This is a genomic window from Pseudomonas sp. GW821-FHT09E04 (genome assembly GCF_059416185.1).
In genome coordinates this window covers 55905-168921 of the sequence record NZ_JBWKOR010000010.1, presented here as the reverse complement: position 1 = coordinate 168921, position 113017 = coordinate 55905, and the positions used below count along the sequence as shown (strand labels likewise).

At 60.8% G+C, this 113017-nt stretch carries 106 protein-coding genes, 1 tRNA gene, 1 other RNA gene, 1 pseudogene and 1 riboswitch (1 of these 110 running past the window's edge); of the genes and pseudogenes, 47 read left to right on the top strand and 62 right to left on the bottom strand.

Annotation, left to right across the window (positions count from 1 at the left end):
* The 4 genes from cyoA to hmpA form a co-directional block, all read right to left on the bottom strand.
* Positions 1-877, bottom strand: the 5' portion of a protein-coding gene (gene cyoA, locus AC07N4_RS28765) for a ubiquinol oxidase subunit II (protein ID WP_096822811.1). It extends 65 nt beyond the left edge of the window; the window shows 877 of its 942 coding nt (coding positions 1-877); its start codon is at positions 875-877; its stop codon lies beyond the left edge, outside the window.
* Positions 878-1700: 823 nt separating this feature from the next.
* Positions 1701-2210 (bottom strand): disulfide bond formation protein B, encoded by a 510-nt coding sequence (locus AC07N4_RS28760; protein WP_025109264.1) that lies wholly within the window; start codon positions 2208-2210, stop codon positions 1701-1703.
* Between the two features lie 25 nt (positions 2211-2235).
* The gene (locus tag AC07N4_RS28755; protein ID WP_493066587.1) at positions 2236-2796 is read right to left on the bottom strand and encodes an ester cyclase; all 561 of its coding nucleotides are present in this window, start codon (positions 2794-2796) and stop codon (positions 2236-2238) included.
* Between the two features lie 157 nt (positions 2797-2953).
* A complete protein-coding gene (gene hmpA, locus AC07N4_RS28750; protein WP_096822813.1) occupies positions 2954-4135 on the bottom strand; it encodes an NO-inducible flavohemoprotein in 1182 nt (393 codons plus the stop codon).
* A gap of 163 nt (positions 4136-4298) precedes the next feature.
* Between hmpA and norR the strand changes: the two genes are divergently transcribed.
* The 5 genes from norR to AC07N4_RS28725 all read left to right on the top strand — a co-directional run bounded on the left by norR (position 4299) and on the right by AC07N4_RS28725 (position 8583).
* Positions 4299-5852: a nitric oxide reductase transcriptional regulator NorR gene (gene norR, locus AC07N4_RS28745; RefSeq protein WP_096822814.1), complete on the top strand. Its 1554-nt coding sequence runs from the start codon at positions 4299-4301 to the stop codon at positions 5850-5852.
* 125 nt (positions 5853-5977) lie between these two features.
* Positions 5978-6880, top strand: a complete 903-nt coding sequence (locus AC07N4_RS28740; RefSeq protein ID WP_096822815.1) for a chemotaxis protein CheV — start codon at positions 5978-5980, stop codon at positions 6878-6880.
* Positions 6881-6907: 27 nt separating this feature from the next.
* Entirely contained in the window at positions 6908-7366 is a 459-nt protein-coding gene (locus tag AC07N4_RS28735; protein WP_493066644.1) for a GNAT family N-acetyltransferase, read from the top strand.
* A 62-nt stretch (positions 7367-7428) separates the two neighbouring features.
* Positions 7429-7746, top strand: a complete 318-nt coding sequence (locus AC07N4_RS28730; RefSeq protein WP_102622676.1) for a hypothetical protein — start codon at positions 7429-7431, stop codon at positions 7744-7746.
* Positions 7747-7833: 87 nt separating this feature from the next.
* Positions 7834-8583 carry a YkgJ family cysteine cluster protein gene (locus AC07N4_RS28725; RefSeq protein WP_493066588.1) on the top strand — a complete coding sequence of 250 codons (750 nt, stop codon included), beginning with the start codon at positions 7834-7836 and terminating at the stop codon, positions 8581-8583.
* Here AC07N4_RS28725 and AC07N4_RS28720 read toward each other — a convergent pair.
* The 4 genes and pseudogenes from AC07N4_RS28720 to AC07N4_RS28705 all read right to left on the bottom strand — a co-directional run bounded on the left by AC07N4_RS28720 (position 8580) and on the right by AC07N4_RS28705 (position 10967).
* Positions 8580-9644 (bottom strand): methyl-accepting chemotaxis protein, encoded by a 1065-nt coding sequence (locus tag AC07N4_RS28720; RefSeq protein WP_404943113.1) that lies wholly within the window; start codon positions 9642-9644, stop codon positions 8580-8582. The genes AC07N4_RS28725 and AC07N4_RS28720 overlap by 4 nt on opposite strands.
* Positions 9645-9881: 237 nt before the next feature.
* A pseudogene (locus AC07N4_RS28715) lies at positions 9882-10163 on the bottom strand (PAS domain-containing protein); the annotation flags it as partial.
* A gap of 147 nt (positions 10164-10310) precedes the next feature.
* On the bottom strand, positions 10311-10550 hold the full coding sequence (locus AC07N4_RS28710; protein ID WP_096822819.1) for a hypothetical protein: 240 nt from the start codon (positions 10548-10550) through the stop codon (positions 10311-10313).
* A 111-nt stretch (positions 10551-10661) separates the two neighbouring features.
* On the bottom strand, positions 10662-10967 hold the full coding sequence (locus tag AC07N4_RS28705) for a fimbrial protein (RefSeq protein WP_096822820.1): 306 nt from the start codon (positions 10965-10967) through the stop codon (positions 10662-10664).
* Between the two features lie 635 nt (positions 10968-11602).
* Between AC07N4_RS28705 and AC07N4_RS28700 the strand changes: the two genes are divergently transcribed.
* The 7 genes from AC07N4_RS28700 to AC07N4_RS28670 all read left to right on the top strand — a co-directional run bounded on the left by AC07N4_RS28700 (position 11603) and on the right by AC07N4_RS28670 (position 21378).
* Positions 11603-12763 (top strand): efflux RND transporter periplasmic adaptor subunit, encoded by a 1161-nt coding sequence (locus AC07N4_RS28700; RefSeq protein WP_096822821.1) that lies wholly within the window; start codon positions 11603-11605, stop codon positions 12761-12763.
* Positions 12760-15861 carry a multidrug efflux RND transporter permease subunit gene (locus AC07N4_RS28695; RefSeq protein ID WP_249484779.1) on the top strand — a complete coding sequence of 1034 codons (3102 nt, stop codon included), beginning with the start codon at positions 12760-12762 and terminating at the stop codon, positions 15859-15861. The genes AC07N4_RS28700 and AC07N4_RS28695 overlap by 4 nt, the downstream gene beginning before the upstream one ends.
* Before the next feature lie 8 nt (positions 15862-15869).
* Positions 15870-16547 carry a heavy metal response regulator transcription factor gene (locus tag AC07N4_RS28690; protein WP_053123617.1) on the top strand — a complete coding sequence of 226 codons (678 nt, stop codon included), beginning with the start codon at positions 15870-15872 and terminating at the stop codon, positions 16545-16547.
* Positions 16537-17901 carry a heavy metal sensor histidine kinase gene (locus AC07N4_RS28685; RefSeq protein ID WP_493066589.1) on the top strand — a complete coding sequence of 455 codons (1365 nt, stop codon included), beginning with the start codon at positions 16537-16539 and terminating at the stop codon, positions 17899-17901. The genes AC07N4_RS28690 and AC07N4_RS28685 overlap by 11 nt, the downstream gene beginning before the upstream one ends.
* 121 nt (positions 17902-18022) lie before the next feature.
* Entirely contained in the window at positions 18023-18244 is a 222-nt protein-coding gene (locus AC07N4_RS28680; RefSeq protein WP_493066590.1) for a hypothetical protein, read from the top strand.
* 196 nt (positions 18245-18440) lie between these two features.
* Positions 18441-19757 carry an OprD family porin gene (locus AC07N4_RS28675; protein WP_493066591.1) on the top strand — a complete coding sequence of 439 codons (1317 nt, stop codon included), beginning with the start codon at positions 18441-18443 and terminating at the stop codon, positions 19755-19757.
* 112 nt (positions 19758-19869) lie between these two features.
* Positions 19870-21378 carry a sensor domain-containing diguanylate cyclase gene (locus AC07N4_RS28670; RefSeq protein ID WP_102621248.1) on the top strand — a complete coding sequence of 503 codons (1509 nt, stop codon included), beginning with the start codon at positions 19870-19872 and terminating at the stop codon, positions 21376-21378.
* Between the two features lie 61 nt (positions 21379-21439).
* Here AC07N4_RS28670 and lpxC read toward each other — a convergent pair whose 3' ends face one another.
* The 18 genes from lpxC to rsmI all read right to left on the bottom strand — a co-directional run bounded on the left by lpxC (position 21440) and on the right by rsmI (position 40930).
* Positions 21440-22351, bottom strand: a complete 912-nt coding sequence (gene lpxC / locus AC07N4_RS28665; protein WP_007916984.1) for a UDP-3-O-acyl-N-acetylglucosamine deacetylase — start codon at positions 22349-22351, stop codon at positions 21440-21442.
* A gap of 112 nt (positions 22352-22463) precedes the next feature.
* Entirely contained in the window at positions 22464-23660 is a 1197-nt protein-coding gene (gene ftsZ, locus AC07N4_RS28660) for a cell division protein FtsZ (RefSeq protein ID WP_025109282.1), read from the bottom strand.
* Positions 23661-23727: 67 nt separating this feature from the next.
* Positions 23728-24987: a cell division protein FtsA gene (gene ftsA / locus AC07N4_RS28655; protein WP_007956755.1), complete on the bottom strand. Its 1260-nt coding sequence runs from the start codon at positions 24985-24987 to the stop codon at positions 23728-23730.
* A 15-nt stretch (positions 24988-25002) separates the two neighbouring features.
* Entirely contained in the window at positions 25003-25869 is an 867-nt protein-coding gene (locus AC07N4_RS28650) for a cell division protein FtsQ/DivIB (RefSeq protein WP_096822827.1), read from the bottom strand.
* 4 nt (positions 25870-25873) lie between these two features.
* On the bottom strand, positions 25874-26848 hold the full coding sequence (locus AC07N4_RS28645; RefSeq protein WP_096822828.1) for a D-alanine--D-alanine ligase: 975 nt from the start codon (positions 26846-26848) through the stop codon (positions 25874-25876).
* Positions 26845-28305, bottom strand: a complete 1461-nt coding sequence (murC, locus tag AC07N4_RS28640; RefSeq protein WP_085733672.1) for a UDP-N-acetylmuramate--L-alanine ligase — start codon at positions 28303-28305, stop codon at positions 26845-26847. Before murC ends, AC07N4_RS28645 begins: the two co-directional genes overlap by 4 nt.
* Positions 28298-29368 (bottom strand): undecaprenyldiphospho-muramoylpentapeptide beta-N-acetylglucosaminyltransferase, encoded by a 1071-nt coding sequence (murG, locus tag AC07N4_RS28635; RefSeq protein ID WP_273540756.1) that lies wholly within the window; start codon positions 29366-29368, stop codon positions 28298-28300. Before murG ends, murC begins: the two co-directional genes overlap by 8 nt.
* Positions 29358-30575: a putative lipid II flippase FtsW gene (gene ftsW, locus AC07N4_RS28630; protein WP_096822830.1), complete on the bottom strand. Its 1218-nt coding sequence runs from the start codon at positions 30573-30575 to the stop codon at positions 29358-29360. The genes murG and ftsW overlap by 11 nt, the downstream gene beginning before the upstream one ends.
* Positions 30572-31918 carry a UDP-N-acetylmuramoyl-L-alanine--D-glutamate ligase gene (murD, locus tag AC07N4_RS28625; protein WP_493066592.1) on the bottom strand — a complete coding sequence of 449 codons (1347 nt, stop codon included), beginning with the start codon at positions 31916-31918 and terminating at the stop codon, positions 30572-30574. Before murD ends, ftsW begins: the two co-directional genes overlap by 4 nt.
* Before the next feature lie 5 nt (positions 31919-31923).
* Entirely contained in the window at positions 31924-33006 is a 1083-nt protein-coding gene (gene mraY / locus AC07N4_RS28620; protein ID WP_096822832.1) for a phospho-N-acetylmuramoyl-pentapeptide-transferase, read from the bottom strand.
* Complete coding sequence (locus tag AC07N4_RS28615) at positions 33006-34373, bottom strand: UDP-N-acetylmuramoyl-tripeptide--D-alanyl-D-alanine ligase (RefSeq protein WP_102621246.1); 1368 nt, start codon at positions 34371-34373, stop codon at positions 33006-33008. Before AC07N4_RS28615 ends, mraY begins: the two co-directional genes overlap by 1 nt.
* Positions 34366-35829 carry a UDP-N-acetylmuramoyl-L-alanyl-D-glutamate--2,6-diaminopimelate ligase gene (locus tag AC07N4_RS28610; protein ID WP_096822834.1) on the bottom strand — a complete coding sequence of 488 codons (1464 nt, stop codon included), beginning with the start codon at positions 35827-35829 and terminating at the stop codon, positions 34366-34368. The genes AC07N4_RS28615 and AC07N4_RS28610 overlap by 8 nt, the downstream gene beginning before the upstream one ends.
* Positions 35829-37568, bottom strand: a complete 1740-nt coding sequence (locus tag AC07N4_RS28605; protein WP_173861365.1) for a peptidoglycan D,D-transpeptidase FtsI family protein — start codon at positions 37566-37568, stop codon at positions 35829-35831. The genes AC07N4_RS28610 and AC07N4_RS28605 overlap by 1 nt, the downstream gene beginning before the upstream one ends.
* The gene (gene ftsL, locus AC07N4_RS28600; protein WP_007956777.1) at positions 37568-37861 is read right to left on the bottom strand and encodes a cell division protein FtsL; all 294 of its coding nucleotides are present in this window, start codon (positions 37859-37861) and stop codon (positions 37568-37570) included. Before ftsL ends, AC07N4_RS28605 begins: the two co-directional genes overlap by 1 nt.
* On the bottom strand, positions 37858-38805 hold the full coding sequence (rsmH, locus tag AC07N4_RS28595; protein ID WP_425220332.1) for a 16S rRNA (cytosine(1402)-N(4))-methyltransferase RsmH: 948 nt from the start codon (positions 38803-38805) through the stop codon (positions 37858-37860). The genes ftsL and rsmH overlap by 4 nt, the downstream gene beginning before the upstream one ends.
* The gene (gene mraZ / locus AC07N4_RS28590) at positions 38802-39257 is read right to left on the bottom strand and encodes a division/cell wall cluster transcriptional repressor MraZ (protein WP_003205355.1); all 456 of its coding nucleotides are present in this window, start codon (positions 39255-39257) and stop codon (positions 38802-38804) included. Before mraZ ends, rsmH begins: the two co-directional genes overlap by 4 nt.
* Before the next feature lie 403 nt (positions 39258-39660).
* Positions 39661-40014: RNase P RNA component class A (rnpB, locus tag AC07N4_RS28585), an RNA gene on the bottom strand.
* 73 nt (positions 40015-40087) lie between these two features.
* Positions 40088-40930, bottom strand: coding sequence for a 16S rRNA (cytidine(1402)-2'-O)-methyltransferase (gene rsmI / locus AC07N4_RS28580; RefSeq protein ID WP_173861362.1), 843 nt, complete (start codon positions 40928-40930; stop codon positions 40088-40090).
* A 240-nt stretch (positions 40931-41170) separates the two neighbouring features.
* Between rsmI and AC07N4_RS28575 the strand changes: the two genes are divergently transcribed.
* The 4 genes from AC07N4_RS28575 (at position 41171) to AC07N4_RS28560 (ending at position 44615) form a co-directional block, all read left to right on the top strand.
* Positions 41171-42982, top strand: a complete 1812-nt coding sequence (locus AC07N4_RS28575; protein WP_096822837.1) for a penicillin-binding protein activator — start codon at positions 41171-41173, stop codon at positions 42980-42982.
* Positions 42982-43344: a YraN family protein gene (locus AC07N4_RS28570; protein ID WP_102621243.1), complete on the top strand. Its 363-nt coding sequence runs from the start codon at positions 42982-42984 to the stop codon at positions 43342-43344. The genes AC07N4_RS28575 and AC07N4_RS28570 overlap by 1 nt, the downstream gene beginning before the upstream one ends.
* A 102-nt stretch (positions 43345-43446) precedes the next feature.
* Positions 43447-44040: a phosphoheptose isomerase gene (locus tag AC07N4_RS28565; RefSeq protein WP_007928463.1), complete on the top strand. Its 594-nt coding sequence runs from the start codon at positions 43447-43449 to the stop codon at positions 44038-44040.
* A complete protein-coding gene (locus tag AC07N4_RS28560) occupies positions 44037-44615 on the top strand; it encodes a BON domain-containing protein (RefSeq protein WP_096822839.1) in 579 nt (192 codons plus the stop codon). Before AC07N4_RS28565 ends, AC07N4_RS28560 begins: the two co-directional genes overlap by 4 nt.
* A gap of 51 nt (positions 44616-44666) precedes the next feature.
* Here AC07N4_RS28560 and AC07N4_RS28555 read toward each other — a convergent pair whose 3' ends face one another.
* From AC07N4_RS28555 to rplM, 7 genes are all read right to left on the bottom strand, one after another.
* Positions 44667-45080 (bottom strand): ClpXP protease specificity-enhancing factor, encoded by a 414-nt coding sequence (locus tag AC07N4_RS28555; RefSeq protein WP_065261496.1) that lies wholly within the window; start codon positions 45078-45080, stop codon positions 44667-44669.
* Between the two features lie 16 nt (positions 45081-45096).
* Positions 45097-45714 (bottom strand): glutathione S-transferase N-terminal domain-containing protein, encoded by a 618-nt coding sequence (locus tag AC07N4_RS28550; RefSeq protein WP_096822840.1) that lies wholly within the window; start codon positions 45712-45714, stop codon positions 45097-45099.
* Positions 45715-45862: 148 nt separating this feature from the next.
* Positions 45863-46645: a cytochrome c1 gene (locus AC07N4_RS28545; RefSeq protein ID WP_102621241.1), complete on the bottom strand. Its 783-nt coding sequence runs from the start codon at positions 46643-46645 to the stop codon at positions 45863-45865.
* Positions 46645-47856 (bottom strand): cytochrome b, encoded by a 1212-nt coding sequence (locus AC07N4_RS28540; protein WP_102621240.1) that lies wholly within the window; start codon positions 47854-47856, stop codon positions 46645-46647. Before AC07N4_RS28540 ends, AC07N4_RS28545 begins: the two co-directional genes overlap by 1 nt.
* Positions 47856-48449, bottom strand: a complete 594-nt coding sequence (gene petA, locus AC07N4_RS28535; protein ID WP_003228055.1) for a ubiquinol-cytochrome c reductase iron-sulfur subunit — start codon at positions 48447-48449, stop codon at positions 47856-47858. Before petA ends, AC07N4_RS28540 begins: the two co-directional genes overlap by 1 nt.
* Before the next feature lie 269 nt (positions 48450-48718).
* Positions 48719-49111 (bottom strand): 30S ribosomal protein S9, encoded by a 393-nt coding sequence (gene rpsI / locus AC07N4_RS28530; protein WP_007961615.1) that lies wholly within the window; start codon positions 49109-49111, stop codon positions 48719-48721.
* A 14-nt stretch (positions 49112-49125) separates the two neighbouring features.
* Positions 49126-49554 carry a 50S ribosomal protein L13 gene (rplM, locus tag AC07N4_RS28525; RefSeq protein ID WP_003228062.1) on the bottom strand — a complete coding sequence of 143 codons (429 nt, stop codon included), beginning with the start codon at positions 49552-49554 and terminating at the stop codon, positions 49126-49128.
* Between the two features lie 244 nt (positions 49555-49798).
* Between rplM and AC07N4_RS28520 the strand changes: the two genes are divergently transcribed.
* Complete coding sequence (locus tag AC07N4_RS28520) at positions 49799-50839, top strand: NADP(H)-dependent aldo-keto reductase (protein WP_493066593.1); 1041 nt, start codon at positions 49799-49801, stop codon at positions 50837-50839.
* A 49-nt stretch (positions 50840-50888) separates the two neighbouring features.
* On the opposite strand, the gene AC07N4_RS28515 is transcribed toward AC07N4_RS28520, so the two are convergent.
* Complete coding sequence (locus AC07N4_RS28515; protein ID WP_096822844.1) at positions 50889-52025, bottom strand: acyl-CoA dehydrogenase family protein; 1137 nt, start codon at positions 52023-52025, stop codon at positions 50889-50891.
* Positions 52026-52271: 246 nt separating this feature from the next.
* Between AC07N4_RS28515 and AC07N4_RS28510 the strand changes: the two genes are divergently transcribed.
* Positions 52272-53168: a GlxA family transcriptional regulator gene (locus AC07N4_RS28510; RefSeq protein WP_173861364.1), complete on the top strand. Its 897-nt coding sequence runs from the start codon at positions 52272-52274 to the stop codon at positions 53166-53168.
* A 62-nt stretch (positions 53169-53230) separates the two neighbouring features.
* On the opposite strand, the gene zapE is transcribed toward AC07N4_RS28510, so the two are convergent.
* The 3 genes from zapE to AC07N4_RS28495 all read right to left on the bottom strand — a co-directional run bounded on the left by zapE (position 53231) and on the right by AC07N4_RS28495 (position 56425).
* Positions 53231-54325, bottom strand: coding sequence for a cell division protein ZapE (zapE, locus tag AC07N4_RS28505; protein WP_045121816.1), 1095 nt, complete (start codon positions 54323-54325; stop codon positions 53231-53233).
* A 90-nt stretch (positions 54326-54415) separates the two neighbouring features.
* Positions 54416-55771 (bottom strand): tryptophan--tRNA ligase, encoded by a 1356-nt coding sequence (locus tag AC07N4_RS28500; protein WP_102621239.1) that lies wholly within the window; start codon positions 55769-55771, stop codon positions 54416-54418.
* A gap of 24 nt (positions 55772-55795) precedes the next feature.
* A complete protein-coding gene (locus AC07N4_RS28495; RefSeq protein ID WP_096822852.1) occupies positions 55796-56425 on the bottom strand; it encodes an alpha/beta hydrolase in 630 nt (209 codons plus the stop codon).
* Between the two features lie 144 nt (positions 56426-56569).
* Between AC07N4_RS28495 and AC07N4_RS28490 the strand changes: the two genes are divergently transcribed.
* Positions 56570-57004 (top strand): Z-ring associated ZapG family protein, encoded by a 435-nt coding sequence (locus AC07N4_RS28490; protein ID WP_096822847.1) that lies wholly within the window; start codon positions 56570-56572, stop codon positions 57002-57004.
* A 68-nt stretch (positions 57005-57072) separates the two neighbouring features.
* Here the strand turns inward: AC07N4_RS28490 and AC07N4_RS28485 are convergent, their stop codons facing one another.
* On the bottom strand, positions 57073-57810 hold the full coding sequence (locus AC07N4_RS28485; protein ID WP_096822848.1) for a YiaD family glycine zipper/OmpA-like lipoprotein: 738 nt from the start codon (positions 57808-57810) through the stop codon (positions 57073-57075).
* Between the two features lie 116 nt (positions 57811-57926).
* Positions 57927-58571 carry an MBL fold metallo-hydrolase gene (locus AC07N4_RS28480; protein WP_096822849.1) on the bottom strand — a complete coding sequence of 215 codons (645 nt, stop codon included), beginning with the start codon at positions 58569-58571 and terminating at the stop codon, positions 57927-57929.
* A 204-nt stretch (positions 58572-58775) separates the two neighbouring features.
* Here AC07N4_RS28480 and AC07N4_RS28475 point away from each other — a divergent pair, with 204 nt between their 5' ends.
* On the top strand, positions 58776-64244 hold the full coding sequence (locus AC07N4_RS28475) for a M10 family metallopeptidase C-terminal domain-containing protein (RefSeq protein ID WP_493066594.1): 5469 nt from the start codon (positions 58776-58778) through the stop codon (positions 64242-64244).
* Positions 64245-64340: 96 nt separating this feature from the next.
* On the opposite strand, the gene AC07N4_RS28470 is transcribed toward AC07N4_RS28475, so the two are convergent.
* From AC07N4_RS28470 to AC07N4_RS28450, 5 genes are all read right to left on the bottom strand, one after another.
* Positions 64341-67076, bottom strand: a complete 2736-nt coding sequence (locus AC07N4_RS28470; RefSeq protein WP_102621237.1) for a winged helix-turn-helix domain-containing protein — start codon at positions 67074-67076, stop codon at positions 64341-64343.
* A 170-nt stretch (positions 67077-67246) separates the two neighbouring features.
* Entirely contained in the window at positions 67247-68611 is a 1365-nt protein-coding gene (locus AC07N4_RS28465) for a DUF1329 domain-containing protein (protein WP_096822787.1), read from the bottom strand.
* 28 nt (positions 68612-68639) lie between these two features.
* The gene (locus AC07N4_RS28460; protein WP_096822786.1) at positions 68640-70529 is read right to left on the bottom strand and encodes a DUF1302 domain-containing protein; all 1890 of its coding nucleotides are present in this window, start codon (positions 70527-70529) and stop codon (positions 68640-68642) included.
* Between the two features lie 319 nt (positions 70530-70848).
* A complete protein-coding gene (locus AC07N4_RS28455; protein WP_096822785.1) occupies positions 70849-72531 on the bottom strand; it encodes a fatty acid--CoA ligase in 1683 nt (560 codons plus the stop codon).
* Positions 72532-72678: 147 nt separating this feature from the next.
* Positions 72679-73863: an MFS transporter gene (locus tag AC07N4_RS28450; RefSeq protein WP_493066595.1), complete on the bottom strand. Its 1185-nt coding sequence runs from the start codon at positions 73861-73863 to the stop codon at positions 72679-72681.
* Positions 73864-73947: 84 nt separating this feature from the next.
* On the opposite strand from AC07N4_RS28450, the gene AC07N4_RS28445 reads away from it, so the two are divergent.
* The gene (locus AC07N4_RS28445) at positions 73948-74721 is read left to right on the top strand and encodes an AraC family transcriptional regulator (RefSeq protein WP_493066596.1); all 774 of its coding nucleotides are present in this window, start codon (positions 73948-73950) and stop codon (positions 74719-74721) included.
* Here the strand turns inward: AC07N4_RS28445 and AC07N4_RS28440 are convergent.
* Entirely contained in the window at positions 74705-75334 is a 630-nt protein-coding gene (locus AC07N4_RS28440; protein WP_096822784.1) for a LysE family translocator, read from the bottom strand. The two genes, AC07N4_RS28445 and AC07N4_RS28440, sit on opposite strands and share 17 nt — an antisense overlap.
* A gap of 91 nt (positions 75335-75425) precedes the next feature.
* On the opposite strand from AC07N4_RS28440, the gene AC07N4_RS28435 reads away from it, so the two are divergent.
* The 3 genes from AC07N4_RS28435 to AC07N4_RS28425 all read left to right on the top strand — a co-directional run bounded on the left by AC07N4_RS28435 (position 75426) and on the right by AC07N4_RS28425 (position 78258).
* Complete coding sequence (locus tag AC07N4_RS28435) at positions 75426-76391, top strand: 2-hydroxyacid dehydrogenase (RefSeq protein ID WP_493066597.1); 966 nt, start codon at positions 75426-75428, stop codon at positions 76389-76391.
* Between the two features lie 32 nt (positions 76392-76423).
* Positions 76424-77422 (top strand): methyltransferase, encoded by a 999-nt coding sequence (locus tag AC07N4_RS28430; protein ID WP_096822782.1) that lies wholly within the window; start codon positions 76424-76426, stop codon positions 77420-77422.
* A gap of 39 nt (positions 77423-77461) precedes the next feature.
* Positions 77462-77586, top strand: a riboswitch (yybP-ykoY riboswitch).
* A gap of 87 nt (positions 77587-77673) precedes the next feature.
* Positions 77674-78258, top strand: a complete 585-nt coding sequence (locus AC07N4_RS28425; RefSeq protein WP_096822781.1) for a TMEM165/GDT1 family protein — start codon at positions 77674-77676, stop codon at positions 78256-78258.
* Between the two features lie 44 nt (positions 78259-78302).
* Here the strand turns inward: AC07N4_RS28425 and AC07N4_RS28420 are convergent, their stop codons facing one another.
* Positions 78303-79121, bottom strand: a complete 819-nt coding sequence (locus tag AC07N4_RS28420) for a M48 family metallopeptidase (RefSeq protein WP_096822780.1) — start codon at positions 79119-79121, stop codon at positions 78303-78305.
* 263 nt (positions 79122-79384) lie between these two features.
* Here AC07N4_RS28420 and AC07N4_RS28415 point away from each other — a divergent pair, with 263 nt between their 5' ends.
* Entirely contained in the window at positions 79385-81526 is a 2142-nt protein-coding gene (locus AC07N4_RS28415) for a methyl-accepting chemotaxis protein (protein WP_096822779.1), read from the top strand.
* A 4-nt stretch (positions 81527-81530) separates the two neighbouring features.
* Here the strand turns inward: AC07N4_RS28415 and AC07N4_RS28410 are convergent, their stop codons facing one another.
* Genes AC07N4_RS28410 through AC07N4_RS28400 form a run of 3 tightly spaced genes read right to left on the bottom strand, consistent with a single transcriptional unit; the run spans position 81531 to position 82643 of the window.
* Entirely contained in the window at positions 81531-82154 is a 624-nt protein-coding gene (locus AC07N4_RS28410; RefSeq protein ID WP_493066598.1) for an SOS response-associated peptidase, read from the bottom strand.
* A gap of 36 nt (positions 82155-82190) precedes the next feature.
* On the bottom strand, positions 82191-82451 hold the full coding sequence (locus AC07N4_RS28405; RefSeq protein ID WP_085709319.1) for a putative signal transducing protein: 261 nt from the start codon (positions 82449-82451) through the stop codon (positions 82191-82193).
* Positions 82452-82460: 9 nt separating this feature from the next.
* Complete coding sequence (locus AC07N4_RS28400; protein ID WP_493066599.1) at positions 82461-82643, bottom strand: CPXCG motif-containing cysteine-rich protein; 183 nt, start codon at positions 82641-82643, stop codon at positions 82461-82463.
* A 142-nt stretch (positions 82644-82785) separates the two neighbouring features.
* On the opposite strand from AC07N4_RS28400, the gene AC07N4_RS28395 reads away from it, so the two are divergent.
* Positions 82786-83949: a 1-acyl-sn-glycerol-3-phosphate acyltransferase gene (locus AC07N4_RS28395; RefSeq protein ID WP_493066600.1), complete on the top strand. Its 1164-nt coding sequence runs from the start codon at positions 82786-82788 to the stop codon at positions 83947-83949.
* A 49-nt stretch (positions 83950-83998) separates the two neighbouring features.
* On the opposite strand, the gene AC07N4_RS28390 is transcribed toward AC07N4_RS28395, so the two are convergent.
* Positions 83999-84277 carry a hypothetical protein gene (locus tag AC07N4_RS28390; RefSeq protein WP_096822775.1) on the bottom strand — a complete coding sequence of 93 codons (279 nt, stop codon included), beginning with the start codon at positions 84275-84277 and terminating at the stop codon, positions 83999-84001.
* 193 nt (positions 84278-84470) lie between these two features.
* On the opposite strand from AC07N4_RS28390, the gene AC07N4_RS28385 reads away from it, so the two are divergent.
* A complete protein-coding gene (locus AC07N4_RS28385) occupies positions 84471-84677 on the top strand; it encodes a hypothetical protein (protein ID WP_039766399.1) in 207 nt (68 codons plus the stop codon).
* Positions 84678-84959: 282 nt separating this feature from the next.
* Here the strand turns inward: AC07N4_RS28385 and AC07N4_RS28380 are convergent, their stop codons facing one another.
* Positions 84960-85544 carry a YajG family lipoprotein gene (locus AC07N4_RS28380; protein ID WP_096822774.1) on the bottom strand — a complete coding sequence of 195 codons (585 nt, stop codon included), beginning with the start codon at positions 85542-85544 and terminating at the stop codon, positions 84960-84962.
* Between the two features lie 191 nt (positions 85545-85735).
* Here AC07N4_RS28380 and AC07N4_RS28375 point away from each other — a divergent pair, with 191 nt between their 5' ends.
* Together AC07N4_RS28375 and mqo are read left to right on the top strand one after the other, a co-directional pair.
* Positions 85736-85969: a hypothetical protein gene (locus AC07N4_RS28375; protein ID WP_085733640.1), complete on the top strand. Its 234-nt coding sequence runs from the start codon at positions 85736-85738 to the stop codon at positions 85967-85969.
* A gap of 737 nt (positions 85970-86706) precedes the next feature.
* Positions 86707-88215 (top strand): malate dehydrogenase (quinone), encoded by a 1509-nt coding sequence (gene mqo / locus AC07N4_RS28370; RefSeq protein ID WP_192558968.1) that lies wholly within the window; start codon positions 86707-86709, stop codon positions 88213-88215.
* A 75-nt stretch (positions 88216-88290) separates the two neighbouring features.
* Here mqo and AC07N4_RS28365 read toward each other — a convergent pair whose 3' ends face one another.
* The 3 genes from AC07N4_RS28365 to AC07N4_RS28355 form a co-directional block, all read right to left on the bottom strand.
* Positions 88291-88578, bottom strand: coding sequence for a PA4642 family protein (locus tag AC07N4_RS28365; RefSeq protein WP_007951679.1), 288 nt, complete (start codon positions 88576-88578; stop codon positions 88291-88293).
* A 63-nt stretch (positions 88579-88641) separates the two neighbouring features.
* Positions 88642-89121, bottom strand: a complete 480-nt coding sequence (locus AC07N4_RS28360) for a hypothetical protein (protein ID WP_102621231.1) — start codon at positions 89119-89121, stop codon at positions 88642-88644.
* Positions 89122-89209: 88 nt separating this feature from the next.
* Positions 89210-89767 (bottom strand): hypoxanthine-guanine phosphoribosyltransferase, encoded by a 558-nt coding sequence (locus tag AC07N4_RS28355; RefSeq protein ID WP_096822770.1) that lies wholly within the window; start codon positions 89765-89767, stop codon positions 89210-89212.
* A 165-nt stretch (positions 89768-89932) separates the two neighbouring features.
* On the opposite strand from AC07N4_RS28355, the gene upp reads away from it, so the two are divergent.
* Together upp and AC07N4_RS28345 are read left to right on the top strand one after the other, a co-directional pair.
* Entirely contained in the window at positions 89933-90571 is a 639-nt protein-coding gene (gene upp, locus AC07N4_RS28350) for a uracil phosphoribosyltransferase (RefSeq protein WP_007951682.1), read from the top strand.
* A 2-nt stretch (positions 90572-90573) separates the two neighbouring features.
* A complete protein-coding gene (locus AC07N4_RS28345) occupies positions 90574-91848 on the top strand; it encodes a uracil-xanthine permease family protein (protein WP_096822768.1) in 1275 nt (424 codons plus the stop codon).
* Positions 91849-91963: 115 nt separating this feature from the next.
* Here AC07N4_RS28345 and hemH read toward each other — a convergent pair whose 3' ends face one another.
* Both hemH and AC07N4_RS28335 read right to left on the bottom strand, forming a co-directional pair.
* Positions 91964-92986, bottom strand: coding sequence for a ferrochelatase (gene hemH, locus AC07N4_RS28340; RefSeq protein WP_493066601.1), 1023 nt, complete (start codon positions 92984-92986; stop codon positions 91964-91966).
* A 13-nt stretch (positions 92987-92999) separates the two neighbouring features.
* The gene (locus AC07N4_RS28335) at positions 93000-93902 is read right to left on the bottom strand and encodes a TIGR01777 family oxidoreductase (RefSeq protein WP_096822765.1); all 903 of its coding nucleotides are present in this window, start codon (positions 93900-93902) and stop codon (positions 93000-93002) included.
* A gap of 197 nt (positions 93903-94099) precedes the next feature.
* Here AC07N4_RS28335 and AC07N4_RS28330 point away from each other — a divergent pair, with 197 nt between their 5' ends.
* The 12 genes from AC07N4_RS28330 (at position 94100) to AC07N4_RS28275 (ending at position 104124) form a co-directional block, all read left to right on the top strand.
* Positions 94100-95086 carry an NAD(P)/FAD-dependent oxidoreductase gene (locus tag AC07N4_RS28330; protein WP_096822763.1) on the top strand — a complete coding sequence of 329 codons (987 nt, stop codon included), beginning with the start codon at positions 94100-94102 and terminating at the stop codon, positions 95084-95086.
* The gene (locus AC07N4_RS28325; protein ID WP_192558971.1) at positions 95083-95298 is read left to right on the top strand and encodes a TIGR02450 family Trp-rich protein; all 216 of its coding nucleotides are present in this window, start codon (positions 95083-95085) and stop codon (positions 95296-95298) included. The genes AC07N4_RS28330 and AC07N4_RS28325 overlap by 4 nt, the downstream gene beginning before the upstream one ends.
* A gap of 111 nt (positions 95299-95409) precedes the next feature.
* Complete coding sequence (locus AC07N4_RS28320) at positions 95410-96363, top strand: YbgA family protein (RefSeq protein WP_493066602.1); 954 nt, start codon at positions 95410-95412, stop codon at positions 96361-96363.
* On the top strand, positions 96363-97304 hold the full coding sequence (locus AC07N4_RS28315; RefSeq protein ID WP_493066603.1) for a MerR family transcriptional regulator: 942 nt from the start codon (positions 96363-96365) through the stop codon (positions 97302-97304). Before AC07N4_RS28320 ends, AC07N4_RS28315 begins: the two co-directional genes overlap by 1 nt.
* Before the next feature lie 20 nt (positions 97305-97324).
* Positions 97325-98770, top strand: coding sequence for a deoxyribodipyrimidine photo-lyase (phrB, locus tag AC07N4_RS28310; protein WP_493066645.1), 1446 nt, complete (start codon positions 97325-97327; stop codon positions 98768-98770).
* Positions 98763-99185 carry a nuclear transport factor 2 family protein gene (locus AC07N4_RS28305; protein WP_493066604.1) on the top strand — a complete coding sequence of 141 codons (423 nt, stop codon included), beginning with the start codon at positions 98763-98765 and terminating at the stop codon, positions 99183-99185. Before phrB ends, AC07N4_RS28305 begins: the two co-directional genes overlap by 8 nt.
* Positions 99182-99964 (top strand): SDR family NAD(P)-dependent oxidoreductase, encoded by a 783-nt coding sequence (locus tag AC07N4_RS28300; RefSeq protein ID WP_493066605.1) that lies wholly within the window; start codon positions 99182-99184, stop codon positions 99962-99964. The genes AC07N4_RS28305 and AC07N4_RS28300 overlap by 4 nt, the downstream gene beginning before the upstream one ends.
* Positions 99961-101208 carry an NAD(P)/FAD-dependent oxidoreductase gene (locus tag AC07N4_RS28295; protein WP_493066606.1) on the top strand — a complete coding sequence of 416 codons (1248 nt, stop codon included), beginning with the start codon at positions 99961-99963 and terminating at the stop codon, positions 101206-101208. Before AC07N4_RS28300 ends, AC07N4_RS28295 begins: the two co-directional genes overlap by 4 nt.
* Entirely contained in the window at positions 101205-102020 is an 816-nt protein-coding gene (locus tag AC07N4_RS28290) for a DUF1365 domain-containing protein (protein WP_493066607.1), read from the top strand. The genes AC07N4_RS28295 and AC07N4_RS28290 overlap by 4 nt, the downstream gene beginning before the upstream one ends.
* Complete coding sequence (locus AC07N4_RS28285; RefSeq protein WP_096822747.1) at positions 102007-103281, top strand: SAM-dependent methyltransferase; 1275 nt, start codon at positions 102007-102009, stop codon at positions 103279-103281. The genes AC07N4_RS28290 and AC07N4_RS28285 overlap by 14 nt, the downstream gene beginning before the upstream one ends.
* The gene (locus tag AC07N4_RS28280) at positions 103274-103765 is read left to right on the top strand and encodes a DUF2878 domain-containing protein (RefSeq protein ID WP_102621221.1); all 492 of its coding nucleotides are present in this window, start codon (positions 103274-103276) and stop codon (positions 103763-103765) included. The genes AC07N4_RS28285 and AC07N4_RS28280 overlap by 8 nt, the downstream gene beginning before the upstream one ends.
* Before the next feature lie 53 nt (positions 103766-103818).
* Positions 103819-104124, top strand: a complete 306-nt coding sequence (locus AC07N4_RS28275; protein ID WP_096822743.1) for a YkgJ family cysteine cluster protein — start codon at positions 103819-103821, stop codon at positions 104122-104124.
* 40 nt (positions 104125-104164) lie between these two features.
* Here AC07N4_RS28275 and AC07N4_RS28270 read toward each other — a convergent pair whose 3' ends face one another.
* The 6 genes from AC07N4_RS28270 to hemA form a co-directional block, all read right to left on the bottom strand.
* On the bottom strand, positions 104165-104683 hold the full coding sequence (locus tag AC07N4_RS28270; protein ID WP_102621220.1) for an acyloxyacyl hydrolase: 519 nt from the start codon (positions 104681-104683) through the stop codon (positions 104165-104167).
* A gap of 109 nt (positions 104684-104792) precedes the next feature.
* Positions 104793-105584, bottom strand: a complete 792-nt coding sequence (murI, locus tag AC07N4_RS28265; protein ID WP_102621219.1) for a glutamate racemase — start codon at positions 105582-105584, stop codon at positions 104793-104795.
* The gene (locus AC07N4_RS28260) at positions 105577-106332 is read right to left on the bottom strand and encodes a molybdopterin-synthase adenylyltransferase MoeB (RefSeq protein WP_096822740.1); all 756 of its coding nucleotides are present in this window, start codon (positions 106330-106332) and stop codon (positions 105577-105579) included. Before AC07N4_RS28260 ends, murI begins: the two co-directional genes overlap by 8 nt.
* Positions 106326-107156 carry a peptide chain release factor N(5)-glutamine methyltransferase gene (prmC, locus tag AC07N4_RS28255; protein ID WP_493066608.1) on the bottom strand — a complete coding sequence of 277 codons (831 nt, stop codon included), beginning with the start codon at positions 107154-107156 and terminating at the stop codon, positions 106326-106328. The genes AC07N4_RS28260 and prmC overlap by 7 nt, the downstream gene beginning before the upstream one ends.
* A complete protein-coding gene (gene prfA, locus AC07N4_RS28250) occupies positions 107157-108239 on the bottom strand; it encodes a peptide chain release factor 1 (protein WP_096822736.1) in 1083 nt (360 codons plus the stop codon). It abuts the gene before it with no gap.
* On the bottom strand, positions 108236-109522 hold the full coding sequence (hemA, locus tag AC07N4_RS28245; RefSeq protein ID WP_007951716.1) for a glutamyl-tRNA reductase: 1287 nt from the start codon (positions 109520-109522) through the stop codon (positions 108236-108238). Before hemA ends, prfA begins: the two co-directional genes overlap by 4 nt.
* A 182-nt stretch (positions 109523-109704) precedes the next feature.
* On the opposite strand from hemA, the gene AC07N4_RS28240 reads away from it, so the two are divergent.
* From AC07N4_RS28240 to AC07N4_RS28225, 4 genes are all read left to right on the top strand, one after another.
* Complete coding sequence (locus AC07N4_RS28240; protein WP_192558981.1) at positions 109705-111429, top strand: tetratricopeptide repeat protein; 1725 nt, start codon at positions 109705-109707, stop codon at positions 111427-111429.
* A 3-nt stretch (positions 111430-111432) separates the two neighbouring features.
* Positions 111433-112050, top strand: coding sequence for a lipoprotein insertase outer membrane protein LolB (gene lolB, locus AC07N4_RS28235; protein WP_096822732.1), 618 nt, complete (start codon positions 111433-111435; stop codon positions 112048-112050).
* 2 nt (positions 112051-112052) lie between these two features.
* Positions 112053-112904: a 4-(cytidine 5'-diphospho)-2-C-methyl-D-erythritol kinase gene (gene ispE, locus AC07N4_RS28230; protein ID WP_493066609.1), complete on the top strand. Its 852-nt coding sequence runs from the start codon at positions 112053-112055 to the stop codon at positions 112902-112904.
* A 37-nt stretch (positions 112905-112941) separates the two neighbouring features.
* A tRNA-Gln gene (locus AC07N4_RS28225) sits at positions 112942-113016 on the top strand.
* Position 113017: the final 1 nt, after the last annotated feature.

Here is a 113017-nt window from a genome sequence, read left to right as displayed (position 1 = left end):
CTTTCTTCTCGTGCTTCAGCGGCTTGCCCGGTTTCATGCCTTCGTACTTGTCGACGATGGTCTGGAACAGGTTCGGCGTGACCGAGGAGTAGAGCTCGACTGGATTGTTCTGGCTTGGCTTGGCAAGGGCTGCGTATTCAGCTGGTTCAAGCTGTTTAGGTGCCTTTTTGACTTCACTTACCCAGGCGTCGAAATCTTCCTGAGAAGTTGCGATCGCTTTGAATTTCATACCGGTGAAACCAGCGCCGCTGTAGTTGGCGGAGATACCGTCCATTTCAGCGTTGCGGTCAGCGATCAGGTGCAGCTTGGTGGTCATGCCCGCCATCGCGTAGATCTGGCCGCCCAGGCCCGGGATGAAGAACGAGTTCATCACGGCGTCGGAAGTGATCCGGAAGTTGACCGGGGTGTGCGCCGGGAACACGATCTTGTTGACCGTGGCGATGCCTTGTTCCGGGTAGATGAACAGCCACTTCCAGTCCAGCGCGACCACTTCGATGGTCACAGGCTTGACGTCGGATTCGATCGGACGATACGGGTCCAACTCGTGGGTCGACTTATAGGTGATGTAACCCAGAGCGATGATGATCAGGACCGGAATGGTCCAGACCGCCACTTCGATCTTGGTCGAGTGCGACCATTTCGGGGTGTAGACGGCGTTCTGGTTGGAGGCGCGGTACTTCCAGGCGAACAGGAAGGTCATGATGATGACCGGCACAACGACCAACAGCATCAGCAGCGTGGCGGTGATGATCAGGTTGCGCTGTTCCAGGCCGACCTGGCCCGTTGGATTGAGCAAGGTCATGTTGCAGCCTCCCAGCAACAACGTGCCGAGCAGCGGCACTAGGCCTAGTAATCTGGGGTACCTGTTTTTACTCATCTCACGACCTCTAAAGCAGCTTGCGCAATGCAGTTGGGTTTTGATCGCCAACACTTCACCCTGCCAAGGGTTGGCATTTTCTTTGGATTGAATAAGGGCCGCCCGTCGCGCGTCAGACGCTCGACAAATCCTGGGACAGCGGTCAGTTCTTATTCGAATTCGTGGTCAAAGGCCTTGTTACAGACCAATTCCATTTGGTGCGGAAAGTTGGAAGGCACCGACACCTGGGTGTCTCGCAAGCCTTTCGACCGCTCGACACCCGACTTCCTGCTCAGTTCCTTATAAAGGCTGAACAGTGCCGGGAATTCAGTGCGGGCGATTGTAGATAGGTAGCGCCCTATACACCATGTCTTATCCCGAAATAATTTTTATCCATTCGAGCAACAATCCATCACCATTTTTGCAAAAGTTCCGCATGTTATCGAAATCGATTCTCAACAAAAACACCAAAAAATGTAGGTCTATCGGCCTCAGTTCAGACAGCTCCGAAAGCTTTTTCTGACGTCGCGATCCGCGCAAAGCCCGATACCCCAAGGCTTTTGGCCATGTGCCAGCGTCTGTTAAAACTGCCTGATCCGGCACACGCGTGCAAAAACAGACAAACGCTGAAACAGACCAATCCTTTTTTGTAACAGCGCACCAATCCGTGCCTGTGAAACGCACTGCGACACAGCGCGTGTGACAACATGTCGCACACCTGTCGCACCGTCCCTTGCCGTTCGTCACGGTGTTTTCACAAAGACCCTGAAATGCAAAACGCCCCGATTTGCAGAACCGCAAATCGGGGCGTTTGTTTTATCGGCGCCGGGGCCGAAAAGTTGATTCAGCGCAGTGCTTTTCGGTTACGCGAAGTCAGCAGCGGCACCAGGATCACCACCAGCACGAAGGCCACCAGCGCCCATTGCGCCAGCGACAGACCGAGGATCGGCGGGTACGGCGTCGAGCAGAAGCCGTCTACCTGAAAGCCCAGCGGGAAGATCTTCGCCAGCGGCAAATCATCGACGATCGGCTGCAGTACATCGATGCCGCAGCTCACTGCCGGGTAGAACTGGGTGTACACGTGATGCCCTGCGACACCGGCCCCGGCAATCGCGCAGATCACCACCAGCACTTCGAACACGGTGATGCTGCGGCGGGTGCGCATGGCCGCGCCGATGAACGCGAACAGCGCGATCAACAGCAAGGCATAGCGCTGCAGGATGCACAGCGGGCATGGCGCCTCGCCCAGCACGATCTGCATGTACAGCGCGCCGCCGATCAGCGCCAGGCAGATGATGCCCAGCAGCACCAGAAAGCGCCGCTCACGTCCCAATCGAATCGTTTCCTCGCTCATCGCGTTTCCCTTTCATGTCCATGGTTCAGCTGGCCGGCGGCTGCGCTTGCAGTTGCGCCATCAGGCTGATGTTGTCTTCGATATGCCAATTGGCCGCGATGCGACCGTTGTCGATCTGATAGATATCGGTTGCCCGGAAGTCTACACGCTGGCCCAGCCCTTTGAGAGCCTTGAACGTACCGGTGAAATGCCCGCGAAAGTGCAGATGCACCACCACGCGGTCACCGGCGACGATCATTTGTTCGATCTCGCAGCTCAAGTCCGGTACCGCCGTGCGAAAGAACTTCGACGCCAGCAGCGGTCCAGTCGGCCCTTGCACCCGGCCTTCCGGCGGGGTCTTGTCGACAAACTGCGGCGACAGGGCTGCGGTGGCCAACGCCTCTTCGCCAGTGTTCCAGAAACTGCCATAACGCCGCGCCGCCAATTCCATTGCATCACGCTGGGCCTTGGGCAGGCTCTGATCGACGATCAGGGTCTGCGGCTGGATCAACGCGGATTCGGCAAAGGCAAACGGACTGGACAGCAAGGCAACCGACAGGCCCAAAGTGGCCAGGCTGAAACGGCGGGAGGAAGCGAAGTGCGACATGGGGGCGATCCTGATCATGTAAACGAACGAGCGCCTATCATCAGCATCGGGGAATAAACGATAAACCGGTTAAGAAACGATTAACCTTTAAACACTTTTTAAGAATCAGAACGGTTCGAAAAAAAGCGACCCGAGGATCTCGGGTCGCTCATCAGGCTTATTCCAGAGCCGCCGCCGGCCCGAAGAACTCGTAACGGCTCTGTTTCTCCGGCACACCCAGCGCCTTCAGGTGACGCTTGATCGCCCCCATGAAGCCTTTCGGTCCAAGGAAATAGGCGTCCACGTCACGCTGCGCCGGCAGCCACTCACCCAGTTGTTCCTGGCTCAGCAACCCGACCTTGTCGGCCGCCGGGCTCACGCCGTCATCTTCGGCGTAGCAATAGAAACGCTTGAGCTGCGGATGACGCTCGGCCAGACCATCGATCCAGTCACGGAACGCATGCACGCTGCCGTTGCGCGCACAGTGAATGAAATGCACCGGACGCTCGGTTTCCAGCGCCGCTTCCAGCATGGCCAGCGTCGGGGTGATACCGACGCCGCCGCTGATCAACACCAGCGGTTTGTCGCTGGCCGTCAGAGTGAACTCGCCCGATGGCGGGAACAGTTGGATGCTCGCACCGACATGCAGTTGATCGTGCAGGTGATTGGACGCACGACCGCCCGGTTCACGCTTGACGCTGATGCGGTACTGACCCTTGTTGGCCAGGGCGGACAGCGAGTAATTGCGGCGGATTTCTTCGCCGTCGAGCACCAGCTTCATGCCGATGTACTGCCCCGGCTCGGCCGCGAGGATCGGGCCTTTGTCCGCTGGTTCGAAGTAGAAGGAAATGATTTCCGCGCTCTCCTCGACCTTGGCCGCGACGATGAACTCCCGCGCCCCGCGCCAGCCACCAACGGCTTGTTCTTTCTGGTCATAGATGGCGGTTTCGGCACCGATCAGAATGTCGGCCAACTGGCCATAAGCAGCACCCCAGGCACTCATCACTTCCGGCGTGGCGATTTCTTCGCCGAGCACTTCGGAGATGGCGCGCAGCAGGCAGGTGCCGACGATCGGGTAGTGTTCCGGCAGAATCTGCAACGCCACGTGCTTGTTGATGATCTTGGCCACCAGATCGCCCAACTGGTCGAGTTGATCGATATGGCGGGCGTACATCAACACGCCGTTCGCCAATGCACGAGGCTGGTCACCGCTGGCCTGGTGAGCCTGGTTGAACAACGGGCGGACTTCCGGGTACTCGGAGAGCATCATGCGGTAGAAATGGGTGATCAGCGCTTCACCGCCGCTTTCCAGCAGAGGCACAGTGGATTTGACGATGGCACGATCCTGGACGCTAAGCATAAGGGTGACTCCTGAGCTTTCTCTAAAAGTGCCTTAACCGTTTCAGTTATCGTGCCAACTAAATTATCCATACAAATCAATAACTTGAAATTTATGTAGTCAGATCGACACAAGCACCTCTATAGTCGCTTCGACTACAACGCGTCTCTTTGACTACAAGACCATGTCTGCCAAATCCCTGCTGACCGCCCTGCTCCCACTGGTTTCCGACCTGTCCCGCGAACTGCCCGAAGGCGAGCGCTACCGGCGACTGCTCGAAGCCATGCGCGCCCTGCTGCCGTGCGATGCCGCTGCGCTGCTGCGCCTCGATGGCGAGTGGCTGGTGCCGCTGGCTGTCGACGGGTTGAGCACCGACACCCTCGGCCGCCGCTTCAAGGTCAGCGAGCACCCGCGCTTTGAAGTGCTGCTGGCAGGCGCCGGCCCGACCCGTTTCGCAGCCGACAGCGATCTGCCCGATCCGTATGACGGACTGGTCGACGGCCTCGACGATCACCTCGAAGTTCACGATTGCCTCGGCTGTCCGTTGTTCGTCGATGAAAAACTCTGGGGCCTGATCACCCTCGACGCACTCGATCCGGAGCGCTTCGAACCGATCGAACTCGATGCCCTGCAGGCCTTCGCCAGCCTCGCTTCGGCCACAGTGAACGCCGCTGAGCGCATCGAACGACTGGCGATCCGCGCCGAGGACGAACACCAGCGCGCCGAGGTGTATCGCCAGGCCAGCGGCCAGCAGAATCGCGAAATGATCGGCCAGAGCAAGGCCCACAAACGGCTGGTGGAAGAGATCAATCTGGTCGGCGGCAGCGACTTGACCGTGCTGATCACCGGCGAAACCGGGGTCGGCAAGGAGCTGGTGGCCCAGGCGATCCACGCCGCTTCCAAGCGTGCCGACAAGCCGATCATCAGCCTCAACTGCGCGGCCCTGCCGGACACGCTGGTGGAAAGCGAACTGTTCGGCCACGTGCGCGGCGCCTTCACCGGCGCCACCAGCGACCGCCGCGGCAAGTTCGAACTGGCCAATGGCGGCACGCTGTTTCTCGATGAAGTCGGCGAGTTGTCGCTGACCGTCCAGGCCAAACTGTTGCGGGTTTTGCAGAGCGGCCAGTTGCAGCGTCTGGGTTCGGACAAGGAACACCAGGTCGATGTGCGCCTGATCGCCGCGACCAACCGCGACCTGGCCGAAGAAGTGCGCAGCGGTCGCTACCGCGCCGACTTCTATCATCGTCTGAGCGTGTACCCGTTGCGGGTGCCGGCGCTGCGAGACCGGGGCCGCGATGTGCTGCTGCTCAGCGGCTATTTTCTGGAACAGAACCGCTCGCGCATGGGCCTCAACAGCCTGCGCCTGAACAGCGACGCGCAAGAAGCGCTGCTTGCCTACACTTGGCCGGGCAATGTGCGGGAACTGGAACACCTGATCGGCCGCAGCGCGCTGAAAGCGCTGGGCAACTGCAAGGTGCGGCCGAAGATTCTCAGCCTGAGCGCGATGGATCTCGACCTGCCGCGCGAGGTTGTGGATAACTCGCCGGAGCCGGCCAGTGCCGTCGTCGCGATGCCGTTGATTTCCGGGGATCTGCGCGCAGCCACCGAGCAATATCAGCGGCAGTTGATCAGCGCAGCACTTGAGCGTCATCGGGACAACTGGGCCAGCGCCGCGCGTGAACTGGGGCTGGACCGGGCGAATCTGGGGCGCATGGCCAAGCGGTTGGGGATGAAATGACAGTCCCGCCGTCGGATTGGCGCCAGAATCCCTAAAGCCTGCCGGTTACAAGTCGATAACCCGGCATCAATAGTTTTCGGCGATTTCCACCCTCGCCCATCACCTTTTTTCCACAGAAGGTTTTTATGTCTTCCAACAAAGCCCGCGCAGATTCACTTTCGCTTCTGCTGTTTACCTTGCGCAGCGGCAAGCTGATGGCGATCAACCTGCTGAAAGTCAGTGAAATCATCCCCTGCCCGCCGCTGACCAAGCTGCCGGAGTCGCACCCGCACGTCAAAGGCATCGCCACCCTGCGCGGTGCTTCGCTGTCGGTGATCGACCTGAGCCGTGCCATCGGCGAGCGTCCGCTGGAAGACCCGAACGGCGGCTGCCTGATCGTCACCGATGTCAGCCGTTCGAAACAGGGTCTGCACGTGCAGGCGGTGAGCAAGATCGTGCATTGCCTGACCACCGACATCAAACCGCCGCCGTTCGGCTCCGGCGGTTCCCGCGCCTACATCACCGGGGTGACCTCGGTCGACGGCACTCTGGTGCAGGTGCTGGACATCGAAAAGGTCATCCACAGCATCGCCCCGGCGCAAATCGAGATGGCCCCGACCGACCTGAGCATGGAAGACGCCGAAGTGCTGGGCAACGCGCGGATTCTGGTGGTCGACGACAGCCAGGTGGCGCTCCAGCAATCGGTGCACACCCTGCGCAACCTCGGCCTGCAATGCCACACCGCGCGCAGCGCCAAGGAAGCGATCGACTGCCTGCTGGACCTGCAAGGCACGGCGCAGCAGATCAACCTGATCGTCTCCGACATCGAAATGTCCGAGATGGACGGCTACGCCTTCACCCGGACCCTGCGCGAGACACCGGACTTCGCCCACCTCTACGTGCTGCTGCACACCTCGCTGGACAGCGCGATGAACAGCGAAAAGGCCCGTCTCGCCGGCGCCAACGGCGTGCTGACCAAGTTCTCTTCGCCAGAGCTGACCCACTGCCTGATCGAAGCGGCCAAACACGTCGCCGCCCACGGACACTGAGTCTTGAGCGAGACGTTCTGTTTTCTGATGCGGCGCGACCTGAGCCAGGACGTGCCGGCCATCGAATGGCCGAACGGCATCGAACTCACGACCTACAGCGCCGAACGCGCATCCGCCGTGCATGAACTGATGCAAATCGGCTACCGCGAAGGAGGCGGCCGAGTACCTGCGCTGGACGTCTGGCAACAGCAGTTTGAAAACGATCCGGAATACGATCCGGCATTGTGCTTCATCGCCAGCGATGCCGAAGGCGTCCTCGGCGTGGCGCAATGCTGGACCAGTTCCTACATCAAGAATCTGGTGGTGCATCCCCGCGCTCAGGGTCGTGGATTGGGTCGGGCGCTGCTGCTTCATGCATTCAAGGTGTTTCAGGATCGGCGCGAAGGCTTTGTCGATCTGAAGGTGCTGGAAGACAACCGTCGGGCGCAGAGCTTGTACGAAACGTCCGGAATGTATGTGGTCCGCCGGGAATTGGTGCCGGACTGACAAACTAAAATCCTGCGGCATACTCAAACCCTGGCGATCAAACCTCCAAGGATGCCCGAACCATGAAACGTCTCGCCCTCTCCGTGCTTTGTCTCATTGCCCCGTTTGCCCACGCTTCCAGCCCCGATGCCTGGGCCGCCCATGACAAAGCCGTACTCGCCAGCTGCACCAAGGCCAGCGGCCTGAAAGACGCCAAACCGGTCGGCAATGCCGCGCAATTCGACGACCGCGTCGGTTACACCGCACTATTGCTGCAAGGCCAGTACCCGCAAAAACACATGAAGGGCCAGCAAGGCACCGAGTTGTGCCTGTACAACAAAAAGTCGAAAACCGCGTTCGTCACCGAATGGGACTCGATCCGCCCGACCGCCAAGCCCTGAGTGAATGGCGCACAACTTGCTTCAACCCAGGCCTGCATGGCGGCTTTACGTCGCCGTTTCACACCCTGATTGAAGATTGCCCGCTCAATGAATACGACGTTTTCCTGCGTAGGTTGCGGCAAATGCTGCACCGATCACCACGTGCCTCTCACGCTGGCCGAAGCCCGTATGTGGGCGGCTGACGGCGGTCAGGTGATCGTGTTGGTGGAGGCATTTCTCGCCAACGGCCTGGGCCTGCCGGAACAGCAGCGTGAGCATGCGCAGCGTCGTTCGGCGGTAGTGCGCAGCGGAAACTCCGACGCCCATGTGGCAATCACCTTCGCCGCCTACAACGTCGGTCCCTGCCGGAATCTTGACGAAGACAAGCTGTGCCGCATCTACGAGCGCCGGCCGCTGGTGTGCCGCATCTATCCCGCCGAAATCAATCCGCACATTCCGCTGAACCCTGCTGCCAAGGACTGCCCGCCGGAATCGTGGGAACAAGGGCCGGAGCTGATCGTCGGTGGTGAACTGGTGGATCAGGAACTGGTGACACTGATCCAGCGCTCCCGTCAGGCCGATCGCGATGACATCCGGACCAAGGATGCGATCTGCGGGTTGCTTGGTATCCGCACCACGGCACTCAAGGGCGACGGGTTTACCGCGTACCTGCCAGACATGGGCGTGTTTGCCTCGGTCATCGATCAGGTCACCGCGCAGCCATTGAGCGAAGTGTCCAGTGAATGGCTGTTTCACCTCTCCGGTGATGATGTCGCCGGGCAAGTGCTGGCGGCGGGTGCACACGTGGTCACCGAGCCGCCGCAGACTTACGCGTTCATTTCCCTGCGCGCGGCCTAGGATCCCTGCCGCCGCCCCCAGAACTCCCGCGCCAGCGAACGCAAATCCCCCGCCAGCCCCGCCACGTCCTGTGAGTTGAGCTGGCTCTGGCGCCCTTCATCCACCGTCAATTCACACGCGGTACGAATACTGACGATGTTGCGGTTGATGTCCTCGCTCACCGCGCTCTGCTCCTCGACTGCGGCAGCAATCTGCAGGCTCATCTCGGTGATCTGCTCGACCCGGCCGCTGATGCCATCCAATGCCCGCGCCGCACGCTGGGCCTGTTCAACACTGTTATCCACATGCTCGCTGCTCTGCTGCATCACCAGCACCGCATCCCGCGCACCGTTTTGCAGGGTGCTGATCATCCGCTGAATCTCGTTGGTCGACTGCTGAGTGCGCTGGGCCAGACCCCGCACCTCATCGGCCACCACCGCAAACCCACGCCCGGCATCCCCGGCCCGCGCCGCTTCGATCGCCGCGTTGAGCGCCAGCAGATTGGTCTGCTCGGCGATGCTGCGGATCACCTCCAGCACCCCGGAAATCTCGCTGCTGTGACCTTCGAGCTGATGAATCACCTCGGTCGCCCGCCCCAACTCCTCGGCCAGCCGCAACACCGCACTGCGACTCTCGCCGACCAGCAGATGCCCCTCACGGGTTTCCGTCCCCGCCATATCAGCCGCCACCGACGCCTGCTGCGCATGGCTGGCCACCTCGGCAACACTCGCCGCCATCTGATGAATCGCCGCCGCCACCTGATCGGTTTCCGCCTGCTGCGCCAGCGTACTGGTATGACTGCTGTGCAGATGATCCACCAGTTGCGCGGCATGCCCGGCCAGTCGTTGCGACGCATCACCGATCCGCCCGACCACCGCGCCAACCTGGGCTTCGAGCATCTGCAAGGCGAACTCGATCTGCCCGAACTGATCCCGCCGCCCGGTATAAATGCCCTGGCTCAACGGATTATCGGCAATCAGCCGGGCACGCTCGGTCAGTCGCTCCAGCGGCCGCAGCAACCAGCCCACGCCCAGCGCACACGCGCCACTGCCGGCCACCAGCGCAGCGGCTTCGATGCCCATGGACTCCGGCCGCAGCCAGGCTTCAATCCCCAGTACCACCACCAGCACCGAACTGGTCAACGCCATGATCCGCGCCCGCAACCCCAACACCAGCAGCCAACGCGACACCCGCTCCCCGCGCAACTGCGCGTAAGCCCGCTCTGCCGCAGCGACCTGCCGCGCATCCGGCCGGGTACGCACCGACTGAAACTCCACCGCCGCACCGTTCTGCGTGACCGGCGTGACATAGGCACTGACCCAATAGTGATCACCGTTCTTGCAACGATTCTTCACCAGCCCCATCCACGACCGCCCGCGCTTGAGCGTCTGCCACATATGGGCAAACGCCTGCGCCGGCATGTCCGGATGACGCAACAGGTTATGCGGCGTGCCCAGCAGCTCGTCACGGCTGTAACCGCTGATCTTGATGAAGTCGTCGTTGGCGTAGGTGATCGCGCTGGTCAGATCGGTGGTCGAGAGAATGTTCGCATCCGGCGCAACATCGACATTGCGCCCGGTCACCGGGAGATTGATCTTCATGGAAAGCGCGCTCGTTTTATTGGAAAGAGTCGGCAGGGCTGCTGACTCTAAGCGCACTAACTGGTTAAACGTTGATCTGGCTCAGGAACTGAGCACTTAGCCATCACTGTGATCGAAAATCACAGCGACGGCCGAGGCGGGAGTGAATCAGCGCTTGCCCATCGAACGGCGAGTGCCCGACGGAGCGACGCCCGGGATCTTGGCATGACGGTCACCGTCCTTGCCCTTGAACTGCGGCTGCTTGGCCGCTTTGGCAGCCGCAAGGTCACCTGGCTTGAACGGGAACTTGAAGGCCGGGATCTTGGCTTTGGTTTCGTTGGTTTCAGCATGCTCGGCCGTGACGTCGCTGATAGCGTCATCAACTGGCGGTTGGGTCGGGGAAGTCATAAAAGCTCCGCAAAGCAAAAAGTCGGGCCCGAACAGTGAGCCGCGAAGGCGCGCAGTATACCCGCGCGCCCAATATCGGCACCTGAAGATTTACACGGCACGCCGAACGGCCTACAGATAACTGATGGTGACAATGCCCTTGTCGCTCGAAGTCTTCAGCGCCTCATACGTGACGGACAACGGCAACGCCTCATGACTGCACGCATTGCGATAGGAATCGACATCAAGCGTCAGGCCAGGCTTGACCTCAACCTGCCGCGACGCCTTCGAACCCAACGCCCCGACACGCCCCACCTCACAACCGGAATCGACAATCCGCCCGCTGAACCGGATCTCACCGGAACTCGTCTGCGGCGCGGCAAAGACACAAAGCGGAAGCAAAACAAGCCCAGCCGATATCGCGATATTCAACTTCATGGCAAAGACACTCCCGAAAGACCCACCCCAATGGCGTCAGGGCCGTACACCGTGTATCCGCTGGTGGGGGCGGATCTTTAGAAGCGTAGATGGCGCGGGCCGGGAAAGATGAAAATCCAGAGATCGCCACCACCACCACCACCACCACCACCACCACCACCCTGCTCCTCACCACTCAACACGATGAGCGTTAGCTCAAGTACCGCTTTTGACGTACCGGCCCCTTCGGCAGGCTGAGTGGAGGGATTCATCCGGGGGTAGGCGCGTAGCGCCGTTTGGCGAAGCCAAACACATCGAGAGGAGGTGCAGCGAAGCAAACCGTAGGCGATGCCCCCGGATGAATCCCGGAACGAAGGAACGCCGAGCCACAGCGAGGCGCCGTACGCCGGGGCCCAGACCTTTGGTTACTTTGGGGCGTTTGCCAAAGTGACCCGCCGTAAGGGCGGAACCGCCAGCCGCAACACCCGCAGAAACGGATATTCACAAAGAACACCCAAAACCTGGCCGGCCCAAAGGCCGCCAAGCCAAAAGCCGAAACTGACAGCGCCGTCAGCTAGCCGTCACCCTCCTGACCCCCAAACAAGTTTATAAAGAACCAACCTGCCCAAACCCCGTCCCCCTGGCGCCCCACAAGCATGCAAATCCAGAAGAAAAAGGCCCTGCTCGCCACCCTGCTGATCGCCCTCGCAGCCGCTGGCCTGTGGTACGCGATAAAACCCGCACCGGCCAAACTCGCCGCCCCCACCGCCATCCCGGTCAGGGTCGTCGCCGTCAGCGAAAAAGACGTCCCCCGCTACACCAGCGGCATCGGCTCGGTCCTCTCGCTGCACAGCGTGGTGGTGCGACCGCAGATCGACGGCATCCTCACCAAGCTTCTGGTCAAAGAGGGTCAACTGGTCAAACAGGGCGACCTGCTCGCCACCATCGACGACCGCTCGATCCGCGCCAGCCTCGACCAGGCCCGGGCACAATTGGGCGAAAGCCAGGCGCAACTGCAAGTGGCGCTGGTCAACCTCAAGCGCTACAAACTGCTCAGCGTCGACGACGGTGTATCGAAGCAGACCTACGACCAGCAACAGGCACTGGTCAACCAGCTCAAAGCCACCGCCCAAGGCAACCAGGCGTCGATTGACGCAGCGCAGGTACAACTTTCCTACACCCAGATTCGCTCCCCGGTCACCGGCCGCGTCGGGATTCGCACGGTCGACGAAGGCAACTTCCTGCGCATGACCGATACTCAGGGTCTGTTCACCGTGACCCAGATCGACCCGATCGCCGTAGAGTTTTCCCTGCCGCAGCAAATGCTGCCGACCCTGCAAGGTTTGATCAGCGATCCGCAGCGCGCCCAGGTCAAGGCCTACATCGGCGCCGACACCGATGGCGAAACCGGCAACCTGCTCGGCGAAGGTCACCTGACCCTGATCGACAACCAGATCAACGCCAACACCGGCACCATCCGCGCCAAGGCCGAATTCGACAACCCCAATCAGAAGCTCTGGCCCGGCCTGCTGGTGACGGTAAAGATTCAGACGGCACTGGATAAAGATGCGCTGGTGGTCCCGCCCACTGTCGTACAACGGGGACTGGATCAACACTTTGTATACCGGGTCAACGGCGACAAGGTGGAAGCCGTTCAGGTGCAAATGGTTTACCAGGGCAGCGGTCAGGACATCATCAAGGGCGTGAAACCCGGCGACGTATTGGTCAGTGACGGCCAGTCACGGCTCAAACCCGGTTCGACCGTGCAGGTCATGAGCGAGCCGCCGCAAGTAGTGCAAGCGGAGCCCAAGCCATGAAGCAACACAAAGGTGTTTCGACCTGGTGCATTGATCACCCGGTGGCGACGATTCTGCTGACCATCGCGCTGGTGTTGGTCGGGGTGATTGCCTTCCCACGCCTGCCGATTGCCCCGTTGCCGGAAGCGGAATTTCCGACGATCCAGGTCTCCGCGCAACTGCCCGGCGCCAGCCCGGACACCATGGCCTCGTCCGTGGCCACGCCGCTGGAGGTGCAATTCAGCGCCATCCCCGGCATGACCCAGATGACCTCCAGCAGTGCGCTGGGCTCCAGCCTGCTGACCCTGCAATTCACCCTCGACAAGAGCATCGACACCGCCGCCCAGGAAGTGCAGGCCGCGATCAACACCGCCGCCGGCAAACTGCCGAAAGACATGCCGACCCTGCCGACCTGGAAGAAGGTCAACCCGGCCGACAGCCCGGTGCTGATCCTCAGCGTCAGTTCGACCCAGATGCCCGGTACCGAACTCAGTGACCTGGTGGAAACCCTGCTGTCGCGTCAGATCAGTCAGATCGACGGTGTAGGCCAGATCAACATTACCGGTCAGCAACGTCCGGCGATTCGTGTACAAGCCTCGGCGGACAAACTGGCCGCCATCGGCCTGACCCTCGCCGACATTCGTCTGGCGATCCAGCAGACCAGCCTCAACCTCGCCAAAGGTGCGCTGTACGGCGAGTCGAGCATTTCCACGCTGTCGACCAACGACCAGTTGTTCCACCCTGAGGAATACAGCCAGCTCATCGTTTCCTACAAGGATGGCGCCCCGGTTCACCTGAAAGATGTCGCCAAAGTCGTCAACGGTTCGGAAGATGCCTACGTGCAAGCGTGGGCCGGCGATCAACCGGGGGTGAACCTGGTGATCTCCCGCCAGCCGGGGGCCAACATCGTCGAGACGGTGGACCGCATTCAAGCCGCCCTGCCCGGCCTCGAAGCCATGCTGCCGGCCTCGGTGCAGGTCAAAGTGCTGATCGACCGCACCCAGACCATTCGTGCCTCCCTGCATGAAGTGGAAATCACCCTGCTGATCGCGATCCTGCTGGTGGTGGCGGTGATGGCGCTGTTCCTGCGCCAGTTGTCCGCGACGATGATTGTGTCGGCGGTGCTCGGCGTATCGCTGACCGCCAGTTTCGCCTTGATGTATTTACTCGGTTTCAGCCTGAACAACCTGACGCTGGTTGCGATTGTGGTGGCGGTCGGGTTTGTGGTCGACGATGCGATCGTGGTGGTGGAGAACATTCACCGTCACCTGGAAGCCGGCGACAGCATGCGCGAAGCAGCGGTCAAGGGCGCCGGCGAGATCGGATTCACCGTAGTCTCGATCAGTTTCTCGCTGGTGGCCGCGTTCATTCCGCTGCTGTTCATGGGCGGCGTGGTCGGGCGCCTGTTCAAGGAATTTGCCCTGACGGCGACCTCGACCATCATGATTTCCGTGGTGGTGTCGTTGACGTTGGCGCCAACCCTCGCCGCGCTGTTCATGCGCAAACCGGTGCATCACGCCCATGACAAACCGGGGTTCAGCGAGCGCCTGCTCGGCTGGTACGAAAAAGGCCTGCGCCGCGCCCTCGCCCACCAGAAACTGATGATCGCGGTGTTCGGTGTTTCTGTAGCGATGGCCATCGGTGGTTACATCTTTATCCCCAAAGGGTTCTTCCCGGTGCAGGACACCGGCTTCGTCCTCGGTACGACGGAAGCCGCCGCGGACATTTCCTACAGCGACATGGTGAAAAAACACCTGGCGATGGCCGAAATCGTCGCCGCCGACCCGGCCGTCCAGGCGTTTTCCCATTCGGTGGGTGTGTCCGGCAGCAACCAGACCATCGCCAACGGCCGCTTCTGGATTGCTCTGAAAAAACGCGGTGATCGCGACGTTTCGGCCAGCCAGTTCATCGACCGCATCCGTCCGCAACTGATGAAAGTCCCCGGCATCGTGCTTTACCTGCGCGCCGGCCAGGACATCAACCTCAGCTCCGGCCCGAGCCGTGCGCAGTATCAATATGTGCTCAAGAGCAACGACGGGCCGACCCTCGCCACCTGGACTCAGAAACTCACCGAAAAGCTGCGCAGCAACCCAGCGTTCCGTGATATTTCCAACGACCTGCAACTGGGCGGCAGCATCACCCACATCAGCATCGACCGCAGCGCCGCTGCGCGTTTCGGCCTGACGGCGAGTGATGTCGACGAGGCGCTGTACGACGCGTTCGGGCAACGGCAGATCAATGAGTTCCAGACCCAGGTCAACCAGTACAACGTGATTCTGGAGCTGGACACCAAACAGCGCGGCAAGGCCGAAAGCCTCAACTACTTCTACTTGCGCTCACCGCTGAGCGGGGAAATGGTGCCGCTGTCGGCGCTGGCCCGATTCGACGCACCGACCATCGGCCCATTGTCGATTGCCCACGACGGCATGTTCCCGGCCGCCAACCTGTCGTTCAACCTGGCGCCCGGCGTGGCATTGGGTGACGCGGTGATCCTGCTCAATCAGGCCAAGGCCGAGATCGGCATGCCGACCGCGATCAGCGGCAACTTCCAGGGCGCGGCCCAGGCATTCCAGAGTTCGCTGGCCAGCCAGCCGTGGCTGATTCTGGCGGCGCTGGTGGCGGTGTACATCATCCTTGGTGTGCTTTATGAAAGCTTCGTCCACCCGCTGACGATCATCTCGACCTTGCCGGCAGCGGGTCTGGGCGCGGTGATCATGCTGTGGATCTGCGGCCAGGACTTTTCGATCATGGCGCTGATCGGGCTGGTACTGCTGATCGGTATCGTGAAGAAGAACGGCATCCTGATGATCGACTTCGCCCTCGAGGCGCAGCGTCATCGCGGGCTGTCACCGCAGGACGCGATTTTCGAGGCGTGTATCACGCGGTTCCGGCCGATCATCATGACCACCCTCGCCGCCCTGCTCGGCGCGCTGCCGCTGATGCTCGGCTACGGCACCGGCGCCGAACTGCGCCAGCCGCTGGGGATCGCGGTCGTGGGCGGCCTGCTGGTCAGCCAGATGCTGACGCTGTTCACCACACCGGTCATATACTTGTGGCTTGAGCGGCTGTTCCACAAGCCCAAACCATCGCCCGTCGCGGCGCTGGCAACGACAGACTGAGGCGGGTCATGCGCGTTCTGATTATCGAAGACGAAGAGAAAACCGCGGACTATCTGCACCGCGGCCTGACGGAACAGGGTTACACCGTGGATCTGGCTCGCGACGGCATCGAGGGCCTGCACCTGGCGCTGGAAAGCGACTACGCGGTGATCGTCCTCGACGTGATGCTGCCGGGCCTCGACGGCTTCGGCGTACTGCGCGCGTTGCGTGCGCGCAAGCAGACGCCGGTGATCATGCTCACCGCCCGTGAACGTGTCGAAGACCGGATCCGTGGTTTGCGCGACGGTGCCGACGATTACCTCGGCAAACCGTTTTCCTTCCTCGAACTGGTGGCGCGCCTGCAAGCGCTGACCCGTCGCAGTGGCGGCCATGAACCGGTACAAGTGAGCATCGCCGACCTGTGGATAGATTTGATCAGCCGCAAGGCCACCCGCGCCGGCACGCGACTGGACCTGACCGCCAAGGAGTTTTCGCTGCTCAGCGTTTTGGCCCGGCGCCAGGGTGAGATCCTGTCGAAAACCGCGATTGCGGAAATGGTCTGGGACATCAATTTCGACAGCGACGCCAACGTCGTCGAAGTCGCGATCAAGCGTCTGCGGGCCAAGCTCGACGGGCCGTTCGACGAGAAACTGCTGCACACCATCCGTGGCATGGGGTATGTGCTGGAGAGCCGTGGTGTCCAGTAATTCGATTGCGCTGCGCCTGAGCGGAATGTTCACGCTGGTGGCGCTGCTGGTGTTTCTGTTGATCGGCGGCGCGCTGTATCAGCAGGTGGACAAGGGCTTGGGGTTGCTGCCGGAAGCCGAGCTGGACGCGCGTTATAGCGTGTTGGAGTCGGCACTCAACCGATTCGGCACTCCCGAACATTGGGTGAAGATCAACGCCAAACTGAACTTGCTCGGCGAAGAAGACAAACGCATCCGCTTCTGGGTGGTGAGCGGTGACCCGGGTTATGAATATGGCCAGCCGGACGCCATGATCCGCGCCTTTGCCCAAGGCCCCCTGGGCATGCGCGACCTGCAACTGCCCAACCATGATTACCCGCTGAAAGTGCTGCTGACCGAGTTGCCGGCCAAGGATCAACGCCCGCCACTGCGCTTCATGATCGGCATCGATACCGAGACCTTTCACCAGACCCAGCACAATCTTTTGATTGCCTTGATCGGCCTGGCGATTGTCGGCGTGCTGATGGCGTCGGCATTGGGTTATTGGGTAGCGCGGATCGGCCTCAAGCCACTGATCAAGCTGTCCCACGAGGCGCAGCGTCTGGCGCCGCCGCTGCGGGCCGGGCGCTTGCGTCTGTCGCCGCTGCCACCGGAGCTCGAACAGTTTGTCGACTCGTTCAACTCGACACTGGAGCGGGTTGAACAAGCCTACTCGCGGCTGGAATCGTTCAATGCCGACGTCGCCCATGAACTGCGCTCGCCGTTGACCAACCTGATCGGCCAGACTCAGGTTGCCCTCACTCGCGGGCGTTCTGCCGAACATTATTTCGAAGTGCTGCAATCCAACCTCGAAGAGCTGGAACGCCTGCGCTCGATCATCAACGACATGCTGTTTCTGGCCAGTGCCGACCAGGGCAGCAAGGCCACCAAACTGACCTCGACGTCACTCGCCGATGAAGTGGCGACCACCCTCGAATACCTCGACTTCATCCTCGAAGATGCACAGGTCGAAGTACGAGTGAGCGGCGACGCGCAGGTGCAGATCGAGATCGCTCATTTGCGCCGGGCGTTGATCAATCTGCTGAGCAACGCGGTGCAACACACCGCGCCCGGTCAGGTGATCGAAGTGCAGATCGAGGTCGAGGAACATCAGGTCAGCATCGGCGTCGCCAACCCCGGCTCACCGATTGCCAGCGAACATTTGCCGCGCTTGTTCGAACGCTTCTACCGGGTCGATGCGTCGCGCAGCAACAGCGGCAACAACCACGGCCTGGGGCTGGCGATCGTCAAGGCAATTGCGTTGATGCATGGTGGGGATGTGTTTGTGCGTAGTGATCGCGGAATGAACACTTTTGGCATTCACCTCCCGGTCTGAGGACCTGGATCGTTGCCATTCCCGCAACAGTCATTTATGAAAATCACGCTGTTTCCCAACGCCCGGCAACCTTATCTTTGCCCGCACCAAACAGCACTTGCCAAGCAAGAAGGTTTTCAAGATGTCCAACAGTATGGGTATTGCCAGCGCTTTCGTTTTGTCCTCATTGATCCTGTCGCCGATGGCGATGGCTGAAGAATCGCAGTCGTTCGTAGCGCAAAACGCCGCTCGCGCCCAGGCATTCGAGCAGTATCAGGCAGAAGTGATGGCCAAGGCCCAAGACGCCACGCAAGCCCATCAGGCCGCAACTTCCCAGGTTCAGGCAGCCGAGAAAGACAGCTGAGTCGCGCACTACGCAACGTTTCCCTCGACGCGGTTGTTTGGCTCTTCCCGTTCAACCGTCGTCCTTCCAGGCCGCTGACTTTCAGCGGCCTTTTTTCGTTGTGGTGTGCAAGCGGACAGGTTCGTCTCTTACAATTAGAAACATCCCGCACCTCAAGACATTGAAGTGTCAGTTGACCCAAGGAGCTTTACCGCACGTGCGTTACCCAGTTCGCTTCACCCCGCTGTTCATTGCAATTGCCGCAACGATTGCCCCCGCCGCCCACGCCGCCGAACCCGAGAAAGAAGGCTTCGTCGAAGGCTCGAGCCTCAACCTCAATGCCCGCAACTACTACATGAACCGTAACCGCCTGCAGCAGACGGACGACAACATCGAGTGGGGCCAGGGTTTCCTCGGCAAATTCCAGTCGGGCTACACCGAAGGCACGGTCGGTTTCGGCATTGATGCCCACGCCATGCTCGGTCTGAAACTCGACGGTGGTGGCGGTACGGACAACTCCAGCATCCTGCCGGTCAGCGACGGCAACGGCAAAGCGCCGGGCTCGTTCTCCACCGCGGGTGGCACGCTGAAAATGCGTGCGTTCGATACCGAACTGAAGGCCGGTGACCTGTTCCTCACCAACCCGGTGATCGCCGGCGGTGAAAGCCGCATGCTGCCGCAGACCTTCCGTGGCGTCAGCCTGACCAACCACAGCTTCGACGGCTGGATGATCGAAGGTGGCCAGGCCAGTTTCACCAAACCGTACAACCAGAGCGGTCACAAACGCATCGGCACCTCTTACGGCACGCTCGCCGAGCACGATGACAGCCAGCACCTGAACTGGGCCGGCGTGACCTGGAGCGGCGTCGAAGGCCTGACCAGCAGCCTTTATGCTTCCGAGCTGAAGGACATCTGGAACCAGTACTACTACGACCTCGACTACACCTGGGCGCTGAATGATCTGGTGACCCTCAACCCGGGCCTGCACTTCTATCACACGCAGGACACCGGCGACGCGTTGCTGGGCAACATCGACAACAACACCTACAGCCTGCATTTCACCGTCGGCATCGGCAGCCACAGCGTCACCGCCGCGTACCAGCGGGTCAACGGCAACACGCCGTTCGACTACATCAGCCAGGGCGACAGCATCTACCTCGACAACTCCCAGCAATACTCGGACTTCAACGGCCCGAACGAGCGCTCGTGGAAACTCAAGTACGCCTACGACTTCGCTGGTCTCGGCATGCCAGGCCTGACCTCGGCGGTGTCTTACTCGCGCGGCACACTGGACCTGACCAAGGTCGACCCGGACAGCAAAGGCTACGCCTCGTGGTACAGCGCCGAAGGTCGCAACGCCAAGCACTGGGAACGTGACATCGACCTCAAGTACGTGGTGCAGAGCGGCCAGGCCAAAGACCTGGCGGTACGTCTGCAATGGGCCACCAACCGTGGCGGCAACGGTTACGGCGCGCTGGATACGGACACAGATGAATACCGCGTGATCATCGACTACCCGATCAACGTCTTCTAAGATCGGCGCTACAGTAAGAAGGCCAGCCTTATGCGCTGGCCTTTTTCTTGCGTGTGCGGCAGCGACGTTTGTACAACTACGCTTAGAAGACTCTTCAACCGATAACCCAACCATGATCGCGAGCCGTACCCCACCCGTTGCGGGCAAGACCGGACGCCCCGAGTTGCTGTTGATCCTCGGCAGTCTGCTGAGCGTCATCGCGATTGTGTGCATCGTCACTTTTCTGCTGATTCGTGAGCACGCCAACGCTCAGGAATCGGCAACGCGCAGTGCCACCACCATCGCCCAACTCATCGATGCCGATGTGTTGCGCACCGTTGAGCTGTACGACCTGACCCTGCAAGGGCTGATCGCAGCGGCCCAGCGCGATGACCTGAAAAGCGTGTCACCGCAGATTCGTCACCTGGCGCTGTTCGACCGCTCGACGACGGCGCGCTTCAAGGGCGACATCCTGCTGCTCGACAAACATGGCGAGGTCATCGCCGACTCCTCGCGGGTCGAACCGCTGCCGGGCAATTTCGCCGACCGCGATTACTTTCTCGCCCACGCCTTCAACCGCGACACCGGCATGTACATCAGCCGCCCGTTCAAGCCACGTTGCGACTGCGACGACGCGAATCAGTGGCGTGTCAGTTTCAGCCGGCGCATCTCTTCGGACACCGGTGAATTCCTGGGTGTGGCAGTGGCGTCGATGAAGCTCGATTACTTCGACCAGTTGTTCAACAGCCTCGACATCGGCGTCGACAGCACGCTGAACATCATCAACAACGACGGCATCCTGCTGGCCCAGAAGCCCTATCTGCAAAGCGATTCGATCGGCAAGAGTTTTGCCGCCCGTCCCAATGTGGTGCGGATTCTGCGCGACCGCAGCGGCAATGGCAGTTTCAGCAGCATTTCGAGCATGGATCACCAGCAACGGCTTTACACCTACTCTCAGGTCGGCAACCTGCCGCTGACAGTCATCGTTGCGCTGTCGAGCGATGAAGTGTTCGGGGCGTGGAAGCGCACGGCGATTCTGATCAGCGGTGCCACCGGTGTGCTTTGCCTCGGCCTGTTATGGCTGACCTGGCTGCTGGCCCGGGAGCTGCGCCTGCGGCAACGGGCCGAACGAGAACTGGCGCAACTGGCGGCCACCGATGCCCTGACCGGCGTCGCCAACCGGCGGATGCTCGATCAGGCGCTGCGACACGAATGGTTTCGTGCCCAGCGCTCGGGCAAGGCGTTGTCGGTGCTGATGGTCGATGCCGATCACTTCAAGGCATTCAACGACCGGCATGGCCATCAGGCCGGGGATCAGGCACTGCGTGAACTGGCCAAAGTGATTAGCGCCAATGTGCGGCGCCCGGCGGATCTGGTGGCACGTTATGGCGGTGAAGAGTTCTCGGTGATCCTGGCCGAAACCGACAGCGTCGGCGCGCAACAGATTGCCGAACATGTACGGGCGGCGGTGGAACAGTTGCCGCGCCTGGAGGGGGATGAAGTGCCGATGACGGTGAGCATCGGTATCAGCACCTGGACGGCGGCGAGCGAGATCAGTCTGGAGCAACTGATGTTTGCGGCAGACAAGGCGCTGTATCAGGCCAAGGAAGGTGGCCGGAATCGAGTGGTGGTGGCGTCCTGAAAACAGGCATAAAAAAAGGCCACCCAAAGGTGGCCTTCAAAAAACTAGAGAGGTTTTTTACTTACACCGCCGCAACCGGGCGCATGTAAGAGATTGGTGCGGTGCTGGCGTCTTCAAACGTCACGACTTCCCAGGCATCTGTCTGCTCAATCAACTTGCGCAGCAGCTGGTTGTTCAGTGCGTGGCCGGACTTGAAGCCCTTGAACTCACCAATCAGGCTATTGCCCAGCAGGTACAGGTCGCCAATTGCATCGAGGATCTTGTGCTTCACGAATTCGTCTTCATAGCGAAGGCCGTCTTCGTTCAGTACGCCATCGGCATCGACCACGATCGCGTTTTCAACGCTGCCGCCGAGTGCGAGGTTGTGCTTGCGCAGGTACTCGATGTCACTCATGAAACCGAAAGTACGGGCGCGGCTGACTTCTTTTACGAACGAAGTGCTGGAAAAATCCACGCTTGCACTTTGGGTGCGGTCCCGGAAAACCGGGTGATCGAAATCGATCTCGAAGCTCACCTTGAACCCTTCGAAAGGGACGAAAGTGGCGCGCTTGTCGCCGTCTTCCACTGTCACTTCACGCAGGATGCGGATGAATTTCTTGGCGGCGTCCTGTTCTTCCAGGCCTGCCGATTGAATCAGGAATACGAAAGGTCCTGCGCTACCGTCCATGATCGGGACTTCGGACGCGGAGAGCTCGACGTAGGCGTTATCGATGCCCAGGCCAGCCATGGCCGAGAGCAAGTGCTCTACCGTGTCCACTTTGACGTCGCCGTTAATCAGCGTCGTCGACATAGTGGTTTCACCGACGTTTTCCGCGCGGGCAGGAATCTGCACCACAGGGTCGAGGTCAGCGCGACAAAACACAATGCCAGTGTCGACAGGCGCAGGCTTGAGGGTCAGGTAGACCTTCTCCCCGGAGTGCAGGCCTACACCTGTGGCACGGATAATATTTTTCAGTGTGCGTTGTTTAATCATGGCTTGGGCCGCTTCAGCGCAAATTGCGAACTGGTATCAACAAAGGCTGGCGATGATAGCAGACCATGCCTTTGCTGAACACCAATCACCTTCATAGCCCTGATACATTCCATCAATCAGCCTGACGACGCAGGAAAGCCGGGATGTCCAGGTAGTCCAGGTCATCTTGCGGATTCATCTTCGCGGCAGTCGCAGCACCGGCCTGAGCCTGGTTGCGCATGACGGTCGGACGGTCCAGATCACGGTAGTTCACCGCTGGCGCTTCCTGACGGGCGGGAGCCGGTTGTTGCACCTGAGCGGCAGCCATGGAGGTGTGAACGGTGTTGTCGATGACCTTCACAGGCTTCTCGATTTTCGCGCCCAGACCGGTGGCAACCACAGTTACGTGCAGCTCGTCGCGCATGTCCGGATCGATAACGGTACCGACCTTGACCATCGCGTGCTCGGAGGCGAAGGCTTCGATGATCGAACCCACGTCGGAGTACTCACCCAGGGACAGGTCAGGACCGGCAGTGATGTTCACCAGGATGCCGCGTGCGCCTTGCAGGTTCACGTCTTCCAGCAGCGGGTTGCGGATGGCCGCTTCGGTCGCTTCACGTGCACGGTTCGGACCGCTGGCGCAGCCAGTGCCCATCATCGCCATGCCCATTTCGCTCATCACGGTACGCACGTCGGCGAAGTCGACGTTGATCATGCCCGGACGCTTGATGATGTCGGAGATACCGCGAACGGCACCGGCCAGTACATCGTCAGCCTTGGCGAAAGCCGACAGCAGGCTTGCGTCTTTACCGAGGATGGTCAGCAGCTTCTCGTTGGGAATGGTGATCAACGAGTCGACGCTTTCGGAGAGCATGCGGATGCCTTCGTCGGCGATCTGCATACGCTTGCGGCCTTCGAACGGGAACGGACGCGTTACGACAGCAACGGTCAGGATGCCCATTTCCTTGGCCACTTCGGCGATGATCGGCGCAGCACCGGTACCGGTACCGCCGCCCATGCCAGTGGTGATGAACACCATGTTGGTGCCGGCCAGCACTTCAGCGATGCGCTCGCGATCTTCCAGCGCAGCCTGACGGCCGACTTCCGGGTTGGCGCCGGCGCCCAGGCCTTTGGTCACACCGGTGCCCAGTTGCAGAATGGTGCGCGCGCCGATGTTTTTCAGCGCTTGAGCATCGGTGTTGGCGCAGATGAACTCGACGCCTTCGATGTTGCTCTTGACCATGTGGTTGACAGCGTTGCCGCCGCCACCGCCAACACCGATAACTTTGATTACCGGGCTTGCGGGGATGTTGTCTACGAGTTCGAACATTTTCCCTCTCCTTACATTCTCTAGTTTTTTCGCCTACTGCATTTTGTTGCGGTGCTGCGGTAAAGCTTTAGAAGTTGCCTTGAACCCACTTCTTCAAACGGTCCAGCAACGGCGCCTGAGGCTCATCGTTGCTGTAGCTGTCGCGGCTGCCGATGCCCGAGAACGAGATCCCGTCGGACTGCTTTTGCAGGCCGTACATCAACAAGCCAACGCCAGTGGAATAAATCGGGTTGCGTACCACGTCATCCAGACCTTTCACGCCATGGGGCACGCCCAGGCGGACCGGCATGTGGAAGATTTCTTCGGCCAGTTCGGTGGCGCCTTCCATTTTCGACGTGCCGCCGGTCAGCACGATGCCGGCCGGGATCAGGTCTTCGTAGCCGCTGCGACGCAGCTCGGCCTGGATCAGGGTGAACAGCTCGTCGTAACGCGGCTCGACCACTTCGGCCAGGGCCTGACGGGACAGTTCGCGTGGTGGACGGTCGCCGACGCTCGGCACCTTGATGGTCTCGCCGGCACCGGCCAGCTTGGCCAGCGCGCAGGCGTAGCGGATCTTGATCTCTTCGGCGTACTGGGTCGGGGTGCGCAACGCCATGGCGATGTCGTTGGTCACCTGGTCACCGGCAATCGGGATCACGGCCGTGTGGCGGATGGCGCCTTCGGTGAAGATCGCGATGTCGGTGGTGCCGCCGCCGATGTCGACCAGGCACACACCCAGCTCTTTTTCGTCGTCGGTCAGTACCGAGTAGGCCGAGGCCAGCTGCTCGAGAATGATGTCGTCGATTTCCAGACCGCAGCGGCGCACGCATTTTTCAATGTTCTGTGCGGCGTTGACGGCGCAGGTGACCACATGGACCTTGGCTTCCAGACGCACGCCGGACATGCCCAGCGGCTCGCGCACGCCTTCCTGGTTATCGATCACGTAGTCCTGCGGCAAGGTGTGCAGCACCCGCTGGTCAGCCGGGATCGCCACAGCCTGGGCGGCGTCGAGTACTCGCTCCAGGTCAGCCGAGCTGACTTCGCGATCACGAATCGCCACGATGCCGTGGGAGTTCAGGCTGCGGATGTGATTGCCCGCCACGCCGACGAACGCCGAGTGAATGCGGCAGCCCGCCATCAGTTGGGCTTCTTCGATCGCGCGCTGGATCGATTGCACGGTGGACTCGATGTTCACCACCACGCCTTTCTTCAGGCCGCGGGACGGATGAGTGCCGATCCCGACGATTTCCAGCGAGCCGTCGTCCGCAACCTCGCCGACCAGCGCCACCACCTTGGAGGTGCCGATATCGAGACCGACGATCATTTTGCCGCTTTGCACGTTTGCCATGGGTCCTGCCTCTTCTTAATTCTTTGCGACAGCGGGTTGGGCTGTCGTCGGCGCTACTGGTTCCCGCCAGCCAACAGCGAGGCCGTTGGCATAGCGCAGATCGATGCGCGCAATGTTCGTAATCTGGTCTTTAAGCGTCTTGTCATAGATGGCAATGAAGCGGCGCATCTTTTCCACCAGGTTGCCGCGTCCCAGCAGCAACTCGATGCCGGGGCCGGAACTGCCGGCACCGGTAGTCAGGAACCAGCTGCCACGTTCACGCAGCTCAAGGCGCGCAATCGAGAAGCCCATTGGCCTGAGCATCTGGCTCAGCACCTGATACTGCTGCATCACTTGCTGCTGGGCCCGCTGCGGGCCGAACAGCTGTGGCAAGTGTTCGTAGTTCGCCAGTTCCTTGGGCGTGAACGCCTGGCCCTGGTTGTTGAGCAGCGACTCATCGCCCCAACGGGCCACAGGCAGTTGCTCTTCGAGGCGGATCACCACCTGGTCCGGCCACACCCGACGGACTTCGGCGTGAGCGATCCACGGCATCTGCTCCAGCTCGGTGCGCATGCTCGCCAGGTCGATGGTGAAGAAGCTCGACGCCACGTACGGGGCGATTCGCTGCTGCACCGCTTGCTGGCTGATATAGCTCAGGTCGCCCTGCACCGCGATCTTGGTGATCGGCCGGTCGGCGTACGGCAACAACCGCTGCGCGCCTTCGTAGGTGCCGAACCCGAGCACCACCAGCAACACCGGCCAGAACAGGCTTTTCAGGAAACCGAAATTGGCTTTGGGCAGGCGCGCGGACATCGGCTCTTTGGCCACCATTCGGCTGGCACCCCGCGGCACCGGCTTGCGGCCGGGAGCGGGTGGCTGATGTCTGAGCTGTGCGCCTTGCATGGTCTTAACCTCGCGCCTCTTTCTTGCCATCGGCATCGACACTGGCGGCCAGAATGGCCAGGACCAGTTGCTGGAAATCCAGACCGGCCGCTTTCGCCGCCATCGGTACCAGGCTGTGATCGGTCATGCCGGGAGCGGTGTTGACTTCCAGGAACCAGAATTTTCCGTCGGCGTCCTGCATCACGTCCGCCCGACCCCAACCACCAATGCCCAGCGCCTCGCAGGCTTGCGCCGTGAGGTCCATGAGTTCTTTTTCCTTGGCGGCATCCAGCCCGCACGGAATCCGATACTGGGTATCGTTGGCGATGTACTTGGCGTCGTAGTCGTAGAACGTGTGTGGCGTACCCAGGGCGATAGGAGGCAACACCTGGTCACGCAGGGTGGCGATGGTGAACTCCGGACCGTGGATCCATTGCTCGACCAACACTTGCGAATCGTAGGTACTGGCCGCTTTCCATGCGTCGATCAACTCGGACGCAGAACTCACTTTGGCCATCCCGATACTTGAACCTTCATGCGCCGGTTTGACGATCAAAGGGAAGCCCAGTTCCGTCGCTGCCGAAATACAATCGGCCTCGCTGCGCAGCACGGCGTGACGCGGCGTCGGAATCCCCAACGTGTGCCAGACCTGCTTGGTGCGCAGTTTGTCCATCGCCAGCGCGGAAGCCAGGATGCCGCTGCCGGTGTACGGAATGCCGGCCACTTCGAGCAGGCCCTGCATGCTGCCGTCTTCACCGCCACGACCGTGGAGGATGATGAACGCGCGGTCGATTTTTTCGCTCAGCAAGCGCTGCAGAATGTCAGCGCCGACGTCGATCCCGAACGCGTCCACACCAGCGCTTTGCAGCGCAGTGAGCACAGCGTTGCCGGACTTCAGCGAGACTTCACGCTCGGCACTCAAGCCACCGAACAGCACGGCAACGCGGCCGAAGTCTTTCGGGGCAATGGTGGAGAACAGATTGGCGTAGGCAGCAGTCATTTCAACTTCCCCTCGACCGGCGCCGCCACGGCACCGGCGAACAACTCGCTTTTCAACAGTTTCGGTGCGAGGCCGCCGATGTCACCGGCGCCCTGGCACAGCAGAATGTCGCCGGCACGCAGCAGCGGCTTGACCAGCGGCGCCAGATCGACACCGCGCTCGATGTAGATCGGGTCCAACTGACCGCGCTGACGGATGCTGTTGCACAGTTTGCGGCTGTCAGCCCCCGGAATCGGCTCTTCGCCGGCCGGATAGACTTCCATCAGCAGCAGCACGTTGGCGTCGGCCAGTACATTGACGAAGTCGTCGTACAGGTCACGGGTGCGGCTATAGCGGTGCGGCTGGTAGACCATCACCAGGCGGCGCTCTGGCCAGCCACCGCGCACAGCCTTGATCACGGCCGCGACTTCGGTCGGGTGGTGACCGTAGTCATCGACCAGCATCACGTTGCCGCCGTCCACCGGCAGTTCGCCGTAGACCTGGAAGCGACGACCGACACCCTGGAACCCGGACAGGCCCTGGACGATGGCTTCATCGCTGACGCCCTCGTCGGTGGCGATGCAGATGGTCGCCAGGGAATTGAGTACGTTGTGGTTGCCCGGCATGTTCACGGACACATCCAGCGGCTCGCGATCAGGGCGCAGCACGGTGAAGAAGGTCTGCATGCCTTGCTGGCGCACATTGATGGCGCGCACGTCAGCGTCTTCGCTGAAGCCGTAGGTCACGGTCGGACGTTTCACCTGCGGCAGGATTTCACGCACCACCGGGTCGTCCAGGCACATCACCGCCAGACCGTAGAACGGCAGGTTGTGCAGGAACTCGACGAAGGTTTTCTTCAACTTGTTGAAGTCACCGTCGTAGGTCGCCATGTGGTCGGCGTCGATGTTGGTCACCACGGCCACCAGCGGTTGCAGGTGCAGGAAGCTGGCGTCGCTCTCGTCGGCCTCGGCGATCAGGTAGCGGCTGGTGCCGAGCTGGGCATTGGTGCCCGCAGCATTCAGACGGCCACCGATGACGAACGTCGGGTCCAGGCCACCGGCCGCAAACACCGAAGCGATCAGGCTGGTGGTGGTGGTTTTGCCGTGCGTACCGGCGACGGCGATGCCATGGCGGTAGCGCATCAGCTCGGCGAGCATCTCGGCACGTGGCACCACCGGAATACGACGCTCAAGGGCGGTCGCTACTTCCGGGTTGGAGGTGTTCACGGCGCTCGACACCACCAGCACATCGGCGGCAGCGGCGTTCTCGGCACGGTGACCGATGAAGATCTGCGCACCGAAGGATTCCAGACGCTCAGTGACCGGCGAAGCCTTGAGGTCGGAGCCGGACACGGCGTAACCCAGGTTCAGCAGCACTTCGGCAATGCCACACATGCCCACGCCGCCGATGCCGACGAAGTGGATGCGACGGATGCGGCGCATTTCCGGTTGCGGCATGGCTTTCTGATTCTCAACCATGGGCCACCTCCAGACAGGTATCGACCACGCTGCGGGTGGCTTCGGGTTTTGCCAGACGGCGGGCCGCTTGGGCCATTTCTTCGAGTCGTTGCGGTTGCATCAAGACCTCTGTCAGGCGCGCGGCAAGGTCCGCGGCACCAGTCGTTCTTTGCGGCATCAGGAAGGCAGCGCCTTCGCGGGCCAAATAATCGGCGTTGCGGGTCTGGTGATCGTCGATCGCGTGGGGCAAGGGCACCAGCATCGAAGGCAGACCGGCGGCAGCCAGCTCACTGACGGTCAATGCGCCTGCGCGGCACACCACCAGATCAGCCCAGCCATAGGCCTGGGCCATGTCCTTGATGAAGGGCTGCACCTGCGCGTCCACGCCGGCGGCGCGGTAGCGCTCTGCAGTCACTTCATCGTGATTTTTGCCGGCCTGATGAAACACTTCCGGGCGCAAGTCGGAGGCGACTTGTGCCAGGGCTTCAGGCAGCAACTTGTTCAACGGTTCTGCGCCCAGGCTTCCGCCCAGGATCAGCAAACGCGCCTTGCGTCCGGCCAGTGCCGCACGCGGTGTTTCGAGGAACAGCTCGCTGCGCACCGGGTTACCGGTGGTACGGCGGCTGTCCGACAGGGTAAAGGTGTCGGGGAAGGCTTCACACACCCGGGCGGCGAACGGCACCAGCAACCGATTGGCGGTGCCGGCCACGGCGTTCTGCTCGTGAACGATCACCGGTACGCCGGCCAGTTTCGCGGCGATACCACCAGGGCCGGTCACGTAACCACCGAAGCCGACCACACACACCGGACGCAGCCGGCGAATGATCGCCCGCGCCTGCCACACCGACTTCAGCAGCATGAACGGCGCCTTGAGCAGCGACAGCTTGCCCTTGCCGCGCAGACCGCTGGCGTTGATGCGATGCAATTCGAGGCCGGCGGCCGGCACCAGATCGTTCTCGATCCCGCGTGGCGTGCCGAGCCAGTGCACGGTGTAGCCGCGCGCCTGGAATTCACGGGCACAGGACAGTGCCGGGAACACGTGGCCACCGGTACCGCCGGCCATGATCAATACGTTAGCGCCCATGATTCGGCTCCTCCGCGAAGTCGCTCTCATGGAATTCCATCTCTTCACTGCCCAGGTGGGTCCGACTCTCCCACTCGATCCTCAGCAACAAGCCAAGGCAGGCGCAGCAGATCACCAGGGAACTGCCGCCATAACTGAGAAACGGCAAGGTCAGGCCCTTGGTCGGCAGCAGGCCGACGTTCACGCCGATGTTGATCAGGAACTGACCGATCCACAGGAACGACAGACCGTAGGCAACATAAGCGGCAAAAAACTGTTTGGCTTTCTCGGCCCACAGACCGATGTACATGCCGCGAATACACACGAACACGAACAGCGCGACGGTGCACAGCGAACCCACCGCGCCCAGCTCTTCAGCCAGTACCGAGAACACGAAGTCGGTGTGGGCTTCCGGCAGGTAGAACTGCTTCTGCACGCTGTTGCCCAGACCAACGCCCAGCCACTCGCCGCGACCGAACGCGATCAAGGCCTGGGACAATTGATAACCGGCACCGAACTGGTCGGCCCACGGGTCGGCGAAGTTGGTCAGACGCGCCATCCGGTACGGTTGCATCTGAATCAGCAACACCACCGCCGCCACCGCCAGCACCACCATCAGCGAGAACCGGAACAACCCGACCCCACCGAGGAACAGCATCGCCGCCGCTGCGCCCATCATTACGACGGTGGCACCGAAGTCCGGCTCCATCAGCAACAGGCCGGCCATTGGCAGCAGCACGATGAACGGCTTGAAGAAGCCCATCCAGCTCTCGCGCACTTCCTTCTGGCGACGCACCAGATAACCGGCGAGGTAAATCACCACGAACACCTTGGCGATCTCGGACGGCTGAACGTTGAAGAAGCTGAAACCGATCCAGCGCATCGAACCGTTAACCTCACGGCCGATCCCCGGGACGATCACCATCACCAACAGACCGAACGCACCAATCAGCATCAGCCAGCCCAGCCGCTGCCAGGTGGCGATCGGAATCATCATGGTGACGATGCACGCGCCCAGTCCCAGCACCACGTAGATCAGGTGACGGGTCATGTAATAAAGAGCACTGCCCGACTGCACCGCACCGACTTCGGTCGATGCCGAAGCGATCATGATCAGGCCCAGGCCAAGCAGCGCCAGGCAACCGGCGAGCATCGGGAAATCGAGATCGATCCCGCGCCCGGTGATGATCGGCGACGGATACGGCTTGATGATGTTTCTCAGGCTCATGCCAGTTCCTCCACGGCGCGGACGAACTGGTGACCACGGTCTTCGTAATTCTTGAACATGTCGAAACTGGCGCAGGCCGGCGACAGCAGCACCACGTCACCCGGCTGGGCGGCGGCGCGGCATTGTTCGACCGCGTCGACCAACGAAGTGGCGCGGATCAGCGGCACGGCGTCGCCGATGGCCTCGCCGATCTTGTCGGAGTCGCGGCCCATCAGGATCACGGCGCGGCAATGAGCGGCTACCGGGTCACGCAGGTCCTTGAACTCTGCACCCTTGCCATCGCCACCGGCGATCAGCACGACCTTGCCTTCGATGTCCGCACCCAGGCCTTCGATGGCAGCCAGTGCGGCGCCGACGTTGGTGGCTTTGGAATCGTTGTAGTAACCGACGCCGTCCAGGTCACGCACCCACTGGCAGCGATGCTCGAGGCCGGCGAAGTTGCGCAGAGCCGCGAGCATGGCGTCGAACGGCAGCCCGACCGCGTGGCCGAGCGCCAGCGCCGCGAGGGCGTTGGACTGGTTGTGGGCGCCGCGAATCTTCAGTTCACGCACCGGCATCAGGTTCTGGAACTCGAAGGCCAGGTATTTCTCGCCATTCTCTTCGCGCAGACCGAACGCCTTGAAATCGGGTTTGGTCAGGCCGAAGGTCCAGCACGGCTGGCCCTCGCCCATCAGCGGACGGGTCAGAGCGTCCTGACGGTTGACCACGAACTGCTTGGCGCCACGGAAGATCCGGTGCTTGGCCAGGTGATAGGCCGGCAGACCGCTGTAACGGTCCATGTGGTCTTCGCTGATGTTGAGCACGGTCGCCACTTCGGCGTTGAGCTGGTCAGTGGTTTCCAGCTGGAAGCTCGACAGCTCCATCACGTACAGCTCGACGTCATCGCTGAGCAGGTCCAGCGCCGGCGTACCGAGGTTGCCGCCCACTGCCACACGTTTGCCGGCCGCAGCCGCCATCTCGCCGACCAGGGTGGTGACGGTGCTTTTCGCGTTGGAACCGCTGATGGCCACGATCGGCGCCTTCGCGTTACGCGCGAACAGCTCGATGTCGCCGGACAACTTCACGCCACGGGCCGCGGCGGCTTGCAGGGCCGGGGTCGCCAGCGCCAGACCGGGGCTCACGTAGAGCTCGTCGGCACGGCACAGGAACTCGACGTCCAGCTCGCCACAACGCACTTCCACGTGCGGATAGTCACGCTGGAGCGTGGCCAGTTCCGGTGGATTTTCCCGCGTGTCGGCCACAGCAAACGCCACGCCCCGGTTCGCCAGGAAGCGAACCAGGGACATGCCGCTCTTGCCGAGGCCGACAACGATGCGGAAGTGGTCAGAAGCGATCAGAGACACTCGTTCTACCTCAGCTTCAGGGTGGCAAGGCCGATCAGCACGAGAATCACGGTGATGATCCAGAAACGGACGATCACACGCGGCTCGGGCCAGCCCTTGAGTTCAAAGTGGTGGTGTATCGGAGCCATGCGGAACACACGGCGACCGGTCAGCTTAAAGGAGGCAACCTGAATCACGACTGACAGGGTTTCCATCACGAACACGCCGCCCATGATGAACAGGACGATTTCCTGACGGACGATCACCGCGATGGTGCCCAGAGCGGCGCCCAGCGCCAGTGCGCCGACGTCGCCCATGAAGACTTGCGCCGGATAGGTGTTGAACCACAGGAAGCCCAGGCCGGCACCGATCAGCGCGCCGCAGAACACGATCAGTTCGCCTGCGCCCGGTACGTACGGGATCAGCAGGTATTCAGCGAATTTCACGTTACCCGACAGGTAGCAGAAGATGCCCAGGCCGCCGCCGACCATCACTGTCGGCATGATCGCCAGACCGTCGAGACCGTCGGTCAGGTTGACCGCGTTGCTCGAACCGACGATCACGAAGTAAGTCAGCACGATGAAACCGGCGCCCAGCGGAATGCTGTAGTCCTTGAGCATCGGCAGGATCAGGGTGGTTTCCACCGGAGTGGCGGCAGTCATATAAAGGAAGATCGCCGCGCCGAGGCCGAACACCGACTGCCAGAAATACTTCCAGCGACTCGGCAGGCCACGGGAGTTCTTCTCGATCACCTTGCGGTAGTCGTCGACCCAGCCGATGGCGCCGAACAGCAGGGTCACCAGCAGAACGGTCCAGACATAACGATTGCTCAGGTCAGCCCACAGCAACGTGCTGACGCCGATCGAAGACAGAATCAGCGCGCCACCCATGGTCGGCGTACCGGATTTGGACAGGTGCGATTGCGGACCGTCGTTACGAACGGACTGCCCGATCTGACGGTTCTGCAGGGTGCGGATCATCCACGGGCCATAGCACAGCGACAGGACCAGCGCGGTCAGCACACCGAGGATCCCGCGCAGGGTCAGGTACTGGAAGACCGCGAAGCCTTTGTAGAACTGTTGCAGATACTCCGCTAGCAGCAGCAGCATTAATGTTTCTCCAGACTGGACCCGCACAGGGCCGCAACGATGTTTTCCATCGCTGCGCTGCGCGAACCCTTGATCAAAATGGTGGTGTTTTTGTCCTGCTCGGCGCCGAGGGCCTGGATCAGTTCGGCCTGTGTGCCGAAGTGATGCGCCTCGTTACCGAATGCGTTCACGGCGTGGACCATGTTCGGCCCGACGGCGTAAAGCGCGGAAACCTTGCCCCGGGCGTATTCGCCCACGTCGCGGTGCCCCTGCTCCGCCCAGTCGCCCAACTCGCCGATATCCCCGAGCACCAGAACGGTGCGGCCGGAAAAGCCGGCGAGTATATCAACGGCCGCACACATGGAGGTGGGGTTCGCGTTGTAAGTGTCATCAATCACGCGCATGCCGTTTTTCGCCAGTTGCGCGACGGTGCGACCCTTGACCGGTTGTACCGCGCCAAGCCCGGTGGCGATGCCGAACAGCGACACGCCCAGGGCGTGAGCGGCAGCGGCAGCGGCCAGGGCATTGGCGACGTTATGGGTGCCGAGCAGGTTCAGTTGAACCCGTTCCACACCTTCAGGACTGTGCAGGTTGAACGCTGGGCAGCCACGGGCGTCGGTGGCCAGATCGCTGGCGTGGAAATCTGCCTGAGTGTTGCTCAGGGCAAAGGTCAGCACCTTGCGACCGGCAGCGCGGGTCTTCCAGATACCGAACGCCTTGTCATCGAGATTCAGCACGGCGACGCCATCGGCCGCCAGCCCTTCGATGATTTCGCCTTTGGCTTCGACGATTTTCTCCGGCCCGCCGAACTCACCGACGTGAGCGGTGCCGGCGTTGTTGAGGATCGCTACGTGCGGCTTGGTCAGCCCGACGGTGTAGGCGATTTCACCCAGACGCGAAGCACCCAGTTCGATCACTGCCGCGCTGTGTTCCGGGGCAAGTTCGAGCAGGGTCAGCGGCACGCCGAGGTCGTTGTTCAGGTTGCCACGGGTCGCGTGCACCGAACCGCGCGTGCGCAGGATGCTCGCGAGCATTTCCTTGACCGTGGTCTTGCCGCTGGAGCCGGTGACGGCGGCAACCGGCTTGGTGAACGCGGCACGGTTCAAGGCCCCTAGCTGACCGAGGGCCTGACGGGTGTCCTTGACCAGCAATTGCGGCAGCGTGCTGTCGGCGACTTCGCGCTCGACCAGCGCCGCGACCGCGCCTTTTGCAGCGACGTCGTTCAAATAGTCATGACCGTCGAAACGCGGGCCGGTCAGCGCAATAAACAGTTGGCCAGCCTTGATGGCGCGGCTGTCGATGCTCACGCCGTCAAAACTGGCGTCTGCACTGATCAGCCGTGCGTCGAGTGCATTGGTCAGTTCGCTGAGTTTCAGGGCCTTAAGCATGGGCCACCTCCCACGCGGTCAGGGCGTGATCCGCCTCGACCAGATCAGAGAATGCGTGGCGCTCGCCGTTGATTTCCTGATAGTCCTCGTGACCTTTGCCGGCCAGGACCACCACGTCATCCGCCGAGGCGCTGGCGATCAATTGCGCGATGGCCTGGCCACGGCCGGCCACGAATGTCACGTTATCCACAGCCGTGAAACCGGCGCGGATGTCATCGAAAATCACCGCCGGATCCTCGGTGCGTGGATTGTCATCGGTGACCAGCACGCGGTCGGCCAGACGCTCGACCACTTCGGCCATCAACGGACGCTTGCCGCGATCGCGATCACCGCCGCAGCCGAACAGGCACAGCAACTGGCCTTTGACGTGCGGACGCAACGCAGTCAGAACTTTTTCCAGCGCATCCGGGGTGTGGGCGTAATCGACCACCACCAGCGGCTGGGTGCCACCGCCGAGACGCTGCATGCGTCCGGCCGGGCCTTCGAGTTTCGGCAGCACCTTGAGAATTTCGTCGAGGGCGTAGTCCAGACCGAGCAAGGCGCCAACCGCAGCCAGTACGTTGCTCAAGTTGAAACGGCCCAGCAATGTGCTGCGCAGATGATGTTCGCCCTGCGGCGTGACCAGCGTGGCGCGCACGCCATGGTCGTCGAACTGCGCTTCGCGGACATACAGATAGGCACTGCTGTCGAGCAAGCTATATGTAATCAAACGCGAATCACGCTTTTCAGCGGCCAGTTGCCGGCCGAAATCGTCGTCCAGATTGACCACGCGGCACTTCAGGTCATTCCAGGCAAACAGCTTGGCCTTCGCTTCGGCGTAGGCCTCCATGGTGCCGTGGTAATCGAGGTGATCGCGGGACAGGTTGGTCATCACCGCCACGTCAAACGCCAGTGCAGTGACCCGGCCCTGATCCAGACCGTGGGACGAAACTTCCATGGCCACGGCTTTGGCGCCGGCCTTTTTCAGGTCGCCCAGGGTCGCTTGCATGGCGATCGGGTTCGGCGTGGTGTGCAGGCCGCTTTGCAGCGAGCCGTAGAAACCGGAGCCCAGGGTGCCGACGATGCCGCAGTGCTGACCCAGCAGGTCCAGCGCCTGGGCAACAAGCTGAGTCACGCTGGTCTTGCCGTTGGTGCCGGTCACGCCCACCAGGTTCAGGTGATGACTTGGCTCACCGTAAAAACGACCGGCGATATCTGACAGCTGCGCTGCCAGGCCTTTGACCGGAATCAGCGGCACGTCAGTGATCGGCAGCACGGTGGCGCCTTCCACTTCGTAAGCCACGGCGGCAGCGCCACGAGTGAGCGCGTCAGCAATATGCGCACGACCGTCGAACTTGCCGCCCGGCACCGCGAGGAACAGGTCGCCCGCGCGCACGTTGCGGCTGTCGAGTGCCAGTTCACGGATCAACAGATCGTGGCCGGCGTGGGGGAAAATCTTGTTCAGACTAAGAGACATCAGCCGCGCCCTCCATTGGCTTTCAGCGGAACGGCCGGGGTGGCGTTGGCCTGTTGTGTTGTCGGCAGGTTGTCCGGGGTCACGTTCATCAGACGCAGGGTGCCGGACATCACACGGCTGAACACCGGCGCCGAAACCAGACCACCGAAGTAACCGGCCTTGCTCGGTTCATCGATCACCACGACGATGGCGTAACGCGGATCGCTCATCGGGCCGAAACCGGCGAACAGCGAGCGGTACGAGTTTTCGGCGTAACCCTTGGTGCCCACCGACGTCTTGCGCGCAGTACCCGACTTGCCCGCCACGTGATACGCCGGCACCTGCGCACGGAACACACCGCGCGGGGCCTCGATCACCTGTTGCAGCATGCCTTGCATGGTTTTCGCGACGGCTTCCGGCAGCACCTGAGTGGTCTGTGGCGCCTTGTCGGTTTTGATCAGGGTCAGCGGCGCGAGGCGACCGTTGTTGGCCAGCGCCGAGAACGCGTGCACCAGCTGAATCGCGGTCACCGAAATACCGTAGCCGTAGGACAGCGTTGCGGTTTCGGCTTTACGCCACTCGCGGTAATTCGGCAGGTTACCGACACGTTCGCCCGGGAAGCCGAGGCCGGTGTCCTGGCCGAGGCCGACTTTCTGCGCGAGACGGAAAATGGTTTCGCCGCCGATATCGAACGCGACCTTACTCATGCCGACGTTACTGGAATTGATCAGAATGCCGGTCAGGTCGAGTACCGGACCTTCGGTCTTCGATACGTCCTTGATCGTGTATTTGCCGATCTGCAGGGAGCCCGGATACACCTCGACGGTGTCGCTCGGTTTCCAGCGGCCGGTTTCGATCGCGGCGCTCATCGAGATCGCTTTCATGGTCGAACCCGGTTCGAACACGTCGATCATCGCGCGGTTACGCATCATCGCCGGTTGCAGGTTGCGACGGTTGTTCGGGTTGTAGGTCGGCTGGTTGACCATGGCGAGGATCTCGCCGGTCTTCACGTCCATGATCACCAGGCTGCCAGCCTTGGCGCCGTTCTCGATGATCGCGTTACGCAGCTCGCGGTTGGCCAGGTATTGCAGACGCAGGTCAATGGACAACGCCAAGGGCTTGCCGGCCTTGGCGTTTTTGGTGACCTGGACATCCTTGATCAGCCGTCCGCGCCGATCCTTGATGACTTGCCGCTTGCCGGGCACGCCGGCCAGCCATTCATCGTAGGCCAGTTCGACGCCTTCACGACCGTGGTCATCGATGTCGGTGAACCCGACCATGTGCGCGGTGACTTCACCGGCCGGGTAGAACCGGCGGAATTCTTCGATGCCGTAGACGCCCGGTACTTTCAGGTCGAGCACGGCCTGGCCCTGCTCGGGGGTCAGCCCGCGCACCAGATAAATGAATTCTTTGTTGGCCTGGGCTTCGAGGCGTTCGGCCAGGGCTTTCGGATCCTGCCCCAGCGCCGCTGCCAGTGCCGGCCACTTCTCTTTGGCCGTCTGCATTTCCTTGGCGTTGGCCCACAGTGTGGTCACCGGGGTACTCACGGCCAGAGGCTCGCCGTTGCGGTCGGTGATCAGGCCACGGTGTGCCGGAATCGGGATATGACGAACGCTGCGCGCATCGCCCTGCCCCTTGAGGAAGTCACGGTCGACCACTTGCAGGTCAATGATGCGCCAGCAGATCGCGGCCACCATCACGCCGAGCAGACCTACCAACAGACGGAAGCGCCACGGGAAGAGAGCCCCTTCGAGTTTCATCATGGCGCCACCATCTTCACGTCAGCTGCGCCTGGGATGTGCATCTTCAGTTGTTCGGTGGCCAGCACTTCGATCCGGCTGTGGGCGGTCCAGGTGCTTTGCTCCAGGATCAGGCGCCCCCACTCGGCCTGCGCCTTGTCGCGCACGCTCAGTTCGTTGTACAGGGTGTTGAGCAACTGCCGGTTCCAGTGGGCGCTGTAAGACACGCCGATGGCCGACACGAGCACGCCGATGAACAGCAGCAGCATGAAAAAGCTGCCGCCAGGCAGTGGCTTGGCGAAAAGCTTGCTCACCGCAGCTTCTCCGCGACACGCATGACGGCGCTACGGGAACGTGGGTTGGCTTTGAGTTCGGCGTCGGAGGCCGTCTGCGCTTTGCCATGGACTTTGATTTTCGGTTCGAACGCGACGTGGCGAACCGGCAGGTTGCGCGGCAGGTTGTCGGCTTCGCCTTTCACCAGCTTGCGCATGAACAGTTTGACGATGCGGTCTTCCAGCGAGTGGAAGCTGATCACGACCAGACGACCGCCCACTTCCAGGCATTCGAGTGCGGCTTCAAGGCCCGCTTCCAGATCGCCCAGCTCGTTGTTGACGTGAATGCGCAGCCCCTGGAATGCACGGGTTGCCGGGTTCTTGCCCTTTTCCCACGCCGGGTTGGCGACTTTCAGGACTTCGGCCAGATCGGCGGTACGCTCGAACGGCGTGATGTCACGACGTTCGGCCACGGCGCGAGCCATGCGACCGGAGAAACGCTCTTCGCCATATTCCTTGAACACCCGGGCGATTTCTTCCACAGGCGCGGTATTGACGAACTCGGCCGCGCTGATGCCACGGGACGGATCCATGCGCATGTCCAGCGGGCCATCATTGAGGAAACTGAAGCCGCGTTCGGCATCATCGAGCTGCGGCGAAGACACGCCGAGGTCGAGCAGAATGCCGCTGACCTTGCCGTCCAGACCACGCTCGGCAACCACCGAACCGAGCTCGGCAAAGCTGCGCTGCACAACGACAAAGCGGCCGTCTTCGGCCGCTAGCGTTTGCCCGGTGGCAATCGCTTGAGGATCCTTGTCGAATCCGATGAGCCGGCCGTCGGGACCGAGCTTGCTGAGGATCAACCGGCTGTGCCCGCCGCGCCCGAACGTGCCGTCCAGATAGCAGCCATCAGGACGTACGGCGAGAGCCTCGACGGCTTCGTCAAGCAGTACGGTGATGTGGTTAAAGCCGCTATCAATAGTCACAGGATCAAATCACGCAGTTCGTCAGGCATGGCGCCCGGTTGTTGTATGGCAGCCAGGTCAGCGGCAGAAACCGCGTTCCAGGCATCTTCGTCCCACAATTGGAACTTGTTCAGTTGGCCAACCAGCATCGCGCGCTTGTCCAGCTTTGCGTATTCGCGCAGACGCGGCGGAACCAGAAAACGACCACTGCCGTCGAGCTCGAGGTCAACGGCATTACCAATCAATAAGCGCTGCAGACGACGGTTCTCTTCGCGGAGCGAAGGAAGCGCGCGCAACTTGGTTTCAATAATTTCCCACTCATCGAGCGGGTAGACACACAAACACGGATCAACGGCATCGATGGTCACGATCAACTGGCCGGAACTACGCGAAACGAGCTCGTCACGGTACCGGCTCGGCATGGCGAGACGGCCCTTTGCGTCGAGACTGATAGCGTTAGCTCCGCGAAACACGTCTGCGTTTCTCCAATTTTTATCGTTTTGAGCTCAAAAAACCCACTTCATGCCACTTTCCGCCACTTGCGCACACTATAGGAATGCGCCCACCACACCGTCAAGGCGCGGATTAAAGGAAAACCCTTACAGAACGGAGATTTAGGAGCATAAAAGGAGGCGCAACGAGAATCTGGCGGATGCTTTTATCCAATAACTTGATGCAGCACTGAAAGCTGCGCTCGAAAGTTAAAGTAATTTGTTAAGAGTAAGATTTTTTCGGTATTACAAAAGCGCTTCTGCTGTTGATTGAAGCAAGGTGGGAAATGGCTATTACTGCGGTTGCCGCTGCCGGATTTCCAGAGCAGGCCTGCTGATAATAAACAGCCCTGTCGCCTTTAATTCAAGCAGGGAAAAGAAAAAGGTGGAGAGTCGATCTGTAAGCCGGGTTCTGTCTTGAACAGTCATTCGTCTACGATGGCCATCACTGGACATCTTTAGCAACCTACCCGGTCCCAGCGCGGGCCACGCCTTGGGACCCTATTTGGTCTTGCTCCAAGTGGGGTTTACCTAGCCACGAACTGTTGCCAGACGTGCGGTGCGCTCTTACCGCACCTTTTCACCCTTACCGGCGCCGAAGCGCTTAGGCGGTTATTTTCTGTGGCACTTTCCGTAGGCTCACGCCTCCCAGGCATTACCTGGCACTTCGCCCTATGGAGCCCGGACTTTCCTCCCCCCCCTAATTTTCATAGAGGGCAGCGACTGTCCGATCGACTCTCCGCCGCGCAGGTTAACGGCAGAGCGCCCGAAGAACAAGCGCTAATAGCCCGCAAACCGGTCTGCGCGACGGGTTACGCGTCTTTTTGCTGATCCAGCGCGACCTGATACAGCACGTTTTTGCGCTCACCGGTGATTTGCGCCGCCAGAGCCGCGGCACGCTTGAGCGGCATCTCTTCGAGCAACAGATTGAGGATGCGCATCGCCTCGCTGCTGACGGCATCTTCGGATTCCGGCGCAGTCCAGCCAGCCACTACAACAACACATTCGCCACGCTGCTGATTGCTGTCCGCCTCGACGAATGCGCGCAACTCGGCCAGCGGCAGGCCCTTGAGCGTTTCAAAGGTTTTGGTGATTTCACGGGCGAGCAATGCCGGGCGATCAGCGCCAAACACGGCTTCCATATCCTGCAGACACTCGAGAATACGATGAGGCGCCTCGTAGAAAATCAGCGTGCGCGGCTCTTCCTTGATCGCCTCAAGACGCGCCTTGCGCCCCACCGCCTTGGCCGGCAGAAAGCCTTCAAAGATGAAACGATCGGACGGCAGACCGGCAGCCGACAGCGCCGCAATCAACGCGCAAGCACCCGGTACCGGCACCACATTGATCCCGGCGGCACGAGCCTGACGCACCAGGTGATAACCCGGATCGGAAATCAGCGGCGTACCGGCATCGGAAATCAGCGCCACGTTATCGCCAGCCAACAGACGGGTGATGAAGCGACTGCCTTCGTCACGCTCATTGTGTTCGTGACAGGCCGCCAGCGGTGTAGTGATGCCGAAGTGCTGCATCAGACGCTGGGAATGGCGCGTGTCTTCGGCGGCAATCAGCGCCACTTCGCGCAGGATTTTCAACGCCCGGGCGCTGATGTCATCCAGGTTGCCGATGGGCGTCGCCACCACATAAAGCGAGCCCATAGCGGAATTCAAAGCACCTGGAGCAGTCAAAGCGCACACCTCATGATCGGTAAAAACCGCCATTGTAGCGCGTCGAGCGACCGGCGATGCGGTCGCGGCAGACACGGTTTGTCGCACCATTGTGCGGTCGCGCAACATTTGTATCAGCTAAATTGACGGTTTCACGCCAGTAACATCGCGCCCCGGCCAGCGCTTGGGTACAATTCGACGCTAATTTGATCGAGTATCAGGAACACTTACATGATCGCTTGCCTGCGGCTGTTCACTGCCCTCTGCCTCGCTGCCTTGCTGGCGGCTTGCGCCAGCTCCCCTTCCTCCAGCCTTGGCGAACTTCCACGGACTCCGGATGCCAGCATCGAGCAACTGCTCGAACAGGCCGCCCAGGCCAAATCGCCGGACAAGGCTGCACTGCTGCGCCTGAGTGCGGCGGACATGGCTTACCGTCAAGGCAATGCCGGACAGTCCGCGCAAATCCTGCAACAAGTGCCGATGGAACAGCTCCAGCCGGGCCAGCAGGCATTCGCCAGCACCTTGGCCGCTGAACTGGCCATGACCCGCAACCAGCCGAAAGCCGCGCTGGCAGCCTTGAACCATCCAAGCCTGCAACGCCTGAGCGAAATGTCGATACCGCTGCAAGTTCGCGCCGGCACCGTTCACGCCCGCGCCCTTGAAGCCGATGGCCAGACACTGGCTGCCGCTCGCGAGCGCATCTTCATCGCACCGATGCTGGAAGGCGAAGCCGCCAGCAAGAACCACGAAGCGATCTGGACCCTGATTGCATCGCTGCCGACCGATCAACTGCAACCGAACACTACCGATGACCTCGGCGGCTGGATGAGCCTGGCTCTGGCAGTGAAAACTGCCGGCACCCTCGAGCAACAGCAAGCCGCCATCGACGCTTGGCGCTCGCAGCACCCGAAACACCCGGCCGCGATCAACCTGCCGCTGCCACTGACCAAGCTCAAGGAACTGGCCAGCCAGCCGTTGAGCAAGATCGCCCTGCTGCTGCCGCAGGATGGCCAACTGGCCTCGGTCGGCAAGGCCCTGCGTGACGGCTTCATGGCCGCGCACTACCAGGCTCAGCAAGCGGGTCAGAAACCACCGGCCATCGTGTTCTACGACAGCTCGCACCTGACCAACATGGACGAGTTCTACCGCAAGGCCCAGGCCGACGGCGTGCAACTGGTTGTCGGGCCACTGGAAAAACCACTGGTCAAACAGCTGAGCACCCGCCCGCAACTGCCGATCACCACCCTCGCGCTGAACTACAGCGAAGGCGACCAAGGCCCGGCGCAACTGTTCCAGTTCGGCCTGGCCGCTGAAGACGAAGCCCGCGAAGTGTCCCGCCGCGCCCGTGCCGACGGTCTGCACCGCGCCGCGATCATGGTGCCGAAAGGCGAATGGGGCGACCGCGTCCTGCGTGCGTTCAGCCAGGACTGGCAAGCCAATGGCGGCAGCATCGTCGCCACCGAGCGCGTCGATCAGCCTGTGCAACTGGCCCAGCAGATCGCCGACATGTTCCAGCTGCGCCAGAGCGAAGCCCGCGCCAAGAGCCTGCAGAATGCTGCCGGCACGAACGTCGCCGCCCAGCCTTCGCGCCGCCAGGACATCGAGTTCATCTTCCTCGCCGCGACCCCGCAACAGGCGCAGCAGATCAAGCCGACCCTGAACTTCCAGTACGCTGGCGACGTGCCGGTCTACGCGACCTCCCATGTGTTCAGCGCCAGCGGCGACGTGAACCAGTACAACGACATGAACGGTGTGCGCTTCTGCGAGACCCCATGGTTGCTGGATGCCAACGATCCGCTGCGCAAGCAGGTCACCGCACAGTGGCCACAAGCCTCCGGCAGCCTCGGCCGCCTGTATGCGATGGGTGTTGATGCCTACCGCCTGGCACCACGCCTTGATCAACTCAAGGCGCTGCCGGACAGCCGCATCGATGGTCTGTCGGGTAGCCTGGGCATGACTCAGACACAACGCGTCGTGCGTCAACTGCCATGGGCTCAGTTCGTCAGTGGTCAGGTTCAGCGCCTGCCGGACACTCCGCGCTGATGCCCGACAGGTCAAACCTGCAAAGCGGCAAGGATGCCGAGCGCCAGGCGCTCGAGCATCTGCAACACCAGGGTCTGCGCCTGCTGGCGCAGAACTGGTTATGCAAACGCGGCGAGCTTGATCTGGTCATGCTTGATGGCGATACAGTAGTATTCGTCGAAGTACGTTACCGAAAGAACACTCAATGGGGTGGAGCGCTCGACAGTATCGACGGGCGCAAACGGCAGAAACTGATTTTCGCCGCACAGTATTTTCTTCAGCGCGAGTCGCGTTGGGCCAATTCCCCCTGCCGCTTCGACGTGGTGGCCATCGACAGCCACCAGGGTCAGCTGAACTGGTTGCAGAATGCGTTCGACAGTTGAGCGCCTGCGCCAACCTGGACATTTTCACTCAACACTTTTGCTCTTTGCTTTGCGGGCTGCACATTCACGTGCCGGACAGCCGCGCTAATTAAGGTCACACAGATGGACATGCAATCCCGAATTCGCCAGCTTTTTCAGGCCAGTATCGACACCAAGCAACAGGCGATGGACGTACTTGCACCGCACATCGAGCAAGCCAGCCAAGTGATGGTCAACGCCTTGCTCAACGAGGGGAAGATGCTCTCGTGCGGCAACGGCGGTTCGGCCGGCGACGCCCAGCACTTCTCCTCGGAACTGCTCAACCGTTTCGAGCGCGAGCGCCCGAGCCTGCCGGCTATCGCCCTGACCACCGACAGCTCGACCATCACCTCGATCGCCAACGACTACAGCTACAACGAAGTGTTCTCCAAGCAGATCCGCGCGCTCGGTCAGCCAGGCGATGTATTGCTGGCGATTTCGACCAGCGGTAACTCGGCGAACATTATTCAAGCGATCCAGGCCGCACATGATCGCGAAATGATTGTCGTAGCATTGACCGGCCGCGATGGCGGCGGCATGGCGTCGTTGCTGTTGCCCGAGGACGTCGAGATTCGCGTACCGGCCAACGTCACCGCACGTATTCAGGAAGTCCACTTGCTGGCGATCCATTGCCTTTGCGATCTGATCGACAGCCAACTGTTCGGGAGTGAAGAATGACCCCTAATCGCCTTGGCCTTCTGGCCTTGACCCTGTGCCTCGGAATTACTGGCTGCACCTCCGTGGTGAATGCCAGCCGCGAAGCACCGATCGAAGACGATCGCGGCACCCGCACCTTCGGCAGCAAGATCGACGACTCACTGATCGAAACCAAAGTCGGCGTCAATGTGTCCAAGGCCGATCCGAACATGGACAAAAAATCGCACATCGTCGTCACCAGCTTCAACGGCGTCGTGCTCTTGGCTGGCCAGACCGAGAACGCAGACCTCAAAGCCAAGGCCGAACAGGCTGCCGCCAACGTGCAACGAGTGAAGACGGTGCACAACGAGTTGCAATTGATTGCACCTTCAAGTTTCCTCGCCCGCCAGAATGACTCCTGGCTGACGACCAAGATCAAAACCCAGATGCTTGCCGACGCCAACATTCCCGGCTCACGCATCAAGGTCGTGACCGAGAACGGTATCGTCTATCTGCTCGGCCTGCTGACCAAACAGGAAGCGGCCCAGGCCACCAACCTGGTGCAGGGTGTTTCCGGCGTGCAGAAAATTGTGAAGCTGTTCGAATACATCGACTGATACGCAAAGCGCAGGCACAAAAAAGGCGATCCGGTTGGATCGCCTTTTTTATTACTTCACCACTTTCAGGCTTGGCCGACCGCTTGGGCGCGGCGGCTCGCTGTCCGGCGGCGGAATATCGTCATCCTGTTCGATCTCGTCTTCGTCATCCATCGGCGACTCCAGATCGAACACCATGCCCTGACCGTTCTCCCGGGCATAAATACCCAGGATCGCGGCAATCGGCACATACAGGCTGTGCGGAACGCCACCGAAGCGACCTTCGAAGGTCACGACGTCGTTGTCCATGTGCAGATGACGCACGGCACTCGGCGAAATGTTCAGGACAATCTGCCCGTCACTGGCAAAACCCTGCGGCACCTGCACTGCCGGGTATTCGGAATTGACCAGCATGTGCGGGGTGCAATCGTTATCCACAATCCACTCGTAGAGCGCGCGGACCAGATAAGGTCGACTGGAGTTCATAGCGGCTCCTTAAGCCTTAGCGCATGTCGCGTTCGACACCAGACAGACTCGCCTGGAAAGCCTCACGCGCAAACTGACGCTCCATATAATCAAGCAGCGGCTTGGCTGGCCGCGGCAGTTCTATACCCAGAATCGGCAAACGCCAGAGTATTGGCAATAGGCAGCAATCCACCAGACTTTGTTCCTCACTGAGGAAAAACGGCTTGTCGGCAAACAACGGCGACACGCCCGTCAGGCTTTCGCGCAATTCCTTGCGCGCCACGACACGCGCGGCTTCCTTGGTGCGTGAATCCAGAATCAGATCCACCAGACCACACCAGTCGCGCTGGATACGGTGTATCAACAGACGACTGTTGGCACGCGCCACCGGGTACACCGGCATCAATGGCGGATGCGGGTAACGCTCATCCAGATATTCCATCACCACGGTCGACTCCCACAACGCCAGGTCGCGATCGACCAGCGTCGGGAGACTCCCGTAAGGGTTCACCTCAATCAGTTTAGGCGGCTGACGACCAGCCTCCACATAAATGATTTCGGCGCTGACACCCTTCTCTGCAAGCACGATGCGCACTCGGTGGGAATAGTGGTCGGCGGGGTCGGAGTAACAGGCCAACCGATTGGTCACGCCCATGGCGATCCTCCTCGCTTGTTGAAATTGTCGGAGCCGGAAAAACGCGCGCGCCCAGAGGGCGCCTCCCGCAACACCTGACAGACCAGGCGTTGCGTTTTCAGAGGCGCCCTTGGGCGCGCGCGATTAACAGCAATTGCTTGAAGCGTTATCAGTGCACGTCTTTCCAGTATTCACGCTTGAGCAGGTAGGCGAACACAAAGAAGAACGCCAGGTACAGCAAGACGTAAGTACCGATGCGCTGATGTTGCAGCTTAACCGGGTTAGCCGAGTAAGCCAGGAAGGTTACCAGATTCTTGACCTTCTCATCGAACTGCTCTTCGTTCAGGGCTCCGGTTTTCGGCACGATGGTCAACTGATCGCACGCTTCATGAGTCAGAGGCGTACCGGTCAGCGGGTCATATTGCTTCTTGCCGTTTTCGACGATCTGCACCTGCTTGCAACCCACGACCTGACGACCTTGCAGGCCGACCAGCACGTTTGGCATGCCGACGTTCGGGAAGACCTTGTTGTTCACGCCCCATGGACGCGCAGGATCTTCGTAGAATGACTTGAGGTAACCGTAGAGCCAGTCAGTGCCACGAACACGAGCCACCAGAGTCAGGTCCGGCGGCGCGGCGCCGAACCAGGTCTTGGCGTCGGCCGGCTGCATGCCGATGGTCATGTGATCGCCGATCTTGGCGCCAGTGAACACCAGTTTCTGCAGCATCAGATCATGCGGTACGTCGAGGTCATCGGCAACACGCTCGTAACGCTGGAATTTGGCGCTGTGGCAACCCATGCAATAGTTGGCGAAGGTACGCGCACCATCCTGCAGGGCAGCCTTGTCGGAAACGTCGATGTCGACTTTTTCCAGCTCCGGACCACCGTGTTCGGCGGCGAAAGACAGCACAGGCAGCGCAGCAAAAATCAGAGCAAAAAATAACTTTTTCATCAGCCAGTCACCCTTTCCGGAACCGGTTTGGTCTTCTCGAGCCTGGTGTAGAACGGCATCAGAATGAAGTAGGCGAAGTACAGGAAGGTGCAGATCTGCGATACCAGCGTGCGCTCCGGCGTCGGCGCAAGAACACCCAGAATGCCGAGGATCACGAAGGAAATGCAGAACACCACCAGCCAGATTTTGCTCATCCAGCCTTTGTAGCGCATCGACTTGACCGGACTGCGGTCGAGCCATGGCAAGACAAACAGAAAGGCAATCGAGGCCCCCATGGCAATAACCCCCATGAGCTTGTCCGGTACCGCACGCAAGATCGCGTAGAACGGCGTGAAGTACCAGACCGGTGCAATGTGCTCTGGCGTCTTGAACGGGTTAGCCGGCTCGAAGTTTGGCTTTTCGAGGAAGTAACCGCCCATTTCCGGGAAGAAGAACACGATGAAGCAGAAGATGAACAGGAACACCACCACGCCGACAATGTCTTTCACGGTGTAGTACGGGTGGAAGGCGATGCCGTCCAGCGGGATACCGTTTTCGTCTTTGTGCTTCTTGATGTCCACGCCGTCCGGGTTGTTCGAACCGACTTCGTGCAACGCCAGGATGTGCAGCACCACCAGACCGAGAATCACGATCGGCAGGGCCACAACGTGCAGGGCGAAGAAGCGGTTCAGGGTGATTCCGGAAATCAGGTAGTCACCACGAATCCACTGGGTCAGGTCGTTGCCGATGACCGGAATCGCGCCGAACAGCGAGATGATCACCTGGGCGCCCCAGTAGGACATCTGGCCCCATGGCAGCAGATAACCCATGAAGGCCTCAGCCATCAGCGCCAGGTAGATCAGCATGCCAAACACCCAGACCAACTCACGCGGTTTCTGGTACGAACCGTAGAGCAGGCCACGGAACATGTGCAGATAGACCACGATAAAGAACATCGAAGCGCCGACGGCGTGCAACAGACGCAAGATCGAGCCGTAACTGACGTCACGCATAATGCCTTCAACGGAAGCGAACGCCTCTTCCGCCGATGGGGTGTAGCTCATGGTCAGCCAGACACCGGTGACGATCTGATTGACCAGAACGAGCAACGCCAGCGAGCCGAAGAAGTAGAAGAAGTTGAAGTTTTTTGGTGCGTAATACTTGCTGAGATGGTCTTCCCACATCTTGGTGGCGGGGAAGCGCGCATCAACCCAATCCATGAACTTGCTCATCACGCTTTCTCCGTATCGACGCCAATGACAATCAGGTCATCGGTCTCATAGGAATGCGGGGGTACTGGCAGGTTCAAAGGCGCAGGTTGCGACTTGTAGACGCGGCCAGCCAGATCGTAGTGGGAACCGTGGCAAGGGCAGAAATAGCCGCCTACCCAGTCTTTTCCCAGATCCGCGGGTGCCACTTCGGGACGGAAGGTCGGTGAGCAACCCAGGTGAGTGCAGATCCCGATCAGCAGCAGAATTTCCGGCTTGATCGAACGCACTTCAGGGTCGACATAGGTAGGTTGCGTGGAGTTTTTGGAGGTCGGATCGGAGAGCTGGCCCTCGATCTTCTTGAGATTCCCCAGGATTTCCGCAGTACGGCGAACAATGAATACCGGCTGGCCGCGCCATTCAGCAATCATCTGCTGTCCGGGCTCGATTTTGCTGACATTCACTTTCACCGGTGCACCGGCAGCTTTCGCCTTGGCACTGGGAAACCATGACCCCACGAACGGGACCGCAGCCCCCACCGCTCCTGCAGCACCCACCACGGATGTGGCTGCTACCAAGAAGCGACGCCGGCCTGCATTCACGCCGTCATTGCTCATTCAGTCCTCTCCCATCAGCTTTGTGGCCTGTTAAATCAGGCATCTACTAAATATGAATCTATGTACTTATAAAAATTTTGCCGAATGGTAATGAAAAGCCCCAATTCTGACAAGGTAATTACCCGGAGGGGTGGCCCCCAAGCCTTGTAGTATAGGGGGTCTACGAATGTGGCAAGTTGTCACAGCGCAATTATTCGAGAAATCGCACGCATAAAAAAACGCCCGGTTCCGTGAGGAATCGGGCGTTCTTTTTGAACGTGGAAGCGAAATTAACGCTTCGAGTACTGCGGACGCTTACGCGCTTTACGCAGACCAACTTTCTTACGTTCAACTTCACGGGCATCGCGGGTAACGAAGCCAGCTTTGCGTAGAGCGCTACGCAGGGTTTCGTCGTAGTCCATCAGAGCGCGAGTGATGCCGTGGCGGATTGCGCCAGCTTGACCACTTACACCACCGCCGATCACGGTGACGTAGATGTCGAATTTCTCGACAGTCTCGGTCAGTTCCAGCGGCTGACGAACTACCATGCGGGCAGTTTCGCGGCCGAAGAACGAATCCAGCGAACGGTTGTTGATGGAGATGTTACCAGTACCCGGACGCAGGAAAACGCGTGCGGTTGCGGTCTTGCGACGGCCAGTGCCGTAATTTTGAGTCGCCGACATAATGAACTATTCCGTTAAATCTTCAGTTCTTGGGGCTGCTGAGCAGTATGAGGGTGTGCAGCGCCCGCATAGACTTTCAGCTTACGGTACATGTCGCGACCCAGTGGGTTCTTAGGCAGCATGCCTTTAACCGCGGTCTCGATCACGCGCTCAGGGGCTTTGGCGATCAGCTTTTCAAAGTTGATCGACTTGATGCCGCCCGGGAAACCGGAGTGGGAGTAGTACATTTTGTCAGTGGTTTTAGCACCGGTAACACGGATCTGCTCGGCGTTGATTACGACGATGTAGTCGCCGGTGTCAACGTGAGGAGTGTACTCAGGCTTGTGCTTGCCACGCAGACGGCTCGCGATTTCGGTGGCCAGACGACCCAGGGTCTGACCAGCAGCGTCGACGACAAACCAGTCGCGCTTTACTGTTTCCGGTTTAGCAGTAAAAGTTTTCATTCTTTATAGCCTCAGGGGCCGCCTGTAAATAAGACGGCGGATCTTACTGAATAGTGCGTACTTTGACAAGTCAAAGGCAGCCGGATACAGACGCTTTCGGGGGCTCGGGTCGGCGCGTCCGTTCAACGGCAAGATTCTTCGGCGGCGGCGCATCACTTCCACTGCAGAAAGAGGTCGGCAATTATGCAGATTGCGAAAAAAATTTCAACCTGCTTTTATGCTTGTTTTGCCCAAGGAGCACCCGATGGACTATCGCCAGCTAGGCCGTACCGACCTGAACGTGAGTGCAATCTGCCTCGGCACCATGACCTGGGGCGAGCAAAACACTGAGGCTGAAGCCTTCGCCCAGATCGAACGGGCCAAGGGCGCCGGGATCAATTTCATTGACACCGCCGAGATGTACCCGGTGCCGCCGAAAGCCGAAACCTATGCCACCACCGAGCGCTACATCGGCAATTACTTCAAGAGTCGCGGCGACCGCGCCGACTGGATCCTCGCCAGCAAGATCGCCGGCCCCGGCAACACCATCGACTACATCCGCGACAAGAACCTGCGCCACAACCGCCAGCACATCACCGAAGCCGTGGACGCCAGCCTCAAGCGCCTCCAGACCGACTACATCGACCTGTATCAATTGCACTGGCCGGAGCGCAGCACCAACTTTTTCGGACAGCTGGGCTACAAACACAAGATCGAAGCCAACCTCACCCCGCTCGAGGACACCCTCCAAGCGCTCGACGAGCAAGTGAAGGCCGGCAAGATCCGCCACATCGGCCTGTCCAACGAAACCCCGTGGGGCACCATGCGTTTCTTGGCTTTGGCCGAAGCCCGTGGCTGGCCGCGCGCGGTGTCGATCCAGAACCCGTACAACCTGCTCAACCGCAGCTTCGAAGTCGGTCTGGCGGAGATCGCCATTCGCGAACAGTGCGGCCTGCTCGCCTATTCGCCGCTGGCGTTCGGTTTTCTGTCGGGCAAGTACGAAGGTGGCGCCCGTCCGCCAAAAGGTCGCCTGAGCCTCTACAGCCGCTTCAGCCGCTATTTCAACCCGCAATCGGAAGCGGCGTGCAGCCGTTACGTGGCACTCGCCCGGGAACACGGCCTGGATCCGGCGCAAATGGCGTTGGCCTTCGTCAATCAGCAACCGTTCGTCACCAGCAACATCATCGGGGCGACGACACTTGAGCAGCTGGACAGCAACATTGCCAGTTTCTATCTGAATCTTTCAGACGAAGTGCTTGAAGGGATTGAAGCGATTCACAAGGATCATCCGAACCCGGCGCCTTGATCCGGCGCTAAAAGCCGCGCTCCCACGCACAAGCGTGGGAGCGCCCAGGTCATAGCGACCGCGCAATGATCTCTTTCATGATTTCGTTGGTGCCGGCATAGATCCGCTGCACCCGCGCATCCGCCCACGCCCGGGCCACCGGGTACTCCCACATGAAACCGTAGCCGCCATGCAACTGCACGCACTCGTCGAGCACCTTGCATTGCAGGTCGGTGCCCCAGTACTTGGCCATCGCGGCAGTCGGTACGTCGAGCTTGCCTTGCAGGTGCAGCTCCAGGCAGCGATCGACGAACACCCTGCCGATCTGAATCTCGGTGGCCATTTCCGCCAGCTTGAAGCGCGTGTTCTGGAAGTCGGCGATTGCCTTGCCAAACGCCTTGCGGTCACGGGTGTACTCCAGCGTCCATTGCAGCGCCGCCTCGGCCGAGGCCAGTCCGCCAATGGCCACGGTCAGACGCTCCTGCGGCAATTCCTGCATCAGATAGGCAAACCCGGCCCCGGCCTGACCCAACAGGTTTTCCTTCGGCACTCGCACGTCCTGGAAGAACAATTCCGACGTGTCCTGAGCCTTCATTCCGACCTTCTCCAGGCGCTTGCCCTTGTCGAAGCCCGGCGTGTTCGCCTCCACCAGGAACAGACTGGTGCCCTTCGCTCCAGCCTTGGGATCGGTCTTGGCGACGACGATCACCAGATCGGCGAGAAAACCATTGGTGATGAAGGTTTTCGAACCGTTGATGACATATTCGTCACCGTCCAGCACGGCGGTGGTCTTGACCCCCTGCAAGTCGGAACCCGCGCCTGGCTCGGTCATGGCGATGGCCGTAACCATCTCGCCGGACACCAGTTTCGGCAGGTACTTGTGCTTCAACGCCTCGCTGCCGTAATGCAGGATGTACGGCGCGACGATGTCCGAATGCAGCGAGAAACCGATGCCGGTCAGCCCCAGCCGTCCGACTTCCTCGATCACTACGGCGCTGTACAGAAAGTCCGCCCCCAGCCCGCCGTACTCCTCCGGCAGGTGTGAGCAGAGCATCCCCGCCTCCCCTGCCTTGTTCCACAATTTGCGGTCGATGTAGCCTTGTTTTTCCCATTGCCCGTGGAACGGCACGGCCTCTTTTTCAAGGAATGTCCGCACGCTGTCGCGGAACAATTCGTGCTCGGAGCTGAACAGGGTTCTGGGGATCATGCGACACCTTTTCTTTATTGTTGAAGGGATCAGACCTTCAGAGACTAAGCCTCGCTTCCGATACAGGACACTGGACACATCCGACAAAAAATAAGACGATCCAGCCGTCTGGTGACCACTTTCCCTTATAAAAACAAAAGTTGAATTATGTCTAAGCAAGTCTCCACGCCCTTGCGGCGCGTCAGCATCCTGGCGATCGACCGGGTTTTCGCTTCCACCCTCATGCAAGCCAAGGATTTCTTCCATCTGGCCAGCCTGCGTTACGGCAAACAACTGGGCCACGGCCTGACTCCGGCATTCGAAACCCGCCTGGTCAGCCCCGACGGCAAACCGGTGAACAGCTTCAGCGACGTGGTCATGCCGGTGGACGGCGGCCTGGAAAACGCCGACGTCATCATCCTTCCAGCGTTCTGGGATGACTTCGACACGCTCTGCCAGCGTTATCCACAGGTGCTGCCGTGGCTGCGCGAACAACACGCCCGTGGCGCAGTACTCTGCGGCGAAGCCACCGGGGTGTTCTGGCTGGCCGAAGCCGGCCTGCTCAACGGCAAGGAAGCGACCACCTACTGGCGCTTCTTCAATGCCTTCGCCGAGCGCTTCCCGCAGGTCTATCTCAATCAGGACAAGCACCTGACCGACGCCGACAACCTGTACTGCGCCGGCGGCACCACCTCGGCCTGCGACCTTTACATCTATCTGATCGAACGCTTCTGCGGCGCCAATGTGGCGCAAGCTGTAGCCCGCGATATTCTCTACGAAGTGCAGCGCAGTTATTCGCCGGGCCGCATCGGTTTCGGCGGACAGAAACTGCACCAGGACGTGATCATCCTGCAGATCCAGCACTGGCTCGAAGAGCATTTCGCCGACAAGTTCCGCTTCGAAGACGTGGCCCGCGAGCACGGCATGAGCATCCGCAACTTCATGCGCCGCTTCCAGACCGCCACCGGCGACAAGCCTCTGCACTACCTGCAACGGCTGCGCATCGAGACCGCCAAGGGCTTGCTCTCCGGCAGCCGCAAGAGCATCAAGACCATCAGCTACGAAGTCGGCTACGACGATGCGAGCTTCTTCGCACGTCTGTTCCGCCAGCACACCGAACTGTCGCCGAACCAGTATCGACAGCAGTTCCAGCAAGCTGCCTGACGATTCGACCAGACACAAAAAAGGGCCTGCATCTGCAGGCCCTTTTTGTTTGCCGAATCCGCTTAAGGCTTGTGTGCCCTGGACAGGAATTCGTGGGATTGCATTTCCAGCAGACGGCTGAGGGTCCGCTGGAATTCGAACGTCAGACGCCCGCCGGTGTACAGGTCTTTCAACTCGACTTCGGCAGAAATGATCAGCTTGACGTTACGGTCGTAGAACTCGTCGACCATGTTGATGAAGCGCCGGGCGATATCATCGGTAGCGACGCTCATCTGTTCTACGCCACTGAGCAACACAGCGTGGAAAATCTTGCCCAGTTCAATGTAGTCGTTCTGGCTACGCGGGCCGTCGCACAGTTCGCGGAAGTCGAACCAGGCCACGTCATCGCAGGTGCGCAGCGCGCGGATTTCGCGGTTTTCGATGATCAGCACATCGTTTTCCACGGCAGCCGTGCATTCCGGCGTCAGCGCACGGAAGCTCTTGCGCAGGCTTTCATGAGCGGCTTCGTCGAGCGGGAAGTGGAACAGCTCCGCTTGTTCGAGGTGGCGCAGACGGTAGTCGACGCCGCTGTCGACGTTGACGATCTCGGTGTTCTGCTTGATCAGCGCGATGGCCGGCAGGAAGCGCGCGCGTTGCAGGCCGTCCTTGTACAAGCCGTCCGGCACGATGTTCGACGTGGCGACCAGGGTCACGCCGTTCTTGAACAGCTCTTCCATCAGCGTGCCGAGTATCATGGCGTCGGTGATGTCGGAAACGAAGAATTCATCGAAGCAGATGACCCGCGATTCAGTGGCGAAACGCTTGGCGATGATGGTCAGCGGGTTTTTCTCGCCGCCGAGGGTCTTCATCTCTTCGTGCACGCGCTTCATGAAGCGGTGGAAGTGGGTACGGGTCTTTTCCTTGAATGGCAGCGCTTCGAAGAAGGTGTCCACCAGGTAAGTCTTGCCGCGACCCACGCCGCCCCAGAAGTACAGGCCCTTGACCGGGGTCTGATCCTTTTTGCCAAACAGTTTGCCCAGCAAACCCGGCTTGTTCTGCTCTGCCGCGATCAGATCGTCGTACAGGCGTTGCAAGTGACGCACGGCAGTTTCCTGCGCCGCGTCATGGAAGAAGTCCGGGCGTTTCAGATCAGCTTGATATCGTTCTAGGGGCGTCATAATTCGTTAGCAAGGCAACAAAAACGGGCCGTCACTGTAGCGATGGCCCGTGGGAATGGCAATCGGCCCTTGGTCGGGCCGGCCCGTTGATTATTCCTGAACCGGTGTCAGAGCGATCCGCAAAGCTTCGACAGCCGCATCCCGCGCAGCCACGTCGGCGAACGCCGGGCTGTCGCCGACACACTCGCCTTCCAGCCAGACGCTGAAGCTCAGGTCTTCGCTGCGCACATCCAGCGCCTGACCCGATTGCAGCTGCTTGGTCACCTGGCCCGCAGTCTTGCCGTCGGCGAAGTTGCGCGAGAGCAGCAATTGCTCGCCATCGGCGGCCAGCAGACGGAAACGGAAGCTGCCGTCGTCTTCGCGGAAACTGACGAAACGCGCGGCTTTCGCAGCCTTCTTCTTGGTGGTCGCGGCCACCTGAACCTGATTGACGAACGAGCGCAGGCCAACCGCTTCACGCAATTCATTAAGGAACGGCGTCGCTACCGCACGGGCCTTCTTGGCGCCGTGTTGCAGGATGTCTTCCAGATCCGCCGGACGCTCGATCAACTGGTGATAACGCTCGCGGGACTCGCCCAACTCGTTGTCCAGCAGCTGGAACAGACGGTTCTTCGCCTCGCCCCAACCCAGACCGCCCAGCAGCTCGCTGCGGAACTCGTCGGCCTGCGTCGGCGTGGAGAACGCCTGGAACAGGGTGAACAGGTGCGAATTGTCAGGATCTTTCGCTTCTCCCGGCGCACGGGAGTCGGTAACGATGCGCGAGATCGCGTCCTTCATTTCCTTGGCGCTGGAGAACAGTGGAATGGTGTTGTCGTAGCTCTTGGACATCTTGCGACCGTCCAGGCCCGGCAAGGTGGCAACGCTTTCCTCGATCAGCGCTTCGGGCATGGTGAAGAACTCCTTGCCCTGGCCGAACAGGTGGTTGAAACGCTGGCCGATGTCACGCGCCATTTCCACGTGCTGGATCTGGTCACGACCGACCGGCACCTTGTGTGCGTTGAACATCAGGATGTCCGCTGCCATCAGCACCGGATAGCTGTACAAGCCCATGGTGATGCCGGCATCCGGGTCTTCGCCGGTCTCGACGTTCTTGTCCACCGAGGCCTTGTAGGCGTGGGCGCGGTTCAGCAGGCCCTTGGCAGCGACGCAGGTCAGCAGCCAGGTCAGCTCGGGGATTTCCGGGATGTCGGACTGGCGGTAGAAGGTCACGCGGTCCACATCCAGGCCACCGGCCAGCCAGGTCGCGGCGATTTCCAGACGCGAGCGCTGGATGCGCAGCGGGTCATCGCACTTGATCAGGGCGTGATAGTCGGCCAGGAAGTAGAACGAGTCGGCATTGCTGTCGCGGCTGGCGAGAATCGCCGGGCGGATGGCGCCGGCGTAGTTGCCCAGGTGCGGGGTGCCGGTGGTGGTGATGCCGGTGAGGATGCGGGTACGGTTCGTCATGGGTAATCGCTTGTCAGACTGCAATCAATTCGAGAGACGCGGCAGGATCAGATCCTTGAGATCGGTCAGCTTGCCATGAAAAAAGTGTCCGCATTCTGCCACTTTCAGCAGCTCATGGGGGCGCTGGAGTTTGTCAGACCAGTCGTAGACCAGCTGCGGATCGATCACTTCGTCGGTTTCCGGCTGGATCACCGTGAGTTCGCCCTGCTGCGGCAACTGATCCTGATCGCCCAGGCGCATGACCGCTGGCGCGACCATGAACAGGTGCTTGAGCTGTACACCCTGGGCTTCGAGTCGACCGCCGAGACTTGCTGCAACAAATCCGCCGAAGGAGAAACCGAACAGGGTCAGCGGCAGATCCGGGTGTTTTTCCAGCAACCAGGCAGCGGCTGCCTGGGCGTCATCGACTTCACCGCTGCCCATGTCATGGGAACCTTCACTGGCACCGACGCCACGATAGTTGAAGCGCAAGGTGATCAGACCGGCATCGCGCGCGGTGCGCTGCAGGGTCGAGACGACCTTGTTGAGCATGGTGCCGCCCTGCACCGGGTTGGGATGGCAGATCAGCGCGATGCCGCGCGGCTGCTCGTTGTCCAGGTACAGACTTTCAAGTTGACCCACCGGGCCATCAATCACTACAGGGGTTTCACGCATCAGCAAGGAAGGAACTCCGTGACCTCGAATCGGGTCGACTCGTCTAGCAAATTGTCTGTGCCAATCTATTGCGAGTGAATCGCGGTATACAGCGCAGGTTCGAGCCGTTAACGTAAAGCAAAGCCGTTTATAGAGGAAGGACTCGTGGAACACTCGCTCTTAGTTTGGTTGTTACCGACTCTTGCCCTGGTTGTGGGTGTCGCCATTGGTTTCCTGATCGCACGCGTTGCGCCGAACGCCGCGCCCAGCCGCACACAGCGTCAACTGGACGACATTCAGGAACGCTTCGACAGTTATCAGAACGAAGTGGTGACCCACTTCAACAGCACCGCCAATCTGGTCAAGAAGCTGACCCAGAGCTATCAGGAAGTGCAGGATCACCTCGCCGAGGGCGCCAATCGCCTGGCCCTGGACGAACAGACCCGTCAACGTCTGCTCGCCTCTCTGCACGCAGAGGCTGCGCAGGCCCCACGCGAACGCCTGACGCCACCGCGCAATCAGGAGCCGCCGCGCGACTACGCGCCGAAGACTCCAAACTCGCCGGGCATGCTCGATGAGCATTACGGCCTGAAGAAGTAATCAGTCTTCAGCGCAAATAAAAAGCCCCCGGACAATCACTTGTCCGGGGGCTTTTTTGTGCCTGACGGTTACGGATACTGCTGAACCGTACCCGGCTGCTGTTGCTGCTGACCACCGTACTGCTGGCCCGGGATCGCCTTCAGGTTGACTTCAACACGGCGGTTCTGCGCCCGACCGTTGACGTCACCGTTGCTGGCAATCGGATTATCCGGGCCGGCACCGCGGGCCGACAGGTTGGCACCGCTGACACCTTGCGAGGTCAGGTAGGTCGCCACGCTCTGCGCACGACGCTGGGACAGGTCCATGTTGTGCTGACGGCTGCCGGTGCTGTCGGTGTAGCCGACGATCTCGATCTGGTTCTGGCTGAACTCCTTGAGCGAGCCGGCCAGGTTGTTCAGCGGCTGGTAGAAGCTTGGGGCGATGTTCGCCGAATCGGTGGCGAAGGTGATGTTGCCCGGCATGATCAGTTTGATCTGATCGCCCTGACGCTGCACCTCGACACCGGTGTTGGCCATGCTGGCGCGCAGTTTCTTCTCTTGCTGGTCGGCGTAGTAACCGTAACCGGCTGCCGAAGCACCGACGACGGCGGCGCCGATCAAGGCGCCCTTGCCGCGGTTGTTGTGGTCGATCGCAGCACCGGCCAACGCGCCGGCCAGTGCGCCGAGGCCACCGTACTTGGCGGTTTTGCTCATGCCCTGGGAGCCGCCGTCGGCCTGGCCCTGATTGTCATACGGGTTGGGCGAGGCGCAGCCGGACAGCACGGCGACGGCAGTAGCGACAATAATCAAACGACGCGTGGTGAACATGGAGAGCTCCTACTTTTTTGCATTCTGTGGTGCAACGGCCGTTTGGCAATGGACCATTGCGGGCGTTGGATCATGACAATGCACAAAAATTCCACCGCGCACTCGTGACAAAATGTTTAGGCGCGCACGAACGGATTTTCCCGCATTTCATCCCCCAGACGCGTGTCCGGGCCATGTCCAGCCACAACGATCGCGTCCTCGTCCAATGTATATAGCCGCTGCTTGATCGATCGCACGATGGTCGCCTGATCGCCGCCCCACAAATCCGTGCGCCCTACTCCGCGCCGGAACAACGTGTCGCCGGCAATCAACAGCTTAGCCTCGGAAAACCAAAAGCTCATGGAACCGGGCGTATGCCCCGGTGTGTGCAGCGCCACGCCGCAGCCGCAGGCCAGCTCTTCGTCGTCGCTCAGCCAGCGATCCGGTGACGGCACCGGGGTGTAAGGCACGCCGAACATCTGGCATTGCATCTCGAGGTTGTCCCACAGGAACTGATCTTCCTTATGCAAGTGCAGGGTTGCGCCGGTTTTCTCTTTCATCTGACCGGAGGCCAGAAAGTGATCGAGGTGCGCATGGGTGTGGATGATGCTCACCACTTTCAGACCCAGCGCATCAAGGCGCGCCATGATCAGATCGGGATTGCCGCCCGGGTCGACGACAATGGCTTTTTTCGTGACCGGATCACCGATGATCGTGCAGTTGCATTGCAGCGGGCCGACGGGAAAGGTTTCGCGAATCAGCATGGAATTGGGCGCACTCATGGGAATTCCTGGACGAACGGTAGTGAGGTTGGTTTCAGAATTCTACTGCACAGGCCGATACAGATCGCCCGGTCAGTTATTTGACGCCAGCGATCAGAAAAATGATGGCTTAATGATGTCAAACTTCCTGTTTCTGGTGCAAAATCGCATTTTTTGTAGCGGTCGCATTCAGGAAGGGCCGCAGCGCACTCAGGAAATCCCCGCATGCCTACGCCCAAGACTTACTCCTTCACCTTCCCCGCTTTTCTGACCGGCAATGCCACTGTCGACAGCCTCATTGCCGGCAGTTACTGGCTGGGGTCCAACTGGGGCAAAGGTGGAACCAGTTTGAGCTATAGCTTCATGGCTCCTGGCACCTCGTACTTCGTCACTGACTACAGCCCCGACAACGAATACAACGCGCTGTACGAGCTCACTCCGGGTCAGAAGGCGGCAGTGAACTACTCACTGGGGACTTGGGCAGCCGTCACCAATCTCAATTTCAGCCTGACCACAGACACGCTGACCAACGTGGGTGACCTGCGCTTCGGCGGCTATCGGCTGATGGACAACAAGACCGCTGCCTGGGCTTATTTCCCTGCCAACACCCCGGCCGGTGGCGATGTCTGGATTGGCCCGCAGACGGGCGAAGCCACCCCGCTGAAGGGGTCTTATGATGTCATGACCTTCATCCATGAGATCGGTCACGCACTGGGGCTCAAGCATCCGTTCGACGTCAGCTCGACCAACAAGACACTGCTGGATCCGTCACTGGACGACGTTCACTTCACGGTGATGAGTTACAGCAGCAATTACTCGTACCAGCCGACGACACCGATGGTTCTCGACATCCTCGCGATTCAGAGCCTGTATGGCGTCAACACGATGTGGCAGACCGGCGACAACGTCTACAAGTGGGCCCCTGACCAGTCGATTTTTGAAACCATCTGGGATGCCGGCGGTAACGACACCATTGATGGCAGCAATCAACTTGCCGCCGTGAAGATCAACCTGAATGAAGGTGCCTACAGCCAGATCGGCAAGGCCTTCACTGACCTGAACACCCAGGCTGCGATCAATGACGGCCTGGCGATTGCCTATGGCGCAAAAATCGAGAATGCCATCGGCTCGGCATTCGATGACGTCCTCATCGGCAACGCACTGAACAACACCCTCAACGGCATGGCAGGTGCAGACTCCATGACCGGGGGTGACGGTAACGACACCTACTACGTCGATAACGCCGGCGATACCGTGGTTGAGCTCGCGAACTTCGGCTCGGGAATCGATACCGTCATTTCCTCCATCAGCTACACCTTGGGCAACAACGTCGAAAACCTTACGCTGGTGGGCACCGACAATCTGACTGCCACCGGCAATGCGCTGAACAACGTGCTGGTCGGCAACAGTGGCAGCAACTTCATTGATGGCGGTGCCGGCGCGGACTTCATGGCCGGCGGCGCGGGCAACGACACCTACATCGTCGACAATGCCGGTGACGTGGTCAGCGAAACCAGTGCGGTCGTCGGTGAAATCGACAACGTGCTGGCCTCGGTCAGCTTCGCACTGGGCGCCAACATCGAGAATCTGACCCTCACCGGTACAGGCGATACGTTTGCTCTGGGCAACGCGCTGAACAACGTGCTGATCGGCAACGACGGCAACAACCAGCTCTCTGGTGGCGCAGGTCTGGACACCATGATCGGCGGCAAAGGCAATGACACCTACGGTCTCGATCAGGCCGGTGAGCTGGCCCTGATCCAGGAGCAGGCCGGCGAAGGTAACGACACCCTGCTGATCACCTACGCATCGACCCTGCAGACCAACGTCGTCGACCTGAACCTCAACAACCTGCTCAACGTCGAGAACGCCACCCTGCTGGGCAGCGGTAACTTCCGTTTGAACGGCAACGCCCTGAACAACACCCTGATCGGCAACGCCGACAGCAACTACATCGACGGCGGCGCCGGTGCGGATGTCATGGTGGGCGGCGCTGGCAATGACATTTACATCGTCGACAATGTCGGCGACGTGGTCAGCGAAACCAGCACCCTGGCGAGCGAAATCGACACTGTTCAAGCCTCGATCAGTTACACCCTGGGCAACAACGTTGAGAACCTCACCCTCACCGGCACCGACAATCTCAATGGTACCGGCAATGCCCTGAACAACACCTTGATCGGCAACAGCGGCGACAACGTGCTCAACGGTGGCGCCGGCGCGGACATCATGATCGGCGGCGCGGGCAATGACACCTACATCGTCGACAATGCCGGTGACGTGGTCAGCGAAACCAGTACCGTAGTCGGTGAAATCGATACCGTACGGGCTTCGGTCAGCTTCGTTCTGGGCGCCAACCTCGAGAACCTGACCCTCACCGGCACTGCCGACATCTTTGCCTTGGGCAACTCGCAGGACAACGTGCTGATCGGCAACGACGGCAACAACCAGCTCGCCGGTGGCGCCGGTCTCGACACCATGATCGGTGGCAAGGGCAATGACACCTACGCACTGGATCAGGCCGGGGAACTGGCATTGGTTCAGGAACTGGCAAACGAGGGCATCGACACCCTTCAACTGACCTATTCCGCCACACCGCAGACCAGCACCGTCGACCTGAACCTCAGTAACCTGCGCAACATCGAGAACGTCACTCTGCTGGGCAGCGGCAACTTCACGCTGACCGGCAACAGCCTGAACAACACCCTCATCGGCAACGCCGACAGCAACATTATCGATGGTGGCGCCGGGGCGGACTTCATGGCGGGCGGCGCGGGCAATGACACCTACATCGTCGACAATATCGGTGACGTGGTCAGCGAAACCAGTACCCTGGCAAACGAGATCGACACCGTATTGTCCTCGGTCAATTTCGCCTTGGGCGCCAACGTCGAAAATCTGACCCTCACTGGCACTGCTGACATCTTTGCCCTGGGTAACGCACAGAACAACGTGCTGATCGGCAACGACGGCAACAACCAGCTGTCCGGTGGCGCAGGTCTGGACACCATGATCGGTGGCAAGGGTAACGACACCTATGGCCTCGATCAGTCCGGCGAACTGGCCCTGATCCAGGAACTGGCCAACGAAGGCACCGACACCCTGCTTCTGACCTATGCCGCCACCTCGCAGATTGTCGATCTGAGCATCAGCAACCTGCAGAACGTGGAAAACGTGACACTGCTGGGCAGCGGTAATTTCGCAGTGGTCGGCAACAGCCTGAACAACGTTCTGATCGGTAATGCCGACAACAACATTCTGAACGGCGGAGCTGGCGCGGACACCCTCAATGGCGGCGCAGGCAATGACACCTATGTAGTCGACAACGTCGGTGACGTGGTTATCGAAGAGGGCACCTCGGCGACGGAAATCGACCTGGTTTACTCCTACATCAATTACACCCTGGGCAACAACGTCGAAAACCTTACGCTGGTGGGCACTGACAACATCAACGCGACAGGCAACGCCCTGAACAACGTGTTGAACGGCAACAGTGGCAATAACATTCTCGACGGCGGTGTCGGCGCGGACTTCATGGCCGGCGGCACCGGCAATGACACCTACATCGTCGACAACGTCGGCGACGTGGTCAGCGAAACCAGCACCCTGGCGAACGAAATCGACACCGTGCAGGCCTCGATCAACTACGTTCTGGGCGCCAACCTCGAGAACCTGACCCTGACCGGCACAGGCGATACATTTGCTCTGGGCAACGCGCTGGATAACGTGCTGATCGGCAACGACGGCAACAACCAGCTTTCAGGTGGCGCAGGTCTGGACACCATGATCGGCGGCAAAGGCAATGACACCTACGGTCTCGACCAGGCCGGTGAGCTGGCCCTGATCCAGGAACAGGCCGGCGAAGGCAACGACACGCTGCTGATCACCTACGCATCGACTCTGCAGACCAATGTCGTCGACCTGAACCTCAGCAACTTGCGCAACGTCGAGAACGCCACCCTGCTGGGCAGCGGTAGTTTCCGCTTGAACGGCAACGCCCTGAACAACACCCTGATCGGCAACGCTGACAGCAACTACATCGACGGTGGCGCCGGTGCGGACTTCATGGCGGGCGGCGCCGGCAATGACATCTACATCGTCGACAATATCGGCGACGTGGTCAGCGAAACCAGCACCCTGGCGAACGAAATCGACACTGTTCAAGCCTCGATCAGTTACACCCTGGGCAACAACGTTGAAAACCTCACCCTCACCGGCACCGACAACCTCAACGGTACCGGCAATGCTCTGAACAACACCTTGATCGGCAACAGCGGCGACAACGTTCTCGACGGTGGTACCGGCGCAGACATCATGATCGGCGGCGCGGGTAACGACACGTACATCGTCGACAATGCCGGCGACGTGGTCAGCGAAACCAGTACGGTAGTCGGTGAAATCGATACCGTACGGGCTTCGGTCAGCTATGTCCTGGGCGCCAACCTCGAAAACCTGACCCTCACTGGCGCTGCCGACATCTTTGCCTTGGGTAACTCGCTGGATAACGTGCTGATCGGCAACGACGGTAATAACCAATTGTCCGGTGGCGCCGGTCTCGACACCATGATCGGTGGCAAGGGCAATGACACCTACGGTCTCGATCAGGCCGGTGAACTGGCCCTGATTCAGGAGCTGGCCAACGAAGGTACTGACACCCTGTTGATCACCTACGCCGCCACGGCACAGACCAACGTCGTCGACCTGAGCCTCAGCAACCTGCACAACGTCGAGAACGTCACCCTGATGGGCAGCGGCAACTTCACGCTGACCGGCAACAGCCTGAACAACACCCTCATCGGCAACGCCGACAGCAACATTATTGATGGTGGCGCCGGGGCAGACTTCATGGCGGGCGGTGCCGGCAATGACACCTACATCGTCGACAACGTCGGCGACGTGGTCAGCGAAACCAGTACCCTGGCAAACGAGATCGACACAGTGATGTCCTCGATCAACTATGTCCTGGGCAACAACCTGGAAAATCTGACCCTCACTGGCACTGCTGACATCTTTGCCCTGGGCAACGCACTGAACAACGTGTTGATCGGCAACGACGGCAACAACCAGCTGTCCGGTGGTGCAGGCCTGGACACCATGATCGGCGGCAAGGGCAACGACACCTATGGCCTCGATCAGTCCGGCGAACTGGCCCTGATTCAGGAACAGGCCAACGAAGGTAACGACACCCTGTTGATCACCTACGCCGCCACACCGCAATCGAGCCTTGTCGATCTGAGCATCAGTAACCTGGTGAATGTCGAAAACGCCACGTTGCTGGGCAGCGGCAAGTTCGCGCTGACCGGCAACAGCCTGAACAACACCCTGATCGGCAACGCCGACAACAACGTCCTCAATGGCGGAGCCGGGGCGGACACGCTCACCGGCGGCGCAGGCGCGGACACGTTTGTTTTCGGTGGCGTCAACGAAATGGGTACCGGCAGCAACCGCGATGTCATTACCGACTTCAACAGTGCGCAAGGCGACAAGATCGACCTGACGAAGTTTGACGCCAACCTGCTGACCGCCGGCTTCAATGGCTTCACCTTCATCGGTGCGGGCGACTTCACTGGCGCCGGCCAACTGCGCTTCGTCGACCACGTGCTTTCGGGCAACGTCAGCGGCAACGCCGGTGCGGACTTCGAAATCCAGCTGGTGGGTGTAAACAGCTTCAGCGCCACCGATCTGGTGGCCTGATACAACCCGACACCCGACCTGTTTTCACAGGTCGGATGCCAAAAAAACGCCCCGATGATTCGGGGCGTTTTTGTTGGCGTCGATCGAGCCAAAGACCTAGCTCAGAACCCCGAGCTCCTTGGCCCTCGCCACTGCCTGTGTGCGCCGCTCAACCCCCAGTTTGCTGTTGATATGACTGGCGTGGGTTTTCACGGTATGCAGCGAAATGAACAGTTGTTCGCTGATTTCCTGATTCGAGCATCCTTGGGCAATCAAACGCAGGACTGCCAGTTCGCGACTGCTCAACTGTTCAGTAATCGGAGAATCCTGCACCGTGCGCAACGCTGGCGGCGGGAAGTGCTCCAGCAGTTGCTGACCGACAAGACCCGGTGCGTTCAGCGACAGTTGCCCGCGCAACCAATCGGCGTGGTCTTTGACCAGGCACTCGAATGGCTGCAACACCCCGCCACTGGCTGCTTCCATTGCCTGTGCCAACGCTTTGCGGGCCTCGGGTTCGCGATTGTTCACCAGCAGCAGCGCCACCTTCTGCGTCAACGCCATCACACTCAACAACTGGCGCCCGGTCTGCTGGCCGTTTTCCAACAGTACATTCAACCGGCCTTCGGCCAGCATCGGTTGCCCCTGAATGACATCCAGCAGCGCCTGCTGCAATTCGACATGCAACGGCAACTGCGGGTGAAACTCCGGTGGTGCCGCGGCGCGTTCGCCGGTGTAGGTCTGCCCCAGACGCGCCAGCCAGGCCTCGGCCAGGTCAATCCGCCCCTGCGCCAGCCACAGCTCGCATTTGACCAGCGTGATCATCGCCAGGTAGTAGATCGGCGGAACATCCCAGATGTGCATCAGACGCTCGGCTTCGGCCAGTTCGGCAAAAGCCCGGGCGTAATCCCCGCGGCTGCCGTCGAGCCGGGCAATCACACAGTGACCAATCAACACGCTGATATCACGACAGGCGCGCGCTTCACTCAGGCCGGCCTGCAATCGCACTCGCGCCGCGTCGGGCTGCAAGCGCATGGCCAACAGAAACCCCTCATACAGCGTCAATCGCGCACGCACGGCATACAAACGCTGCGCCGACAATCCGCGCAGACGCTCGAGGCCCTGATGCACTTCATCGAGCGAGCGCACTATCTCCCCCCGCGCCTGCAATACCCGGGCACGGTCGTAGTGGGCCAGCGCTTCGAACAGTGGATTGCCGACCCGCTGCGCCAGCTCCAGGGATTCGCGGTTCAAGCCCCGGGCGCGCCACAGATCGCCGTCGGCAATCGCCAGGTTGGACAAGGTCGACAAACACATCAGGCGCTGGCCGTAGCGTTTGGCCGGCAGGCTTTCCAGCGCTTCGCTGCAATACTCGATGGTCTGCTCGCGATGCCCTCGGCCACGGGCGATGATGCCCTTGAGCGCCAGCCATTGGGCAAGCATGGATTTCTGTGCGGTGGCCGACGGCGCCGGCAGAAACCGGCTCAGGTGACTGGCGAGTTCTTCGGCCGCGTCGAGCTGACACGCCAGCCCCAGCGCCCAGCTGTACAACACGATCAGGCGTGGCGTGCTGATCAGCAGACTGTCAGGCAAGTCCATCTTCCAGCGCAGCAACATGCCGACGTTCTGCTCGGCGAGCAGTTGTTCCTCGGACAGGTTCTGCACCAGATTCGCCGCCACGTCCAGATGCCCTGCCCGCAATGCCTGCTCCACGGCCTCATCCAGCAGACCCTGGGCATTGAACCAGCGACAGGCGCGCAGGTGCAGTGTTGCCGCGGGGACGATCGCCCGGGCGATCGGCCTGCTGCGCAACAGATCGGAAAACAGATGGTGATAGCGATACCAGTGGCCGTGTTCATCCAGCGGCACCAGAAACACCTGATGCGCCAGCAGGAAGCGCAGAATCTCGGCACTGTCGTGGGATTCGCGCACCGCGTCGCATAACTCGCTGCAAAAGCGTTCCTGCGGTGCGGTGTCGTAGAGAAACGCCTGCACCTCGGCCGGCAGGCAGTCGATGACTTCTTCCAGCAGGTAATCACGGATCAGCCCTTCCCCGCTGTTCAAGGCCTGCGGCAACGCTGCGTCACTCCCGGCCTCGGACACCGCCAGCAACCAGAAGCGCAGCCCGGCCACCCAGCCTTCGCTGCGCTGGATCAGGTTTTCCAGGGCCTCGCCGCGCAGCGAGCTACTGTGACGGTCGAGCAACGCCAGGGCTTCGTCGTGGGTCAGGCGCAGATCCTGTTCATGCAGTTCCAGCAACTGTCGCGACAGGCGCAGACGGGCGAGATGCCAGTCCGGCCGCTGACGGCTGGTGACCATGACCAGCAGGCCATCGGGCAAATGATTGAGGAAGAATTGCAGGCAACGGTCGAGTACCGGCCCTTGGGCGAGGTGGTAATCGTCCAGCACCAGCAACAGGGGCGAGGTCGGTTGCAGGTGCAGGGCCAGCTCATCGAGCAGGCCGTCGAGCCATTCTTCAAAGGCGAACGGCTGATGACGCTGACGCATTTTCAACAGGCCGAGTGCGCGGCTGCCGAGTTCCGGGAAGTAGTCCTGCAAGCCTTCGAGCAAGCGCTCGAGAAAGCGCCCCGGGTCACTGTCCCGGGCGCTCAGTCCCAGCCACAGGCTTTGCCAATGGCCCGGCAGGCTTTGACAGAACTCCACGGCCAGCGAGCTTTTGCCGAACCCGGCCGGGGCGCAGACCAGCAACAGACGTCCACCGAGCCCGGCTTGCAGGCGCTCGCAGAGGCGGGGTCGCAATACGTATCCGTCAGGCAGCGGAGGACGGAAAAAACGTCCGTCCAATGCCGCGACGGCAACGCTTGCGGGACCCGGAAGTGGGGACAGATCAGTCATGGCCGGCTCTTGTTTGAATGGCTGTTGGCGGCGTAGCAGATGTCCGCAGACTAGCCTTAAACGGCGTACATATGAAGTTGTTGCTACAAATGGCTACAAAATCACGACGCAAAAAAAACGCCCCGAACCAGTCGGGGCGTTTTTTCGAGGATGCGGCCTCGGGTTACAGCTTAGCGGATACCGTCCTGGCCCAGGTTGCCTGGCTGGAATTCGCTTTTACTGGCAGAGAAGCCGAAGTCATACGCTGATTTCTCTTCGTTCTTCATGCCCAGTGCCAGATAGCGACCCGATTGCAGGTCATACAGGGTTTCCAGCGCGTACCACGGCACTTGCTTGTCGTAGTAGTCCTCGGCATGGGCCTCGGCGACACGCCACAGCTGACCGCGACCGTCGTAATGGTCGATGACGGCTGCTTGCCAGGTATCTTCATCGATGAAGAAGTCACGTTTGGCATAGATGTGACGCTGACCCGGTTTCAAGGTTGCCACCACGTGCCAGACGCGACGCAGCTCGTAACGAGCCAGGTCCTGATTGATATGACCGGCCTTGATGATGTCGGTGTACTTGAGTGTTGGCGAATCGATCTTGTAGCTGTTGTTGGCAATGTACATCTCTTTCTTGCCTTCAAGCTTCCAGTCATAACGATCCGGTGCACCGTTGTACATGTCCAGGTTGTCGGAGGTACGCAGACCGTCCGCCGCCGTGCCCGGACCGTCATAGGACACTTGTGGTGCCTGACGTACGCGACGCTGGCCGGTTGCATAAACCCAGGCCTTGCGCGGCTCCTTCACCTGGTCGAGGGTCTCGTGCACCAGCAGCACGGTACCTGCCAGACGAGCCGGCGCGGTCACTTTCTGCTTGAAGTAGAACAGCACGTTGCCCGGGTTGGCCGGATCGTAATCCTTCATCTTGTCGCGGAACACGAACTGATCCTGGAAATACACCAGGCTGAACGAGCCGTTGGTCTGCGGCGTCGCCTGGGTCACCAGACGGGTCACGCTGCCACCGCGATAGCGAGTGATGTGGTTCCAGATGACTTCCAGACCGTCTTTCGGGATCGGAAACGGTACGGCGGTCTGGAAGTTTTCCAGACCGTTGCCACCAGCCACCAGCGTGGTGGTCGTGGCGTTTTTCCTGATGGCGGCGAACACGTCATCCGGCACGGTGGCACCGCGATGGGACGGGTAAACCGGCATCTTGAACGTGTCCGGGTAACGCTTGAACATCGCGTACTGGCCCGGCGCAAGCTTGTCCTTGTACTGGTCGACGTTCTGCGCGGTGATGGTGAACAGCGGTTTTTCACTGGCGTACGGATCGGACAGGAAGCCTTTGCTGTCGACGGTGCCGGCATTTTTCGCCAGCGGTTTCCAGGCCGGGATCGAACCGTCGGCGTTGCCCGCCATCTCGGCTCCCATCGGGGTCAGGCTCTTGCCCAATTTGTCGGCCTCGGCGGCAGGGACCGCCGCCATCACGCTGGTCGCCAGCAGCGAAAGCCCCAGAACACCGGCGTGGAACAGACTCTTTGTTATTTTCATATGGTTGTTCGTCCTGAAAAAACTGTGCTTAGAAGTTCACGCCAACACTGAGGGCAACGAAGTCGCGATCATCCACCGTGCTGTATTCGCCACCAAAGAAGTTGGTGTAGGCCAGGCTTGCGGTGTAAGTGTTCTGGTATTCGGCATCAAGCCCGAGGCTGATGGCCTTGCGGCCTTCCTCGAAGTTGCCGCCAGGGCCTGGGGAGTAACCCTTGACGTCGTGGGACCAGGCCACGTTCGGCTTCAGGTTCACGCCGGCGAACACGTCGCTGTAATCCCAGATGGCACGAGCGCGATACCCCCAGGACGTGGCGGTGGTGAAGCCGTTGTTGTCGCAATTGCTGGAGCGGTTGCTGGTCGAAGCGCCAGGGCCGGCACCGTTGATGGTCGAGGTGTTGAGGATCTGCGAGCAGGTATCCAGGCCGCCGGTCGCCGGCAGCTCACCCGGACCGAAGACCGGATCGCGGCCATAACGGGCCTCGGACTTGCTCTCGAGTCCGCCGACGTGAGTCACACCGACTTCACCCACCAGGGTCAGACGGTTGGCACCCATGACCTGATCGAAGAAGTGGGTCAGGGTGGTCTGGAGCTGAGTGATTTCCTTGCGGTTGTAACCGTGCAGGTCCTGGCCCGGAACGCCGTTGAGGATCGAGGCGTTGGTCAGCGCGCCGCCCAGCGGACGCACACCGGCGAACAGGATGTCGGTGGAGTTCAGTTGCACCGGCGCGTTCGGCCGGTAGCTGATCTCACCACTCCACGCCGTGCCGGTAGGCAGGGTGGTGGAGAAACTCAGACCGTAGAGACGAATGTCCTCTGGATACTCGATGAAATACTCGGAGTTACCCGCTACCACCAGAGGGCCCAATGCCTGGAACGGGCCCGGGAGCGCCTTGACGCCGTTATAGATCGACTGTGGCGCACCGGTTGCGCTGAAGATCGGCGCACGGCTGTGATAGTTCATGAAGTAGGCACCGAACTCGGTGGCCAGCGGATCGAACATGTACTTGGCGGACACGCCCCACTGCCCGCTGTCCCGCGCATTGCGGTTCGGGGAGCGACGCACCAGCACGCCTTCTTCGTTGACGTCGACATTGGCGGCTGCCAGCGGGCCGAGGGCAACACCCGGAATGGTCGAGCGCTTGTTCAGCACGCGCAGGTTGTCGTCGCAACCGGTGGTGACGATGTCAGGCTGGGAGAAGAACGTGCCGCAGTTGTCGGTCACGGTCTTCTGCCAGTCGATCTGGTAGAAACCTTCGGCCGACAGGTTTTCGGTGATGCTCTGGGACAGGTAGAACATGTTGACCGGGATCAGGCCTTCCTTGATCTCGGCGCCCGGACGGCGGAAGGCGGAAACGTCGATCGGGTTGATCGAGTTGATGCCGCCACCGATGAAGGTGCTTTCACCCCAGTTCACCACCTGCTTGCCCAGACGCACCGAACCCGGCTCATCGGCAATGGAGTAGTTGTGGTAAACGAAGGCATCGAGGATCTGGCCACCCGAAGAACGGGCTGCCACGTCGCGGTTATGGTTGCTGACGTCCTTGTATTCCAGATCCTGGTTCTGCAGCGCGAAGTCGTACCAGTATTTGCCCCGGACGAAGACACCGGTGTCGCCATATTTCAATTCGAGGTCGTGGATGCCCTTGAAGATCTTCGAGAAGGCTTGACCGCTCTTGAAGTTCAAGTGACCGTCGTCGGAGGTCTGGGACAGGCCCCGGCCGCCGTTGTTGACACCAATAAGATCCTTGTTCGGCTGCTGGGTCGAAATACTCATGCCCAGGGAGAGCGAGGAGTCGAACTGGCCTTCGATTTCACCGACGTTGAAGCTGACGCCGAATGCGGGCCCGGCGAGCGTGGAGGCAAGACTGACCGCCAGAGGCAGTTTCGCCCGGCGCCAGAACTGGTTTACTGAGGTCATCGACGCTACTCCATGTGCATTATTGTTATGGCAGTGAGTACTTTTAAAAACGCCTGAAGGACCGGGCGCCAGAGGCCTCCCGAAATCACTTCAATGTTGCATTGCCCCGTTCTTAAAAATCCTTGAGCGGACTATAGCCAGCAGGTGGTACTGCTTGATCCCTCTAAAGTGTGATTTGCAGCTGCCGGCCACTCTGGAACAGTCCTTTCGCCAGTCCGACACATGTCGGCACGGCAAGGATGGCTGAAAATTCGGATTTAACAAGCCAAGCGCTTGCTTGGTGGGTCTGGCGCGCCGTTTTCGGCGCGCCAGGGGACGCTCAGAGCGTCGAGAGGAAGGTGCTGTTATTGGCCTGCCATTCGGTGATGTCGAGGCGGATGCGCTTCTTGTCGAGCTTGCCGACACTGGTCTTGGGAATTTCAGTAACAAGGGCGATCTGACTCGGAATCGCCCACTTGCTCAGGTGCCCCAGTTCCACGAACGGCTTGAGGTGTTCCTTGAGCTCACGGGCCCCGATGGCGTGCCCTTCGCGGATCACCAGCAAGGCAAACGGGCGCTCGCCCCACTGCGGATCGGCGATGCCCACCACTGCTACTTCACGTACCGCGACGTGGCGACTGATCAGGTCTTCGAGGTCCAGCGAGGAAATCCATTCGCCACCGGTCTTGATCACGTCCTTGATCCGGTCGCGGATGTCGATCACACCCATGCTGTCGAGCGTGGCGACGTCGCCGGTGTGCAGCCAGCCGCCGGCCCACAGCTCGGCGCCCTTCTGCGGTTCGTTGAAATAGCCTTCGGTCAGCCACGGTGCGCGCAGCACCAGTTCGCCCTGGGTTTCGCCATCGGCCGGCAGGAAGTTGCCGTCGCCGTCGACGATGGCCGCTTCGACCAACGGCCCCGGCACGCCGGCCTTGATCCGGTAGGTGGTGCGTTCGTCTTCGGTGCCCGCCATCAGCTCGTCGTTCAGATGCGCGCACGAGACCAATGGCCCGGTTTCCGACATGCCGTAGGCGGCCGTCAGTTGAATGCCCTTGCTCTTGGCCGTTTCGTACAGCGTGCGATTGAGCGCGCTGCCGCCGATGACGATTTTCCAGCCGCCGAAATCAGTGCCTTGCGCGCCTTTGGCGTTGAGCAGCATTTGCAGAATGGTCGGCACACAGTGGGAGAACGTGACCTTCTCCTTGCGCCACAGCTCGACGAGGAACTCCGGGTCGTAACGCCCCGGGTAAACCTGCTTGAGCCCGAGCATGGTCGCCACGTAAGGCAGGCCCCAGGCATGCACATGGAACATCGGGGTGATCGGCATGTACACGTCGTTGGTGCCCAACAGCCGCACGCTGTCGATGGCGCCCATGATGGTCGACACGCCCATGGTGTGCAGCACCAGTTGCCGATGGGTGAAGTACACGCCTTTCGGATTGCCGGTGGTGCCCGTGGTGTAGAACGTGGTGGCGACCGAGTTTTCGTCGAAGTCCTGGAAGTCGTACTGCGGGCTCGCGGCCGCCAGCAACTGTTCGTACTCGCCGACCAGATTCGGCAGATCCGCGGTTTTTTCCGGCAGATCGGTCAGCAGCAGGGTTTTCTCCACCGTCGTCAGGTGCGGCGCGATGGCCTGGTACAGCCCGACGAACTCGCTGTTGACCAGCACGAAGCGGTCCTCGGCGTGATTCATGGTGTAGAGAATCTGTTCCGGGGACAGGCGCACGTTGATGGTGTGGATCACCGCGCCGATCATCGGAATGGCAAACATGCACTCCAGGTAGCGATGGCTGTCCCAGTCCATCACCGCCACGGTATCGCCGGCCTTCACGCCGGCCGCCGTCAGTACGTTGGCCAGTCGCGCGACGCGTTCGATCAGCGTCGGGTAGCTGTAGCGCAACTGGTCACGGTAGATGATCTCGCGGGTTTTCTCGTAACGGGCGCCCGACATCAGCAGCCGTTTAATCAGCAGTGGATACTGGTAGGCCCCTTCGGCGGGCGGAATAACGCGAGTCTGCAACATAAGAATCCCTTTTCTGACTGCACGGTGTTGGCGTTGGAGTTTTGTACTCTAGAACCCTTATACGCCAGCCAAATCAGCCAAAGGAATGATTTGCAGAGCCGTACAAATGCTAGCTTTGCGCCAGCATTTGCCGGTATTCGTCACCGATCAGGCCGTTTGCCCTACCGCCACTTCGGAAGGTGTGCGTGGGAAAACCACCGCCGCAAGGAAGGTCAAAGCGCCAAAACCGGCCAGAATCAGGTAAAGCCCCACAAAACCATGGCGCGGTTCGACATAGGCAATCAGCGGAATCGCCGTCGCACTGGCACCGAACGATAAACAGTAACGCAAGGCAAACACCCGTGACTGCCATTGCGGTGCGACGAAGTTGGCGACCATCGAATCGTTCACCGTCACCTGGCCGAACACCACGAACATGAACGCCGCCCCGACGGCGATCACCGCCCAGCCCTCGACATAAGCCAGCGCAAACAGTAACGGCGCCTGACACAACGTCAGCGCGATAAACGGCCACTTCAGGCTGACGCGGTGCAACACCCGACCGATGCTCAACTGCGCAATCGCGCCAAAGGCGTAAGCCAGACTGACCACCACACCAAGGGTTTGCGGTGAGGCGAACAGGTCATGCAACCGCTCCTGAAACAGTTTCGGATAGGTCATGGTGGTGGCGTTGAACACCACCCCGCCGGTGGCCGTGGCCAGAGCCAGCACGCCGAACACCATGACCATCGAAATACGTTGGCCGCCGGCGCCCTTGAGCGCGGTGTGCGGGCGCTTGGGAATCGGCTCCTCGCGCACCTGCAAGGCAAAACCGATCCCCAACACGATCGCCACCGCCCCCGGTAACAGGAACGCCGAGCGCCAGCCGAACTGCGCCACCAACAGCCCGGTGACCAGCGCCGAGAACGCCACGCCGAGGTTGCCCCACATGCCGTTGATACCGATCTCGCGCCCGCGATTCTGCGCGTAGGCCACCAGCATCGCCGTGCCGACCGGGTGATAGATCGCGGCAAAAATGCCGATCAGGGTCAGGCCGAGCACCAGCATCGTCGGGCTGTTGCTGAGGCCAGTGAAGATTGCCGAGGCACCGATGCCAAAGAAAAACACCAGCATCATCCGCCGCCGGCTCCAGTGATCGCCCAGCCAGCCAGCCGGTAGCGAACATGCGCCGAACGCGATGAAGCCACCCAGCGACAAGCCGATCAACGCGGCGTAGTCGAGGGCGAAGGCCTGGGTCATACCAAGCACGGCGGCAGGGAAAATCAGCATGAACATGTGATCGATCACATGGGCTGCGTTGATGTAGCGAATGACGTTTCTGGACTGGTTCATGACGGCACGCTTTACGTTGTAGTGAGCGCTCATGCTAAGTTGGCCGGAAAGCGCATTCCTGCCAACCAAGTCATCGAATCCGACATGTTGATCAGCCATTTCGAACACGGACCGGTCAGTGCCTATCCCCGGGACTATCTGGACGGCTCGCACCAGCCGCTGCACCTGCACCGCGAGGCGCAATTGCTCTATGCCGTGAGCGGGGTGATGCGCGTGGTCACGGCGCAAGGTGCCTGGGTGCTTCCGCCGAGTCGTGCGGTGTGGATTCCGCCGGAAGTCGCCCACGAGATTTTCATGTCCGGCGATGTGCAGATGCGTTCATTGTTCATCGCACCCGAGCTGTCGCCGGCCAGCCTGCAACACTGTTGCGTGCTGGCAGTGACGCCGTTGCTGCGCGAACTGATCCTGCGCGCGGTGCAGGGCCCGCCCCACGCCGACAACCCGCTGATCCAGCAATTGATGCTGGAAGAACTGGCCGGCCTCGAAAACCTGCCGCTGCACATTCCGATGCCGAGCGATCGTCGCCTGCAAAGCATTTGCCTGGCGCTGCTGCGCACCCCGGATCACCCCAATACCCTGGAGGACTGGGCGCAACAGGTCGGCGCCAGCTCGCGGACCTTGGCGCGGCTGTTCCAGCAACAACTGAAGATGAATTTCAACGCCTGGCGCCAGCAACTGCGCCTGATGGAAGCCCTGCCCCGCCTGCTCGCCGGGGACAGCGTGCAGAGCGTGGCGCGGGATCTGGGTTACGGCAGCGCGCGGGCGTTCAGCGCGATGTTCTGCCGTTTGCTCGGGGACAATCCCCGGGAGTACCTCAACGCCCTGAATCAGCTCAGCTCGATCAATGCATCTCGGTGAACGCGAGTTTCACGCCGATGGCGATCAGCACGGCGCCCATGGTGCGGTCGAACCAGTGGCCCATGCGGGCGAAACCGGCGCGCACACGTTGTTGGCTGAACAACATCGCCACCAGACAGAACCAGGTTGCAGTCGCGGCGGCCAGGTAAAGCCCGTAACCGGCCTGTACCGCCAGCGGCGTGTGCGGGTTGATCACCACGGTGAACAGCGACAGGAAGAACAGCGTGGCTTTCGGGTTCAGACCGTTAGTCACGAAGCCTGAGGTGAAGGCGCCACGGGCGGTGCGTTCACCAGCCTCCTTGTGCAAATCGTCGGTCACGGCCGGTGCCGGTTGCGCGCGCAAGGCCTTGAAGCCGATGTACAGCAGGTAAGCGGCGGCGGCCCATTTCAGGGCGTTGAACAACACGATCGATTGGGAAACGATCAGCCCGATGCCCAGCAGCGAATAACCAACGTGCAGGAAAATCGCCGTGCCCACGCCCAGTGCCGTCCAGGTACCGGCGCGACGACCGTGGGTCACGCTCTCGCGCACCACCACGGCAAAGTCCGGGCCGGGGCTGGCGACGGCCAGCAGGTGGATCAGTGCAACGGTCAAGAACTCGGTCCAGTACATGGGGGCTCCTTTCGGCCAAGCGTAACGTTTTGTTTCATCTGGTAGGCTCGGCAGATTACGCCTTCCCTTCAAAGCACAACAGGTACAGTTGATGACGAACGCCCACCGCGCCGTATTCCTCGATCACCCTTCCCTGGATCTGGGCGACCTTGACCTCGAGCCGTTGCGCGCCTGCTTCAGCGACCTGCAACTGTTCGCCCAGACACTGCCTGCGCAGGTTGCCGAACGCCTGCAAGGCGCGACCGTTGCCATCAGCAACAAGATCCTGATCGATGCCGCCGCCATGGCTGCCAATCCACAACTGAAACTGATCCTGATCACGGCCACCGGCACCAACAACGTCGATCTGGCCGCTGCTCGCACCCGAGGCATTACCGTGTGCAACTGCCAGGGTTACGGCACACCGTCGGTGGCGCAACACACGATCATGCTGTTGCTCAACCTCGCCACGCGCCTGGCCGATTATCAAAAAGCCGTCGGTGAAGGACGCTGGCAACAGGCGAAACAGTTCTGCCTGCTGGACTATCCGATCGTCGAACTGGAGGGAAAAACCCTGGGCCTGCTCGGGCATGGCGAACTCGGCGGCGCGGTCGCGCGTCTGGCCGAAGCCTTCGGCATGCGCGTCCTGCTCGGACAGATTCCGGGGCGCCCGGCCCGGCCGGATCGCCTGCCGCTGGAAGAACTGCTGCCACAGATCGACGCCCTCACCCTGCACTGCCCGCTCAATGAACACACCCGGCACTTCATCGGTGCCCGCGAACTGGCGTCCATGAAACCCGGTGCCTTCGTGGTCAACACCGCCCGTGGTGGTCTGATCGACGAACAGGCCCTGGCCGATGCCTTGCGCAACGGTCATCTGGGCGGCGCGGCCACCGATGTGCTGAGCGTCGAGCCACCGACTAATGGCAATCCACTGCTGGCTGCCGACATCCCGCGCCTGATCGTCACCCCGCACAACGCTTGGGGCAGCCGCGAGGCCCGGCAGCGGATCGTGGGTCAATTGGTCGAAAACACCCACGCGTTCTTCAGCGGTAAGGCGCTGCGGGTCGTCAGTTGATAAACTGCGGCACTTTTTTCACAGGAGCAGTTATGGATCCGCGCAGTGAAGTACTGCTTCGTCAGGTCGAGTTATTCCAGGGTTCGCTGTTGTTGGCCGGTCTGCCCGCCGACGATCTGCTCGGGCGCCTGCCCAACGCCTTTGGCTGGTGCTGGCATGCCGGCGATCAGGCGGCGCTCGATGCGCGCTTTGAAGGCCGCAGCCATTTCGGTGTCAACGTGCCGGAGCGCGAGTTCGACAGCGCGGTGGTGTTCCTGCCCAAGTCCAAGGATTTGACCGACTACATCCTCAATGCCGTGGCTTCACGCCTGGCCGGGCGCGAAGTGTTTCTGGTCGGGGAAAAGCGCAGCGGCATCGAAGGTGCCTCCAAGCAACTCAACCCGTTCGGCAAGCCGCGCAAGCTCGACAGCGCGCGTCATTGCCAACTCTGGCAAGTGACGGTGGCCAACGCTCCAGAAGCCAAATCCCTGGAAAGCCTGGCGCAGACTTATGAGCTGCCACTGGCCGAAGGCCCGCTGAAAGTCATCAGCCTGCCGGGCGTCTTCAGCCATGGCCGACTGGATCGCGGCAGCGCCCTGCTGCTGGAGCATCTGGACAAACTGCCGAGCGGTCATCTGCTGGACTTCGGTTGCGGTGCCGGTGTGCTTGGCGCGGCGGTCAAACGTCGCTACCCGCACAATCAGGTCACTCTGCTGGACGTTGACGCCTTCGCTGCCGCCAGCAGTCGCCTGACACTGGCAGCCAACGGTCTGGAAGCCGACGTGTTGACCGGCGACGGAATCGACGCCGCACCGATGGGATTGAACGCAATTCTGAGCAACCCGCCGTTCCATGTCGGCGTACATACCGACTATTTCGCCACAGAAAACTTGCTGCGAAAAGCAGCCAAACATCTGAAAAACGGCGGCGAACTGCGCCTGGTAGCGAACAGCTTCCTGAAGTACCAGCCGCTGATCGAAGAGCATCTTGGCGTGTGTGCGATCAAGGCCGAAGGCAATGGTTTCCGGATTTACCGGGCCAAGCGCGGCTGAAAATTAGCACTTGCCGAATGGATTCTGCCTAGGCAGAATCCGCTCCGTCCTAGGGGAGTAGTCTCCCACGAGCGCCATGCTCGTCCGGCATACGTCAACATACTTGATCCTCAGATCATGGCGTATGCGACCCAAGCGTCCGCAGCAGACGGATCGCAGGGTTTGACAAGACCTATGACACGCACACCTTACCCGGGGCGGGAAGGCTGTACGTGTCATAGCCGTGTCGACCCGCCCCTTAGGAAATCCTGATGCTGGACTCGTTACTCGTTCCCACCGCAATCGTTGCCTTGGCCGAAATCGGCGACAAGACGCAACTGCTCGCGCTGATTCTCGCCGCTCGCTTTCGCAAACCCTGGCCGATCATTGCCGGTATCGTCGCTGCGACCCTGGCCAACCACGCGGCAGCCGGTGCGGTAGGCGCCTGGTTCGGCAGCTTCTTCTCCGATGCGGTCCTGCACTGGATTCTCGCCGCGAGCTTCACCGCCACCGCCCTGTGGACGCTGGTGCCGGACAAGATGGACGACGATGAAGCCAGCACCGCCCGCAAGTTCGGGCCGTTCCTGACCACCCTGATCGCATTCTTCCTCGCGGAAATCGGCGACAAGACCCAGATCGCCACCGTGATGCTGGCCGCGCAATACCCGGAACTGTGGCTGGTGATCATCGGCACTACGCTCGGCATGTTGATTGCCAACGTACCGGTGGTTCTGGCGGGTAACTTTGCCGCAGACAAATTGCCATTGACCCTGATCCGTCGCCTCGCGGCTTCGGCGTTCATGATTCTGGCAATCGTCGCGGTGTACAAGGCGATGCAGAGCAGCGGCTGGGTCTGATCCGGCAGATCGCTCCCACACTCAGTGTGGGAGCGATCATTATTTCAGGACTTTGGCGCTTTTTCGTAAAGCGGCATGACCTTCGGAATGGCCGCCTGCAACGAGGCGATCCGGCTGGAGGATGCCGGGTGAGTGCTCATGAACTCTGGCGGTGCACCTTCGGACGCCTTGCTCATCTTGTTCCACAGGGTGATCGCGGCGTTCGGGTTGTAGCCGGCGCGAGCGGCCAGTTCCAGGCCGATCAGGTCGGCTTCGTTTTCGTTGGCACGGCTGTTGGGCAGCGTCATCCCGTAGTTGGCCACGGTGTCGGCCAGCGCCAGGCTGTCCTGACCCAGACCGAGCAACGCACCGGCGCCCTGCTTGGCCATCTCGATGCCATAGGCCTTGGACATTGCTTCACGACCGTGCTCGCGCAGGGCGTGGGCGATTTCATGGCCCATGACCGCGGCGATTTCATCGTCGGTCAGTTTCAGGCTATCGATCAGCCCGGTGTAGAAAATGATCTTGCCGCCAGGGCCGCAGTTGGCGTTGAGCTCGTCACTCTTGATCAGGTTCACTTCCCACTGCCATTGCGCGGCATCCGGCCGGAAGTTCGGCGCCTGGGCGATCAGACGGTTGGCAATCGCCTGAACCCGCTTGGCTTCGTTGCTGGTCTTGTCCAGCACACCTTTGCTGGACGCCTCGCCAACGGTCTTCTGATAGGACTGGGCATACATCTGGTCGACCTCTTGCGAGGACAGCATGCTGAACATGTACTGCTTGCGCTCCACGCCCACGGCACCGCCGCTGGTGGTGTTGACCGACTGACAACCGGCCAGCAACAGCGCCGCGCTCAGTGCACTTACAACCAAAGTCTTGTTCATTCAAAAGCTCCCTGAAAACATGCCGCGTATCCTAGGCGGGTAATTGTATCGACGCCAGATACAACAGACGTGATGCACCTGTTTTCAGAAGACACTCCTCAGCCCTGTAGGAAAAAATTCACATCCACCGACAAGCCCTCTGCAACTGCGTCGCGCACTGATCCATTTGCGACATCCACCGTCAATTGCGCGCACTTCGCCTCATGGCGCAATAGTGGCTGCCGATACAGCAGCGCAGATGTCCTCTTGCGTGCGGAGCTTCCATGAAATTCAAGTCGATCCAGTTTTCCGTGGCGGCCCTGGCCGGCGCCATCGTTCTCAGCGTGGTGGCTGCGTTGGTGCTGTATGCGCTGTTTTCCGGCGCCCGCACCCAGGAGATGGTTCAACAACGGACCCAGGCCCAGTTCGAGCAAGTCATCGAACAACGCCTGACCTCGCTGGCACAGACCCAGGTCAGCCAGATCCAGCGCGAACTGGAAGCGCCGCTGCTGATTGCCGGCGGACTGGTGCGGGTCAACGCCCTGCTCGGCACGCCCGGCGCCGATGGCCAGCCGCGACTGACCGTCAGCCGCGAGCAACTGATCAGCCTGATCAAGGAAAACGTCGAGAAGAACCCGAAGATTCTCGGCACCTACATCGGCTGGGAAAAGAACGCACTGGACCACAATGACGCGGCTTACGTCGGCACCAGCGTGGTCGGCATCGACGCCGCCAACGGGCGCTTCCTGCCGTGGTGGTTCCGCAACGAAGACGGCACCCTCGGCCTGGACAAACTGGTGGACGTCGACGACCAGAAAGTCCTGTCCACCGGCGTGCGCGCCAGCGAATACTACCTGTGCTCGAAAGAAACCAGGAAATCCTGCGTGATCGATCCGGCGCCCTACAAGGTCGGCGACAAGATCGTCATGCTCGCGTCCTTCATTGAACCGATCATGCTCAACGGCGCGTTCCAGGGCATCGTCGGCGCCGACCTGTCGGTGAACTTCATCCAGGAAATGCTCCTGGGCGCGAACCAGAAACTGTACAGCGGCGCCGGGCAAATGGCCCTGATCGGCGGCAACGGCCGGATCGTCGCCTACACCAAGGACCCGAGCAAATTCGGCGAGAAGGTCAGCGATATCCTCGACGCCCAGCAGATTGCCAACATGGCCAATCTCAAGCGCGGCGAAGTGACCTACACCGTCAATAAGGATTCGGGCCGGATCGAACTGTACCTGCCATTCGGCATCGGCCAGACCGACGCACGCTGGACGCTGATGCTGCAACTGCCGCTCAACGCAGTGATGGCCGACCTGCAGAAACTCCAGGGTGACCTCGACGCCCAGCGCAAATCCGACACCTTCGGCATGGCCATGGTCGGCCTGATCATTGCCGGCCTCGGTTTGCTGGTGATCTGGCTGGTGGGCCACGGCATCGCCCGACCGCTGAAGCAAATGGTGACCATGCTCGATGACATCGCCCAGGGCGAAGGCGACCTGACCCGTCGCTTGAGCAGTGATCGCAAAGACGAACTCGGCTCAATCGCCAAAGGCTTCAACACCTTCCTCGCGAAGCTGCAGGCGATGATCACGCAGGTGGTGTCGTCGGTGCAGAGTGTCAGCGATTCCTCGGAGCACACGGCGGACATTGCGATCCGCACCAATATCGGCATACAGAAGCAGATGGCCGAGATTGATCAGGTCGCCACCGCCGTGCAGGAAATGACCGCCACCGCCCAGGACGTGGCGCGCAACGCGACCCAGGCGGCGCAAGCCGCCAGCCATGCCGATCAGGCCGCCAGCCAAGGCATGCAGATCGTGCGCGACACGTCGAATTCGATTGGCGTGCTGGCTGTGGAAATCAGCAAGGCGGTGGACGTGGTGCAGACGCTGGCCAAGGACAGCGAAAACATCAATGCGATCCTCATCGCCATTCGCGGGATCGCCGAGCAGACCAACCTGCTGGCCCTTAACGCGGCTATCGAAGCAGCCCGTGCCGGTGAGCAGGGGCGCGGATTTGCCGTGGTGGCCGACGAGGTGCGCAACCTGGCGCAGAAGACCCAGAAAGCCACCGAAGAAATCCAGAGCATGATCCAGCAACTGCAACAAGGCACCCGCGACGTGGTGCGGGTCATGGAAGACAGCCAGAACCGCACCGACGAAAGCGTGCAGCACGCGGCCAAGGCAGCCGAAGCGCTGGAGACCATCACCCAGGCGGTGTCGGTGATCAACGACATGAACACCCAGATTGCCAGCGCCGCCGAGGAACAGAGCGCGGTGGCCGACGACATCAACCGCAACGTGATCAACATCGGTCAGGTGGCGAATGAAGTGGCGGGGGGCGCGGACGAGTCGAGTTCGGCGAGTGCGGACCTGACCAAACTGGCGGAGCAGCAGCGGCGGTTGATCAATCAGTTCAAGGTCTGATCAATCAGGCCGGAGTCAAACACTCCGGCCCGTTGAGCTTCGGATCATTGACCATGTTCGCCAGCACCCGCTCGCGCAAGGCGGCGGGCTCACTGGCGAGCAGGCCTTGCAGGACATGCAGCGGCGTCTCGGGATCGAGCCATGCCGCCTGCCCCGCCTCATCGAGAATCAACGGCCGGCGCTGACTGGCTGCTGGCTGTGTAATCACCGCCGTACTCAGCCACACCTGTTCCTGCACTGGATACGCTTCCCAGATCGCCGCAAAAAACAACGAAGACCCCTCCCCCGGCGTCAGCCAGTACGGGCGCTTGCGCGTGGTGCCGCGCCATTCGTAGAAACCGTTGGCCGGCAGCAGGCAACGGCGCAGGCGCAGGGCTTCGCGAAACATCGGTTGTTCGGCGACGGTTTCGGCCCGGGCATGGGCCGGGGTACGCGACAGATCGGTCAGCCACGGCGGCGTCAGCCCCCAACGGGCGCGGACCAGCGTGCGCTGGCCATCGGCTTCGGCGCGCAGCATCAATACCGAATCGTTGGGGGAAATGTTCCACTGCGCCAACTGATCGGCGGGAAAACCTGGCAGCGCCGCAAAGTCGCGGTTCCAGCGAAACAGGGCATAACGTCCACACATGGGGCAGCACGACTCAAGAATAAAACGAACGCCAGCCTAACAGACCAGCGTACCGGGGAAGCTCTCCGGTTCATCGCCGGGCAGCGGCAGCGCGGCATTGTACGCGCTGATCAGTTCGCGGGCGTATTCGGCCTGATCGTTCTCGACCGACAGCCCGAGCAGCCCGAAGATCGGCAACTCGCCCGTGCCACCGAGCAAATCGCGCCCGACCAGATGCGCCTCGATGCCTTCGCTGGCGAGCATGCCCTTGAGCATCTCGCCTTCCATCAGGTTTTCCGGCTCGTAGATTCGCTGCATGGGCGCACCTCACTCGTTTTCGCTGAAGACTTCCAGAAACCAGTCCTGACCATCGACCTGCAGGACAAAGGTGATCGGCCGGCAACACACCTGACAGTCTTCGATATAGGTCTGGTCACCACCTGAGAGATCCACGGTCGTCTCGACCTCTTCACCACAATACGGACATTCATATACTGCGCTTTCCAGCATCGCGGTCTCCCGGGTGACTTGTGCGTATAATCGCCGGTCTATTTGCAGGGCTATTTTTGTCTGGCTACTTTTTCAGACCGTGCCCCGTTGGTTTTCGATCAAAACCTTTACTTACCCTAGCCGTTTCCAACAAGAGAGCATGATGGGCGAATTCGATGCCATCCGACCTTACGACGACAGCGAAGTACCTGCGGTACTGGCGCGACTGCTCGGCGACAAGGCGTTTCTAGATATCCTCACCCACTTCCGCTTCCCGCGTTTTGCCGGTGCCTTCGGCTGGATGCTCAAACCACTTATAGCCCATCGGCTGCGTCGTGAGTTCGCCGACGTGACCTCCGTGGCCACTTTGCAGGACAAGGTCGAGTTCTACGTCGACCACACCATCGAGCGCGCCACCGACGGCGTGACCTACACCGGTGTCGAGCAATTCAAGTCCGGCAGCGCTTATCTGTTCATCGCCAACCACCGCGACATCGTGATGGATCCGGCTTTCGTCAACTATGCGGTGTACCACGCCGGCCTGCCGACCCCGCGCATCGCAATTGGCGACAACCTGCTGCAAAAACCTTTCGTCAGCGACCTGATGCGCCTGAACAAGAGCTTCATCGTTCACCGTTCGATCACCGGGCGCCGCGAGAAAATGGCCGCTTATCAACTGCTGTCGGCCTACATCAACCACTCGATCCGCAACGATTGCGCCTCGATCTGGATCGCCCAGGCCGAAGGCCGTGCGAAGGACGGCGACGACCGTACCGAGTCGGCGATCCTCAAGATGTTCCACATGAGCCGCAAGGACGAGCCGTTCGGCGAGGTTATCCAGTCGCTGAACCTGACCCCGGTGTCGATCAGCTACGAATACGATCCGTGCGACCAGGCCAAGGCCCGTGAGCTGTACATCCGCGCCACCACCGGCACCTACAGCAAGGCGCCGGGCGAAGATGACGTGAGCATCGCCAAGGGCATCACCGGCTACAAGGGTCGGGTGCACGTGAACTTTGCCGCGCCGATCACCGAGCTGTTCGAAGACACCAAGCAATTGGCAGTCGAGATGGACAAGCAGATTCTCGGCGGCTACCGGTTGTTCCCGGTGCATTACCTGGCGTACGCGCAGTGGGCGGATGCTGATCCGCAACTGAATGTGCCGAAGGCTGCCGAGGTGTTCGGTGCCGAGGAGCTGGCCAAGGCTCAGGAAGAATGGCAGAACCGGTTGGACACCTGCCCTGAGGAGCACCGTCCATATCTGGTGCTGCAATACGCGACGCCGGTGCGCAATCAGTACCGGGTCAAGGCTGGTTTGCCGCTGTAAGCGGTTTCGGCCGGATACAAAAACGGCGCCTTCGGGCGCCGTTTTTCGTTCAGTAGCGGGTACTGATCCAGGACACCAGTAACGCCAGGCCCAGACAGGCAAAGCCGAAGCGGTAGAAGAAGCGATTCATGCGCAGGGTCGCCCAATCCAGCACTGGCTCCTGATCGGGCCGGCTTTGACGCTGGGCCGCGATACTGGCCATCGCTCGTTGTTCACGGCGACGGGTCGCGTGCAGCAGCCAACTGCCCGGGAAAGCCAACAGCAGGGCCAGCAGGTTGATCAGTTTGGCGGGATGGGCGGTAAACAGCGTCATCAAGTGCAGCGACATCACAGACCTCAATCTAAACCGGAATGGCGAACGCCAGACCGACGACCGCGGCGCGGATTCTACCGAAACCCTCCCCCGCAGCCCTACCCTTTACGACAAATAACGCAGCAATCGACCGATGGCTGTCCTGTGTCACGGCATCGTCATTTGTTTCGGCCACCCTGCGCGCCTCGAAACGTAAACGGAATGCGACATGCTTCACGCTGAAAACCAGGATCGCCTGTACCTCATCTCCCCGTCCGACGAACAACAGACCCTCGTCGGCAGCCTGGCCTTCAATGTTCAGGACCGTCACTGGCTGGTGTATTGCGCCCTCGGCGGGCACCAGCATGCGGACTTGCCCGAGACTGATTTGCTGACTGGGGTCAGCGTTCTCGACTTCTATTCGCAAGCCGCTTGAACGAAAAAGCTTTAAATCAAAAGCACCCTCACCCTAGCCCTCTCCCGGAGGGAGAGGGGACCGACCGAGGTGAATATTTGAGCTACACCGACCTGAACTATCGAGTCGAACTCAAAATTTGAGTAGCCCCAATCTGCTCCCTTTCCCCCTCGCCCCCCTTGGGGGAGAGGGCTGGGGTGAGGGGGAGGCGATAGTTCAAACGACACAAATTCCAATCCTGACACCCACAAAAAAGCCCGAATCCATCACTGGCCCCGGGCTTTTTCACATCTGGCGAACGCCTTATTCAGCGAGGATCTGACCCACGGTCGGATCCTTGAACAGACGGGTCAGCGCATCGCTCAGCACATCGCTGACCAGTTTGGTGTTGGTTTCCTGATTCGGCGCCATGCCGAAACGCTGGTCCAGCGACGCGCCGTAACGGCCGCTGTAGCGACGGTTGCCGCTCTGCACGTCGGAACGGAAGGTCGCGCCGATGGTGGCCTCGGTCACGTACATGCCTTCTTTCGGCGACTGGTACTTCAGTTCAGTCAGGGTCACGGTCAGTTGTGGAGCATTCATCGCACCGTTGGACGGGGTGAAGCCCAGCAGACGCACGGCCGCTTCGGCCTGAGCCTGCAACTTCGGCAGGATCTGTTCGCGCTGCACAGTGATGGCGCTGGTTTCCGGGTACAGGCCACCGCGGGTGCCCAGGGTTGGCGACGGACGACCGTCAACCACGCGGACCACGACAGGCTGGCCGTGGCCGACCGGTGCCAGCTGAGTGGTCAGCTTCGGTTCCGGGCTCAGTTGTTGCGGGCTGTGGGCGCAGCCAACCAGGGTCAAACTGGTCACAGTGATCAAACCGAACAACAGGCGTTGCAACATGCTCTTCTCTCCAGAATCAGGCACAGACAGGCCCGCAGTATAGCGGTGGGCCACAGCGGGTCACCAGCACTGAAATCTCTGACAAACCCCGGTGCACGCGGTTCCTGTCACAGATTGTTCACCGCCCTTACATGTTCGCTTCACGGTCTTTTGACAATCTTCGTCACAGATCTCCAGAAGGAACACACACCATGCGCTATCTGATCTCGTTGTTCGCTCCACGTCCGCTGCACCGCAGCTTCGCCCTGCTCGACCACAACGGCCATTGCCAGGCTTTCAAACAGTGCAGCCTGCAGCCAATGGGTGACGGTTGGGTCGAAATCGAGGAAATCCGCCTCAACTGGTTGCACCAGCCTCTGCCTGCCAGCGCCCGGGTCGAACAGCACCGCCCTCGCGCACGCGCCCAGGCGATGTTGAGCATCTGACCGGATGCCTAATAAAAGTCATTAAACTCGACCAACTCCCCGCATTTCTTCGATACAATCTCCCCCCGATTATAAGGACGTCTCCTGATCGGGCCCCGCAACAGCGTCAATGCGCTTGCATTGGCATCAAAATCGCCCACAGAGAGCCGCCCACACAGATCGAGTGAAGCTGGCGTGCTTGCTGTTTCCCTGGCAAATCCCCGCTTTTCGCGAATCTGCAGAGCTGTCATGACGCTCGGTCACTGAGTTGTTTGCCCGTTTTGCCTGCCCATGTATCGCGTGGCGGCAATCCTTCCGGGCACGGTGCCAGGCCCGGACAGCCCTTTTTTGAGGTTCACGTCTTCAAAAGAGCGTGAAAAAAACGGGTTTTCACAACTTCACAAGAGTGTGGCGAGCAAATGAATAGTTTTGCGTCTGAACATGCACCATTAGCGTCTGAAACAGCCCAACGACACAGGAACGGGTACGCCTCGAATACCGGAGCCTGAAGCCTGTCCGCTACGGATTTGGTTGCACAAACGGATGTCTCGACCATAAGTCGAATTGCCAGCCCCGTGCTGAAATGAGTTCATGTGACTCTTGAAGCCAGGCCGCACGCATCCGTCGAAGTTGCGAAAAATTGCGAAGATTCGGACATGGCAAACCTGGCCATGGGTTCCTGGGGCGCAACTGACCTGCCCCGGATACCTGGCAGCCATGCCGACAATTTGGTGCTGCAGATTTTGGAGACGCGTTAAATGGCGCATAACGAAGCAGTCGACGTAGTTCTGGTTGGGGCCGGCATCATGAGTGCCACCCTTGCAGTCCTGCTCAAAGAGCTCGACCCGGCGATCAAGCTGGAAGTCGTCGAGCTGATGGATTCCGGTGCCGCGGAAAGTTCCAACCCGTGGAACAACGCCGGCACCGGCCACGCCGGCCTGTGCGAGCTGAACTACACGCCGCAGGCTGCCGACGGCACCGTCGACATCAAGAAAGCCGTGCACATCAACACCCAGTTCGAGGTGTCGAAGCAGTTCTGGTCGTACCTGACCAGGAAAGGCACGTTCGGCTCGTGCAAATCCTTCATCAGCCCGGTGCCGCACCTGAGCTACGTCGAAGGCGAAAAAGGCGTTTCATTCCTCAAGGAACGCTTCAACGTGCTGCACAAGCACCACGCCTTCGCCGACATGGAATACACCGAAGACAAGGCGAAGATGGCCGAGTGGATGCCATTGATGATGCCGGGGCGTCCGCAAGACCAGGTGCTCGCCGCCACCCGCGTGATCAACGGCACCGACGTCAACTTCGGCGCGCTGACCAATCAGTTGCTCAAGCACCTGACCAGCGCTCCGGATGCCCAGGTCAAGTACTGCAAGCGCGTGACCGGTCTGAAGCGTAACGCCAACGGCTGGACCGTCAGCATCAAGGACGTCAACAGCGGCAGCAGCCGCGAAGTCGACGCCAAATTCGTGTTCCTTGGCGCCGGTGGCGCGGCCCTGCCGCTGCTGCAAGCCTCGGGCATCGAAGAAAGCAAAGGCTTCGGTGGCTTCCCGATCAGCGGCCAGTGGCTGCGTTGCGACAACCCGGAAGTGGTCAAGCATCACCAGGCCAAGGTCTACAGCCAGGCGGCCGTGGGTTCGCCACCGATGTCGGTGCCGCACCTGGACACCCGTGTGGTCGATGGCAAGAAGTCCCTGCTGTTCGGGCCATACGCCGGTTTCACCACCAAGTTCCTCAAGCACGGCTCCTTCATGGACCTGCCGCTGTCGGTTCGCGCCGGCAACATCGGCCCGATGCTGGCCGTGGCCAAGAACAACATGGACCTGACCAAGTACCTGGTCAGCGAAGTGATGCAGTCGATGGAACAGCGTCTGGAATCCCTGCGTCGTTTCTACCCCGAGGCGAAAGCCGAAGACTGGCGCCTGGAAGTGGCCGGCCAACGGGTGCAGATCATCAAGAAAGACCCGAAAAAAGGCGGCATCCTGCAGTTCGGTACCGAACTGGTGGCCGCGAAGGACGGCTCCCTCGCCGCCCTGCTCGGTGCTTCGCCAGGTGCTTCGGTGACCGTTTCGATCATGCTGGAACTGATCGAGAAATGCTTCCCGGCCAAGGCCAAGGGTGAGTGGGCTGCCAAACTGGCGGAAATCTTCCCGGCCCGTGAAAAGGTCCTGGAAACCGACGCTGCGCTGTATCGCAAGATCAACGCGCACAACAACGTCGCGCTGGAACTGGTTGCAGCCAGTAACGAGACCGAAAGCTACGCCTGATTCGGCTCCATGAAAAACGCCCCGCACTCAGTGAGTGCGGGGCGTTTTTTTATGCCTCGGGAAAACCGCGAGCGATCAGCCGCGGGCCTTCTCGATCAGCTCGATGTATTCCGGTGCGTTGCGTTGATCGCGGATCTGGTCGACGAAGGTCTTGCCGTGCTCGTCTTTACCGTCCACGTCATAACCGGCTGCAACGAAGAAGGTCAGGAAGCGCTCGAAATCGTCGATGCGCAAGCCACGGTAGGCCTTGACCAGTTTGTGCAGCGACGGCGAGGTGGCGTCGACCGGCTCAAAATCGAGGAACAGCTTGATCTGCTCATCGCCGATCTCGTCACCAATCACTTGCTTCTTATCTTTACGCATTGCCGACTCCAGCTCGCAGACATTTCACGGGGCGGGCAGTTTACCCCCGCCCGGGCACAGGGCTCAACGCGCACGCGTGCTGCCGGTGTGCAGATCGGCCCAGATGTGGCCGTTGGCGTAGGTCAGGAACTGGCAGTACACCGTTTCGTTGCGCAACAGATCGATCACCACCCGGTACTGGGCCAACGGATAGAAGAGCGTCAGGGTCTTGCTCTTGTCGTCATACACCGGCTTTTTCAGGCTTTTGCTTTCGCCGTCAAAACTGACCAGTACCTGGTTGATCGTCGCGCCCTTGTTCAGCGACTTGCCCTTGAGGCGAATCATCAACGGCGACGTGACCGGAATCGGCTGCTGATTGGACTGACGCTGGGCACCGACCACCACGGAATAGTCGGTGACCTGCAACAGTTGCTGCTGCTCGGGTTCGGCATCGCGCAGGGTCAGGTCGTCGGGCGGCAGGAATTGGCTGTGCATCGGGGCGGCGGCCAGGGGCAGGCTGAGGGTCAGCAACAGGGCGGCGCAGCTGCGGATCAAGAGGCTCATGACAGGCTCCGGAAGGCGGGGCCGAGCACTTTAGCAGTCTTTAAAAGCAAAAGATCGCAGCCAGGGGCTGCGATCTTTCAGGGGACTCTTACATGCCTTTGACGGCGAAGATCCCGTTGGCGTTGCGCCAGTAGCCTTTGTAGTCCATGCCGTAACCGAAGATGTAACGGTCGACGCACGGCAGGCCGACGAAATCGGCTTTCAGGTCAGGACGGGCCTTGCGGTCGTGGTCCTTGTCGATCAGCACGGCGGTGTGCACTTTGCGCGCGCCAGCGTGTTTGCAGAAGTCGATGATCGCGCCCAGGGTGTGACCTTCGTCGAGGATGTCGTCGATGATCAGCACGTCGCGGTCGATGAACGAGACTTCCGGCTTGGCTTTCCAGAACAGGTCGCCGCCGCTGGTTTCGTTGCGATAGCGGGTGGCGTGCAGGTAGGACGCTTCCAGCGGGAACTGCAGATGGGTCAGCAGCTTGCCGGAGAAAATCAGCCCGCCGTTCATCACACAGAACACCACCGGGTTGCTCTCGGCCAGTTGTTCGTTGATTTGTGCACCGACGCGGGCAATGGCAGCCTCGACTTCAGCTTCGGTGTACAGGCAGTCAGCCTCTCGCATGATTTGACGGATATGCTCGAGATCAGCGGACATGGCGCTCTCCAAGGGGGGTCTGTTTCGGAAAAGCGGGCAAAGGTACGCATCCCGCACGGCCGAATCAAGCATTTGTGGACTAACGTACTGTATGTCCTATAGGACATCACCCTCGGATAGATTAATCTAGGCCGGTTTTTTTGCCCGCCGCCGGAGCCTTTCCCCATGTCCATCCAAGAGATCCGCCATCCGCTGATCCGTCACAAACTTGGCCTTATGCGCCGTGCAGACATCAGCACCAAGAATTTCCGTGAGCTCGCTCAGGAAGTCGGTGCCCTGTTGACCTATGAAGCTACCAAAGATCTGCCGCTGGAAACCTACGATATCGAAGGTTGGTGCGGCACTGTGTCGGTCGAGAAAATCGCCGGCAAGAAGATTACCGTCGTGCCGATCCTGCGTGCCGGCATCGGCATGCTCGAAGGCGTGCTGAGCCTGATCCCGGGCGCCAAGGTCAGCGCCGTCGGCGTTGCCCGTAACGAAGAAACCCTGCAGGCCCACACTTATCTGGAAAAACTGGTTCCGGAAATCGACGAACGCCTGGCCATGATCATCGACCCGATGCTCGCCACCGGCAGTTCCATGGTTGCAACCATCGACCTGCTGAAGAAGGCCGGTTGCAAGGACATCCGCGCGATGGTGCTGGTTGCCGCGCCGGAAGGCATTGCCGCTGTCGAGAAAGCTCACCCGGACGTGATCATCTACACCGCGTCCATCGATCAGAAACTCAACGAGCACGGTTACATCATTCCTGGGCTTGGCGATGCCGGTGACAAGATCTTCGGCACCAAGCAGAAGGACGCGTAACCATGCAGCAAGAGTTCAACGATCCGCTCTGGCGCACGGTGCTGTCCGGCGCACAGATGCTGTTCGTGGCTTTCGGCGCCCTGGTGCTGATGCCGCTGATCACGGGCCTTGACCCGAACGTGGCACTGTTTACCGCAGGTCTTGGGACGATTCTGTTCCAGATCGTCACCGGGCGTCAGGTGCCGGTGTTCCTGGCGTCGAGCTTTGCCTTCATCACCCCGATCATTCTCGCCAAGGGCCAGTTCGGCCTCGCCGCGACCATGGGCGGCGTGATGGCGGCCGGTTTCGTCTACACCTTCCTTGGCCTGGCCGTGAAGATCAAAGGCACCGGGTTCATCGACCGTCTGCTGCCGCCGGTGGTGATCGGTCCGGTGATCATTTCCATTGGCCTGGCCATGGCGCCGATTGCCGCGAACATGGCGATGGGCAAGGCCGGTGACGGTTCGGAGCTGATCCATTACCAGACCGCGATGATGATCTCGATGCCGGCATTGCTGACCACGTTGATCGTGGCGGTGTTCGGCAAAGGCATTTTCCGCCTGGTACCGATCATTTCCGGCGTGCTGGTGGGTTTCGCCATGTCCTTCTATTTCGGTGTCGTCGACACCGCGAAGATTGCGGCAGCCCCGTGGTTTGCGATCCCTCACTTCACTGCGCCCGAGTTCAACTGGCAGGCGATCCTGTTCATTGTCCCGGTGGCGCTGGCCCCGGCCATCGAGCACATCGGCGGCGTGATTGCCGTCGGCAGCGTGACCGGTCGCGACTACCTGAAGAAACCGGGCCTGCATCGCACCCTGCTGGGTGACGGTATCGCCACCACGGCCGCCGGCCTGTTCGGCGGTCCGCCCAACACCACCTACGCCGAAGTGACTGGCGCGGTGATGCTGACCAAGAACTACAACCCGAAAATCATGACCTGGGCGGCGATCTTCGCCATCAGCCTGGCGTTCATCGGCAAGTTCGGTGCCCTGCTGCAAAGCATTCCGGTGCCGGTGATGGGCGGGATTCTGTGCCTGTTGTTCGGTTCGATCGCGGCGGTGGGGATGAACACCCTGATCCGTCACAAGATCGATCTGGGCGAGGCGCGCAATCTGGTGATCGTTTCCGTCACGCTGGTGTTCGGGATTGGCGGTGTGCTGGTCGGCACCGGCACCGGTCCGGATGACTTCGGCCTCAAAGGCATCGCGCTGTGCGCGGTGGTGGCGATTGCGCTGAACCTGATCCTGCCGGGCAACGACAGCTGGAAACACAAGAAGGCGGATGAGCCACTGCTCTAAGCCTTGAGCGTTGGTCGTTCCCACGCTCCGCGTGGGAATGCAGCCCGTGACGCTCTGCGTCACTGGACGCGGAGCGTCCCTAGAGGCATTCCCACGCAGAGCGTGGGAACGATCATCAAAGAGCCAGTGGCGCCCGCTCACACAACGTCGCCAACGCCTTGGCCCATTGCGGGTCATCGTTCAGACACGGCACCAGCACCAACTCCTTCCCTCCCGCCTCGCGGAACTGTTCCTTGCCGCGATCGCCGATCTCTTCCAGGGTTTCGATGCAATCGGCAACAAACGCCGGGCACATCACCAGAATCTTCTTCACGCCGCTCTTGGCCAACTCATCCAGCCGCGCTTCGGTGTAGGGTTCGATCCATTTCGCCCGGCCCAGCCGCGACTGAAACGACACCGACCATTTACCGTCCGGGATGCCCATGCGTTTGGCAAACTCGGCCGCCGTGCGCAGGCACTGACCGCGATAACAGGTCGCAACCACCTCCGGCGGTGCACCGGCGCAGCAATCGCCGCCGCCCTCGAAACTGTGTCCCGGATTGAGCTTTTTCAGGTGCCGCTCCGGCAAACCATGGAAGCTCAGCAGCAGGTGATCGTAATCCTGCTGCAAGTGCGGTTTGGCGCTCGCCACCAGCGCGTCGAGGTATTCCGGCTGATCGTAGAACGGCTGCAATACCGACAGTTGCACATCGAGTTTCTTCTCGCGCACAACCCGCTTGGCTTCTTCGATCACGGTGGTCGTGGTGCTGTCGGCGAACTGTGGATAAAGCGGCGCGAGGGTGATGCGCTTGTGCCCCGCCGCGACCAGCTTCAACAGGCTTGTCTCAATGGACGGTTCGCCGTAACGCATGGCCAGTTCCACCGGGCCGTGGGTCCACTGCGCCTTCATCTGCTGTTGCAGGCGACGGCTTAGCACCACCAGCGGCGAGCCTTCATCCCACCAGATCGAGGCGTAGGCATGGGCCGACTGCTCGGGGCGTTTGATCAGGATCAGCGACACCAACAGACGCCGCACCGGCCACGGCAGGTCGATCACGTACGGGTCCATCAGAAATTGATTGAGATAGCTGCGCACGTCGGCCACCGAAGTGGAGGCCGGCGAACCCAGGTTGACCAGAAGCAAGGCGTGATCGGTCATGCAACGTCCTATTTCAGAGGCGGCTGGAGAGATCGTCCAGGGCCGCGCGTAAATCCGTGAAGCGGAAACTGAATCCGGCTTCCAGCAAGCGTGCCGGCGTGGCCCGTTGGCCACCCAGCAACAGCAATGACATCTCGCCGAGCCCGACCTTCAAGGCGAGGGCCGGCATCGGCATGAACGCCGGGCGATGCAGCACGCTGCCCAGCGTCTTGGCGAATTCGCGATTGCGCACAGGTTTCGGTGCGCACGCATTATAAGGACCGCTGGCCTGATTGCGGTGCAGAAGAAAATCAATCAGGGCGATTTGATCGTCGATATGAATCCACGACATCCACTGCCGACCATTGCCCAAGGGCCCGCCCAGTCCGAGTTTGAACGGCAGCAACAGGCGCGACAAAAAACCGCCCTCGGCCGACAGCACCAGCCCGGTCCGCACCAGCACCACACGAATGTCCATCGCTTCGGCGCGTTGCGCGGTTTCTTCCCAGGCAATGCACAACTGACTGGCGAAATCGTCGATCACCGGTGGCGAATCTTCGGTCAACTCGCGCTCGCCGCCGTCACCGTACCAACCCACCGCCGAGCCCGAGATCAGCAGTGACGGTTTCTGTCCGCGATTTTCCAGCCACGTCAGCAACGTTTCGGTGAGTGTGATGCGACTGCTCCACAACACGGCTTTTCGCCGATGGGTCCACGGCCGGTCGGCAATCGGCGCGCCGGCGAGGTTGACGATCACGTCGACCGGCTCGTCGCCAAAGTCCTCCAGACGCGCAATGCCACGCACTGGCGCTCCACAGATTTTCGCGACTTTTTCCGCGCGACGACTCAGCACGGTCAAGCGATGTCCCTGCCCCAGCCAGTGCCGGCAGAGCTGACGTCCGATCAATCCAGTACCGCCGGTCAGCAATATGTGCATGACATCTTCCTCGCGTGGCGTTTTACCCCGATCCCTAGTCTATTTTTATAAGCAGGGATCTTTTCTATCGGGCAGGCTCTATTGTTTAACAATAGGCCAAGCTGTCAGAACGAAAACGCTGGAAGTTATACCAAAAAACAAAATTGTACAGGTTTCATCCACGGCGTAGTCTGTACAGAAAGGTAAACGAGGCCCCTATGACTGTACCTATCGCAATCATTGGCACCGGCATCGCCGGACTCTCCGCCGCCCAGGCCCTGACAGAGGCCGGGCACAGCGTTCAGTTGTTCGATAAAAGCCGTGGCAGCGGCGGGCGCATGTCGAGCAAGCGCAGTGACGCCGGCTCGCTGGACATGGGCGCGCAGTATTTCACCGCCCGCGACCGACGCTTCGTCACCGAAGTCCAACGCTGGCAAAGCCAGGGCTGGGTCGCCGAGTGGACGCCGCAGCTCTACACCTATCATGGCGGGCAACTGAACCTGTCGCCGGACGAGCAGACCCGCTGGGTCGGCACGCCGCGCATGAGCGCCATTACCCGTGGCTTGCTCGACGGCCTGGAAGTGCACTTCGCCTGCCGGATCACCGAGGTCTATCGCGGCGAAGAACACTGGCACCTGCAAGATGCCGAAGGCTTCACCCACGGGCCGTTCAGCCATGTGGTGATCGCCACCCCGGCCCCACAGGCCACCGCGTTGCTGGCCGCTGCACCGAAACTCGCCGGGGCTGCCGCGGGCGTGAAGATGGACCCGACCTGGGCCGTCGCCCTCGCCTTCGATACGCCGCTGGATACCCCCATTGAAGGCTGCTTCGTACAAGACAGCGCCCTCGACTGGCTGGCCCGCAACCGCAGCAAACCGGGGCGCGACAACACGCTCGACACCTGGGTCCTGCACGCCACCAGCGCCTGGAGCCGCCAGCACATCGACTTGCCCAAGGAGGCGGTGATCGAGCAATTACACGGGGCCTTCGCCGAGTTGCTGCACAGCGCCATGCCCGCGCCCACCTTCAGTCTCGCCCACCGCTGGCTCTACGCTCGCCCATCCACCAGCCATGAATGGGGCACGCTGGCGGATGCCGATCTGGGGCTGTATGCGTGCGGTGACTGGTGCCTGTCAGGCCGGGTCGAGGGCGCGTGGCTCAGTGGTCAGGAAGCTGCACGCCGTCTGCACGAACACTTGCAGTGAACCGCTTCAATCCGCGCAAACTGCTGCTGTCGAAATGGACAGCAGCCCTCCCGCAAAACCGTGAAAAGCATTTTCTGATAACCAGACTATTCTGCGACGAGGATGGCACGGTGCTGGAGATTGAATTACAGGCTGTGTTGACCCGACACAGCACGCAGTTGGACTGGCACGCATTGCAGGACGATGCGCACTGGAAAATGGGCTGGCTCTAGGTCTCGCCAAAATCCTGTACAAATAAATTGACTTGTACACCCTTGAATCTATGCTGAAGGAATGTTGTACAGAATAATTATTTTGTACAAATTCAGATTCGAGGTGCCTCCATGTCCGAATTGTCCCCACCCAAGATCGCCATCAGCGCCTGCCTGATGGGGGCCGAAGTGCGCTACAACGGCGCACACAAGGAATCGCGACTGTGCACCCGCACCCTCACTGAGTATTTCCAGTTCGTCCCGGTCTGCCCGGAAGTCGCGATCGGCCTGGGCATTCCCCGCGAGCCGATTCGCCTGGTGGGCGACCCGGATCATCCCCACGCCCTCGGCACTGTTCATCGCGAGACCGACGTCACCGATGCGCTGTCCGCTTATGGCCAGAAAATGGCCACCGAACTCGATGACATCTGCGGCTACATCTTCATGCAGCAATCGCCGTCCTGCGGGCTGGAGCGGGTCAAGGTCTATCACCACAACGGCGCGCCGATCGGCAGCGGGCGCGGGATCTACGCCCAGGCGTTCTGCGCTGCACACCCGGACTTGCCCGTGGAAGAGGCCGGGCGCCTGAACGATCCGGTCCTGCGGGAAAACTTCATCACCCGAGTGTTCGCCTACAGCGACTGGCAACAGGTGCTCGAACACGGCCTGAGCCGCCGCGCCCTGACCGACTTCCACTCACGTTACAAATACCTGCTGATGGCCCACAACCCGGTGCAATACAAGGCGCTGGGCAATCTGCTGGGCAACATGAGCGGAATCGATCCCGTGGCCCTCGGCCCGCGCTACTTCAGCCAATTGATGGCGGCGCTGAGCACCTGCGCCACGCGCCGCACCCACAGCAACGTGTTACAGCACATCAGTGGCTACCTGAAACGGGCCATCAGCACCGAAGACAAACAGGAAATGCAGCACGTCATTGGCCAGTACCGCCACGGCATCGTGCCGCTGGTGGTGCCGCTGACGCTGCTCAAGCATCACTTTCGCCAACACCCCGATCCGTACATCGCGCAACAGGTTTACCTGCAACCGCACCCGGAAAACCTCAGCCTGCGAAACGCCATTTGATGAACGACTCACCCGACAGCAGCGCCCGCGAAGACCTCGGCGCCGACTTCAAGAAAGCCCTCGACGACGGCTGGCTGCCGATCCGCGAGGTCGCGCGCCAGACCGGCGTCAACGCGATTACCCTGCGCGCCTGGGAACGCCGTTACGGATTGATCGTGCCCCAGCGCACGCCTAAAGGTCATCGCCTGTACTCGGCCGAACACGTGCAGCGCATCCAGACCATCCTCACCTGGCTCAACCGAGGCGTTGCGGTCAGTCAGGTCAAACCGCTGCTCGACACACCGCAAGCCTTCAACGAGCCGCTGGAAAACGAATGGCAGCCGTTGCATCAAGCCGCACTGCAGGCGGTCATCCAATTGAACGAGCGCAGCCTCGACGACAGCGTCAACCAGGCCATGGCGTTGTACCCGCCGCGAACCCTGTGCGAGCAATTGCTGATGCCGTTGCTGGCGGAACTCGAACAGCGCTGGCAGGGCCAGTTCGGTGCGCAGATGGAACGGGTGTTCTTTCACGCCTGGCTGCGTAGCAAATTCGGCGCACGCATCTACCATAACAATCGTCAGTTGCGCGGTGCGCCACTGCTGCTGGTCAATCAGTCGGACTTATTGCTGGAGCCGCACCTGTGGCTCTGCGCCTGGTTGATCAGCAGTGCCGATTGCCCGGTGCAGGTGTTCGACTGGCCGCTGCCGGCCGGGGAGCTGGCGTTGGCAGCCGATCACCTGCAGGCCCGTGGCGTACTGCTGTATTCCAGCAAAGCCATGAACCTTGCGCAGTTGCCGAAACTGTTGAATGGCGTCATCTGCCTGAAAATGATTGCCGGACCAACGGTGTGCATCCACCACGCCGAGTTGTCCGTAAGAACCTCCGAGATCGCTGATCTGTACCTGGCCGAAGATCCTCTGGCGGCGCATCAGGTGCTGATAGAGCGAGAGTTGATTTGATGAAGACTGTCGAGAACACCATGCAATTGATCTGGCTGCGCAGCGACCTGCGCCAACATGACAACACCGCCCTGACGGCCGCCGCCGAGCGTGGCCCGACCGTGGCCGTGTACCTGTTGAGCCCCGGGCAATGGCAGGAACATGACGACGCCCCGTGCAAGATCGATTTCTGGCTGCGCAACCTGCGGGAACTGAGCAAACGCCTCGCAGCACTGAACATCCCGTTGTTGATCCGCAGCGCCCCGCGCTGGGATCAGGCACCAGCGGTGCTGCTTGAGCTGTGCCAGCAATTGAAGGTCGAGGCCGTTCACGTCAACGAGGAATATGGCATTCACGAAAGCCGCCGCGACGCAGAAGTTGAGCAGGCGTTGCAAGCCGAGGGCATCGCGTTTCACAGCTACCTCGATCAATTGCTGTTCAAGCCGGGCAGCGTGTTGACCAAGACCGGCACCTACTTTCAGGTGTTCAGCCAGTTCCGCAAAGTCTGCTACGAGCGTCTGCATCGTTCGATGCCGCCGCTGATAAAGGCGCCGTCGGCACAGGCCCCGCTGCACATCGACAGCGATCCGGTGCCCGAGTCCATCGACGGTTTCCCGACACCCGGCCAAGCCCTGCGCAACCTGTGGCCTGCCGGCGAAACAGAGGCCCAACTACGCCTCGACACCTTCGCCGATGTGCAGATCGACTATTACAAGAGCGAACGCGACTTCCCGGCCAAGCCCGGCACCAGCCAACTCTCGGCCTATCTCGCCGCCGGTGTGATCTCGCCGCGCCAGTGCCTGCATGCTGCGCTGCAAACCAATCAGGGCGAATTCGAAAGCGGCAAGGTCGGCGCCGTCACCTGGATCAACGAGCTGCTGTGGCGCGAGTTCTACAAACACATTCTGGTGGGTTACCCGCGAGTGTCCCGGCATCGCGCGTTCCGCCCGGAAACCGAAGCCCTGGCCTGGCGCGATGCGCCGCAGGAACTGGCGGCCTGGCAGGAGGCACGCACCGGCCTGCCGATCATCGATGCGGCCATGCGCCAATTGCTCGAAACCGGCTGGATGCACAACCGCCTGCGAATGGTGGTGGCGATGTTCCTGACCAAGAACCTGCTGATCGACTGGCGCGAAGGCGAACGCTTTTTCATGCGTCACCTGATCGATGGCGATCTGGCGGCGAACAACGGCGGCTGGCAGTGGAGCGCGTCGACCGGCACCGATGCGGCGCCTTACTTCCGGATTTTCAACCCGGTCAGCCAGTCGGAAAAATTCGACAGCGAAGGCCTGTTCATCAAGCACTGGCTTCCTGAACTGGCCGGACTGAACAAAAAGGACGTGCACAACCCGGCGAGCGCCGGCGGACTGTTCGGCGTAGCGGACTATCCACCGCCGATCGTCAACTTGAGCACTTCACGGGAACGGGCGCTGACGGCGTTCAAGAACCTGCCCTCCCGTGCGTCTATCGGAGAAGGCCATGAGTGAATTCCTGCGCCGTTTTGCCCGCCAGTTCGCGCAGTTGAACAAGGACAACCTGCACAGCCTGGACGCGCTCTACAGCGAGGACATTCATTTCACCGACCCACTGCACGAGGTGCAGGGACTGACGCAATTGCGCAGCTACTTCAGCGAGCTGTACGCCAACGTCACCGAGCTGCGGTTCGACTTCCACGGGTTCGACCAGATCGGCGACTGCGAAGGTTACCTGCGCTGGGTCATGAGTTACCGCCACCCGCGCCTGGCCGGCGGACGATTGATTCGCGTCACGGGCTGCTCGCACCTGCTCTGGCGCGACAAGGTTTATCGCCACCGGGATTACTTCGATGCCGGGGCGCTGCTTTATGAACATCTACCTGTATTGGGCCGGGTGATTGCCTGGCTGAAAAGGAGACTGGGATGAGTCGTTCAACGCCACGCCGTTATTGGCTGACCGGCGCCAGCAGTGGCATCGGCGCAGCGCTGGCAGAAGAGATTCTGAAAACCGGTGCACACCTGGCGGTCAGTTCCCGTCAGGTCACACCACTCAAAGTGCTGTCGCAACGCTATCCGGGCCAAGTGCTGGTGCTGCCGGGGGATTTGACCAACAGCCAGACCGTGCGGGAAATCGGTGAACAGATCGCGATGGACTGGGGGTCGCTGGACAGTGTGATTCTCAATGCCGGCACCTGCGAGTACGTCGATGCCCAGCAGTTCGACGCCTCGATCATCGAGCACGTGGTGCGCACCAATCTGCTCGCCAGCAGTTACTGCATCGAAGCCGCCCTGCCCTTGCTGCGCAAGGGCACCGCGCCGCATCTGGTGGGCATGGCCAGTTCCGTCACTTACGTGCCTTTGCCTCGGGCCGAAGCCTACGGCGCGTCGAAGGCCGGGTTACGGTATCTGTTCGAGTCGTTGCGCATCGATCTGGCGGACGAAGGCATTGAAGTCACGGTCATCAGCCCGGGCTTTGTCGAAACGCCATTGACCGCCAAAAACGATTTCCCGATGCCATTGAGCTGGCCTGCGGAAAAAGCGGCGAGTCACATCTACGGCAGACTCAAGGAGCGGCCTCTGGAGATAGCCTTTCCGGCGCTGTTCATGGCTGCGCTCTGGCCATTGTCGAAAATGCCGACGCGGGTACAACTGGCGATTGGCAAACGCATGGTGCGGCGCAGCCCGCCGCTCAGGGATCTGACGTGAACATCGCCATTGTCGGCAGCGGGATCGCAGGCCTGACCTGCGCCTACCTGCTCAATCGCCGGCATGACGTGACGGTGTTCGAGGCCGGCGACTGGGTCGGCGGCCATACGCACACAGTAAAAGTGACGGTGGATGGGCGTGATTACGCAGTGGACACCGGGTTCATCGTGTTCAACGACTGGACGTACCCGAACTTCATTCGCTTGCTCGGCCAGTTGGGCGTAACCGCCAAGGCCACCGAGATGAGCTTTTCGGTGACCGACCCCGACACCGGCCTGGAATACAACGGCAACAACCTCGACAGCCTGTTCGCCCAACGCAGCAATCTGTTGTCGCCGGGGTTCTGGGGCATGCTGCGCGACATCCTGCGCTTCAATAAGGAAGCCCGGCGCGACCTCGCCGAACAGCGGATAACCACTGACACCACGCTGGATGATTACCTCAAGGCCGGCGGTTACGGCGAGCGCTTCATCCTGCATTACATCGTGCCGATGGGCGCGGCGATCTGGTCGATGCCCATGGCCCAGATGCTGAATTTTCCGTTGCAGTTCTTCGTGCGGTTCTTCGAGAACCACGGTTTGTTGTCGGTCAGCAATCGTCCGCAATGGCGAGTGATCGAGGGCGGCTCGAGTGCTTACATCGCGCCGCTGACCGAGTCATTCAAAGAGCGGATCCGCGTGAACTGTCCGGTAAACCGGATCGAACGCAACGAACACGGCGTGGTTATCCACAGCCCCGTCGGCATCGAACACTTCGACAAAGTCGTGCTGGCCTGCCACAGCGATCAGGCATTGCGTCTGCTTGCCAGTCCGAGCAGTGGCGAGCGAGAAATCCTCGGTGCCCTGCCCTACGCCGACAACGAAGTGGTGCTGCACACCGACACCCGCCTGCTGCCGACACGCAAACGGGCCTGGGCCAGTTGGAACTATCGCCTTGGCGGGGCCGGCCATACTCAGGCGGCCGTGACTTATGACATGAACATCCTGCAGGGCATTCAGAGCGACTCCACGTTCTGCGTCAGCCTCAACCAGAGTGCCGGCATCACCCCGTCCAAAGTGCTTGCCCGCTTCACCTACGCCCACCCGCAATTCAGCCTCGCGGCGGTGGCGGCGCAACAGCGCTGGGCCGAACTCGACGGAGCACAACACACCCATTATTGCGGCGCCTATTGGGCCAACGGTTTCCATGAAGACGGCGTGGTCAGCGCTTTACGCGTCGCCGCAGCGTTCGGAGAAAACCTGTGAACAGCGCGCTCTACAGCGGCTGGATCGCCCATCGGCGATTCGCCCCGCGCCGTCATGAGTTCCGTTACCGGATCGGGCTGATCTACCTCGACCTGGCCGAACAGGACGCCGTGCGGAACCTGTCGCCCTTGGCAGGCGCGAGCCGGTTTGCCCCGTTTTCGTTTCGCGAGAGCGACTACCTCAAGACCTTTACCGGTCGCGGTGTGCGGCTGATTGATGCGGTACGCCTGCTGGTCGGTGAGGCCCTCGGTCACGAGCCGCAGGGCTCGATCTGCCTGCTGACTCAGCCCCGCAGCTGGGGCCTGGCGTTCAACCCGGTGAGTTTCTTTTACTGCCACGAGGCCGACGGGCAACTGGCGGCGATTCTCTGCGAAGTCAGCAACACGCCGTGGCGCGAGCGCTATCACTATGTGCTGCCGGCGCAAGCCCCGACCAGCGTGCGCGACTTCCACCAGCACTTCGCCGTGGCCAAGGCGTTTCACGTATCGCCCTTCCTGCCACCGGATCTGGAATACCGCATGAGCTTCAGCCCCGCCGCACAAACCCTGGGCGTGCACATGGCCGACTGGCAGGGCGAGCAAAAACTGTTCGACGCCACGCTCAACCTGAAACGCGAACCTCTTGATCGACGCAACCTGCACCGGCATCTGTGGCGTTTTCCCTGGATGACCGCCAAGACCGCGCTGGCGATCTATTGGCAGGCCCTGCGATTGCTGCTCAAGCGCACCCCGCTGTTTCCCCATCGGACGGCCGACGACAGCTTTCGAACCGCTACTGCGTCTCCCGAGGAGCACCGCCATGAAATCCTCTAGTGTTTCGGCCAGAGCCGCCATCCCGTTCAGTACGCACGGCATCACCGGTTCGCTGCTGCGCCGCGGTGTTCTGCGTCAGCTCGCACAGCTCAAACATGGGCAACTGGTGGTGATCGAGGACGGCGAACGCCAGGTCTTCGGCACGCCGGGCAGTGCGTTGCTGGGCGAGATTCATGTCCTTGATGCGGCGGCGTGGGGCATGGTCGCGGGCAACGGTTCGATCGGTGCGGGTGAAGCCTTCATTCATGGTTACTGGAGTTCGCCGGACCTTACGGCGGTAGTGCGCGTCTTCGTCAGCAACCTTGAGGTGCTCGATGGCATGGAGGGCGGACTGGCGAAAATCGGCCGGCCGCTGGTGCGCGGGCTGCACTGGCTTAACCGCAACACGCGCAAGGGCTCGCAGAAAAACATCGCCGCGCACTACGACCTCGGCAACGATCTGTTCGAGCAGTTTCTCGACCCGACCATGATGTACTCGGCGGCGCAGTTCCTGCACCCCGACGACAGCCTGGAACAGGCGCAGTTGAACAAACTGGAGCGGATCTGCCAGAAACTCGCGCTCGAACCCGGCGACCACCTGCTGGAAATCGGCACCGGCTGGGGCAGCATGGCGCTGTATGCCGCGCAGCACTATGGCTGCAAAGTCACCACGACCACGCTGTCCAAAGAGCAATACGCGTTCACGGCCCGGCGCATCGAAAGCCTCGGCTTGCAGGATCGAGTGACGCTGCTGCTCAAGGACTACCGCGACCTCACCGGCCAGTACGACAAACTGGTATCGATCGAGATGATCGAGGCGGTCGGCCATCGCTTCCTGCCGACCTACTTCAAGCAATGCGCGCACCTGCTCAAGAGCAACGGCCTGATGCTGCTGCAAGCAATCACCATTCGGGACCAGCGTTACGAGCAGGCGAAACGCGGCGTGGATTTCATCCAGCGTTACATCTTCCCCGGCGGCGCCCTGCCGTGTGTGCAGAAGATGCTCGAAATCGTCAGCCGCGACACCGACATGAACCTGCTGCACATGGAAGATTTCGGCCTGCACTACGCCCGGACCCTACGCCTGTGGCACGAGAACTTTCGCCATGCCCACGGCCGTCTGAGCGAATTGGGCTACGACGATTATTTCCTGCGGCTGTGGGAGTTTTATCTGTGCTACTGCGAGGGCGGCTTCCTCGAACGCACCATCGGCACCGCGCAATTGCTGTTGGCCAAACCGGCGGCCATGCCGGCACCGTTGCTCGGGCGCTTCGATGCTTGAGCGGATTGCCAACGCCGTTCTGTTCCAGGTCGGCTGGCTGGCCTGCGTGCTCGGCGGCAACAGCCTGTGGTTGCTGGTGGCGCTGGCGGTGCTGGTGATTCATCTGCGCTGGATCAGCAGTTGGGCGGCGGAGGGTCGACTGATTCTCAGCGTGGTGATTCTGGGTACGGCCGTGGACAGTGGCTTGCGCGGCCTAGGGGTGTTCGAGTTCAAGGATCTGTCGCCGCTGATTCCGCTGTGGCTGATGTTGTTGTGGGCACTGCTCGCCACGACGTTACGCCATTGCCTGCAATGGAGCGCCCGGCCATGGTGGCTGGCGGCTCTGCTCGGGGCCGTCGGTGGCGCGCTGTCGTATTGCGCCGGTGGACGACTGGCCGGGGTGCAATTTCCTTACGGCGAGTTACCGACCTTGATCGGCATCGGTCTGCTGTGGGCGCTGCTGTTTCCGTTATTGCACCAACTGTCCGGGCGTCTGGAGGACTGATCGTCTGTCAGGGCTTTCACACGTCCATCGGCCACTGCCGTACACTGGCGCCCATGAAAACCATTCCCCTCCAGCCAATCGACGAGCCCGCAGTCACCTGTTCGACCTGCGCGGCCTGCTGCTGCCAGCTCGAAGTCATGCTGATCACCGACACCGGCGTGCCCGAGCGCTATATCGATACCGATGATTGGGGTGGTGAAGTGATGTTGCGCCTGGACGACGGCTGGTGCGCGGCACTGGATCGCGACACGATGATGTGCACGATCTACGAAAAACGCCCGCTGATCTGCCGCGAATTCGAAATGGGCGCCCCGGAATGCATCGACGAACGCCAGGGGATTGCCACGGCGTATCGCTGAATACAAAAAAGGAGCGCCGGGCGCTCCTTTTTCATGGGTGTTACAACGGCATCGTGTAATGCAACGAGTAGCTTTCTACCCCGTCGTTGTTGCTCGACATGCCGGCGTTGGAATAGTGAGTCGCGCGAATCCCCACCTCGTGCCCGCCATGGAAACGCAGGCCGAAACCGAAGCGGTCTTCGAACTGGAAGGCCTGGCCGATCTTATTGCCTTCGTACTCGGTGTTGGAAAACACCGCAGCGCCGATGCCGGCCTCGACGTACGGCTTGATCGACTCGCCGGAAAACTCGTAAACAAACACCGGCGAGAACGACAGGCTGTTGTTGCTGGAGCCCTTGTCACCTTCCCAGTAGGTGTAGGCGCCACTCCAGTAACCGGTCAGACGACCGACATCGCTTTGCAGCCAGCTCTTGTCCCAGTCGAAATTCATCCCCAGGCGATACGTCATCGTTGAATCGCTGGTGGCCCCAACCCCGAATTCCACACCCGCGGCTTGCGCGGTAAAACTTTGCCCCATCAGTGCGGCCGCAATCGCGGCCAAGCAGAATAGTCGCTTCACTTGAAACATCCTTTTCCGAACGGTCGTATGGTTTTTAGTTTGCTTGACGCTATAGAAATCGGCGTTTGAACAGAAGTTCAGCTGATTTTTCAGTTATGACGCAACTTTTTTACAAACCGAAGCTTTGCACATCGCCGGGCAATTGTCCCAGCAACGGCAGGATGTTTTTCAGGGATTGCGGATCGGCACTGGTCCAGAATTTCGCGGGGTGGTTCGGGCCCTCGGCGAGCAGTTCGCGCTCGGCCAGCAGACGCTGAAGTTGCCGGGCCACGGCGGCGCCGGTGTCGATCAGGCTGATGTCGTCGGGGAGCATCGCCTTGAGCATCGGCTTGAGAAACGGATAGTGGGTGCAGCCGAGAATGATCGTGTCGCAGCCTGCGCCCAGCAGTGGTTCAACATAGCGGTGAAGTAACTGGCGCAGCGCGTCGCTGTGCAGGTCGCCGTTTTCGATCCGCTCGACCAGTCCCGGGCAGGGTTGGGTAATGACCCGAATATCGGTGGCAAAACGATCAAGCAGTGCCGCGAACTTCGCGCTCTGCAAGGTGCCGGTGGTGGCGAGTACGCCGACTACTCCGCTGCGAGTGGCGGCAGCAGCCGGTTTGACCGCCGGCTCCATGCCGACAATCGGCCAGTCGGGGAAGTCACGCCGCAGGTCAGCGACGCCGGCCACGGTCGCGGTGTTGCAAGCGATCACCAGCGCCTTGGCGCCCTGCTCGCGGAAAAAACCGGCCATCACGCTGCAACGCTCGCGAATGAACTCCGGGGTTTTCTCGCCATAAGGAATGTGGCCGCAATCGCCGAGGTACAGCAGCGATTCATTGGGCAGCAACTGCTGGATTTCCGCCAGCACCGACAGACCGCCGACGCCGGAGTCGAATACGGCGATCGGCGCCTCACGCATGGTGCGAACCACAGACACTGCACCCAGGATCACGCTTGACCCGCAGTTCACGGAAGCGCGAGCCCAGTGCATCGATCAACAGCAGGCGACCCACCAGTGGCTCGCCGAATCCTGCCAGCAACTTCAACGCTTCCAGCGCTTGCAGGCTGCCGACCAGGCCAACCAGAGGACCGACCACGCCGGCCTCGCTGCAGGTCAGTTCGGCTTCGCTGCCGTGACCGTACAGGCAGTGGTAGCACGGACTTTCGGCACGACGCGGGTCGAACACCGAGAGCTGCCCTTCGAGGCGGATCGCCGCGCCGCTGACCAGCGGTTTGCGCGCAGCCACACACGCAGCGTTGACTGCTTCGCGAGTGGAGAAATTGTCCGAACAGTCGAGCACCAGGTCCACCGCAAGCACGGCAGCAGCGAGGGAGTCCTCGTCCAGCGCCTGGCGATGGGGCACCAGTTGAATTTCAGGGTTGATCGCGCTCAGGCGCTTGAGCGCCGAGTCGACCTTGGTCATGCCGACGCTGTCGGTGTCGTGGATGATCTGGCGTTGCAGGTTGGTCAGGTCGACCGTGTCGAAATCCGCCAGATGCAACTCGCCGACACCCGCCGCCGCCAGGTACAAGGCCACCGGTGCGCCGAGACCGCCGAGGCCGACGATCAGGACACGGCTGTCCTTGAGCTTCAACTGGCCATCGATGTCGATGTGTTGCAGCAGGATCTGCCGACTGTAGCGCAACAATTCCTGATCATTCAGCACGGCAGGCGCCCCAGGCTGATCCGTTGATGGCCGCCCAGATCGGTGCGGCTGTGGACTTCTTCGAAACCTTGCGTCAGCAGCAGATCGCGCACGGCTTCGGCTTGATCATAGCCGTGTTCGAGCATTAGCCAGCCACCGGCCTCCAGATGTGCCGGCGCCTGGGCAATGATCAGGCGTATATCGTCGAGCCCGTCGACGCCGGCCACCAGCGCGCTTTCCGGTTCGAAACGCACATCGCCTTCGGCAAGATGCGGATCGGCGGCGCGGATATACGGCGGGTTGCTGATGATCAGCTCGAAACGCTTGCCTTCGAGGGCACTGAACCAGTGGCTGCTCATCACCGTGGCGTTGTTCAGGTGCAGGCGCTGACGGTTGCGTTCGGCCAGGGCCACGGCTTCCAGCACACGATCCACGGCGGTGACGTTCCACGCCGGGCGCTCGCTGGCCAGAGCGAGCGCAATTGCGCCGCTGCCGGTGCCGAGGTCGAGCACTTTGGCCGGGGTCGCCGGGAGCAATTCCAGTGCGGCCTCCACCAGCAGTTCGGTGTCCGGACGCGGGATCAACGTGTGCGGCGCGACTTCCAGATCGAGCTTCCAGAAACCCTGCTGGCCAAGAATGTAGGCCACCGGTTCACCGCTGCGACGACGCTGCAGATATTCGGCGAAGACCAACACGGCTTCGCTCGGCACGATGCGCTCAGGCCAGGTGTGAAGAAAACTGCGCGACTTGCCCAGCGCCGCGGCAAGGAGCAGTTCGGCGTCCAGGCGCGCGGTGGGCGAGTCCGGCAGTTCGGCGGCGCGCAACAGGCTGGCGATGATGGTCATTTATTCACCTATCGCTGCAAGTTGGTCGGCCTGGTATTCGGCCAGCAACGGCTCGATCACCGCTTCGACGCCACCGGCGAGGATTTCGTCGAGGGAATACAGGGTCAGGTTGACGCGATGGTCAGTGACCCGGCCCTGGGCAAAGTTGTAGGTGCGGATGCGTTCGGAGCGGTCACCGGAACCCACCAGCAATTTACGTTCGCTGGCGATGGCGTTGGCCGCCGCAGCGGTCTGCTGGTCGTTGAGCTTGGCCGACAGCCAGGCCATCGCCCGTGCACGGTTCTTGTGCTGGGAACGCTCTTCCTGGCACTCGACCACGATGCCGGTCGGCAAGTGGGTGATACGGATCGCCGAGTCGGTCTTGTTGACGTGCTGACCACCGGCCCCGGAGGAACGGTAGGTGTCGACGCGCAAGTCCGCCGGGTTGATCTCGATCGCTTCCTGCTCGTCCGGCTCCGGCAACACGGCCACGGTGCAGGCCGAGGTGTGGATCCGGCCCTGGGATTCGGTGGCCGGCACACGCTGCACGCGGTGGGCACCGGACTCGAACTTCAACTTGCCGTAGACGTTGTCGCCTTCAACCCGAGCGATGACTTCTTTATAGCCGCCGTGCTCCCCCTCGTTCTCCGAGAGGATTTCCACCCGCCAGCCACGCCGCTCGGCGTAACGCGAATACATGCGGAACAGGTCGCCAGAGAAGATCGCCGCCTCGTCACCACCGGTGCCGGCCCGGATTTCGAGGAACACGTTGCGCCCGTCGTTCGGGTCCTTAGGCAGCAGCATGCGCTGCAAGGTGGCTTCCAGCTCGATGAGTTGCTCTTTGGTTTCACGGACTTCTTCCACGGCCATTTCGCGCATGTCCGGGTCGCCGTCCTTGAGCAACGCCTGGGCGCCTTCCAGATCGGCCTGGGCCTTGAGCAGCTGTTTATAGGCTTCGACGACCGGCTCGACTTCGGCGTATTCCTTGGAATAGGCGCGGAATTTGGTCTGGTCGGAAATGACTTCGGCGTCGCCAAGCAGCGCCGTCAGTTCCTCGAAACGGTCCTGGAGGATATCCAGCTTATTGAGCAGTGACGCTTTCATTGCGGTTTTTTATCCGAAAAGCTATCCGGTGAGCCCTCGAGGGCAAAGAGTTCCTGGGCCATGGCCAGCGCATCGAGGCGGCCTTCGGCAGAAAGCTTTTTCAACTGTACGCTCGGGGCGTGCAGGAGTTTATTGGTCAGGCCACGGGCCAACTGGCCCAGCACGTCTTCGGCGTTGCCGCCGTTGGCCAGCAGGCGCAGGGCCTTTTGCAGCTCTTCGTCGCGCAGGCGTTCGCTCTGTTGACGATAGGCCTTGAGCACATCGACCGCCGCCAGTTCACGCAGGCGCACCATGAAATCGTCGGCACCGACCGAAACCATCTCTTCGGCCGCTTGCGCTGCGCCCTGGCGGCTCTTGAGGTTTTCGGCGACCACTTCGTGCAGATCGTCGACGCTATAGAGGTAAACGTCGTCGAGTTCACCGACTTCTGGCTCGATGTCACGGGGAACGGCGATGTCGACCATGAAGATCGGCTTGTGCTTGCGCAGCTTCAGGGCGCTTTCTACCGCGCCCTTGCCGAGGATCGGCAACTGACTGGCGGTGGAACTGATGACGATGTCGCTGCGCACCAGTTCGGCCGGGATGTCCGAGAGCAGCACCGCGTGGGCGCCGAACTGTTCGGCCAGCAGGCTGGCGCGCTCCAGTGTGCGGTTGGCCACCACAATACGCTTGACCCCCAGCTCATGCAGATGGCGGGCGACCAGGGTGATGGTCTCGCCGGCGCCGATCAGCAGGGCCTGGCTGCGTTGCAGGTCGCTGAAAATCTGTTTGGCCAGGCTGACGGCGGCAAACGCCACGGACACCGGGTTTTCACCAATGGCGGTGTCGGTGCGCACTTGCTTGGCAGCATTGAACGTTGCCTGAAACAACCGGCCCAGCAACGGCCCGATGGTGCCGGCCTCGCGGGCCACGGCGTAGGCCGATTTCATCTGGCCGAGGATCTGCGGTTCGCCCAGCACCAGCGAATCGAGCCCGGAGGCGACCCGCATCATGTGACGAACTGCCGCATCATCTTCGTGCACATAAGCACTCGCGCGCAGCTCATCGAGGCTTAAATGGTGATAGTCGGCCAGCCAGCGCAGCACGATATCGGCCGAAAGCTGATCCTGTTCTATATACAGTTCACTGCGATTGCAGGTGGAAAGGATCGCAGCTTCGCGGCTGTCGGTGAGCCGGCAGAGCTGCTGCAAGGCCTCCACCAGCTGCTCAGGGGTAAAGGCCACGCGCTCGCGGACGTCTACTGAAGCAGTCTTGTGGTTGATACCGAGTGCAAGGAAGGCCATTCAAGGTCGCTGATGGTGACGTGAAGCCGGCAATTGTCCTACTTCGTCAGATTCAGAACAACTACCGCTGACTATTGTCCCAATTGTCCGCCCCTATAATGGCCACAATCGAGACTCGGTTATGTTTGGCCGAAGGCTTGTGTCATGATGATCCGACCGCAGGTTAGTCGTCCTCTTCCTATATGAATAGATCTTCCGCGTTGCTCCTTGCTTTTGTCTTCCTCAGCGGCTGCCAGGCCTTGGCCCCCGTTTCGCACGATGGCACCTCATCGGTCGAAGACACCACGCCAGCCCCTGAAAAGCCCAAGGTTTACAGCTCGTTCAGCGAAGAAACGGTTTTCAGCCTGCTGAGCGCCGAACTCGCAGGCCAGCGCAATCGTTTCGACATTGCCCTGGACAACTACGTGACCCAGGCCATCAACACCCAGGATCCGGGCGTTTCCGAGCGGGCGTTCCGCATTGCCGAGTACCTGGGCGCGGATCAACCGGCGCTGGATACCGCGCTGATCTGGGCGAAAAACGCCCCGGATGACCTCGAAGCGCAACGCGCCGCCGCCGTGCAACTGGCACGCGCCGGGCGCTATGACGACTCGATGGTCTATATGGAGAAAGTCCTGCAGGGCAAGGGCGACACCCATTTCGACTTCCTCGCGCTGTCGGCCGCCGACACCGATCAGGAAACCCGCAACGGTCTGATGAAGAGCTTCGACCGTCTGCTGCAGCGTCACCCGCACAACAATCAGCTGATTTTCGGCAAGGCCCTGCTGATGCAGCAGGACGGCGACACCAAAGGTGCGCTGACCCTGCTCGAAGACAATCCGCCGGACGACGGCGAAATCGCCCCGATCCTGCTGCGCGCCCGCCTGTTGCAAGGGCTGAACCGTGGCGACGAGGCCCTGCCGCTGCTGCAGAAAAACATCAAGAAGTACCCGGACGACAAGCGCCTGCGCCTGACTTACGCGCGGATGCTGGTGGAACAGGACCGGATGGATGACGCCAAGGTCGAGTTCTCGACCCTGGTCCAGCAATACCCGGAAGACGACGAACTGCGTTACTCGCTGGCACTGGTCTGCCTGGAAGCCAAGGCCTGGGATGAGGCCAAGGGTTACCTGGAAGACCTGATCGCCCGCGAAAGCCATGTCGATTCCGCGCACCTGAACCTGGGCCGCATTGCCGAAGAACGCAACGACCCGCAAGGCGCGCTGATCGAGTACGCCCAGGTCGGACCGGGTAACGACTATCTGCCGGCACAGCTGCGTCAGGCCGATATTCTGATGAACAACGGCAAGACCGCCGAAGCCCAGAGCAAGCTGGCCGCCGAACGTGATGCGCAGCCGGATTACGCGATCCAGTTGTACCTGATCGAGGCTGAGACCCTGTCCGCCAACAATCAGGGCGACAAGGCCTGGAAAACCCTGCAACAGGCGTTGCTGCAATACCCGGATGATCTGAATCTGCTCTACACCCGGGCAATGCAGGCGGAAAAACGCAACGACCTGGCACAGATGGAAAAAGACCTGCGCCTGATCATCAAGCGCGATCCGGACAATGCCATGGCCCTCAACGCCCTCGGCTATACCCTGTCCGACCGCACCACCCGCTACGCCGAAGCCAAGGCGCTGATCGAGCAGGCCCACCAGATCAATCCGGAAGACCCGGCGGTACTCGACAGCCTCGGCTGGGTGAATTTCCGCATGGGCAACCTGGATGACGCCGAGAAGTACCTGCGCCAGGCCCTCGAGCGCTTCCCCGATCACGAAGTCGCCGCTCACCTGGGCGAAGTCCTGTGGACCAAGGGCAATCAGCGCGAAGCGAAACAAATCTGGGGCAAGTTCCTCAAGGATCAGCCCGACAGCACCATTCTGCGCAGCACCATCAAGCGCCTGACCGGATCCGAGACTCTTTAACTCATGTTTTTGCGCCACGTTATTGTTTTCAGCTTCATCGCCCTGCTCGCCGGTTGCGCGGGTTTTGGCGCTCGCGAATCGGTCGAGGGCCATGGCAGCCCGGCACAATGGGCCGCTAACAAACAGCAACTGACCGGCCTCGATGGCTGGCAGATCGACGGCAAGATCGGCATCCGCGCCCCGAAAGACTCGGGCAGCGGCACGCTGTTCTGGCTGCAGCGCCAGGATTACTACGACATCCGCCTGTCCGGCCCATTGGGTCGCGGCGCGGCGCGGTTGACCGGTCGCCCGGGCAAGGTTTCGCTGGAAGTCGCCAACCAGGGCCGCTATGACGCACAGTCCCCGGAAGTCCTGCTGGAAGAACAGCTCGGCTGGAAATTGCCGGTATCGAACCTGGCCTGGTGGGTTCGCGGCCTGCCGGCTCCGGCCAGCAAGAGCCGCCTGACCCTCGATGGCGACAGTCGCCTGGCCAATCTGGAGCAGGACGGCTGGCAGGTCGAATACCTGGGTTATGCCGAACAGAATGGTTACTGGTTGCCCGAGCGGATCAAACTGCACGGCACCGATCTGGACGTGACGCTGGTCATCAAGACCTGGCAACCGCGTAAATTGGGGCAGTAAGCATGACCGCTCCACGCCTGACGCTGCCTTCTCCGGCCAAACTCAATCTGATGCTGCACATTCTCGGTCGCCGTGAAGACGGCTATCACGAACTGCAGACGATTTTTCAGTTCCTCGACTACGGCGACGAAATCACCTTCGCCGTGCGCGACGATGGCGTGATTCGCCTGCACACCGAATTCGACGGCGTGCCCCACGACAGCAACCTGATCGTGCGGGCGGCGAAAAGACTTCAGGAACAATCCGGTTGCGCCCTCGGTATCGATATCTGGATCGACAAGATCCTGCCGATGGGCGGTGGCATCGGTGGCGGCAGCTCGAATGCGGCGACCACGCTGCTCGGCCTCAATCATCTGTGGCAGTTGGGCTGGGATGAAGATCGGCTGGCAACACTGGGCCTGAGCCTGGGTGCCGACGTCCCGGTTTTCGTGCGCGGGCACGCGGCTTTCGCCGAAGGTGTCGGCGAGAAACTGACCCCTGTCGAGCCCGTCGAACCGTGGTATGTCGTGCTCGTTCCGCAAGTCTCTGTTAGTACGGCAGAAATTTTTTCAGATCCGTTGTTGACACGTAACACGCCGCCCATTAAAGTGCGCCCCGTTCCCGAGGGAAACAGTCGAAATGACTGCTTGCCGGTGGTAGCAAGGCGTTATCCAGAAGTACGTAACGCATTGAATTTGTTAGGTAATTTTACCGAAGCAAAACTCACCGGAACTGGAAGTTGTGTGTTTGGGGGCTTCCCAAGCAAAGCTGAAGCTGATAAAGTCTCGGCCCTTCTGACAGAGACCCTTACAGGGTTTGTAGCGAAAGGAAGCAACGTTTCGATGTTGCATCGCAAGCTGCAAAGTCTGCTCTAAAGGAACCAAGTGCCCGGCACTTGCAAGCAACAGATACAGGGGCGTCGCCAAGCGGTAAGGCAGCAGGTTTTGATCCTGCCATGCGTTGGTTCGAATCCAGCCGCCCCTGCCAT

What these genes read in the sequence shown, in the direction of transcription:
- AC07N4_RS28540 (WP_102621240.1), bottom strand. Translation starts at nt 47,856, where the DNA reads ATGAGCAAGTTCATGGATTGGGTTGATGCGCGCTTCCCCGCCACCAAG.
- norR (WP_096822814.1), top strand. Translation starts at nt 4,299, where the DNA reads ATGTCTGCCAAATCCCTGCTGACCGCCCTGCTCCCACTGGTTTCCGAC.
- AC07N4_RS28725 (WP_493066588.1), top strand. Translation starts at nt 7,834, where the DNA reads ATGAATACGACGTTTTCCTGCGTAGGTTGCGGCAAATGCTGCACCGAT.
- AC07N4_RS28700 (WP_096822821.1), top strand. Translation starts at nt 11,603, where the DNA reads ATGCAAATCCAGAAGAAAAAGGCCCTGCTCGCCACCCTGCTGATCGCC.
- AC07N4_RS28425 (WP_096822781.1), top strand. Translation starts at nt 77,674, where the DNA reads ATGCTGGACTCGTTACTCGTTCCCACCGCAATCGTTGCCTTGGCCGAA.
- AC07N4_RS28320 (WP_493066602.1), top strand. Translation starts at nt 95,410, where the DNA reads ATGTCCGAATTGTCCCCACCCAAGATCGCCATCAGCGCCTGCCTGATG.
- AC07N4_RS28240 (WP_192558981.1), top strand. Translation starts at nt 109,705, where the DNA reads ATGAATAGATCTTCCGCGTTGCTCCTTGCTTTTGTCTTCCTCAGCGGC.
- prmC (WP_493066608.1), bottom strand. Translation starts at nt 107,156, where the DNA reads ATGACCATCATCGCCAGCCTGTTGCGCGCCGCCGAACTGCCGGACTCG.
- AC07N4_RS28330 (WP_096822763.1), top strand. Translation starts at nt 94,100, where the DNA reads ATGACTGTACCTATCGCAATCATTGGCACCGGCATCGCCGGACTCTCC.
- AC07N4_RS28680 (WP_493066590.1), top strand. Translation starts at nt 18,023, where the DNA reads ATGTCCAACAGTATGGGTATTGCCAGCGCTTTCGTTTTGTCCTCATTG.
- AC07N4_RS28760 (WP_025109264.1), bottom strand. Translation starts at nt 2,210, where the DNA reads ATGAGCGAGGAAACGATTCGATTGGGACGTGAGCGGCGCTTTCTGGTG.
- AC07N4_RS28565 (WP_007928463.1), top strand. Translation starts at nt 43,447, where the DNA reads ATGGACATGCAATCCCGAATTCGCCAGCTTTTTCAGGCCAGTATCGAC.
- AC07N4_RS28480 (WP_096822849.1), bottom strand. Translation starts at nt 58,571, where the DNA reads ATGAGTGCGCCCAATTCCATGCTGATTCGCGAAACCTTTCCCGTCGGC.
- hemA (WP_007951716.1), bottom strand. Translation starts at nt 109,522, where the DNA reads ATGGCCTTCCTTGCACTCGGTATCAACCACAAGACTGCTTCAGTAGAC.
- AC07N4_RS28515 (WP_096822844.1), bottom strand. Translation starts at nt 52,025, where the DNA reads ATGATCCCCAGAACCCTGTTCAGCTCCGAGCACGAATTGTTCCGCGAC.
- AC07N4_RS28375 (WP_085733640.1), top strand. Translation starts at nt 85,736, where the DNA reads ATGCGCTATCTGATCTCGTTGTTCGCTCCACGTCCGCTGCACCGCAGC.
- AC07N4_RS28445 (WP_493066596.1), top strand. Translation starts at nt 73,948, where the DNA reads ATGTTGATCAGCCATTTCGAACACGGACCGGTCAGTGCCTATCCCCGG.
- hemH (WP_493066601.1), bottom strand. Translation starts at nt 92,986, where the DNA reads ATGACCGATCACGCCTTGCTTCTGGTCAACCTGGGTTCGCCGGCCTCC.
- petA (WP_003228055.1), bottom strand. Translation starts at nt 48,449, where the DNA reads ATGAGCAATGACGGCGTGAATGCAGGCCGGCGTCGCTTCTTGGTAGCA.
- ftsA (WP_007956755.1), bottom strand. Translation starts at nt 24,987, where the DNA reads ATGGCAAACGTGCAAAGCGGCAAAATGATCGTCGGTCTCGATATCGGC.
- lolB (WP_096822732.1), top strand. Translation starts at nt 111,433, where the DNA reads ATGTTTTTGCGCCACGTTATTGTTTTCAGCTTCATCGCCCTGCTCGCC.
- AC07N4_RS28560 (WP_096822839.1), top strand. Translation starts at nt 44,037, where the DNA reads ATGACCCCTAATCGCCTTGGCCTTCTGGCCTTGACCCTGTGCCTCGGA.
- AC07N4_RS28315 (WP_493066603.1), top strand. Translation starts at nt 96,363, where the DNA reads ATGAACGACTCACCCGACAGCAGCGCCCGCGAAGACCTCGGCGCCGAC.
- AC07N4_RS28605 (WP_173861365.1), bottom strand. Translation starts at nt 37,568, where the DNA reads ATGAAACTCGAAGGGGCTCTCTTCCCGTGGCGCTTCCGTCTGTTGGTA.
- mqo (WP_192558968.1), top strand. Translation starts at nt 86,707, where the DNA reads ATGGCGCATAACGAAGCAGTCGACGTAGTTCTGGTTGGGGCCGGCATC.
- AC07N4_RS28570 (WP_102621243.1), top strand. Translation starts at nt 42,982, where the DNA reads ATGCCCGACAGGTCAAACCTGCAAAGCGGCAAGGATGCCGAGCGCCAG.
- AC07N4_RS28385 (WP_039766399.1), top strand. Translation starts at nt 84,471, where the DNA reads ATGCTTCACGCTGAAAACCAGGATCGCCTGTACCTCATCTCCCCGTCC.
- AC07N4_RS28465 (WP_096822787.1), bottom strand. Translation starts at nt 68,611, where the DNA reads ATGAAAATAACAAAGAGTCTGTTCCACGCCGGTGTTCTGGGGCTTTCG.
- AC07N4_RS28615 (WP_102621246.1), bottom strand. Translation starts at nt 34,373, where the DNA reads ATGCTTAAGGCCCTGAAACTCAGCGAACTGACCAATGCACTCGACGCA.
- AC07N4_RS28300 (WP_493066605.1), top strand. Translation starts at nt 99,182, where the DNA reads ATGAGTCGTTCAACGCCACGCCGTTATTGGCTGACCGGCGCCAGCAGT.
- zapE (WP_045121816.1), bottom strand. Translation starts at nt 54,325, where the DNA reads ATGACGCCCCTAGAACGATATCAAGCTGATCTGAAACGCCCGGACTTC.
- AC07N4_RS28555 (WP_065261496.1), bottom strand. Translation starts at nt 45,080, where the DNA reads ATGAACTCCAGTCGACCTTATCTGGTCCGCGCGCTCTACGAGTGGATT.
- AC07N4_RS28415 (WP_096822779.1), top strand. Translation starts at nt 79,385, where the DNA reads ATGAAATTCAAGTCGATCCAGTTTTCCGTGGCGGCCCTGGCCGGCGCC.
- AC07N4_RS28365 (WP_007951679.1), bottom strand. Translation starts at nt 88,578, where the DNA reads ATGCGTAAAGATAAGAAGCAAGTGATTGGTGACGAGATCGGCGATGAG.
- AC07N4_RS28390 (WP_096822775.1), bottom strand. Translation starts at nt 84,277, where the DNA reads ATGTCGCTGCACTTGATGACGCTGTTTACCGCCCATCCCGCCAAACTG.
- lpxC (WP_007916984.1), bottom strand. Translation starts at nt 22,351, where the DNA reads ATGATTAAACAACGCACACTGAAAAATATTATCCGTGCCACAGGTGTA.
- ftsW (WP_096822830.1), bottom strand. Translation starts at nt 30,575, where the DNA reads ATGAGCCTGAGAAACATCATCAAGCCGTATCCGTCGCCGATCATCACC.
- AC07N4_RS28550 (WP_096822840.1), bottom strand. Translation starts at nt 45,714, where the DNA reads ATGGGCGTGACCAATCGGTTGGCCTGTTACTCCGACCCCGCCGACCAC.
- rpsI (WP_007961615.1), bottom strand. Translation starts at nt 49,111, where the DNA reads ATGTCGGCGACTCAAAATTACGGCACTGGCCGTCGCAAGACCGCAACC.
- AC07N4_RS28405 (WP_085709319.1), bottom strand. Translation starts at nt 82,451, where the DNA reads ATGCAGCGAATCTACGAGCCGGAAAACCTGATGGAAGGCGAGATGCTC.
- AC07N4_RS28720 (WP_404943113.1), bottom strand. Translation starts at nt 9,644, where the DNA reads ATGGGCATCGAAGCCGCTGCGCTGGTGGCCGGCAGTGGCGCGTGTGCG.
- murC (WP_085733672.1), bottom strand. Translation starts at nt 28,305, where the DNA reads ATGGTTGAGAATCAGAAAGCCATGCCGCAACCGGAAATGCGCCGCATC.
- AC07N4_RS28360 (WP_102621231.1), bottom strand. Translation starts at nt 89,121, where the DNA reads ATGAGCCTCTTGATCCGCAGCTGCGCCGCCCTGTTGCTGACCCTCAGC.
- AC07N4_RS28280 (WP_102621221.1), top strand. Translation starts at nt 103,274, where the DNA reads ATGCTTGAGCGGATTGCCAACGCCGTTCTGTTCCAGGTCGGCTGGCTG.
- AC07N4_RS28670 (WP_102621248.1), top strand. Translation starts at nt 19,870, where the DNA reads ATGATCGCGAGCCGTACCCCACCCGTTGCGGGCAAGACCGGACGCCCC.
- AC07N4_RS28475 (WP_493066594.1), top strand. Translation starts at nt 58,776, where the DNA reads ATGCCTACGCCCAAGACTTACTCCTTCACCTTCCCCGCTTTTCTGACC.
- hmpA (WP_096822813.1), bottom strand. Translation starts at nt 4,135, where the DNA reads ATGCTTAGCGTCCAGGATCGTGCCATCGTCAAATCCACTGTGCCTCTG.
- ftsZ (WP_025109282.1), bottom strand. Translation starts at nt 23,660, where the DNA reads ATGTTCGAACTCGTAGACAACATCCCCGCAAGCCCGGTAATCAAAGTT.
- AC07N4_RS28400 (WP_493066599.1), bottom strand. Translation starts at nt 82,643, where the DNA reads ATGCTGGAAAGCGCAGTATATGAATGTCCGTATTGTGGTGAAGAGGTC.
- AC07N4_RS28460 (WP_096822786.1), bottom strand. Translation starts at nt 70,529, where the DNA reads ATGACCTCAGTAAACCAGTTCTGGCGCCGGGCGAAACTGCCTCTGGCG.
- rplM (WP_003228062.1), bottom strand. Translation starts at nt 49,554, where the DNA reads ATGAAAACTTTTACTGCTAAACCGGAAACAGTAAAGCGCGACTGGTTT.
- AC07N4_RS28545 (WP_102621241.1), bottom strand. Translation starts at nt 46,645, where the DNA reads ATGAAAAAGTTATTTTTTGCTCTGATTTTTGCTGCGCTGCCTGTGCTG.
- AC07N4_RS28275 (WP_096822743.1), top strand. Translation starts at nt 103,819, where the DNA reads ATGAAAACCATTCCCCTCCAGCCAATCGACGAGCCCGCAGTCACCTGT.
- AC07N4_RS28410 (WP_493066598.1), bottom strand. Translation starts at nt 82,154, where the DNA reads ATGTGTGGACGTTATGCCCTGTTTCGCTGGAACCGCGACTTTGCGGCG.
- AC07N4_RS28740 (WP_096822815.1), top strand. Translation starts at nt 5,978, where the DNA reads ATGTCTTCCAACAAAGCCCGCGCAGATTCACTTTCGCTTCTGCTGTTT.
- murG (WP_273540756.1), bottom strand. Translation starts at nt 29,368, where the DNA reads ATGGGCGCTAACGTATTGATCATGGCCGGCGGTACCGGTGGCCACGTG.
- AC07N4_RS28485 (WP_096822848.1), bottom strand. Translation starts at nt 57,810, where the DNA reads ATGTTCACCACGCGTCGTTTGATTATTGTCGCTACTGCCGTCGCCGTG.
- AC07N4_RS28355 (WP_096822770.1), bottom strand. Translation starts at nt 89,767, where the DNA reads ATGTCCGCTGATCTCGAGCATATCCGTCAAATCATGCGAGAGGCTGAC.
- AC07N4_RS28690 (WP_053123617.1), top strand. Translation starts at nt 15,870, where the DNA reads ATGCGCGTTCTGATTATCGAAGACGAAGAGAAAACCGCGGACTATCTG.
- upp (WP_007951682.1), top strand. Translation starts at nt 89,933, where the DNA reads ATGTCCATCCAAGAGATCCGCCATCCGCTGATCCGTCACAAACTTGGC.
- AC07N4_RS28430 (WP_096822782.1), top strand. Translation starts at nt 76,424, where the DNA reads ATGGATCCGCGCAGTGAAGTACTGCTTCGTCAGGTCGAGTTATTCCAG.
- ispE (WP_493066609.1), top strand. Translation starts at nt 112,053, where the DNA reads ATGACCGCTCCACGCCTGACGCTGCCTTCTCCGGCCAAACTCAATCTG.
- murI (WP_102621219.1), bottom strand. Translation starts at nt 105,584, where the DNA reads ATGCGTGAGGCGCCGATCGCCGTATTCGACTCCGGCGTCGGCGGTCTG.
- AC07N4_RS28575 (WP_096822837.1), top strand. Translation starts at nt 41,171, where the DNA reads ATGATCGCTTGCCTGCGGCTGTTCACTGCCCTCTGCCTCGCTGCCTTG.
- AC07N4_RS28440 (WP_096822784.1), bottom strand. Translation starts at nt 75,334, where the DNA reads ATGTACTGGACCGAGTTCTTGACCGTTGCACTGATCCACCTGCTGGCC.
- AC07N4_RS28500 (WP_102621239.1), bottom strand. Translation starts at nt 55,771, where the DNA reads ATGACGAACCGTACCCGCATCCTCACCGGCATCACCACCACCGGCACC.
- mraY (WP_096822832.1), bottom strand. Translation starts at nt 33,006, where the DNA reads ATGCTGCTGCTGCTAGCGGAGTATCTGCAACAGTTCTACAAAGGCTTC.
- AC07N4_RS28495 (WP_096822852.1), bottom strand. Translation starts at nt 56,425, where the DNA reads ATGCGTGAAACCCCTGTAGTGATTGATGGCCCGGTGGGTCAACTTGAA.
- AC07N4_RS28395 (WP_493066600.1), top strand. Translation starts at nt 82,786, where the DNA reads ATGGGCGAATTCGATGCCATCCGACCTTACGACGACAGCGAAGTACCT.
- AC07N4_RS28305 (WP_493066604.1), top strand. Translation starts at nt 98,763, where the DNA reads ATGAGTGAATTCCTGCGCCGTTTTGCCCGCCAGTTCGCGCAGTTGAAC.
- AC07N4_RS28755 (WP_493066587.1), bottom strand. Translation starts at nt 2,796, where the DNA reads ATGTCGCACTTCGCTTCCTCCCGCCGTTTCAGCCTGGCCACTTTGGGC.
- AC07N4_RS28380 (WP_096822774.1), bottom strand. Translation starts at nt 85,544, where the DNA reads ATGTTGCAACGCCTGTTGTTCGGTTTGATCACTGTGACCAGTTTGACC.
- AC07N4_RS28420 (WP_096822780.1), bottom strand. Translation starts at nt 79,121, where the DNA reads ATGAACAAGACTTTGGTTGTAAGTGCACTGAGCGCGGCGCTGTTGCTG.
- AC07N4_RS28450 (WP_493066595.1), bottom strand. Translation starts at nt 73,863, where the DNA reads ATGAACCAGTCCAGAAACGTCATTCGCTACATCAACGCAGCCCATGTG.
- AC07N4_RS28470 (WP_102621237.1), bottom strand. Translation starts at nt 67,076, where the DNA reads ATGACTGATCTGTCCCCACTTCCGGGTCCCGCAAGCGTTGCCGTCGCG.
- AC07N4_RS28650 (WP_096822827.1), bottom strand. Translation starts at nt 25,869, where the DNA reads ATGCAAGGCGCACAGCTCAGACATCAGCCACCCGCTCCCGGCCGCAAG.
- rsmI (WP_173861362.1), bottom strand. Translation starts at nt 40,930, where the DNA reads ATGGGCTCGCTTTATGTGGTGGCGACGCCCATCGGCAACCTGGATGAC.
- prfA (WP_096822736.1), bottom strand. Translation starts at nt 108,239, where the DNA reads ATGAAAGCGTCACTGCTCAATAAGCTGGATATCCTCCAGGACCGTTTC.
- AC07N4_RS28520 (WP_493066593.1), top strand. Translation starts at nt 49,799, where the DNA reads ATGGACTATCGCCAGCTAGGCCGTACCGACCTGAACGTGAGTGCAATC.
- AC07N4_RS28705 (WP_096822820.1), bottom strand. Translation starts at nt 10,967, where the DNA reads ATGAAGTTGAATATCGCGATATCGGCTGGGCTTGTTTTGCTTCCGCTT.
- AC07N4_RS28435 (WP_493066597.1), top strand. Translation starts at nt 75,426, where the DNA reads ATGACGAACGCCCACCGCGCCGTATTCCTCGATCACCCTTCCCTGGAT.
- AC07N4_RS28695 (WP_249484779.1), top strand. Translation starts at nt 12,760, where the DNA reads ATGAAGCAACACAAAGGTGTTTCGACCTGGTGCATTGATCACCCGGTG.
- AC07N4_RS28710 (WP_096822819.1), bottom strand. Translation starts at nt 10,550, where the DNA reads ATGACTTCCCCGACCCAACCGCCAGTTGATGACGCTATCAGCGACGTC.
- phrB (WP_493066645.1), top strand. Translation starts at nt 97,325, where the DNA reads ATGCAATTGATCTGGCTGCGCAGCGACCTGCGCCAACATGACAACACC.
- AC07N4_RS28645 (WP_096822828.1), bottom strand. Translation starts at nt 26,848, where the DNA reads ATGACTGCTGCCTACGCCAATCTGTTCTCCACCATTGCCCCGAAAGAC.
- AC07N4_RS28455 (WP_096822785.1), bottom strand. Translation starts at nt 72,531, where the DNA reads ATGTTGCAGACTCGCGTTATTCCGCCCGCCGAAGGGGCCTACCAGTAT.
- AC07N4_RS28610 (WP_096822834.1), bottom strand. Translation starts at nt 35,829, where the DNA reads ATGTCTCTTAGTCTGAACAAGATTTTCCCCCACGCCGGCCACGATCTG.
- AC07N4_RS28285 (WP_096822747.1), top strand. Translation starts at nt 102,007, where the DNA reads ATGAAATCCTCTAGTGTTTCGGCCAGAGCCGCCATCCCGTTCAGTACG.
- AC07N4_RS28335 (WP_096822765.1), bottom strand. Translation starts at nt 93,902, where the DNA reads ATGCACATATTGCTGACCGGCGGTACTGGATTGATCGGACGTCAGCTC.
- AC07N4_RS28735 (WP_493066644.1), top strand. Translation starts at nt 6,908, where the DNA reads ATGCGGCGCGACCTGAGCCAGGACGTGCCGGCCATCGAATGGCCGAAC.
- AC07N4_RS28345 (WP_096822768.1), top strand. Translation starts at nt 90,574, where the DNA reads ATGCAGCAAGAGTTCAACGATCCGCTCTGGCGCACGGTGCTGTCCGGC.
- AC07N4_RS28730 (WP_102622676.1), top strand. Translation starts at nt 7,429, where the DNA reads ATGAAACGTCTCGCCCTCTCCGTGCTTTGTCTCATTGCCCCGTTTGCC.